107 protein-coding genes and 2 tRNA genes (2 of these 109 cut by a window edge) are annotated in these 113,622 nt (G+C 62.5%); 47 read left to right on the forward strand and 62 right to left on the reverse strand.

Annotation, left to right across the window (positions count from 1 at the left end):
* From DXH78_RS00540 to DXH78_RS00565, 6 genes are all read left to right on the forward strand, one after another.
* Positions 1–78 carry the end of a FadR/GntR family transcriptional regulator gene (locus DXH78_RS00540; RefSeq protein ID WP_245416687.1) on the forward strand. 660 nt of this gene lie to the left of the window's left edge, so 78 of the gene's 738 nt are visible here — the last part of the coding sequence; its start codon lies off the left edge, out of view; its stop codon occupies positions 76–78.
* Between the two features lie 2 nt (positions 79–80).
* Positions 81–884, forward strand: coding sequence for an NAD-dependent epimerase/dehydratase family protein (locus DXH78_RS00545; RefSeq protein ID WP_115515238.1), 804 nt, complete (start codon positions 81–83; stop codon positions 882–884).
* A 140-nt stretch (positions 885–1,024) separates the two neighbouring features.
* Positions 1,025–2,719: an NAD-dependent malic enzyme gene (locus DXH78_RS00550; protein ID WP_245416688.1), complete on the forward strand. Its 1,695-nt coding sequence runs from the start codon at positions 1,025–1,027 to the stop codon at positions 2,717–2,719.
* Positions 2,720–2,733: 14 nt separating this feature from the next.
* Entirely contained in the window at positions 2,734–3,366 is a 633-nt protein-coding gene (locus DXH78_RS00555) for a LysE family transporter (protein ID WP_115515240.1), read from the forward strand.
* Between the two features lie 8 nt (positions 3,367–3,374).
* Complete coding sequence (locus tag DXH78_RS00560) at positions 3,375–3,788, forward strand: acyl-CoA thioesterase (RefSeq protein WP_115515241.1); 414 nt, start codon at positions 3,375–3,377, stop codon at positions 3,786–3,788.
* A gap of 105 nt (positions 3,789–3,893) precedes the next feature.
* Positions 3,894–4,193, forward strand: coding sequence for a hypothetical protein (locus tag DXH78_RS00565; protein WP_115515242.1), 300 nt, complete (start codon positions 3,894–3,896; stop codon positions 4,191–4,193).
* Positions 4,194–4,199: 6 nt separating this feature from the next.
* Here the strand turns inward: DXH78_RS00565 and DXH78_RS00570 are convergent, their stop codons facing one another.
* Positions 4,200–6,146 (reverse strand): ABC transporter ATP-binding protein/permease, encoded by a 1,947-nt coding sequence (locus DXH78_RS00570; RefSeq protein ID WP_115515243.1) that lies wholly within the window; start codon positions 6,144–6,146, stop codon positions 4,200–4,202.
* A gap of 123 nt (positions 6,147–6,269) precedes the next feature.
* Here DXH78_RS00570 and DXH78_RS00575 point away from each other — a divergent pair, with 123 nt between their 5' ends.
* Positions 6,270–8,039 (forward strand): glucan ABC transporter ATP-binding protein/ permease, encoded by a 1,770-nt coding sequence (locus DXH78_RS00575; RefSeq protein WP_115515244.1) that lies wholly within the window; start codon positions 6,270–6,272, stop codon positions 8,037–8,039.
* Between the two features lie 47 nt (positions 8,040–8,086).
* Here the strand turns inward: DXH78_RS00575 and DXH78_RS00580 are convergent, their stop codons facing one another.
* Positions 8,087–8,791, reverse strand: a complete 705-nt coding sequence (locus tag DXH78_RS00580) for an outer membrane protein (protein WP_115515245.1) — start codon at positions 8,789–8,791, stop codon at positions 8,087–8,089.
* A 345-nt stretch (positions 8,792–9,136) separates the two neighbouring features.
* On the opposite strand from DXH78_RS00580, the gene DXH78_RS19995 reads away from it, so the two are divergent.
* Together DXH78_RS19995 and DXH78_RS00590 are read left to right on the forward strand one after the other, a co-directional pair.
* Complete coding sequence (locus tag DXH78_RS19995) at positions 9,137–11,236, forward strand: hypothetical protein (RefSeq protein WP_210209483.1); 2,100 nt, start codon at positions 9,137–9,139, stop codon at positions 11,234–11,236.
* Positions 11,237–11,279: 43 nt separating this feature from the next.
* Positions 11,280–11,789 carry a hypothetical protein gene (locus DXH78_RS00590; protein ID WP_115515246.1) on the forward strand — a complete coding sequence of 170 codons (510 nt, stop codon included), beginning with the start codon at positions 11,280–11,282 and terminating at the stop codon, positions 11,787–11,789.
* Positions 11,790–11,817: 28 nt separating this feature from the next.
* Here DXH78_RS00590 and fliJ read toward each other — a convergent pair whose 3' ends face one another.
* Both fliJ and fliI read right to left on the reverse strand, forming a co-directional pair.
* Complete coding sequence (gene fliJ / locus DXH78_RS00595; RefSeq protein WP_115515247.1) at positions 11,818–12,240, reverse strand: flagellar export protein FliJ; 423 nt, start codon at positions 12,238–12,240, stop codon at positions 11,818–11,820.
* 182 nt (positions 12,241–12,422) lie between these two features.
* Positions 12,423–13,736, reverse strand: a complete 1,314-nt coding sequence (gene fliI, locus DXH78_RS00600; protein ID WP_115515248.1) for a flagellar protein export ATPase FliI — start codon at positions 13,734–13,736, stop codon at positions 12,423–12,425.
* Positions 13,737–14,235: 499 nt separating this feature from the next.
* Between fliI and ctrA the strand changes: the two genes are divergently transcribed.
* Positions 14,236–14,937: a response regulator transcription factor CtrA gene (gene ctrA, locus DXH78_RS00605; RefSeq protein WP_056912162.1), complete on the forward strand. Its 702-nt coding sequence runs from the start codon at positions 14,236–14,238 to the stop codon at positions 14,935–14,937.
* Positions 14,938–15,181: 244 nt separating this feature from the next.
* Here ctrA and DXH78_RS00610 read toward each other — a convergent pair whose 3' ends face one another.
* The 3 genes from DXH78_RS00610 to DXH78_RS00620 all read right to left on the reverse strand — a co-directional run bounded on the left by DXH78_RS00610 (position 15,182) and on the right by DXH78_RS00620 (position 16,627).
* Positions 15,182–15,619 (reverse strand): YqaA family protein, encoded by a 438-nt coding sequence (locus DXH78_RS00610; protein WP_115515249.1) that lies wholly within the window; start codon positions 15,617–15,619, stop codon positions 15,182–15,184.
* 160 nt (positions 15,620–15,779) lie between these two features.
* On the reverse strand, positions 15,780–16,343 hold the full coding sequence (locus DXH78_RS00615; RefSeq protein ID WP_115515250.1) for a cytochrome b/b6 domain-containing protein: 564 nt from the start codon (positions 16,341–16,343) through the stop codon (positions 15,780–15,782).
* A gap of 11 nt (positions 16,344–16,354) precedes the next feature.
* The gene (locus tag DXH78_RS00620; RefSeq protein ID WP_115515251.1) at positions 16,355–16,627 is read right to left on the reverse strand and encodes a PepSY domain-containing protein; all 273 of its coding nucleotides are present in this window, start codon (positions 16,625–16,627) and stop codon (positions 16,355–16,357) included.
* Between the two features lie 151 nt (positions 16,628–16,778).
* Between DXH78_RS00620 and DXH78_RS00625 the strand changes: the two genes are divergently transcribed.
* From DXH78_RS00625 to DXH78_RS00635, 3 genes are read left to right on the forward strand one after another with little or no spacing between them, the layout of a single operon-like run.
* On the forward strand, positions 16,779–17,108 hold the full coding sequence (locus tag DXH78_RS00625; protein ID WP_115517646.1) for a PepSY domain-containing protein: 330 nt from the start codon (positions 16,779–16,781) through the stop codon (positions 17,106–17,108).
* On the forward strand, positions 17,108–17,773 hold the full coding sequence (locus DXH78_RS00630; protein WP_115515252.1) for a response regulator transcription factor: 666 nt from the start codon (positions 17,108–17,110) through the stop codon (positions 17,771–17,773). The genes DXH78_RS00625 and DXH78_RS00630 overlap by 1 nt, the downstream gene beginning before the upstream one ends.
* Positions 17,770–19,122 (forward strand): sensor histidine kinase, encoded by a 1,353-nt coding sequence (locus DXH78_RS00635; protein ID WP_115515253.1) that lies wholly within the window; start codon positions 17,770–17,772, stop codon positions 19,120–19,122. The genes DXH78_RS00630 and DXH78_RS00635 overlap by 4 nt, the downstream gene beginning before the upstream one ends.
* 198 nt (positions 19,123–19,320) lie before the next feature.
* On the opposite strand, the gene DXH78_RS00645 is transcribed toward DXH78_RS00635, so the two are convergent.
* From DXH78_RS00645 to chpT, 8 genes are all read right to left on the reverse strand, one after another.
* Entirely contained in the window at positions 19,321–20,289 is a 969-nt protein-coding gene (locus DXH78_RS00645) for a retron St85 family RNA-directed DNA polymerase (RefSeq protein ID WP_115515254.1), read from the reverse strand.
* Positions 20,286–21,230 carry a retron St85 family effector protein gene (locus DXH78_RS00650; RefSeq protein WP_147292549.1) on the reverse strand — a complete coding sequence of 315 codons (945 nt, stop codon included), beginning with the start codon at positions 21,228–21,230 and terminating at the stop codon, positions 20,286–20,288. Before DXH78_RS00650 ends, DXH78_RS00645 begins: the two co-directional genes overlap by 4 nt.
* 794 nt (positions 21,231–22,024) lie before the next feature.
* The gene (locus tag DXH78_RS00655; RefSeq protein ID WP_115515256.1) at positions 22,025–22,906 is read right to left on the reverse strand and encodes a CheR family methyltransferase; all 882 of its coding nucleotides are present in this window, start codon (positions 22,904–22,906) and stop codon (positions 22,025–22,027) included.
* Positions 22,903–24,000, reverse strand: coding sequence for a protein-glutamate methylesterase/protein-glutamine glutaminase (locus DXH78_RS00660; RefSeq protein WP_115515257.1), 1,098 nt, complete (start codon positions 23,998–24,000; stop codon positions 22,903–22,905). Before DXH78_RS00660 ends, DXH78_RS00655 begins: the two co-directional genes overlap by 4 nt.
* 95 nt (positions 24,001–24,095) lie before the next feature.
* On the reverse strand, positions 24,096–24,461 hold the full coding sequence (locus DXH78_RS00665; RefSeq protein WP_115515258.1) for a response regulator: 366 nt from the start codon (positions 24,459–24,461) through the stop codon (positions 24,096–24,098).
* A 54-nt stretch (positions 24,462–24,515) separates the two neighbouring features.
* Positions 24,516–24,974, reverse strand: coding sequence for a chemotaxis protein CheW (locus DXH78_RS00670; RefSeq protein WP_115515259.1), 459 nt, complete (start codon positions 24,972–24,974; stop codon positions 24,516–24,518).
* A gap of 9 nt (positions 24,975–24,983) precedes the next feature.
* Positions 24,984–27,581 (reverse strand): hybrid sensor histidine kinase/response regulator, encoded by a 2,598-nt coding sequence (locus tag DXH78_RS00675; RefSeq protein ID WP_115515260.1) that lies wholly within the window; start codon positions 27,579–27,581, stop codon positions 24,984–24,986.
* Between the two features lie 147 nt (positions 27,582–27,728).
* A complete protein-coding gene (gene chpT / locus DXH78_RS00680; RefSeq protein WP_115515261.1) occupies positions 27,729–28,364 on the reverse strand; it encodes a histidine phosphotransferase ChpT in 636 nt (211 codons plus the stop codon).
* A 143-nt stretch (positions 28,365–28,507) separates the two neighbouring features.
* On the opposite strand from chpT, the gene DXH78_RS00685 reads away from it, so the two are divergent.
* A complete protein-coding gene (locus DXH78_RS00685; protein ID WP_115515262.1) occupies positions 28,508–29,344 on the forward strand; it encodes a 3'(2'),5'-bisphosphate nucleotidase CysQ family protein in 837 nt (278 codons plus the stop codon).
* Positions 29,345–29,348: 4 nt separating this feature from the next.
* Here DXH78_RS00685 and DXH78_RS00690 read toward each other — a convergent pair whose 3' ends face one another.
* Positions 29,349–29,879, reverse strand: coding sequence for a YHS domain-containing (seleno)protein (locus DXH78_RS00690; protein WP_245416689.1), 531 nt, complete (start codon positions 29,877–29,879; stop codon positions 29,349–29,351).
* A gap of 101 nt (positions 29,880–29,980) precedes the next feature.
* Here DXH78_RS00690 and DXH78_RS00695 point away from each other — a divergent pair, with 101 nt between their 5' ends.
* The 5 genes from DXH78_RS00695 (at position 29,981) to DXH78_RS00715 (ending at position 36,031) form a co-directional block, all read left to right on the forward strand.
* Positions 29,981–30,586 carry a DUF1134 domain-containing protein gene (locus DXH78_RS00695; protein ID WP_115517648.1) on the forward strand — a complete coding sequence of 202 codons (606 nt, stop codon included), beginning with the start codon at positions 29,981–29,983 and terminating at the stop codon, positions 30,584–30,586.
* Between the two features lie 171 nt (positions 30,587–30,757).
* Positions 30,758–32,062, forward strand: coding sequence for a coiled-coil domain-containing protein (locus DXH78_RS00700; protein ID WP_115515263.1), 1,305 nt, complete (start codon positions 30,758–30,760; stop codon positions 32,060–32,062).
* A gap of 109 nt (positions 32,063–32,171) precedes the next feature.
* A tRNA-Val gene (locus tag DXH78_RS00705) sits at positions 32,172–32,246 on the forward strand.
* Between the two features lie 570 nt (positions 32,247–32,816).
* On the forward strand, positions 32,817–34,196 hold the full coding sequence (locus tag DXH78_RS00710; RefSeq protein WP_115517649.1) for an aminotransferase: 1,380 nt from the start codon (positions 32,817–32,819) through the stop codon (positions 34,194–34,196).
* Between the two features lie 44 nt (positions 34,197–34,240).
* Positions 34,241–36,031 carry a thiamine pyrophosphate-binding protein gene (locus tag DXH78_RS00715; protein WP_115515264.1) on the forward strand — a complete coding sequence of 597 codons (1,791 nt, stop codon included), beginning with the start codon at positions 34,241–34,243 and terminating at the stop codon, positions 36,029–36,031.
* 19 nt (positions 36,032–36,050) lie between these two features.
* Here the strand turns inward: DXH78_RS00715 and DXH78_RS00720 are convergent, their stop codons facing one another.
* The 4 genes from DXH78_RS00720 to DXH78_RS00735 all read right to left on the reverse strand — a co-directional run bounded on the left by DXH78_RS00720 (position 36,051) and on the right by DXH78_RS00735 (position 40,384).
* The gene (locus DXH78_RS00720) at positions 36,051–36,887 is read right to left on the reverse strand and encodes an ABC transporter permease (protein ID WP_115515265.1); all 837 of its coding nucleotides are present in this window, start codon (positions 36,885–36,887) and stop codon (positions 36,051–36,053) included.
* Complete coding sequence (locus tag DXH78_RS00725; protein ID WP_115515266.1) at positions 36,884–38,104, reverse strand: ABC transporter permease; 1,221 nt, start codon at positions 38,102–38,104, stop codon at positions 36,884–36,886. Before DXH78_RS00725 ends, DXH78_RS00720 begins: the two co-directional genes overlap by 4 nt.
* Positions 38,105–38,191: 87 nt before the next feature.
* Positions 38,192–39,193 carry an ABC transporter substrate-binding protein gene (locus DXH78_RS00730; protein WP_430727463.1) on the reverse strand — a complete coding sequence of 334 codons (1,002 nt, stop codon included), beginning with the start codon at positions 39,191–39,193 and terminating at the stop codon, positions 38,192–38,194.
* A 108-nt stretch (positions 39,194–39,301) separates the two neighbouring features.
* Positions 39,302–40,384: an ABC transporter ATP-binding protein gene (locus DXH78_RS00735; protein ID WP_115515268.1), complete on the reverse strand. Its 1,083-nt coding sequence runs from the start codon at positions 40,382–40,384 to the stop codon at positions 39,302–39,304.
* Positions 40,385–40,673: 289 nt separating this feature from the next.
* Here DXH78_RS00735 and DXH78_RS00740 point away from each other — a divergent pair, with 289 nt between their 5' ends.
* The 4 genes from DXH78_RS00740 to DXH78_RS00755 all read left to right on the forward strand — a co-directional run bounded on the left by DXH78_RS00740 (position 40,674) and on the right by DXH78_RS00755 (position 45,019).
* Positions 40,674–43,007 (forward strand): Tex family protein, encoded by a 2,334-nt coding sequence (locus tag DXH78_RS00740; protein ID WP_115515269.1) that lies wholly within the window; start codon positions 40,674–40,676, stop codon positions 43,005–43,007.
* 106 nt (positions 43,008–43,113) lie between these two features.
* Entirely contained in the window at positions 43,114–44,211 is a 1,098-nt protein-coding gene (locus tag DXH78_RS00745; protein WP_168192663.1) for an AI-2E family transporter, read from the forward strand.
* 72 nt (positions 44,212–44,283) lie between these two features.
* Positions 44,284–44,628: a hypothetical protein gene (locus DXH78_RS00750; protein ID WP_115515271.1), complete on the forward strand. Its 345-nt coding sequence runs from the start codon at positions 44,284–44,286 to the stop codon at positions 44,626–44,628.
* Positions 44,629–44,638: 10 nt separating this feature from the next.
* Complete coding sequence (locus tag DXH78_RS00755; protein ID WP_115515272.1) at positions 44,639–45,019, forward strand: hypothetical protein; 381 nt, start codon at positions 44,639–44,641, stop codon at positions 45,017–45,019.
* Positions 45,020–45,036: 17 nt separating this feature from the next.
* On the opposite strand, the gene DXH78_RS00760 is transcribed toward DXH78_RS00755, so the two are convergent.
* Complete coding sequence (locus tag DXH78_RS00760; RefSeq protein ID WP_115515273.1) at positions 45,037–45,420, reverse strand: gamma-butyrobetaine hydroxylase family protein; 384 nt, start codon at positions 45,418–45,420, stop codon at positions 45,037–45,039.
* 107 nt (positions 45,421–45,527) lie between these two features.
* Here DXH78_RS00760 and DXH78_RS00765 point away from each other — a divergent pair, with 107 nt between their 5' ends.
* Genes DXH78_RS00765 through eda form a run of 3 tightly spaced genes read left to right on the forward strand, consistent with a single transcriptional unit; the run spans position 45,528 to position 47,480 of the window.
* Positions 45,528–46,445 (forward strand): sugar kinase, encoded by a 918-nt coding sequence (locus tag DXH78_RS00765; protein ID WP_283805602.1) that lies wholly within the window; start codon positions 45,528–45,530, stop codon positions 46,443–46,445.
* On the forward strand, positions 46,438–46,830 hold the full coding sequence (locus DXH78_RS00770) for a methylglyoxal synthase (protein WP_115515275.1): 393 nt from the start codon (positions 46,438–46,440) through the stop codon (positions 46,828–46,830). Before DXH78_RS00765 ends, DXH78_RS00770 begins: the two co-directional genes overlap by 8 nt.
* A complete protein-coding gene (gene eda / locus DXH78_RS00775) occupies positions 46,827–47,480 on the forward strand; it encodes a bifunctional 4-hydroxy-2-oxoglutarate aldolase/2-dehydro-3-deoxy-phosphogluconate aldolase (protein WP_115515276.1) in 654 nt (217 codons plus the stop codon). The genes DXH78_RS00770 and eda overlap by 4 nt, the downstream gene beginning before the upstream one ends.
* 100 nt (positions 47,481–47,580) lie before the next feature.
* Here eda and DXH78_RS00780 read toward each other — a convergent pair whose 3' ends face one another.
* From DXH78_RS00780 to DXH78_RS00795, 4 genes are read right to left on the reverse strand one after another with little or no spacing between them, the layout of a single operon-like run.
* Positions 47,581–48,291, reverse strand: coding sequence for an ABC transporter ATP-binding protein (locus DXH78_RS00780; protein WP_115515277.1), 711 nt, complete (start codon positions 48,289–48,291; stop codon positions 47,581–47,583).
* On the reverse strand, positions 48,291–50,060 hold the full coding sequence (locus DXH78_RS00785; RefSeq protein ID WP_115515278.1) for a branched-chain amino acid ABC transporter ATP-binding protein/permease: 1,770 nt from the start codon (positions 50,058–50,060) through the stop codon (positions 48,291–48,293). The genes DXH78_RS00780 and DXH78_RS00785 overlap by 1 nt, the downstream gene beginning before the upstream one ends.
* Complete coding sequence (locus DXH78_RS00790) at positions 50,057–51,100, reverse strand: branched-chain amino acid ABC transporter permease (RefSeq protein ID WP_115515279.1); 1,044 nt, start codon at positions 51,098–51,100, stop codon at positions 50,057–50,059. Before DXH78_RS00790 ends, DXH78_RS00785 begins: the two co-directional genes overlap by 4 nt.
* Positions 51,101–51,142: 42 nt before the next feature.
* Entirely contained in the window at positions 51,143–52,303 is a 1,161-nt protein-coding gene (locus tag DXH78_RS00795; protein ID WP_115515280.1) for an ABC transporter substrate-binding protein, read from the reverse strand.
* 191 nt (positions 52,304–52,494) lie between these two features.
* On the opposite strand from DXH78_RS00795, the gene DXH78_RS00800 reads away from it, so the two are divergent.
* The 6 genes from DXH78_RS00800 (at position 52,495) to DXH78_RS00825 (ending at position 58,212) form a co-directional block, all read left to right on the forward strand.
* Positions 52,495–53,322: an alpha/beta fold hydrolase gene (locus tag DXH78_RS00800; protein ID WP_115515281.1), complete on the forward strand. Its 828-nt coding sequence runs from the start codon at positions 52,495–52,497 to the stop codon at positions 53,320–53,322.
* A gap of 382 nt (positions 53,323–53,704) precedes the next feature.
* Positions 53,705–54,508, forward strand: coding sequence for an aspartate/glutamate racemase family protein (locus tag DXH78_RS00805; protein WP_115515282.1), 804 nt, complete (start codon positions 53,705–53,707; stop codon positions 54,506–54,508).
* A 13-nt stretch (positions 54,509–54,521) separates the two neighbouring features.
* Entirely contained in the window at positions 54,522–54,947 is a 426-nt protein-coding gene (locus tag DXH78_RS00810) for an organic hydroperoxide resistance protein (RefSeq protein ID WP_115515283.1), read from the forward strand.
* 33 nt (positions 54,948–54,980) lie between these two features.
* Complete coding sequence (locus DXH78_RS00815; protein WP_115515284.1) at positions 54,981–56,159, forward strand: thiolase family protein; 1,179 nt, start codon at positions 54,981–54,983, stop codon at positions 56,157–56,159.
* Entirely contained in the window at positions 56,156–57,397 is a 1,242-nt protein-coding gene (locus tag DXH78_RS00820; protein WP_115515285.1) for an SDR family NAD(P)-dependent oxidoreductase, read from the forward strand. The genes DXH78_RS00815 and DXH78_RS00820 overlap by 4 nt, the downstream gene beginning before the upstream one ends.
* A 29-nt stretch (positions 57,398–57,426) precedes the next feature.
* Positions 57,427–58,212, forward strand: a complete 786-nt coding sequence (locus tag DXH78_RS00825; RefSeq protein WP_115515286.1) for a cyclase family protein — start codon at positions 57,427–57,429, stop codon at positions 58,210–58,212.
* A 14-nt stretch (positions 58,213–58,226) separates the two neighbouring features.
* Here the strand turns inward: DXH78_RS00825 and DXH78_RS00830 are convergent, their stop codons facing one another.
* Complete coding sequence (locus tag DXH78_RS00830; protein ID WP_168192664.1) at positions 58,227–59,882, reverse strand: AMP-binding protein; 1,656 nt, start codon at positions 59,880–59,882, stop codon at positions 58,227–58,229.
* Between the two features lie 94 nt (positions 59,883–59,976).
* On the opposite strand from DXH78_RS00830, the gene DXH78_RS00835 reads away from it, so the two are divergent.
* Positions 59,977–61,638, forward strand: a complete 1,662-nt coding sequence (locus DXH78_RS00835) for an ATP-dependent acyl-CoA ligase (protein ID WP_245416691.1) — start codon at positions 59,977–59,979, stop codon at positions 61,636–61,638.
* A 27-nt stretch (positions 61,639–61,665) separates the two neighbouring features.
* On the opposite strand, the gene DXH78_RS00840 is transcribed toward DXH78_RS00835, so the two are convergent.
* Positions 61,666–62,121 carry an acyl-CoA thioesterase gene (locus DXH78_RS00840; RefSeq protein ID WP_115515289.1) on the reverse strand — a complete coding sequence of 152 codons (456 nt, stop codon included), beginning with the start codon at positions 62,119–62,121 and terminating at the stop codon, positions 61,666–61,668.
* Between the two features lie 140 nt (positions 62,122–62,261).
* Here DXH78_RS00840 and DXH78_RS00845 point away from each other — a divergent pair, with 140 nt between their 5' ends.
* Both DXH78_RS00845 and DXH78_RS00850 read left to right on the forward strand, forming a co-directional pair.
* Positions 62,262–63,353 (forward strand): NAD/NADP-dependent octopine/nopaline dehydrogenase family protein, encoded by a 1,092-nt coding sequence (locus DXH78_RS00845; protein WP_115515290.1) that lies wholly within the window; start codon positions 62,262–62,264, stop codon positions 63,351–63,353.
* Between the two features lie 16 nt (positions 63,354–63,369).
* Entirely contained in the window at positions 63,370–64,365 is a 996-nt protein-coding gene (locus DXH78_RS00850; RefSeq protein ID WP_115515291.1) for a 3-hydroxybutyryl-CoA dehydrogenase, read from the forward strand.
* A 3-nt stretch (positions 64,366–64,368) separates the two neighbouring features.
* Here DXH78_RS00850 and DXH78_RS00855 read toward each other — a convergent pair whose 3' ends face one another.
* The 5 genes from DXH78_RS00855 to DXH78_RS00875 all read right to left on the reverse strand — a co-directional run bounded on the left by DXH78_RS00855 (position 64,369) and on the right by DXH78_RS00875 (position 68,931).
* Entirely contained in the window at positions 64,369–64,875 is a 507-nt protein-coding gene (locus DXH78_RS00855; protein WP_115515292.1) for a MarR family winged helix-turn-helix transcriptional regulator, read from the reverse strand.
* 136 nt (positions 64,876–65,011) lie between these two features.
* Positions 65,012–65,761 carry a maleate cis-trans isomerase family protein gene (locus tag DXH78_RS00860; RefSeq protein WP_115517650.1) on the reverse strand — a complete coding sequence of 250 codons (750 nt, stop codon included), beginning with the start codon at positions 65,759–65,761 and terminating at the stop codon, positions 65,012–65,014.
* A gap of 10 nt (positions 65,762–65,771) precedes the next feature.
* Complete coding sequence (locus tag DXH78_RS00865; RefSeq protein ID WP_115515293.1) at positions 65,772–66,677, reverse strand: fumarylacetoacetate hydrolase family protein; 906 nt, start codon at positions 66,675–66,677, stop codon at positions 65,772–65,774.
* A 77-nt stretch (positions 66,678–66,754) separates the two neighbouring features.
* Positions 66,755–67,861 (reverse strand): cupin domain-containing protein, encoded by a 1,107-nt coding sequence (locus tag DXH78_RS00870; protein WP_115515294.1) that lies wholly within the window; start codon positions 67,859–67,861, stop codon positions 66,755–66,757.
* A gap of 32 nt (positions 67,862–67,893) precedes the next feature.
* On the reverse strand, positions 67,894–68,931 hold the full coding sequence (locus DXH78_RS00875; RefSeq protein WP_115515295.1) for a carbon-nitrogen hydrolase family protein: 1,038 nt from the start codon (positions 68,929–68,931) through the stop codon (positions 67,894–67,896).
* A gap of 169 nt (positions 68,932–69,100) precedes the next feature.
* Here DXH78_RS00875 and DXH78_RS00880 point away from each other — a divergent pair, with 169 nt between their 5' ends.
* From DXH78_RS00880 to DXH78_RS00895, 4 genes are all read left to right on the forward strand, one after another.
* Complete coding sequence (locus DXH78_RS00880) at positions 69,101–71,260, forward strand: thiamine pyrophosphate-dependent enzyme (protein ID WP_115515296.1); 2,160 nt, start codon at positions 69,101–69,103, stop codon at positions 71,258–71,260.
* Positions 71,257–72,837 (forward strand): indolepyruvate oxidoreductase subunit beta family protein, encoded by a 1,581-nt coding sequence (locus tag DXH78_RS00885; protein ID WP_115515297.1) that lies wholly within the window; start codon positions 71,257–71,259, stop codon positions 72,835–72,837. The genes DXH78_RS00880 and DXH78_RS00885 overlap by 4 nt, the downstream gene beginning before the upstream one ends.
* A gap of 209 nt (positions 72,838–73,046) precedes the next feature.
* A complete protein-coding gene (locus tag DXH78_RS00890; protein WP_115515298.1) occupies positions 73,047–73,541 on the forward strand; it encodes a MarR family winged helix-turn-helix transcriptional regulator in 495 nt (164 codons plus the stop codon).
* Positions 73,541–74,026 carry a MarR family winged helix-turn-helix transcriptional regulator gene (locus DXH78_RS00895; RefSeq protein ID WP_115515299.1) on the forward strand — a complete coding sequence of 162 codons (486 nt, stop codon included), beginning with the start codon at positions 73,541–73,543 and terminating at the stop codon, positions 74,024–74,026. The genes DXH78_RS00890 and DXH78_RS00895 overlap by 1 nt, the downstream gene beginning before the upstream one ends.
* Positions 74,027–74,047: 21 nt before the next feature.
* Here the strand turns inward: DXH78_RS00895 and DXH78_RS00900 are convergent, their stop codons facing one another.
* From DXH78_RS00900 to DXH78_RS00970, 15 genes are all read right to left on the reverse strand, one after another.
* Positions 74,048–74,788, reverse strand: coding sequence for an SDR family NAD(P)-dependent oxidoreductase (locus DXH78_RS00900; RefSeq protein ID WP_115517651.1), 741 nt, complete (start codon positions 74,786–74,788; stop codon positions 74,048–74,050).
* Between the two features lie 6 nt (positions 74,789–74,794).
* The gene (locus DXH78_RS00905) at positions 74,795–75,268 is read right to left on the reverse strand and encodes an aromatic-ring-hydroxylating dioxygenase subunit beta (protein WP_115515300.1); all 474 of its coding nucleotides are present in this window, start codon (positions 75,266–75,268) and stop codon (positions 74,795–74,797) included.
* Positions 75,265–76,605: an aromatic ring-hydroxylating dioxygenase subunit alpha gene (locus tag DXH78_RS00910; RefSeq protein WP_115517652.1), complete on the reverse strand. Its 1,341-nt coding sequence runs from the start codon at positions 76,603–76,605 to the stop codon at positions 75,265–75,267. Before DXH78_RS00910 ends, DXH78_RS00905 begins: the two co-directional genes overlap by 4 nt.
* Positions 76,606–76,616: 11 nt before the next feature.
* The gene (locus tag DXH78_RS00915; protein ID WP_115515301.1) at positions 76,617–77,567 is read right to left on the reverse strand and encodes a PDR/VanB family oxidoreductase; all 951 of its coding nucleotides are present in this window, start codon (positions 77,565–77,567) and stop codon (positions 76,617–76,619) included.
* 125 nt (positions 77,568–77,692) lie between these two features.
* A complete protein-coding gene (locus DXH78_RS00920; protein WP_245416692.1) occupies positions 77,693–79,012 on the reverse strand; it encodes a TRAP transporter large permease in 1,320 nt (439 codons plus the stop codon).
* A gap of 12 nt (positions 79,013–79,024) precedes the next feature.
* A complete protein-coding gene (locus tag DXH78_RS00925; protein WP_210209484.1) occupies positions 79,025–79,561 on the reverse strand; it encodes a TRAP transporter small permease in 537 nt (178 codons plus the stop codon).
* A gap of 150 nt (positions 79,562–79,711) precedes the next feature.
* On the reverse strand, positions 79,712–80,680 hold the full coding sequence (dctP, locus tag DXH78_RS00930) for a TRAP transporter substrate-binding protein DctP (RefSeq protein ID WP_115517655.1): 969 nt from the start codon (positions 80,678–80,680) through the stop codon (positions 79,712–79,714).
* 452 nt (positions 80,681–81,132) lie between these two features.
* A complete protein-coding gene (locus tag DXH78_RS00935) occupies positions 81,133–82,101 on the reverse strand; it encodes a Bug family tripartite tricarboxylate transporter substrate binding protein (RefSeq protein ID WP_115515302.1) in 969 nt (322 codons plus the stop codon).
* A 464-nt stretch (positions 82,102–82,565) separates the two neighbouring features.
* Positions 82,566–84,155 (reverse strand): gamma-glutamyltransferase family protein, encoded by a 1,590-nt coding sequence (locus DXH78_RS00940; protein WP_115515303.1) that lies wholly within the window; start codon positions 84,153–84,155, stop codon positions 82,566–82,568.
* A 120-nt stretch (positions 84,156–84,275) separates the two neighbouring features.
* The gene (locus DXH78_RS00945) at positions 84,276–85,316 is read right to left on the reverse strand and encodes an ABC transporter substrate-binding protein (protein WP_115515304.1); all 1,041 of its coding nucleotides are present in this window, start codon (positions 85,314–85,316) and stop codon (positions 84,276–84,278) included.
* A 54-nt stretch (positions 85,317–85,370) separates the two neighbouring features.
* Positions 85,371–86,111 (reverse strand): ABC transporter permease, encoded by a 741-nt coding sequence (locus DXH78_RS00950; RefSeq protein ID WP_245416693.1) that lies wholly within the window; start codon positions 86,109–86,111, stop codon positions 85,371–85,373.
* Positions 86,112–86,137: 26 nt separating this feature from the next.
* Entirely contained in the window at positions 86,138–86,956 is an 819-nt protein-coding gene (locus DXH78_RS00955) for an ABC transporter ATP-binding protein (RefSeq protein WP_115515306.1), read from the reverse strand.
* A gap of 25 nt (positions 86,957–86,981) precedes the next feature.
* Positions 86,982–87,677 (reverse strand): GntR family transcriptional regulator, encoded by a 696-nt coding sequence (locus DXH78_RS00960; RefSeq protein ID WP_210209485.1) that lies wholly within the window; start codon positions 87,675–87,677, stop codon positions 86,982–86,984.
* A 484-nt stretch (positions 87,678–88,161) separates the two neighbouring features.
* Positions 88,162–88,237, reverse strand: a tRNA-Glu gene (locus tag DXH78_RS00965).
* 67 nt (positions 88,238–88,304) lie between these two features.
* The gene (locus tag DXH78_RS00970; RefSeq protein ID WP_115517656.1) at positions 88,305–88,664 is read right to left on the reverse strand and encodes a hypothetical protein; all 360 of its coding nucleotides are present in this window, start codon (positions 88,662–88,664) and stop codon (positions 88,305–88,307) included.
* A gap of 48 nt (positions 88,665–88,712) precedes the next feature.
* Between DXH78_RS00970 and DXH78_RS00975 the strand changes: the two genes are divergently transcribed.
* The 3 genes from DXH78_RS00975 (at position 88,713) to DXH78_RS00985 (ending at position 91,486) form a co-directional block, all read left to right on the forward strand.
* On the forward strand, positions 88,713–89,711 hold the full coding sequence (locus DXH78_RS00975; RefSeq protein ID WP_115515308.1) for an RluA family pseudouridine synthase: 999 nt from the start codon (positions 88,713–88,715) through the stop codon (positions 89,709–89,711).
* A 406-nt stretch (positions 89,712–90,117) separates the two neighbouring features.
* Positions 90,118–91,041: an RNA polymerase sigma factor RpoH gene (gene rpoH / locus DXH78_RS00980; protein ID WP_115515309.1), complete on the forward strand. Its 924-nt coding sequence runs from the start codon at positions 90,118–90,120 to the stop codon at positions 91,039–91,041.
* A 118-nt stretch (positions 91,042–91,159) separates the two neighbouring features.
* Positions 91,160–91,486: a hypothetical protein gene (locus DXH78_RS00985; RefSeq protein WP_115515310.1), complete on the forward strand. Its 327-nt coding sequence runs from the start codon at positions 91,160–91,162 to the stop codon at positions 91,484–91,486.
* A 15-nt stretch (positions 91,487–91,501) separates the two neighbouring features.
* On the opposite strand, the gene DXH78_RS00990 is transcribed toward DXH78_RS00985, so the two are convergent.
* Positions 91,502–91,921: a hypothetical protein gene (locus DXH78_RS00990; RefSeq protein WP_115515311.1), complete on the reverse strand. Its 420-nt coding sequence runs from the start codon at positions 91,919–91,921 to the stop codon at positions 91,502–91,504.
* A 274-nt stretch (positions 91,922–92,195) separates the two neighbouring features.
* On the opposite strand from DXH78_RS00990, the gene DXH78_RS00995 reads away from it, so the two are divergent.
* Positions 92,196–93,080: a DUF2189 domain-containing protein gene (locus DXH78_RS00995; RefSeq protein ID WP_115515312.1), complete on the forward strand. Its 885-nt coding sequence runs from the start codon at positions 92,196–92,198 to the stop codon at positions 93,078–93,080.
* A gap of 133 nt (positions 93,081–93,213) precedes the next feature.
* On the opposite strand, the gene DXH78_RS01000 is transcribed toward DXH78_RS00995, so the two are convergent.
* The 9 genes from DXH78_RS01000 to DXH78_RS01040 all read right to left on the reverse strand — a co-directional run bounded on the left by DXH78_RS01000 (position 93,214) and on the right by DXH78_RS01040 (position 105,308).
* Positions 93,214–94,701, reverse strand: coding sequence for a hypothetical protein (locus DXH78_RS01000; RefSeq protein WP_115515313.1), 1,488 nt, complete (start codon positions 94,699–94,701; stop codon positions 93,214–93,216).
* Between the two features lie 63 nt (positions 94,702–94,764).
* Positions 94,765–96,054, reverse strand: a complete 1,290-nt coding sequence (locus tag DXH78_RS01005; RefSeq protein ID WP_115515314.1) for an adenylosuccinate synthase — start codon at positions 96,052–96,054, stop codon at positions 94,765–94,767.
* Positions 96,055–96,223: 169 nt separating this feature from the next.
* Positions 96,224–98,125, reverse strand: coding sequence for a PHA/PHB synthase family protein (locus DXH78_RS01010; RefSeq protein WP_245416694.1), 1,902 nt, complete (start codon positions 98,123–98,125; stop codon positions 96,224–96,226).
* A 163-nt stretch (positions 98,126–98,288) separates the two neighbouring features.
* Positions 98,289–99,935 carry a mucoidy inhibitor MuiA family protein gene (locus tag DXH78_RS01015; protein ID WP_115515315.1) on the reverse strand — a complete coding sequence of 549 codons (1,647 nt, stop codon included), beginning with the start codon at positions 99,933–99,935 and terminating at the stop codon, positions 98,289–98,291.
* 160 nt (positions 99,936–100,095) lie between these two features.
* Positions 100,096–101,679: a phosphoglycerate dehydrogenase gene (serA, locus tag DXH78_RS01020; RefSeq protein WP_115515316.1), complete on the reverse strand. Its 1,584-nt coding sequence runs from the start codon at positions 101,677–101,679 to the stop codon at positions 100,096–100,098.
* 171 nt (positions 101,680–101,850) lie between these two features.
* Positions 101,851–103,023: a phosphoserine transaminase gene (locus tag DXH78_RS01025; RefSeq protein WP_115515317.1), complete on the reverse strand. Its 1,173-nt coding sequence runs from the start codon at positions 103,021–103,023 to the stop codon at positions 101,851–101,853.
* A 153-nt stretch (positions 103,024–103,176) separates the two neighbouring features.
* A complete protein-coding gene (locus tag DXH78_RS01030) occupies positions 103,177–103,899 on the reverse strand; it encodes an outer membrane protein (RefSeq protein WP_115515318.1) in 723 nt (240 codons plus the stop codon).
* Positions 103,900–103,932: 33 nt separating this feature from the next.
* Positions 103,933–104,844 carry an outer membrane protein gene (locus DXH78_RS01035; protein ID WP_115517658.1) on the reverse strand — a complete coding sequence of 304 codons (912 nt, stop codon included), beginning with the start codon at positions 104,842–104,844 and terminating at the stop codon, positions 103,933–103,935.
* 212 nt (positions 104,845–105,056) lie between these two features.
* Positions 105,057–105,308, reverse strand: coding sequence for a hypothetical protein (locus DXH78_RS01040; RefSeq protein ID WP_115515319.1), 252 nt, complete (start codon positions 105,306–105,308; stop codon positions 105,057–105,059).
* Between the two features lie 225 nt (positions 105,309–105,533).
* Between DXH78_RS01040 and DXH78_RS01045 the strand changes: the two genes are divergently transcribed.
* Positions 105,534–106,436: a LysR substrate-binding domain-containing protein gene (locus DXH78_RS01045; RefSeq protein ID WP_115515320.1), complete on the forward strand. Its 903-nt coding sequence runs from the start codon at positions 105,534–105,536 to the stop codon at positions 106,434–106,436.
* Here the strand turns inward: DXH78_RS01045 and DXH78_RS01050 are convergent.
* The 5 genes from DXH78_RS01050 to glmM form a co-directional block, all read right to left on the reverse strand.
* Positions 106,423–107,190 (reverse strand): dienelactone hydrolase family protein, encoded by a 768-nt coding sequence (locus DXH78_RS01050; protein ID WP_115515321.1) that lies wholly within the window; start codon positions 107,188–107,190, stop codon positions 106,423–106,425. The genes DXH78_RS01045 and DXH78_RS01050 overlap by 14 nt on opposite strands.
* A gap of 13 nt (positions 107,191–107,203) precedes the next feature.
* A complete protein-coding gene (locus DXH78_RS01055; protein ID WP_115515322.1) occupies positions 107,204–108,232 on the reverse strand; it encodes a Bug family tripartite tricarboxylate transporter substrate binding protein in 1,029 nt (342 codons plus the stop codon).
* A gap of 165 nt (positions 108,233–108,397) precedes the next feature.
* Positions 108,398–108,883: a bacterioferritin gene (gene bfr / locus DXH78_RS01060; protein ID WP_115515323.1), complete on the reverse strand. Its 486-nt coding sequence runs from the start codon at positions 108,881–108,883 to the stop codon at positions 108,398–108,400.
* A 154-nt stretch (positions 108,884–109,037) separates the two neighbouring features.
* Positions 109,038–109,262 carry a (2Fe-2S)-binding protein gene (locus DXH78_RS01065; protein ID WP_115515324.1) on the reverse strand — a complete coding sequence of 75 codons (225 nt, stop codon included), beginning with the start codon at positions 109,260–109,262 and terminating at the stop codon, positions 109,038–109,040.
* 314 nt (positions 109,263–109,576) lie between these two features.
* The gene (gene glmM, locus DXH78_RS01070) at positions 109,577–110,920 is read right to left on the reverse strand and encodes a phosphoglucosamine mutase (protein ID WP_115515325.1); all 1,344 of its coding nucleotides are present in this window, start codon (positions 110,918–110,920) and stop codon (positions 109,577–109,579) included.
* A 302-nt stretch (positions 110,921–111,222) separates the two neighbouring features.
* Between glmM and DXH78_RS01075 the strand changes: the two genes are divergently transcribed.
* The 3 genes in view from DXH78_RS01075 to DXH78_RS01085 are tightly spaced (at most 12 nt apart) and all read left to right on the forward strand, a layout consistent with a single transcriptional unit that may run on beyond the window.
* A complete protein-coding gene (locus DXH78_RS01075; RefSeq protein WP_115515326.1) occupies positions 111,223–112,428 on the forward strand; it encodes an alpha-hydroxy acid oxidase in 1,206 nt (401 codons plus the stop codon).
* A gap of 2 nt (positions 112,429–112,430) precedes the next feature.
* Positions 112,431–112,862 (forward strand): acyl-CoA thioesterase, encoded by a 432-nt coding sequence (locus DXH78_RS01080; protein WP_115515327.1) that lies wholly within the window; start codon positions 112,431–112,433, stop codon positions 112,860–112,862.
* Between the two features lie 12 nt (positions 112,863–112,874).
* Positions 112,875–113,622, forward strand: partial view of a DUF3422 family protein gene (locus DXH78_RS01085; RefSeq protein WP_115515328.1) — the 5' portion only. It continues 563 nt past the right edge of the window; the window shows 748 of its 1,311 coding nt (coding positions 1–748); the start codon lies at positions 112,875–112,877; the stop codon falls past the right edge of the window.

The following is a 113,622-nucleotide window of genomic DNA, read 5'->3' on the forward strand; positions in this document are numbered from 1 at the left end:
CGCGCCGCCATGCATGCGCATCTCGGCAACAGCCGCGACCGGCACCAGAAGCTGGCGACGGAACTGGGGATCAAGTAGCCATGAAACTCCTCGTCACCGGCGCTGCCGGCGGTATCGGCACGCGGCTGCGCCAAATGCTGCCGTCGATCTACAAGGACATTCGCTGGAGCGACATCAGGAAGCCCGATGACCTCGTCGCCGGCGCCGAGTTCGTCGCCGCCGATCTCGCCGACATGGCGCAGGTCGAAAAGATGGTCGCCGGCATCGACGGCATCGTCCATCTCGGCGGCTTCTCGATCGAAGGCCCGTGGGAGACGATCCTCCAGGCCAACATCATCGGCTGCTACAATCTGTTCGAAGCGGCCTATCGCGCGAACGTCAAGCGCGTGATCTTCGCCACTTCGAACCACGCCGTCGGCATGTATCCGCGCGACCAGAAAATCGGCGTCAATGTCACGGTGCGGCCGGACTCGCGCTACGGCATTTCCAAATGCTTCGGCGAGGCGGTCGGCGCCATGTATGCCGACAAGCATGGCCTGCGCGTCACCTGTCTGCGCATCGGCAACTTCGCCGACACGCCGATCGACCAGCGCCGGCTATCGATCTTCCTGCACCCGGAGGACCTGGTGCAGCTCATCCGCATCGGGCTGGAGCACCCGGAGATCAAATACGAGATCTTCTACGGCGCCTCCGACAACGCCGCCGCGTGGTGGGACAATTCCAATGCCCACAAATTCGGCTATCGTCCGAAGCACAAGGCCGAGAATTTCCGCGCCGAGGCCATGGCCGCGCAGGCCAAGCTGCCACCCGACCCCGTTGGCGATTATTTCCAGGGCGGCTCCTTCTCCAGCGCCGAATACGACGCCGACAAGCGGCGATCCTGAGCCATAACGCTGCGGTCTGGCGCATGGCCGCTGGTCAAATTCGGCGTACGGCGGCCGCGCCCGCTGTGCTAGGCTTCCCGGCAGTGGATCATATTGCCAGGACTGCCGTTTTGCCCGACCGCTCGCCAGAAAAACAGAGTTTGCTCGCCCTCCCCGCCGACATGTTCGGCTACCGCCTTTTGGCCGACCCGCGGCTCAACAAGGGCACCGCATTCACCGAGGATGAACGCTCCGCCTTCCGCCTCCACGGCTTGCTGCCGCCGACCGTGGTCAGCATCGACGAGCAGGTGACGCGCCGGCTGCAGGCCTTTCGGGAATTCCACACCGACCTCGAGCGCTACGCCTTCCTGCGCGACCTGCAGGACACCAACGAGACCCTGTATTACGCCCTGCTCGGCCGCCACGTCGAAGAGCTGCTGCCCATCGTCTATACGCCGACCGTCGGCGCCGGCTGCGCCTCGTTCAGCCGGCTGTTCCGCAAGCCGCGCGGCGTCTTCCTGTCGATCCCGCACCGCTCGCGTATCCGCGAGATCCTGGCCAACCCGCAATTCGACAAGACCGAGGTCATCGTCGTCACCGACGGCGAGCGCATTCTCGGCCTCGGTGACCAGGGCGCTGGCGGCATGGGCATCCCGATCGGCAAGCTGGCGCTTTACACCGCCTGCGGCGGCATCAGCCCGGCGACCGCGCTGCCGATCCTGCTCGATGTCGGCACCGACAATGAAGAGAACCTGAAAGACCCGCTCTATATCGGCTGGCGCCACAAGCGCGTGCGCGGCGAAGAATACGACACCTTCGTCGCCGAGTTCATCGCCGCGGTGAAGGAGCGCTGGCCGCACGTCCTCCTGCAGTGGGAAGATTTCGCCAAAGGCAACGCCACGCGCCTGCTCGACCAGTATCGCGACGCGCTGTGCAGCTTCAACGACGACATCCAGGGTACCGCCGCGGTCGCGACCGGCGCGCTTCTCGCCGCCATCAACGTCACCGGCGAGGCAATGCAGAACCAGCGCATCGCCGTGCTCGGCGCCGGCTCGGCCGGCTGCGGCATCGCCAAGCTGCTGATGGAAGCGATGATCGATGCCGGCCTGTCGCCGCAGGACGCCGCCAGCCGCTTCTACATGGTGGACAAGGACGGCCTCATCACCGACGGCACGAACGATCTTGCGTCGTTCCAGCGCCCCTTCGTGCAGAAACGCGAGGCGCTGACGCACTGGAATCTCGGCAATCCGAGCCGCATCTCCCTGCTCGATGTCATCTACAACGCCAAGCCGACGGCGCTGATCGGCGTCTCAGCGCAAGCCGGCGCCTTCACCGAAAGCGTGGTGCGCGGCATGGCGCGGCACAACAAGCGGCCGATCATCTTCCCGCTGTCGAACCCGGTGTCATGCGCCGAAGCCAATCCGGCCGACATCGAGATCTGGAGCGAAGGACGTGCTGTGATCGGCGCCGGCTCACCGTTCCCGCCGCTCAAGCGCAATGGCCACGTGTTTCCGGTCGACCAGACCAACAACTCCTACATCTTCCCGGGCGTCGGCCTCGGCGCGATCGCGACGCGCGCCAGCCGCATCACCGACACCATGTTCATGGCCGCCGCCAAGGCGCTGGCGGACATGTCGCCGGCACGCAGCGACCCCAACGCCAATCTGCTGCCGCGCGTCACCCAGTTGCGCGATGTCGCCATCGCCGTGGCGATCGCCGTCGGCAAGCAGGCCTGCGCCGAGGGCCTGACCGAAGGCGTCACGGTCGACACCGTCGAGGCTGCCGTCCGCGCCAGAATGTGGTGGCCGCGCTATCTGAGTTATGTGCCGGCCAATGCGGAACAGAGCGCGGCTTGAACCGCGATAACCGAATGTCCCTCACCGCCACCCTGCTCCAGCTCTCGCTGCTCCACATCCTGATGGCGATGATCCCCGGCCCCAACACCGTGGTGGTCAGCTACGTCTCGGCCCGGGTGTCGCGCCGCGCCGGCTTGCTGGCGGTCGCCGGTGTCGTGCTTGGCTCGGCTATCTGGGTGATCCTGTCGATGTTCGGCTTCGGCATCCTGCTGCTCGAGGCCGGCATCGTGTATCGCGCGTTGCGGTGGCTGGGCGCCGCCTACCTCATCTATGTCGGCGTGCGGCTGCTGATGGCCGGCCTGCGTCCCGCCGAACTGCAGCGCCCGCCGCAAGGCGCCCGCGCGCCGCTTCTCGCCGGGCTCCTCACCACCTTGTCCAACCCGAAATCCGCGGTGTTCTGGACCAGCGTCTTCGTCGTCGTGGTGCCGGCGCATGCGCCGGCCTGGTTCTATGCCGCGGTGGTGGCGCTGATCGTGGCGCAGTCCTTTGCCTGGTACGCCTTCGTTGCACTGGTGCTGTCCACCGACTTTGCGCGCCGCTATTACCATCGCTTCGCGCAGTGGCTTGACCGGCTCGCCGGTGTCATCATGATCGGGCTCGGCGCCAAGCTGGCCTATGAGCTGCGCAACGAATTAATCGGACGCTGATCGCCCGCATGAACAGAAGCGACTACGCCGACTGGACGATGGACACCATCCGTTTCGCCGACACCGACAAGCTCGGCCATGTCAACAACGCGGCGTTCTCGACCTTCCTCGAGACCGGCCGCACGCATTTCCTGCTCGATCCGGTAAAGCCCATGGGCCAGCCTGGTACGACCTTCGTCATTGCCAAGCTGATCCTCGACTTCAAGGCCGAGATGCACTGGCCGGGGCAGGCGCATATCGGCACGCGCTGCAAGAGCATCGGCCGCTCGTCCTTCGTGCTCGAACAGGTGATCCTGCAGGGCGATACTGTCGCCGCGCTGGCCGAGACGGTCATGGTGATGTTCGACGAGACAACGCGCAAATCGACGCCGCTGCTCGACATCACCATCGCGCGGTTGAAGCAGATGCAGGTGGCGCTCTAACCTGTCCACCGTTCGTTCCCGCCAAAGCGGGGATCCAGTTCTTTCTTTTGACGCCATGCTATACGGCTCTGGCCGCCGCTTTCGCGGGGCGAACGGAGTATCCGAATGCGGTTGGGACCAAAGCTGGCCTGCCTCGCGCTACTTTCGACCTCCCCAGCGTTTGCCCAGGACATTCGCGGGCTCGAGGTCTGCACTGCGGAAAAGCAGATGGACCGGCGTACGTCGTGCCTGCAATCCAATGTCGAGTTCCTGCAGCAGACGCTCGATCGTCAGCAACGCGACGCGCAGAAGAGGCTCGCGGCCGCGGAGGCCGAAATCAATCTGCTCAAGGCGAAGCTCACGACAATCGAAGCCGATCTCAAAGCCCTGAAGACCAAACCCGCGGAGCCGCCGAAGAAGCCGTAAGCCGCTTCAGGCCTGCCGCGGTTTCAGCCAGCGCCGCATCAGTTTCGGCTTGCGCGGTTTCAGGACGATGTCGCTGATCAGCTTGGCCCCGCCACGCCGCCGCTCCAGCACCAGCTTGCGGCTGTGGAACTGCTCCAGCTCCGGACGATGGCCAACGCTGATGATGGTGAGGCCTTTCATTTCCTCAGACAGGATTTCCATGAGCTGATCCTGGCTCTTCGGATCGAGCGCCGCGGTCGCCTCGTCGAGGACGATAATATCCGGCCGGTGCAGCAACACGCGCGCCACGGTGAGACGCTGCTTTTCGCCGCCCGAGAGGATCTGATCCCACGGCTGCTCTTCCTCGAGCTTGTCCTTGAGATGGCCGAGCCCAACCTTGTCCAGCTTCTCGCCAATCTCTTCGACCGACCAGTCTTCGGCCGCGCCGGGATAGGCGGCGGCGCGGCGCAACGTGCCGGTCGGCACATAAGGCCGCTGTGGCAGCAGGAACAGGCGCGCGCCCTTCTCGATCTCGATCGCGCCGCCGCCCCAAGGCCACAACCCGGCAATGGCGCGCACCAGCGTGCTCTTGCCGGTGCCGCTTTCGCCGGCGACCAGCACGCGCTCGCCCTTCTGGATCACGACCTCGGTGTCGTCCACCACCGCCGTTCCGTCGTCGAGCGATACCGAGAGGTCTTTGAGCCGCATCGCGGCGCCTGCCGTCTCGCCGCGCGTGATGCGGTTGAAGCCGTCGCCGGTCTCTGCCTTTTCCAGGCCGTCGAGCGACACCATCAGCGACGAAATGCGCCGCGCCGATGCATTCCAGTCGGCGAGCCGCGGATAGTTGTCGACCAGCCATGAGAACGCCGCCTGCACGATTGTGAAGGCGGACGCCGCCTGCATCACCTCGCCGAGCGTCATGCTGTTGTCGAGATATTTCGGAGCGCACAGTAGAATAGGCACCACCGGCGCGATCAGCGACGAACTTTGCGAAACGACCGTCGTCTTCATGTATTGCCGGCACAATTCGCGCCAGCGATGCAGTACGCCGCCGAGGGAACGGTCGATACCGGCGCGCTCTTCTTCCTCGCCGCCGAGCAGCGCGATGCTCTCGCCGTTCTCGCGAACGCGCGTGAGCTGGTAGCGATAATCGGCCTCGGCCTGGTTCTTGGCTTCCGACACGGACACAAAGCTGCGGCCGACCAGGGTCATGGCACCGCTCGCCAGCACGGCGTAGAGCACCGCTGCGACGACGAGAAAACCGGGAATGGTAATCGACGAACCGCCGAGCGGCACGGTGAGCGCGCCGCCGATGGTCCACAGCACGGTGATGAAGGTCACGGCCGACAGGCTCGCCTGCAAAACGCCGACAGCGAAATCGACCGGCGCATCGGTCGAGACACGCAAATCTTCGGTCAGGCGGCCTTCGGGATTCTGGTGATCACCGCTGACAAGGTTGAGCTGATAATAACGACCGTTCTTCAGCCATCGGCCGAGCACATTGTCCGACACCCAGGCGCGCCAGCGGCGCTGCGTCGTCATGCGAGCCCAGACATTGAGGACACCGCATATTACGCTCGCCGCCGCCAGCGGGAAGAAGATCAGCGACAGGCTGAGTACATGCGCACTGTCGCGCTTTTCCAGCGCATCGAAGATACGCCTGTTCCAGACATTGATCCCGTAGAGGGCAACGAGGTTGCCGACGATCAGGACCACCAGCGAGATCGTCAGGAAGAGCGCCAGCCGATCGCCGCGCCGGCGGCTCCAGAAACCGCGCGCGGTATGCCAGAACCGTTGCAGCAGATATCTCTTCCGTAACTTCTCTTCCTCGCCCTTGCTATAGGCCTCGAGCGCCTCGGCCTCGCCGGGAAGGCGTTCTTCTTCGGGAAGGTCGTCGATCGACGGCTTGGGGGCATCGGTAGACTTGGCCTCGGCTTCAGAAGTCGCGGGGTCCAGCTTCGGCTCGATTGTCATGGGGATAATCTGGTCTCGGGAACCGACCTAACGTTCTGAGGTTTCCGGGGTTCCATAAACGGCCTTGGCTCCGCCCAAGGCCGTGGTATCAGAACGCGAAGGAAGCAGGCGGGGCCCACAAGCATGACTCTGATGACGGTTTACCGTCGCGTTTTGGCGCTACTGGCGCCGGAAGCAGCGCTGGCCTGGGCATTGGCTTTGGGCAATCTGGCGCTCGTCGGTGCGCAGTTCGCTGAGCCGGTCCTGCTCGGCCGCATCATCGACGCGCTCACCAAAGGCCAGGCCAGCGGCACCGCGCCGTCATGGTCCGACCTGTCGGTTCTGCTTGGCGCCTGGACCGGCTTCGGCATCTTCACCATCATCGCCGGCACGCTGATCGCGCTGCATTCCGACCGCCTCGCCCATCGCCGCCGCCAGGTGGTGCTGACGCGCTATTTCGAGCACGTCCTGCAGCTGCCGCAATCCTATCACGGCAACACCCATTCGGGCCGCCTGATGAAGGTGATGCTGGAAGGCACCGACGACCTCTGGGGCCTGTGGCTCGGCTTTTTCCGCGAACACTTCGCCTCGGTGGTCGGCCTCATCGTGCTGTTGCCGCTGTCGCTCTATATCAACTGGCAGCTGGCCAGCGTACTCATTGCGCTATGCGTCGTCTTCGCCCTGCTGACCTCGATCATCGTGCGCAAGACCGGCTCCATGCAGGAAGAGGTCGAGGAGCATTACTCGGCGCTGGCCGAGCGCGCCTCTGACACGCTTGGCAATATCGCCCTGGTGCAGAGCTTCTCGCGGCTCGAGCAGGAAGTCGCGGAGTTGCGCAGCATCGTCGATCGCCTGCTCGCGGCGCAACTGCCGGTGTTGTCCTGGTGGGCGCTGGCCAATGTGCTGACGCGCACCGCGACTACGCTCGCCGTGCTCGCGATCATCGTCATCGGCACCTGGCTCAACATCAACGGCCGGGCGTCGATCGGCGAGATGGTCACCTTCATGAGCTTCGCCGGGCTGATCATCGCGCGCATGGAGCACACCGTCTCCTTCATCGATGATCTGGTCGGCCATGTGCCCCAGTTGCGGGAGTTCTTTCAGGTCTGGGACACCATCCCCGATATCCGCGACAAACCGGACTCCATCGATCCCGGCCGCCTCACCGGCAACATCGCCTTCAAGGATGTCACCTTCTCGTATGATGGCACCCGCCTCGCCGCCGACCATCTCAACTTCACGGTCCGGCCGGGTGAGACCATCGCTCTGGTCGGCGCTACCGGCGCGGGGAAATCGACCGCCATCGCGCTGTTGCACCGCGCCTTCGATCCGCAGTCGGGCGTCATCGAAGCCGACGGTCACGACATCCGCGACATCAAGCTCGCCGCGCTTCGCCGCAACATCGGCGTGGTGTTTCAGGAATCGCTGCTGTTCAACCGCTCCATCGGCGAGAACCTGCGCGTCGGCAAGCCGGATGCCACCGAGGAAGAGCTGCGCGAGGCCGCGCGGCGCGCCCAGGCGCTCGACTTCATCGATCGCAAGTTCAAAGGCTTCAATGAACGAGCCGGTGAGCGTGGTCGCTCGCTGTCCGGCGGCGAGCGTCAGCGTCTGTCGATCGCCCGCGCACTGTTGAAGAATCCTCCGATCCTCATTCTCGACGAGGCGACCAGTGCGCTCGATGCCGATACCGAGACCAAGGTGATGGCCGCGCTCGACGAAGTGATGAAGGGCCGCACCACCTTCGTCATCGCGCACCGGTTATCGACCGTGCGCAATGCCGATCGCATTCTGGTGTTCGATTCCGGCAAGATCGTCGAAAGCGGCACATTCGATGAACTGGTCGCGCAAGGCGGCCGCTTCGCCGGCCTGGCCAAGGCGCAGTTCATGGTCGCGGCGACGGCGAAGCCGGAGTAATCCGTCGTTCCGGAGTGCGGCCGCTAGGCCGCGAGCCCGGAGTGACGTCACCACCTGTAATTCAAACCGGCGCGCAGGATGTTGTCGGTGATCGGCACGTTGAGCGTGTTGGTGCCGGACGCCGCGCCCATGAAGGTGGCGGTGCCGAGATCGAGATGCAGATACTCGGCCTTGGCCGTCCAGCTCTTGGTCAGACCGACTTCGAGGCCGCCGCCCGCGGTCCAGCCCGCACGGGTGTCGCGCTGCGAACCGTTCGCCTGCACCGCCTTGACGTCGCCATAAGCGAGACCGCCGGTGACGTAGGGCAGGAAATTGCCGAAGGCGTAACCGATGCGCGCGCGTGTCGTACCAAACCAGCTCTGCTCGGTGCGGCACTCACCACCGCCATTGGTGGCGCAGACGCCGCCATTGGCGGCGCTGCCGGACAGCTTGGCCCAGTTGATATCACTCTCCAGGCCGATCACGGTGCGACCGGTCTGCCAATTGTAGCCGATCTGGCCGCCGATCAATCCGCCATCGGTATTGAAACGGCCGGAGCCGCCGCCGGCAAACGGATCGCTCCAGCTCGAACGTCCGAAGCCGTAGCCGCCATTGAGGCCGAGATAGAAACCGTTCCAGTCATACATCGGCGATGGCGCCTGATAGACCGGCGTGCCCTGCGGACGGGCCGGCGCGACATCGGCCGCGAAGGCGGACGCGCTCATCGCCATCGCCGCGGCAATACCTGCAAGCACAAGAACCGAACGCTTCATCGTCAACTCAACTCCCGTTTCAGCGCGAACTGACATGCCAGCAACGCGCCGCCTTACGTAGTTAAAGTATGGACAGGTAAAAGAGGCCCGTGCGTGGCCCGGTCATGACGCAACGCGGGCATTCGTTGCCGCGTTCCCGCCCGGGAGTCGCCGCAATTGAGGGGCGCAAACCAAAACCGCGCCGTCCGGTCTGTTTCACGGCCCGCCAATCTTCCAGTAAGAATTAAATCCTCTCGTCACAACCATCGGATGTGTTAGAATGATGGGCCTGTACGCACCTGATCGGGGGATTTGGGGGACATGTGCGCGATTACGGCAAGCCTTAGCAGAAGCGTCTGGTCAAGATTGGCCGTCGTTCTCATTGGCAGCATTGCCTTCTTCACCGTGGCGACACGCGACGTCGCGGCTCAGGAAAGCTGTTCGAATTTGCAATACCAATTGAGCGTGCTGCGTTCGTCCGGCGGCGCCGGATCTGAATGGGATTTTTTCATTCAGCGCCGCATGCAGGAGCTTGGCTGCTTTGGAGGTCAGGGCCAGACAACTTCAAGATGCCCGGCGGGCACAGAATATTGTCCGCGATTCAATTTGTGTTGCGGCAGCGGCAATTACTGCTCCGTCTACGGCTGTATTCAACGAGGCTCGATCGAGTGTGGCGGATACTCCTGTAGCCCGGGCAATCAATGCTCCCGTGGCGGAGGATGCATTCCGGAAGGCGCCGTCGACTGTGGTAGCGGCTCCTATTGCCAGGAAGGCTCCGTTTGCTGGACTGCAAATGGCGACATTCCCGGCGTCGTCAAACGGGGCGAAAAGAAATGCACAACCGCTGAGAACGCTCGCCTCCTCGACGAAAGGATAGCGGAGATTGATCAGCAGAAGAGACGAGAACGAGAAGCAGCCGAAACGCGCGTGCGTTGGCAAAAGCTGGCCGAGAAACAACAAAGGGAAGCCGCGCTGAAGCTGAAGCAAGAGGAGAAACGCAGGGCGGAAGAGGAAAAGCGGGACGCAATTCGGCGCAAGGAGGAAGCGCGCAAGGCCGAAATCGAACGCAAGAAGGCCGAAGCGATCGAGGCGCAGCAAAGGGCCGAGCGGGCGCGCGTCGAGGCGCTGGAAGCAAAGCGCAAGGCCGAGGCCGAGGCTAGAGCGTCGGTGGCGAAAGTTGCGGCTGAAAAGGCCGCCGCCGCGAAGCTGACTGCGGAACGGGCGGCCGCGGAGAAAGCCGCCGCGCTGAAGGCTGCGGCGGACAAGGCAGCGGCCGACAGGCTGGCCGCGCAGGCCGCCGCCGACAAAGCGGCAGCCGAGAAGCTCGCGGCAAAAGCGGCTGCCGACAGGGCGGCGGCCGAGAAGATTGCTGCGGCAAGATCCGCCGCGGAAAAGGCTGCGGCTGATAAAGCCGCTGTCGACAAGGCTGCCGCCGACAGGATCGCTGCAGCGAAAGCTGCGGCTGAAAAAGCAGCGGCCGACAAAGCCGCTGCCGCGAAGGCCGTGGCCGACAAGGCCGCGGCGGACAGGATCGCCGCAGCCCGAGCCGCCGCCGAGAAGGCTGCCGCTGAAAAGATCGCCCAAAAGCCGATCACGGTAATCGCACCGGGGACTTCGACGACGCTCACCAGCCAGGCGTCGGCACGACAGCAACTTTGGCCGCGAATGGGCGTGCCATCCATGACGAGCCCCCTACCCGTCAACAAGGAGAAGCTGAAATACGACTGGGTGTCGCTGCAACTGGCAAATGCCGCCTACAGCGATAAACTGACATTGGGATCCACCGTTTTCAAAAACAATCCGGACTGGAAGGTTCTGGATCGGCGCGACGACAAGGCCACCGGTTTCACGGCTTTCACGTTCGTCAACATCAAGGAGCACCGCATGGTTGTCGCCGTGCGCGGCTCGGCGAGCCCGACATGTCTGGTGCTAGCGACGGTCTGTCCCGCCGACAAGGTGCGCGATGCCGCCGCCGACTGGATCGGCAACGCCGATGCCATGGTCCGTGGCAACATATCTCCGCAATTCCGCAACGCCGAGCAATATGTCGGCGACATCAAAAGGAGGTTTGGGGACCGCTTCGCTATCGACTGCAGTGGCCACAGCCAGGGCGGCGGCGCGTGTGCCTATGCCGCATCTCAAACCACAGGTGTTCATGCCGTCACGATCAATCCAACTTCGGCAAACAGTCTCTCGACGGACAATGCCTATATGATCGACAATTATGTAGTCGGCGGCGAAGTCGCGCTCGGCGGCCGACAGTTCATGGACAAGGGGCTGACGGGCTGGGCCTACAATGTCGAGACGCCGCCACAGCAGGGATCCCTGATAACGTCGAACGCCAACTCCACCGTTCAGACTGCCGATCCGCTGGGTGGCAATCCGATCGCTCGACACTCGGCAGGCGGCGTCATTGACGTGCTTGGCAAGGAAATCGGACTTAGCCCGCTCGAACTCGCACAATAGCGTCTGTGCAGACCCGAAGCCTCCGCGCATCTAAGGGATCGTCATGAACCGGCTGGTGGCAATCGGAGTCGTTAGTGCCGGCCTGCTGATGACGCCGGTCGCCGGGTTTTTCCAGCTCGCGACGGCGCAAGAGGACAAGCGCTACCTCAATGAAATGGAATCTCGCCTGCGGTCGTTTGAATCCGCCACGCCGCCGGCAGTGCAGGCCCCTTCTCGCTGGAACACGAACGGCTCGATCGTCCAACTCGTGGCCGAGAGAGCGAATCGTCGTTTGATTTACGAGATTCCGCGCGCGGATCTGCTGGCGGCCGGCGTCGGAAAAGGAACGCTGCTGTTCAAGGGCAAGAAAGAAGCCGCGCGCTATTCCGGAACCGCCTATGCATTCGCGGCCAAATGCGCGACGCGGCCCTACGCCGTGACTGGCGATATATCCGCCGACGAAAAGCAAGTTACGTTACGCGGCAGGCAACCCAGGCTCGGCGCCACATGCAAAGTGACCGGTTATAGCGACGAAGAGATCGTGCTGACCTTCATCCCGCCCGGGCCGAACTGACGTCGGCGTGCCGATGCTGTGCGCGGCCTTAAGCGTGCGCGCCGCCGGCGGTGAAGCGCATGGACGCGATGCGGTCGAGCTCCTGCTGCTCGCGGATGTTCTGCTCGGCGCGGTCGCGTTCCTTGTCGCGCTCGTCCAGCATCTCGACCTTCTTGAGTTCCTCGAAGGCTTCGCCGAGCGCCGCCTTGGCGTCGTCGAGCTGGCCGCGCAGTTCGTCGGCCGAGCGCTTGAGGTTCTCGCGGCGGGTCATGGCCGCCTTGGCATAGGTCGGATAGGCGAAGTGACCGGGATCGTGGATGCCGGCGCGGTCCTGCTCGACCTTGATCTCGCGCTCAAGCTCGGCGGCGATGCGGTCGAACTCGGCCATCATCGCCTCGATCTGGGCGACCTTGCGCCGCTTCTCGTCGACCTGAAATTTCTTCAGGCGGATGAGGGTTTCACGTGACTTCATCGACTAAATACTCCCCCGAAGCCCCGAATAACGGGCCCGACGCGGCCAAACAGACCGCTGTCCAGGCACGCCCCGGACCGTTCAGCAGGACGACTGTGGGGCAATATCGTTAGTTTTCGGTTTCTATAATCGATCATGTACATCGATATTTCCGGCGCTAGGGCCGGGCAGGACCGCCCGCCCTAGCCGCGGCCGACCACCGCTTCCAGCATTTTGTAGCCTTCGGCCAGCGAGGTCGCCTCGTCCTTGCGCTGCGACAGGAAGGCCTCGAGCGGCTTGTTCAGGTTGATGGCCTCATCGACCTCCGCCGAAGTTCCCGGCCGGTAGGCGCCCAACCGGATCAGTTCCTCCATGTCGGCATAGGTCGCCATCACCTCGCGGGCGCGCTTGATGACGGCGAGATAGTTCGGATCGGCGGCGCGCGGCATGGTGCGCGACACCGAGCGGAGCACATTGACCGCCGGATAGCGGCCGCGTTCGGCGATCGAGCGCTGCATGACGATGTGGCCGTCGAGAATGCCGCGCACCGCGTCGGCCACCGGCTCGTTGTGGTCGTCGCCGTCCACAAGAACGGTGAAGATGCCCGAAATGGTGCCCTGCCCCTCGGCACCGGGGCCGGCGCGCTCCAGAAGGCGCGGCAGTTCGGTGAACACAGTCGGCGTATAGCCCTTGGCGGTCGGCGGCTCGCCGGCGGAGAGCCCGATCTCGCGCTGCGCCATGGCAAAGCGCGTGACGGAATCCATCATCGCCAGCACGTCCTTGCCCTCGTCGCGGAAATACTCGGCGATCGACATCGTGAGGTAGGCCGCCTGGCGGCGCATCAGGGCCGGCTCGTCGGAGGTCGACACCACCACCACCGAGCGGGCGAGGCCCTCCTCGCCCAGGTCGTCCTGGAGGAATTCCTGCACCTCGCGGCCGCGTTCGCCGATCAGGCCAATGACCGACACGTCGGCGGCGACGTTGCGCGCCAGCATCGACAGCAGCACCGATTTGCCGACGCCGGAGCCGGCGAAAATGCCCATGCGCTGGCCGCGGCAGACGGTGAGAAAGGTATTGAGCACCCGCACGCCGAGATCGAGCGGCGAGCCCACCCGCATCCGGGAATGCGCTGCCGGCGGTGCATTGCGGAACGGATAAGGCGACGGGCCGAACTTGAGCGGCCCCTTGCCGTCGATCGGCTCGCCCAAGGCATTGACCACCCGGCCGAGCCAGGCCTCCGACGGCCGCACGCTCATGGCGCCCTGCGACACCAGCGCCCGGCAGCCGCGGCGCACGCCTTCCAAGGGCGCGAACGGCATGGCCAGCGCCAGTTTGCCGGAGAACCCGACCACCTCGCACGGCACCGGGCCATTGCCCCCCTCGATGGTCAGCCGCGAGCCGACCGACATGGCGTAGAGCGGCCCGGCCACCTCGACCATCAAGCCGCGCACGCCGACCACCCGGCCGAAAATCTCGACGCCGTCGATGTCGCTGAGCTGTTCAGCCAGGGCTTTCATGGTGTGGCTTTCATCCGAGGCATTCCGGGACGCGCATTTTCACCTTTTAGGCGGCCGGAACCCGGCGCCCGGCCGGGGGAAAACTGCCGTAAACCCGCCCTTAGGCTTACCGCCCCACCCCCGTCATTAACGTCGTGTTTACCCGCGTCGTTAATCATTGGGTCATCGTTCGGAAGATGGAACCTGGGACTGATCGAGACGATTCGCCCGGCGACCACTTTCGCCAATCGATGGGCTGATCGTTTAAGCCGCCGGCAGAAAGCGAGACGGCGGCCAAACCGAAGCATGGAAGCGGGTCGTGGCTAAAAAACCACTCGGTGGCAACAGTTTAGGGCGATTCGGCGCTTTGGCGCCAGCAAACGCTTGCCGGCGAGAATCAGGTTTTGTTAACCATGTCCGCATAGTGTCGAATCGGTTTGTCCCACCGCGTTTTTTTCAAGAACTCGCCGCCCGTGCGGCGCTGACCCAGAGCCCGGAAGCGGCGAGATAGGGGACTTCAATGCGCGTTCTACTCATAGAAGATGACAGCGCGACCGCTCAATCCATTGAGCTGATGCTGAAATCCGAGAGCTTCAACGTCTACACCACCGACCTCGGCGAAGAGGGTGTCGACCTCGGCAAGCTCTACGATTACGACATTATCCTGCTAGACCTGAACCTCCCCGACATGTCGGGTTTCGAGGTGCTGCGCTCCCTGCGGGTCTCCAAGGTCAAGACGCCGATCCTGATCCTGTCCGGCCTCGCCGGCATCGAGGACAAGGTGAAGGGTCTCGGCTTCGGCGCCGACGACTACATGACCAAGCCGTTCCACAAGGACGAGCTGATCGCCCGCATCCACGCCATCGTGCGTCGGTCAAAGGGCCACGCCCAGTCGGTCATCAACACCGGCGACCTGGTGGTCAATCTCGACACCAAGACGGTGGAAGTCACCGGCCAGCGCGTGCATCTGACGGGCAAGGAATACCAGATGCTCGAGCTGCTCTCGCTGCGCAAGGGCACCACGCTGACCAAGGAGATGTTCCTCAACCATCTCTACGGCGGCATGGACGAGCCGGAACTCAAGATCATCGACGTCTTCATCTGCAAGCTGCGCAAGAAGCTGGCGAACGCGTCGGACGGCAAGAACTACATCGAGACCGTCTGGGGCCGCGGCTATGTGCTGCGCGAGCCGACGGAAGCCGACGAGCGGATCCCCGCTTAAGCCTTTCCCTCTCGAGGGCGACATAAAAAACCCCGCCAGCGATGGCGGGGTTTTTGTTTGTTCGTCCGTCATGCCGGATTAGGACCGGCCTCATGGTGAAGAGCCTCGCGAAGCGAGGCGTCTCGAACCATGGGCCGCCCCGCCCCATCCTTCGAGACGCGCACCTGCGGTGCGCTCCTCAGGATGAGGCGCAGCCCTGTAGCCCTCCCCGCATTCCGCTGACGGTCCATGCAGGCTACGAATCTCACACCAGGCTCAGCGTCGCCGCCGCCAGCACCAGATAGCGCCCGACCTTGGCGATCGTGACCAGCACGAGAAACACCGGGAACGGTTCGCGCAGCACGCCCGCCACCACAGTGAGCGGATCGCCGATGACGGGCGCCCAGCTCAAGAGCAGCGACCAGCGGCCATAACGGCGGTACCAGCCTTCGGCGCGCAGAAGCGCCTCACGCCTGACCGGAAACCAGCGGCGGTCGCGGAAGCGCTCGATGCCGCGGCCGAGCAGCCAGTTGATGACCGAGCCCAGTACATTGCCGGCGCTCGCCACCGCGATCAGCGCCCACACCGGATAAGAGCCGGTGAGCAGCAGCCCCGCCAGCACCGCCTCCGACTGCGCCGGCAGGATGGTCGCGGCGACGAGCGCGGTGAGGAAGAGGGAGGAATAGACGGCGAGTGAGGTCATGGGTGTCCGGAGGCGTAGCGCATCCTGACGCGACGCGCCTTGCATTGGTCGAGGTCTATCAGATCTCGCTTAAAACCCATTACTTCACGGAGCGACATAAAAACCCCGCCGGCAATGGCGGGGCTTATGCTCTGGATCGCAAAGGCCTCGCCTGCCGGCTTCAGCCTGCCCGCTTGCGGCCGGTGAACATCGCTTTGACGAGATTTTCGCGGTGCTCGAAGCTGGCCAGCAGCACACCGAGCACATGGAATACAACGAGGCCGAGCGTGAGATTTGCGAAGATCTCATGCACCTCCTCAAGGATTTTCGAACCCCAATAAGCGTCGGTCGTCATCATGACGCCGGTGATGCAGCTTCCGGTGATCAAGGTGAGCAGCGCGACGATCATCGCGCCGCCTGCCGGATTGTGGCCGATATAGCGCGGCGCCCTGAACAAGACGACGTCGCGCAAGTAAGCAAACGTCACCGCCGGCGAGCGCACGAAGTTTCGAAACCGGGCGTGCTGCGGGCCGATGACGCCCCAGATCACGCGCAAGGTCACCAGGGCGGCAATCGTATAGCCGGCCGCGATATGCACCGTTTCGATATCGTCGCCGGTGGCATAGGCCACCAGAAACAACGTCGCCAGCGACCAGTGCGCAATCCGCACCAACGGGTCCCAGACCTTCACCGTTGCCGGCGGCGTCACGCCGCCGGCTTCAACGATTTGATTGGCTTGGCTCATGGCGCGCGCCTTCAGTTCTGACCGACGATCTGGCCGTTGGTGGGATCGAGGAACAGCTCCACCTGGCTGCCGTTCTTGTCGATCGTGTAGAATTCGCCGCAAGCCTTCGCGAGCTTGGCCTTGCGCACTGTGTAGCCCTGCCCTTCCAGCTTCGACTGCAGCTGCTGCATGGACAGCCACTGGTTCTGCGGCGCGCTCGTGCAGGGCCGTCCCAGGCTGCCGGCATAGGCGGCGCCCGACGTGGCGAGAATGGCGGCGGCGGTAAGCAAAGCGATCTTGCGCATGAGGTTCTCCTGAGAGGCATCCCGCCACACCATGTGGCCGGCGATGACCGCACCTTGACCGACCGCCTCTGACGGCCGCCTGTTGATCCATGTCAGCCAATTGTCAGGTAGTCTGGCGCAGGGTGGCGCCATTCCAGACAGGTACCGGATGATGCGTTTGCGACACCATGCGACGGTCCTCACGACGGCGGTTATCGCCGCGGCTTTGCTTGTGGCCGCGCCGCCGGCCCAGGGCCGCGATCGCGACGACCGCCAGCGTGAAGACATACGCCGCGCCGTCGAGGCCGGCGAAATCCGTTCGCTCGCGGACATCATCGCCGGGGTGCGCAGCCAGTTACCGGGCGAGATCGCCGGCGTCGAAATCGAGCGCAAGCACGATCGCTGGCTCTACGAATTCCGCGTCATCGACGCGCGCGGCCGCCTGTTTGAAGTTTATATCGACGCCCGCAACGGCACGATCGAACGCGTCAAGGAGAAGTAATGCGCCTGCTTCTCGTCGAGGACGATCAGCGCATCGCCGCCGACATCGCGCGCGCCCTCGGCGCCGCCGGTTATGTCGTCGAAATTTCGCGTGACGGCGAGGACGCCTGGTTTCGCGGCGACACCGAGGATTATGGGGCGATCATCCTCGATCTCGGCCTGCCCGGCATGGATGGGCTTGCCGTGCTCAAGCGCTGGCGCGCGAACGGCCGGCATGTGCCGGTGCTGGTTCTCACCGCGCGCGGCAGCTGGGCCGAACGGGTCGATGGTATCGATGCCGGCGCCGACGACTACCTGCCGAAGCCATTCCGCATGGAGGAATTGCTGGCGCGGTTGCGTTCGATCGTGCGGCGGTCCGCCGGCCATGCCTCCTCGGTCCTCAGCCTCGGCGACATCACGCTGGACGAACGCCAGATGAAAGTCAGCCTGCGCGGCGCGCCCATTGCGCTGTCGCCGCTTGAATACCGCGTCGTCGCGTATCTGGTGCGGCACAAGGGGCGTGTCGTTTCGCAGCACGAACTGGATGAAAACGTATACGGGCCGAACGAGGATCACGATTCCAACGCACTGGAAGTGCTGATCGGCCGTGTCCGTAAGAAACTGGGGCCCGGCCTGATCGAGACGCGCCGTGGCTTCGGCTACCTTATCCCGGAGACGATACCGTGAAGCCGGGCTCGCTGCGGCTGCGGCTCATCGCCGGCGGCATCGTCGCCATCCTCATCGCCCTGAGCATCGCCGGCTTCGGTCTGACCGTGCTGTTCCAGCGCCATGTCACGCGCACGCTGACCGACGATCTCGACGTCCACCTCAAACAGTTGATCGCGGGCATCGATGTCGGTCCTCAAGGCGATCTGGTCGTGTCACGCCCACCGGCCGATCCGCGCTTTTCCGATCCCTTGTCGGGATTGTACTGGCAGGTGTCCGGCGCCAGCGGCCAGTTGCTGCGTTCGCGCTCGCTATGGGACATGACGCTGAAGCTGCCGGCCGACGCGCTGTCGCCCGGCGACACGCATTTCCACGAACTGTGGGGCCCCGCTCACACCCGGCTTCTGGTGGCCGAGCGGAGTATCGTGCTGTCCGGCGGCGGGCAGAACCCGTCGGCGCGCATCGCGGTCGCGGTCGATCTTGGCCGTATCGCCGCCGCCACCATCGCCTTCGGCAAGGACCTCGCGCTTGCGCTTGGTCTTCTCGGCCTGGTCCTGGCGATCGCCACCTCTATTCAGGTCGGCCTCGGCCTGCGGCCGCTGGACAGCTTGCGCCGTGGCATTGCCGAGATCAGGGCCGGGCGACGCAGCGATCTGCCCGCCTCCGTTCCGGCGGAGGTCCAGCCGCTGGTGGAGGAAGTCAACGCGCTGCTGAAAGCGCAGGCCGTTGAAATCGAGCGGTCGCGCGGCCGCGCGGCCGATCTGGCGCACGGGCTGAAGACGCCGCTGGCGGCGCTGGCATCGGACGTCGTGCGCCTTCGTGCGAGCGGACAGGATGCGGTGGCGAGCGATATCGAGGCCATCGGCGACGCCATGAGCCGCCATGTCGATCGCGAACTCGCGCGCGCGCGGATCCGTGGGCGCGTACGTTTGGGTGTGGAAGTGTCAACCGCGCTGGCGCCTCTGGTACGCTCGCTGGTGACGACGGTGGCGCGTACGCCGGCGGCCCAGCATGTCACGTTCGACATCGACATCGCCGACGGCTTTTCGGCCCCGTTCGACCGGACCGATCTGGCCGAAGTGCTCGGCAATCTGCTTGAGAATGCGGTTCGCCACGCCAAATCGCGGGTACGCATCGCCGCCGGCGCGGACGGCCGGGCCGCCATTCACATCGAAGACGATGGCCCCGGCATTGCGGACAGCGCGTTGCCGCGCGCGCTGGAACGCGGCGTCCGCCTCGACGAGCGCGGTGGCGCGGGTCTCGGATTGTCCATCGTCCAGGACGTGCTGGCTGCCTACAAGTGGCGGCTGGAGCTCGGCCACTCGAACCTCGGTGGCCTCAAGGCGACGATTGCGCCGGAGGGGGTGTAGGGGGCGCCTGCAGTCGATACATGGCTGGCGTCCGGCACCCCGATCAGCGTCCACGCCGGATAGGCCCCGGTGAGCAAGAGCCCCGCCAGCACCGCCTCCGACTGCACCGGCAGGATGGTCGCGGCGATCAGCGTGGTGAGGAAGAGGGAGGAGTAGGTGAAGAGGGAGGGCATAGTCGCTACGACTCCAAATACTTGGTCAGAATAACGCTTCTTGATCGATACGTTTCGGCACAAAGTATACGAGGGCCGCATTCACAGCCTCGTCGCCATACTTCCTACGTAAGCGCCCGAGAAATTCTGGCTCATTGGCGACTGAAAACCCCAATAAACCTTTCAGGTAGCCCCGACGTTTCGGATCTAATTGGCCGAGCGTGGATTTATGCAACAGTGACGAAATCGTCCGCTTTCGCTTTCTACCTAGAGAGACACGCTCAGTGGGCGTCAAAACCAATCCAGTAACAAGACGACGCTGCCCCCGAAAATATAGCCCCCTCTTCTCTTCATTAAACGTTAGCTTCGGGGACTTTGCAGACTTGACTTCTCGACGAGCGAGCCGCTCAAACTCCAACACTTCGTCAACACACTGCCCTGACACGGTAATATCGTCAGCGTAACGCGAATAGACAACGCCCAGAAGCTCAGCGAGAGCACTCATTTTCACATCCAGATCATAAAGTAAAATGTTAGATATTATCGGCGACGTAGGAGCACCGATTGATAGACACTTAGGCACATTCGATTTTCGATGCTGGCCCCAAAATAAAATTTTTGAGTAATATTTCAAATCAGACAGATCTATCGCGTCAACCGGATGAGATTTTACGAATCTCTCCCAGTCACGAACGCCAATCGATGGAAAGAACTCTTGAAAGTCGAGCTTGAGAATGGGTCCAGAGCTGGCATGACTAGCGGCATTCTGACGGATGTTCCGCCCCTTCACGTACGCCATTGCGCTAGGATGAACAGGAAAAACACCCAGCTTTTTCTCAAGAATGTAATACTGAATGGCCTTCACCTCACGAGAGGGCTGAGCAATCGTACGAAAGCCTCCATTTCTTTTCCTAATTGGATAGACACTGTATCGCGCCGGAGCAGTGTCAATAATACGCAACAGGTCAGATTGCCCAAGGCCGAACTCTTGAACCAATTCTGTCAGCAAGCTCACGAAGCGCCCCCGGTTCTGGCTTTAGTGGCCATCTCGAGCACATGCCGCGGCACCGACTCTAAGCTTCGTAGAGCCTTGGCCACAAAAAGCTTTCGTCTCACGCTGTCTTTGTCCGTGACATCAGACTTAAAGCTATAGTCAAACGGATCAACGTCATGAAGTGTATACAGGTAATCCTTGCCTGAATAAGCAACCTTACCTACCCAGCCCGCCAGCTTCATACAGTATAACTTATTGACGACATCCTCTTTCGTCACAGACGAATCGAGGGACTGCACATATTCAAAAATATTAGTCTGCTCAACGGCAAGACAAAGATGTATTATCCAATACAATAAATAAAAAAGAGCCGACTCTGATATTTGAGAGTAAGCTGCCGATAGAGGCGCAGCATCGGCATGCTCATTTATAAATTTCTTAATTTCCCTGAAATGGGGCTTAACAGTCGATACGATGAGTTGCCCACTCCGACGAACCTTCCACGGATACACGCCCAAATAGCTTCGCTTTGACTTTTTAACTCGCTCGATAGGACCAAATCGAACGAACGACTCTTCAGATTCATAGCGCTCTTGAATAACAACTCTCAAAACTTGTCGAATGGTTTCATTGGACGAAAACGAACCCAGTTCAGCCAAGGCGCCCGGACTCTCCGCAATGACAAGAACAATAGAAGCTATCCGCGCAATATCCTCTTCAAACGAAATTAGATCACCGTAAGCAGTATCACGGTAAAGCTGTACTGCTTTCTCGGCTAGCACAATCTCATGACGCAAACGTAACGGCCGAACTCGGCACAAATAATCACGAAGATTTTCCGCGCGAGAGCCGCCTTGTCTTATTACAACCCCACCGCACAAAAAAATGAACTTCGACGGCCGAGCTACGCGCAATTTGTCGAGGTTCAAATCTCGATAAAGTTTTTGCAGCTCGGCGACCACAAGCGCTCTTTACCGTTGAAGGGATGGTGAGGGTCGGAGAGCTTATCGGCCGCAGGCGAGGAGCGAGAGCGACGAGAGATAAGCTCTCCGACCCTCACCATCCCGATAAACCTCCACAATAACGTTATGTCTGGCTAAGCGCCCGACGAGAACCCGCTTGGTTACCCAAACAGATTCGAAACGCGTAAAGAGTTTCTTTTTTTAAATCCGCAACTTGTTTCGGTCAATCTGATAACAGGCGTGGCGAAGGCATCCCGGCAGAAGTCCACAAAAAACTGCGGCCCTGGCACCAACCAACAAACTTGGCGCAATTCCGCTTCGCAGGGGCAAAAGCCGTCCCGTTGCGCCTCGGAGTTATCGAAGGCGCTGAGACGAAAGGTCCGGGAATGCGCCCCGCCCGGCCGTTCAAACAATGCTGTTGATGAATCATCGTCCGACATTCTGGGCGCGGCCGTTAAGGCCGCGAGCCCAGAAGCCATATCCCCTGTGCTGCGGCGTTTGGATTCCCGGTTCGCGGCCCATAGCGCGTCGAAGACGCGCGTAAACGCGCTTTTGGGCCGCGCCCCGGAATGACGGGGCTAGACCCGCTTCATCCTGATGAGCGCCGCGAGCCGCGTCGAATGCGGGCGATGATGCCCGCCTGCGGTTTGAAAAGAAAATCCGAAGCGCCCAATCGGCCTCATCCTGAGGAGCCCGAGCAAAGCGAGGGCGTCTCGAAGGATGAGGCCGCCCCATGGTTCGAGACGCGGCCTGCGGCCGCTCCTCACCATGAGGCGGACAGATACCCGCGAAAACTACAGCGCCCGGCGCTGCACCACGCTGCGCACCGCGGGCGGGGTTTCCTTCGCCGCGAGGTTCGGCGCGTAGAGCCCGCGCTTGTCGGGCACCGGCTTGAAGACATCGGTGAGGCCGACCACGGTCTCGGCAGCGCCAAGAACCAGATAGCCGTCCTCGGCGATCTGCTTCACCAGGCGGTTGAGCACCTGGGTCTTGGTCGGCTGGTCGAAATAGATCAGCACGTTGCGGCAGAACACGATGTCGAATTTGCCGAGCGGCGTGAAGTCGTTGAGCAGGTTGAGCGTGCGGAACTGCACCATGGCGCGCAGCTCGGGCGAGACCTGCCAGACATCGCCGGTTTGCGTGAAATACTTCAGCAGCAGCGTGATCGGCAGGCCGCGCTGCACCTCGAACTGGCTGTAGGTGCCGGCGCGGGCACGCTCGAGCACATCGCCCGACAGATCGGTGGCGAGGATGTCGAAGCGGAAGCCGTTGAGCGCGGCGCCCTTGTCGCTCGCCGCCATTTCCCTGATCGCCATCGCCAGCGAATAAGGCTCCTGCCCGGTCGAGCCGGCGGCGCACCAGATGCGCAGGCGGCGGTCGCGGTCGCGCGCGGCCAGAAGGTTCGGCAGCATGGTGTCGCGGAAATGCTCGAACGGCACCTTGTCGCGGAAGAAGAACGTCTCGTTGGTCGTCATCGCCTCGACGGTTTCGATGGCAAGCGGCGAGGACGGCATCAGCCGGACGCGATTGACGAGTTCGCCGAGCGAGGCCAGCCCGTGCTTGCGCACCAGCGGCATCAGCCGGCTTTCGGCGAGGTATTGCTTCTCGGCATTGAGCACGAGGCCGGAGCGCTCGTGCAAATATCGCCGCAGGAAGTCGAAGTCGCCGGGGCTCATGCGGACTCCGCGGCGAAAAGGCGGTTGAGTTTGGCGGCGATGTCGTCGACCGGCAGCACGGCGGAGCACAGCCCGGCGAGCGCGACCTGGCCCGGCATGCCCCAGACCACGCTCGAGGCTTCGTCCTGCGCCAGCACATGGCCGCCGGCATGGACGATGTCGTGGGCGCCGGCGAGCCCGTCATGGCCCATGCCGGTGAGCACCACCGCGAGTGCGCGCGGGCCCCACACCATGGCGGCGCTGGAGAACAGCGGGTCGACTGCCGGCTTGCAGAAATTGATGGGCGCCGAGTTGACGATCTCGATGACCGGCGCGGCGCCGGGCTGGGCAACGCTCATGTGGCGGCCGCCGGGCGCCATGTAGATCGTGCCGGGCACGATCTCCTCGCCGTGGACCGCTTCGCGGGCGGGGTGTTTGCTGAGGCGGCCGAGATGCTCCGCCAGAATGGCGGTGAAGGTCGGCGGCATGTGCTGGGTGATCAGCACCGGCACGCGGTCGATGACGGGGCCGATGTCGGCCATCAGCTTGCCGAGCGCCTGCGGCCCGCCGGTCGACGCGCCGATCAGCAGCACGCGCGGCACGGCCGCCGGCATCGCCCGCAGCATGATCGGCGTGTGCGGCGCGAGGTAGTGATGCGGCGCTTTCGCCTGCGGCACGAGCGACGGCGCGTCGGTGACCGGGGCGAGTCCGGCCGCCCGCTGCTGGCCGCGCCGGCCGAGCTGGCGGATCTTCTCGATCAGGTCGCGGCGGAATTCCGGCGCGGCGCCGATATCGTTCTGGCTCGACGGCTTCGGGATGTAGTCGGTCGCGCCGAGCGCCAGCGCGCGCAGGCTGATCTCGGCATTCCGCCGCGTCAGCGTCGACGCCATGATGACGGTGACGCCGGGGCATTTGGCAAGAAGCTGCGGCAGCGCCGAGATGCCGTCGAGCTCGGGCATATCGACGTCGAGAATGACCACGTCCGGCTTGATGCGCTCGATCTCATCGACCGCCTCGCGGCCGTTGCGCAGCGACCCGACCAGCGTCATGTCGGGCTCGGCCTCGATCCAGCGCGCGAACAGGCCGCGCACCACGATCGCGTCGTCGGCGATCATGACGCGCAGGCACGGCGCAGGGCTCGCGGCCGTTGCCGCTTGAAGAGGCGCGATCGTCGTCGGGTCGGGCACGGTCGGACTGTTCCTTGCGACGCCTAGATCAGGCCGACTTCCTGGAACTTCGCCTCGACGATCTCCTTGTCGAACGGCTTCATGATGTACTCGTTGGCGCCGGCATGAAGCGCGCGGGCGATATGCGCGACGTCGTTCTCGGTGGTGCAGAACACCACCTTCGGCGCGTCGCCGCCCGGCATCCGGCGCAACATGCGCAGGAATTCGTAGCCGTCCATCTTCGGCATGTTCCAGTCGAGCAGGATCGCCTCGGGCAGCTTGCGCCGGCACACATCGAGCGCCTGCTCGCCGTCCTCGGCTTCCTCGATGGAGAATTCGAGGCCTTCCAGAATGCGGCGCGCCACCTTGCGGATGACGCTGGAGTCGTCGACGACCAGACAGGTTTTCATGATTGTTTCCTCGTCATCTTGGGTTGCGGCGGGCAAATCCTGCGTGTTTCTGTTTCAGGCGGCGGCAGCCCCGCGCCCGATATCGAGGACGCGATCGATATCGAGTACGAGCAGCAATTGGCTTTCCAGGCGATAGATGCCGGACGTCACGGCGGCGAGATTGCGATCGAGATTGACCGGATTGCGCTCGAAATCGGCGACGTCGAGGCTCATCACTTCGCCGACCTGGTCGATCATCAACCCGTAGGACTCGCCTTTGAGCTCGACGCCGATCGCCATCACCGACGGGTCACGATGCTCGAGCCCGAGCCGGTGGCACAGATCGACCAGCGTCACGATGCGGCCGCGCAGGTTGAGAATGCCGGCGATCTCCGGCGGCGCCAGCGGTACGCGCGTCACCCGGTCGGGGACAAACACATCCTGCACGCGGCCGATCGGCAAGCCGAACAGCTCGCCGCCCACCATGGCGGTGACATATTCGTTGACGGTGCGGTCTGTGGTTTCGTCGATCATGTCCCGCCTTTATGCCGCGTTGCCCATGCCGGTCTGCTCCATGAGCGACGCGATCAGGCCCTGGCGATCGAACTTGGCGACATAGTCATGAAGACCGGCGCGACGGCCGCGCTCGATCAGGTCGGTGGAGACCTGCGACGACAAGGCAATGACCGGCACCGTGGCGCTGCGCGGATCGGCGCGCAGCGCCTCGGCGAGTTCAAAGCCGTCCATCTCGGGCATCTCGATATCGGTGACGACGCTGTCGAACGTCTTGCCGGCCTCGATCAGGGCCAGTGCTTCCTTCGCCGAACCGGCGGCGGCAACGGCATAGCCCGCGGCCTGCAACACCGGCATCAGCATGTTGCGGAAGAACGGCGAGTCATCGACCAGCAGCACGGTGCGCTGGCGCTCGCGGCGCGTATCGTCCTTGCGGCGGAACCAGTCTTCGAAAGCGAGCGGCAGGAAATGCGCAACATCGACGATTTCCGTGGCATGGCCCTTGATGACGGCGGAGCCGAGCACACCGGGATTGCCGCTGCCGACCTGAATGTCGAGATGGTCCTCGACGATATCGACGATCTCGTCCACCACCAGCGCCATCGAACGCTGGCCATCGGAAAATACGAGCAGCGGTTGCGCACCTTCGCTGCGCACCGGCTTGTCGGTCATGCTGACCAGCGGCATCAACTGACCGCGGTATTGCACCATGTGGCGGCCGTTCGACAGCTCGATCTTGCGCGCGTCGATTTCCTCAAGCCGCGTGATCAGTGACAGCGGCACGGCCTTGGGCTGGCTTGAGCCGGCGCGGAACAGCAGCATCGACGTCATATCGGCGTCGGCCTTCTCTGGATCTTGCGCCTGGGCGCGTTCGGCCGCGGCCAGTTGTGTCGCCACGGCCGTACCGAGCGAGCGGGCCACGCCGTTCGGGTCGATGATCATGATCACCGCGCCGTCGCCGAGAATCGTATTGCCGGAGAACATCGGAATGTCGCGCAGCTTGCTCGACATCGGCTTGACCACGATTTCCTCGGTGTGGAACACGCCATCGACGACGATGCCGAAGGTCTGGTTGCCGACCTGGGTGACGACGATGTAGCCGCCTTCGAGGGCATCCTTGCCCTCGATGCCGAGCAGTTTCGACAGACGCGCCAGCGGCAACAGCTTGTCGCGCAGCCGTAATACCGCGGTGTCCTTGATGCGCTCAATGCGGTGATCGCCGCCCTTGCGCGCGCGCACCAGTTCGATCACCGACAATTGCGGAATGGCGAAGCGGCTGCCGCCGACCTCGACGATGAGTGCCGCGACGATGGCCAGCGTCAACGGGATCTTGATCGTGAAGCTGACGCCCTGCCCGGACACCGATTTCACATCGATGGTGCCGCCGATCTGGTCGATATTGTTGCGCACAACGTCCATGCCGACGCCGCGGCCGGACACGGCGGTGACAGCCTGCGCCGTGGAGAAGCCTGCGGCGAAAATGAACTTGTGAATCTGCGCGTCCGACAGCTTCTCGGCTTCGGCTTCCGAGATGAGGCCCTGCGCGAGAGCCTTGGCCTTGATGCGCGCGGTGTTCAGGCCGCGGCCGTCATCGGACAGCTGGATGATGATGTGGCCGCCTTCATGATAGGCCGACAGGCGGATATAGCCTTGATGCGGCTTGCCGGCGGCGCGGCGTTCGGCCGGCGTTTCGAGCCCGTGATCGGCCGAATTGCGCAGCATGTGCGTCAGCGGGTCCTTGATCAGGTCGAGCACCTGACGATCCAGTTCCGTTTCCGCGCCCTGCAGTTCGAGTTCGATTTCCTTGCCGAGGTCGTGCGCCAGATCGCGAATGATGCGCGGGAATTTCTGCCAGGCGCTGCCGATCGGCTGCATGCGCGTCTTCATGACGCCTTCCTGCAACTCGGCTGTGACATTCGACAGGCGCTGCAGCGGCGTCTTGAATTCGGAATCGTCGTGCCGGCGCACGATCTCAAGGAGCTGGTTGCGGGTCAGCACCAGCTCCGACACCATCGTCATCAGGTGCTCGATGGTATCGACGGTAACGCGGATCGATTGCGCGGATGCCCTGACGGCTTCCTCGTCCTTCGGGGGGTCCTCCGCCGCGGGTTTGGTCGTTTTCACCGCTCGCGGGTCAACCGGCGTTTCGCGGAAGGCGCGCTCGAGTTCATCGAGCGACACCTCTCCCGGACGCAAGGGCCGGCCAAGCGCCTGCTCGGTCGCCTCTTCCGCGGTGCGGGGCATCGGTTTTTTCGTACGCTCGGCGATGCTCTCAAGATCGGCAATGAGATCGCTGTCGGAGCCATCCGGCTCGCACTGGTCGCGCTCCAGCGCCGCCAGGATTTCCTTGATGCGGTCGATGGTGGCGAGGATCACCGAGACGGCTTCGTGCGTGGCCGGCAGGCCGTCGCGGAACTTGCCCATCACCGTTTCGGCAGCGTGCGCCAGCGCCTCCAGACGCGGCAAGCCGAGAAAACCGCAGGTCCCTTTAATCGTGTGAACGAGACGGAAGATATTGTCGAGAATCCGCGCATTATTCGGATCCTGCTCGAAACGCACGAGTTCGACGTCGACCACGTCGAGACTCTCATTGGTCTCGGTGACGAATTCCCGAAGCAGATCGTCCATGGACAAAGGCCTTCATCGACGGGCGCGAACCCGTGCGTCGCTCCCCGTCGGAAGCGCCGTCAGTTTGGGCGATGAAGGGTTTAATTTTGGTTTCAGAAATCTAAATGGCGCGGTCGTTCACGCTTTATTAACCGCGCCGAACGGCCATTAACCGGCGCTGACCACCACCGCATCGCCGTCCATCACGACCGACGCTTTCAGGCCGCAGGCCTGCGCCAGCAGGTTCGTATAAAACGGTTGGATTTTATGCGCGTCGACGCCCTCAGGCCCGACCTCGCCGGCCAGCAGCGGCGGCACGGTCGCCAGCACCTTGGCGTTGGTGCCGGTCGCCGTAATCTTGAAGCCGATCGCTTCGCCCTCGCCGACCGGATCGACCGTGATCTGGCCGCCGCGCGGGATCGCCTGGCTGGCGATCAGAACCATGTTGAGCAGCAGCTTGACCCGGTTCTTGCCCATCAGGACGCGCGGGATATTCCAGGCAATCTTGGTCTTGTCGTCTTCCAGAAAGCCGCGCGAAATTTTCTCGGCATCGCCGGTGTCGATTTGCGAGCCCGCCGAGCCGGCGGCGCCGAAAGCGATGCGGCAGAACTGCAGTTTGGCCGAAGCGGTATTGGCGCTTTTCTTGATCAATTCGAGCGCGAAGGCCCGCGTTTCCTCGTCCTTGTCCTCAGCCAGAACTTCGAGGCCATTGACGATGGCGCCGACCGGGCTGATCAGGTCGTGGCAGACCCGCGAACAGAGCAAGGCCGCAAGATCGAGCGCTTCGATTGATGAACCGGACATGGGACGGCCTCCGCGCGAGGGTTTCTATCGAGACGGGCGAATCGCTGTCGCATCGGCTCTGCCTGCGTGATACACCGCACATCCGCGACCGCCAAGGACGCAAAAGCCCTTCGAATTAGGTCCAAAAGACGCGATCACGCCCCGTGCAGGACATCTCGCCACAGCAAGCCGAACGGCTCATCGAGGAGATCACCGCCCTCGCCGCCCGCGCCAGCGCCGCGACGCTCGCCGTGCCTTTCTCCGCGGTCGAACAGCACACCAAGGGCGACCTGTCGCCGGTCACAGCCGCCGACGAAGCCGCCGAGGCCATCATCCTCGAAGGTCTTGAGCGGTTGTGTCCCGGCGTGCCGGTGGTCGCGGAAGAGAGCGTCGCCAAGGGCCGCATCCCGGCAGGACTGAACGGCAGCTTTTTCTGCGTCGACCCGCTCGACGGCACCAAGGAATTCCTGGCCGGCCGCGATGAGTTCACGGTCAACATCGCGCTGATCACGCAAGGCCAGCCGGTCGCCGGCGTCATCGCCGCGCCGGCTCAAGGACGGCTTTGGCGCGGCGTGGTCGGTTTCGGCGCGACACGGCTTCGACTGAAATTGTCGGGCGGCGTCGCCGAGGCCTATGGCCCCGAAGTCATCCACCCGCGGCCGGCGCCGGTACGAATTGCCGTCGCCACTTCGCGCACCCATCTCGACGACGTGACCGAGGCCTTCATCGCCCGGCTGCCGGTCGGCAAGCGTTACATGTGCGGCTCGTCGGTGAAATTCTGTCATCTGGCCGAAGGCGATGCCGACATCTACCCCCGCTTCTCGCCGACCTGCGAATGGGACATCGCGGCCGGCTGCGCCATCCTGTCCGCCGCAGGCGGCGCCGTGGTAACTCCGGCGGGAGATACGCTCCGCTTCGGCAACAGTGCCGGCAAATTCCGCATCCCGGGATTTATCGCGATCGGCGACCCGCGCGGGCTGCCGGCTCTGTGCGGCCGCTGAACCGTCAGCGCGGAATCATATAGGCGACCGACGGCCACTTCTGCCGGGCGCGCTCGATGATGCGTTCCGGATCGGCTAAAAACTCGGCGCGCGCGGCCTCGTCATAAAAGAGATAAAGACGCTCGCCTTTGATCGTCCAGATCTGAGGATGGCCGGCAACCGAGGTGTCGCGGCCGATCGCCACCGGATCGTAGCCGCCGAACTGCGGCCCGTAGATCTCGGGCTGTTCGGCAAAGACGGCGCGGTTGCCCTCGTTCTCGAAGCGCCAGATCACGCCGCCAACACGCCGTTCGAGTTCGGGCCGGCCCCGGACCGCCTGACCGCGCGAGAAATAGGCGACCGGATCGAAGCCGCTGATGGCAAGCCCGCTCGCCGGATCGACCACGACGCGCTCCAGCGTGTCGGCGGCCGTGGCGTCCCATGAAGGACCGGCAAAAACGAGAAAAGCGGCAAAAATGGCCTCGGCCACCGCCGTTGCGGCCGAAAGCCGCCACTTTTTTTGCTGCCGCGCTACCGTCATAGTTCCAAGGGACATAAGGCCGATTCGATGCGCTTTGCCGGCCAACATAGAGCCCCGGCGTGAGCGTGGCGTAAACGCAGTCAACCGGGCCAACTGCCCTTGCCATGGAGCCTTCGATGCGCGCCTCGTTGCGATTTGCAGCCCTGAGCTTCGGGATTTTCCTCGCGGGGGCAGCCCAGGCCCAAAATGCGCCGCCGCCGCAGCCGGTTCAGCCGGCGCCTCAGCAGCAGCGCAACAACAGCACCTTCACGGTGGACGAAATCGTCTCGACCGGACACCAGTTCTTCGGGACGGTATCGCGCGGGCTTGCCCAGGTCGTGGAAAAGGCGGTCGGCCGCTGGGGCCAGCCGAATGGCTACATTCTCGGTCAGGAAGGCTCCGGCGCTTTCATCGTCGGCCTGCGCTATGGCGACGGCACGCTCTACACCAAGAACGCCGGCGACCTGCGGGTGTTCTGGGAAGGCCCGTCGATCGGCTTCGACACCGGCGGCGAAGGCGCCCGAACCATGATGCTGGTCTATAACCTGCCCGCCACCGACGCGATCTATCAGCGTTTCGGCGGCGTCGACGGTTCGGCCTATTTCATCGGCGGCTTCGGCATGACGGCGCTGACGGCCAACAACATTGTTCTGGTGCCGATCCGGTCCGGCGTCGGCCTCCGGCTCGGCGCCAATATCGGCTACCTGAAGTTTACCCCGAAGGCGACCTGGAACCCCTTCTGACCCTTTCTTAACGCCCCCAATGCTAGGCCCCCTGCGTCGGCCGGCGCGGGCGTTAAGGACGAACGCGCGGGTTTAGGTTAATCTGTAGCATTGCTGGCATCCCCACCTGGCCGGTGTCATGGTCCGTTTGGGGATAGACGGGCGAGGCGTTGCGTTCGGAGGCGTCGTTCCATGATTGAACCGATCATGTATTTCGGGATCGGGTTTTTCGTCGCGGCCCTGGTCGGCCTCGTCGTCGTTCCGCTGGTGCATAACCGCGCCGTGCGGCTCACCATGCGCCGCTTGGAGGCGGCCACGCCTTTGTCGATGGCCGAAATCCAGGCCGACAAGGACCAGCTCCGCGCCGAATTCGCCATGTCGACCCGCCGCCTCGAAGTCGCGGTCGAAGGCCTGCGCACCAAGAGCACCAGCCAGCTTGCCGAACTCGGCAAGAAGGGCGACGCCATCAACCGCCTGAAGATCGAACTCGGCGAAAAGACCGCCACCATTTTCGCGCTCGAAGCGCGCGACAAGGCGCTGCGCGATCAGCTGCGCATCACCGAAGAGGAATTCGCGGTCAAGACCAGCGCCATGCTGGATGCCCAGCGCGCGCTCACCGAAAAGGAAACCGAGCTCGCGCGCATGACCACGGCGCTCGACGAACAATCCAGCCTCAACGAGGCGCAGAAGGTCGATCTGGTCGCGCTCAAGACCCAGGTCGATGCGCTCAAGAACCGGCTCGACAATGCCAGCAACGACCTGCGCATCGTCGAGGACCGCCGCGACGCCGAGCGCGTCGAGCTCAAGGCGGCGACGCAGGAACTGACCGAAGAGCGCGGCAAGGTCGAGAATCTCGGCCGCCGCGTCGGCGAGCTCGAACACGCCCTTGTCGCCCAGACCACCGAAGCCGAGATCCTCGGCCGCCGCGCCGCCGACATGGAAAACCGCCTCGGCGAACAGGTTCGCCTCCTCGCCGAGAGCAATGCCGCGCTCAAGCAGATGCGCGGCGAGATGGAAAACGCGCGCAAGATCGAAAGCGACCTGCGTGCCGCCGTTGCCGAACTCGACGCCCGCGCCAACGCGGCGACGCAGCAGCTGCGCACCGAGAACGCCCAGCTCCTCGCCGAAAACGAACGCACCAAGGACGAGCGCGACCGCGCGCTGCGCGAAATGAGCGCGCTCAAGCGCGAAACGGAAGAGAACTGGGCCGCCGAGCGCATCGAAAATTCGCTGATGCGCGAGCGCATCAACGACGTCGCCGCCGAGATCGCGCGGCTGGCCTCGGTGCTGGAAGGACCGAATTCGCCGATCGACGCCATTCTGGCGGCGGACGTGCCGCACGGCCTGTCGCCGCAACCGTCAGCCGCGGCGGGCGTCATGACCGCGGCGGGAGTCATGACCGAAGGTCAGGTGTCCGGCAATCTCGCCGACCGCATACGCGCCCTCCAAACCCAAGCGTCGCGACTGACGGCCGACGAGCAGAAGGTACCAAACTGAGGCTTTGTCGGCTGTCTTAAGTCGAGTATTGGCAAACGATTCCAAAGATTTGCGCCACTTCGCTTGACACCCCGGCGTGGGCTTCCTTATATCGCGCGGCTGAATGGCCGGGCGGTTAGCTCAGCGGGAGAGCACACCCTTCACACGGGTGGGGTCATAGGTTCAATCCCTATACCGCCCACCATTTGTTCGTCCTCTCAGATACTTGTGCCATCTCCGGTAGGGCGCGCCCTGGGAGTTGGCGGACGCGCGTCCAGGCTTGGTGCTATCGGAAAAGCTCACCTCGGCAGAAGCCCTTTCGCTAGCGCCTTGCAGTGGCGACCGCCTCGTCACGTGACCTTGTCCAGGCGCTGGGCATCCACCGGCAGCGGATGGGCCGTGATGATGTCGAGTTGCAGCACTGTAATCAAAGAGACCTCTGTTGGCGTCAAGATCGGGCGCCGACCGATCGAAGCTAGAGCGAGCTCTGCGCCGTCGGCTCGCGGACGAGCATCATAGAAGCAAGAGATTTGCCATTGAGCACTTAAACCGCATCGCCCCAAGCCACCGACAACACCGGCGGCTTTTGCGGCCCGTGCCAGCCGAAGAAGGCGCAGACCACCAAATCCGCCCTTCGGACCCTAGCAAAACCAGGCAGGGAGACGCCGAAGACGGGCATTTGGATTAGTTGATTCATTAACACAACTATATAATATCACACACCTATATAGCTCTGACCAAATTGGTCAGGCGTGAAAATGGGTGTGACATGGCAATAGCATGCAATATGGGCGCTCGGGATATCGAGACACTCGTCCACCCTTTCACGAATCTCAGCAAGCACCGACAGACCGGGCCGATGATCCTGGACCACGGCAAGGGCATCTATCTCTTTGACGACGCCGGCAAGAAGTATATCGACGGTCTCGCCGGTCTATGGTGCACGTCGCTCGGTTTCGGCAACGAGGAACTGATCGAAGCCTCGACCGCGCAAATGCGCAAGCTACCCTTCGCTTCGATGTTCACCGGAAAATCTCACGAACTCGCGATCGAACTCGCTGAGAAGCTAAAGGAGATCGCGCCCGGTCCGGCCTCCAAGGTTCTGTTCTCGTCGGGGGGCTCCGATGCCAATGACATGCAGGTCAAGCTGACCTGGTACTACAACAATGCCCGTGGCTTGCCGAAGAAGAAGAAAATCATCAGCCGCATGCGAGCCTATCACGGCATTACCGTGGCCTCTGGTTCACTGACCGGCCTGCCGCCGGTTCACGCGGATTTCGATCTTCCTATCGGCAATGTCGCCCACACCAGTTGCCCCGATTTCTATCGCGGCGCCGCGCCTGGCGAAACGGAAGAGGAGTTCAGCGCCCGCATGGCGCGCGAACTCGACGAACTCATCCAGCGCGAAGGACCGGACACGGTCGCCTGCTTCATCGCAGAACCTATTATGGGAGCCGGCGGTGTGGTCATTCCGCCGGCATCGTATTTCCCGAAGATTCACGACGTCCTCGCCGCCTACGACGTCCGCATCGTCTCGGATGAGGTCATTTGTGGATTCGGCCGCACCGGCAACTGGTTCGGTTCGCAGTCGCTCGGCATGAAACCCAGCTCGATTTCAGTCGCTAAGGCCATTACATCCGGCTACTTCCCGCTCGGCGCGATCACGATTGAAGAGCCGCTTTATCAGGCAATGATCAAGGAGAGCGAAAAGATCGGCGTTTTCGCCCATGGTTTTACCTATACGGGACACCCAGTCGGCTGCGCCATCGCTTTGAAGACAATCGAGATCTACCAGCGAGATCGCATCGTCGAACGAGTGAGAAAACTGGCGCCATTGTTTGCCGAACGGGTCAAGCGGCTCGGTGAGCACGAACTCGTCGGCAACACGCGTTCGCTCGGCCTGATCGGCGGCGTCGAATTGGTCGCGGACCGCAACGCCAAACGTCTATTCACGCCCAACAAGGGCGTTGGGATGTACTGCATCGGCGAATGCCAAAGACTCGGCCTTATTACCCGAGCCATCGGCGACACGATCGCCATCTGCCCGCCACTGATCATCAATGAAGCGGAAATCAACGAACTCTTCGATACCCTCGACGCGGCCATTCGCAGCACCGAAGACTGGGTCACCAAAAACAAGCATCGCGCCGCCTAGGCGCAAGCCCGAGACGCCCTCCGCCCGTACAAGGTTTGCGCATTATGGTCGAAATTCGTTCGGTCGAACTGCCTGAAAACGTCGGCACCAATCGCGAAATGATCTGGAACAGCGATCTTGCGGCCGAGATGCTGCGGATTCTCGACATCCCCTATATCGCGATCAATCCCGGCGCGAGCTATCGCGGTTTCGAGGACAGCCTGGTCAACTATCTCGGCAATCGCGGTCCGCAAATGCTGGTCTGCCTGCATGAGGATCACGTCGTTTCTATCGCGCATGGCTACGCCAAGGTTACCGGCAAGCCGATGGCCTGCGCGCTGCATAGCAATGTCGGCCTCATGCACGGCCTGATGGGCATCTTCAATGCCTGGTGCGACCGCGTGCCGATGCTGGTTATCGGAGCTACCGGCCCGGTCGAGGTCGAACGCCGGCGCCCGTGGATCGATTGGATCCATACCTTCAAGGACCAGGGAGCGATGCTCCGTCACTTTACGAAGTGGGACGACGAGCCGCGTTCACCGATGGGCATCGTGCAGGCGTTCCTGAAAGGCGCCCACATGACCCGGGACCTGCCGCAGGCCCCTGTCTACATCTGCCTCGACGCCGGCCTTCAGGAACAGGCCATCGGCCGCGACATCGCGTTGCCCGATCCGCGACGGTACGAACCTGCGAACCCACCGAGCGGATCACCGGAGGACATCGCTGACATCGCCCGCCGGATAGCAAAGGCGAAATGTCCGGTTTTCCTGTTCGGTCGTGGATCCCGTCTGCAAAGCGACTGGGATCGCCGCGTCGAATTGGCGGAGGCGTACAGCGCACTTGTTATAACCTCGCAACACGAGCGCGCGGTATTCCCGACGGCACATCCGCTCCACGTCGGCGCGCCGATCGATCCCATCTCGTCCGAGGCCAAGCAGGCTTTGGCCGCCGCGGATCTGGTCGTCAGTTTCGACTGGGTGGATTTGAGCGGCCTAATCCAGCACGTCGAAACGAGCGGCGGTGCGTTCACCGGATCGTTGGTTCACGTCTCGCTCGATCTGGCGCTCCACAATGGCGCCAGCATGGATTATTTCGGCATCCCGGCCGTTGATCGCACCATCAAAGCAGATCCGGATGCCTTCCTGACGCAGCTGCTGCCCGCCTTGCGCGGTCTTCCCTCTGCGGCGGTGCCACGTCAACAGTCAAATCCAACCGCGGGCGCCAGCACGACGATCTCGACCGGCGCCGAGCTAACCTCGGTCGATATCGAGAAAGCCCTGGCCGACGAACGCGGCCAGCAGAAATTCACCGTCGCGCACATCCCGCTGACCTGGGACGGCACCATTTATGACTATCGCGACCCGCTGGATTTCCTTGGCCACGATGGTGGCGCCGGACTCGCCGCTGGCCCCGGAATCACCATTGGGGCTGCACTGGCGCTGAAAGGCAGTGGCCGCCCGGTGATCTCGGTGATGGGAGACGGCGACTTTCTACAGGGCGCGACCGCTCTCTGGACCGCCGCACATTACGGTATCCCGGCCCTGTTCATCGTCGCCAACAACCAATCCAACTTCAACGACGAGATTCATCAGAACGTCATGGCGAGTTTCCGCGATCGTCCACTTGAGAATCGCTGGATTGGTCAACGGCTTTCCGACCCAGAAATAGACCTAGCGACCATTGCCAAGGGGCAGGGCGTTGATGGCGAAGGCCCGGTAAAGACCGCTGAGACACTCCACGCGGCAATCAAGCGAGGCCTCGCCGCAGTGCGCGAAGGCCGGCCTTATCTGATTGACGTGCATATCGCCCGGCCCAAGCTGGCGAAGGCCTCGCCCACCGGTCGCGTCGGTCGTTGATAGATGACGCTAGCGGTCGCTAGGCCGTCTCCTCGCGCACCTGCAGCCGCTTAACTCGCTGCCTGAGCCAGCCGACCAGCGCCAGGATCAGCACCGACACCAGGATCAAGACCGTGGCGGCCGCGGTAATGGTAGGACTCAGATAGTATTTGAGGCCGTTGAACATCTGCCGCGGCACAGTGTTCTGCTCTGGTCCGCCCAGAAATAAAATCATCACCACCTCGTCCAGTGACGTCGCGAAGGCAATGACCGCACCGGTCAGAACGCCGGGCCAGACAATCGGCAAAGTGATCTTGAAGAATACCCGGAGCGGATGGGCGCCCAAACTCGCGCCCGCGCGCACCAGATTTTCATCCAGGCCCGCAACTGTCGCACCAACCGTAATAACCACGAACGGCACCGCCATCGCAGTATGGGCAAGGATGATGCCGGTAAAAGTCCCGGTCAGCCGCAACGGCGCGAAGAAGAAGTACGTCCCGACGGCGACTACGATAATCGGCACGACTAGCGGGGCTATGAAGAATAGCGACATCAGCTTCTTGAACGGAAGATCGTTTCGATTGAGGCCGAGCGCCGCCATAGTCCCCAACGATGTCGCCAGGATCGCGGTGAGCGATCCAACAATCAGCGTATTCTTGACCGCACCAATCCATTCAGCGGACGTAAAAAACTCGTCGTACCAACGCAGCGAAAAGCTCGGAATGGGATAATTCAGGAAGGCGCTGGAGCTGAACGACAGCGGGATGATTACGATCAGCGGCACTATCAGGAACAACAACACGGCGACCGTGAGCATCCAAAGCGCCACCATGCCCACACGCTGTTGCCAACTGCGGTACCCGCCCAACGTGCTCATGGCAGCGGCCCCTTGCTGCCGCCGACTAGACGGCTGTAGACGGCGTAAAGCGCGAAGGTCGCGACGAGCAGCCAAACGCTGAGAGCGCAGGCCAGCCCCCAGTTTGCCGAGGTGTTGGTATAGAAGGCGATATAGTAACTCACCATCTGATCCGCAGCGCCGCCGACGAGCGCCGGCGTGATGTAAAAGCCCAACGCCACGGTGAATACCAGCAGGCACCCGGCCGTAATGCCGGCGGCACTCTGCGGCAAGTAAACCTTCACGAAAGACCGCAAAGGTGTGGCGCCGAGACTCGCCGCCGCCTTCATGTAATTCGGCGAAATGCCCTGCATGACGCTGTAAAGCGGCAGGATAAAGTATGGCAGCAGAATGTGCGTCATGGCGACGAACACCCCGAAACGATTGTAGATCAGCGGTACCGGCTCACTGACAATACCGAGATCGACCAGCACATGATTGACGATGCCGTTATTCTGGAGAAGAACCACCCAGGCTGCAGTGCGCACCAGAAGCGAGGTCCAGAAGGGCACGAGCACGAGAAGCAGTAAAGCCGAGGCTAGACGCTTCGGCAGACTCGCCAGCAGGTAGGCGACGGGAAAGCCGATCGCGACGCAAAGCAGCGTCACGATCAACGCCATGGCAAAAGTTCGTCCGAAAATTCCGATAAATATGGAAGCTTCCTCGGGCTTCGCAGAGATGGAACCGGTTGGCTCAATATGCATGTCAATCGCGGCAAGCATATAGAACATCGACACGGGACCCGCGGCGTTACGAATGGCGCCCCAGTAGGCAATCTCGCCCCAGGCAGGTTCCGCCTTCAGCAGCGCGTCCTTGACCGACGGCAAGTCCGCCGCCAGCGATCGCCGAGCCGTTCGGAACAGCAGCTCGCGAAGACCGCTCACATCGTAGTTCAGGCGGCGGGCGGCCGGCGCCAGCGTCTCATTGGCGCGCGCCTCCTTGAGCTCTCTGACAAAGGTTCGGAAGGTTGCCTCATCCGGCGCCTCGGTGCCGCGCCAACTCGCTAGCGCCACGACCGTCTGCGGAAATGCGCGACCTACCTCCTCATCGGCAACCGCCCGCCACAACATAGTGCCGATCGGAAAGCCGAAGGAGAACAACAGAAACAGAAACAGCGGCGCTACCAGGCCGAGCGAAACCAGGCGCCGCTTGCGATTTGAGGCCCGCAGCTGTCGAACGAGATCGGCGTTTTCAGCCATTCCGCCATTTCCGAGAGGCGACGAAAACCGCGCAAGGACGCTGGCAACCGCCAGCGTCCTTGTCGCTTTGGTGAAGGTGCAGGAACGTTACTGGGCGACCCATTTGGTGAAGCGGTCGCTCAGTTTGTCGAAGTTGTCGAGCCAGAACGTCGCGCTCACCTCGAATGCGTGAGCGGAATTGTCAGGCGCCGACGGGAGATCTGCCGCGATGTCCTTCGGGGTCATCGCGATGCTCTGTTTCGTGGACGTGCCATTGGCGAGCATGGTCATCTGATGAGCCTGCCGCGATGCGTCCGCCATAAAGGCGAGCAACTTGTAGGCGGCGTCTTTGTTCGGCGAACCCTTCAGGATCACCCAGCTGTCCCAGGTGAACATGCTCTGATTCCAGCTCATGGCGAATGCCTTACCGGCCTTCTTCGCTGCCGTAATGCGGCCGTTGAAGACGCCTGTCATCGCGACTTCTCCGGACGCCAGCAGCTCGACAGGCTTCTGCCCCGTCTGCCACCAGATGATGCTCGACTTGATCGTATCGAGTTTCTTGAAAGCGCGGTTAACGCCCTCCTCCGTGCCCAGCACCTTGTAGACATCCTTGGGGGCGACGCCGTCGGCCATCAACGCCGTTTCAAGCGTCAACTTGGGACCGGACCGCAACCCACGTTTGCCTGGATACTTCTGCAAGTCGTAGAAATCGGTCCAGCTCTTCGGAGGCGTAGACAGCTTCTGCGGGTCGTAAGCGAGGACGAAGCTGTACAGCAGAGCTCCCACGCCGCAATCGTGAACGGCCTCCGGAAAATAAATGTCCTTTCCGCCGATCTTGGACCAGTCCAGCTTTTCGTAGAGGTTCTCTTCGCAGCCAAGTGCAAGTTCGTCCGATTCGACTTCGACAACGTCCCAATCAGCGTTCCCGCCTTGAACCTTGGCGCGAATGATGCCGATGCCGCCCTCCCATGACGTCTCCTTGAGCGGCACTTTCGACGAAGCGGCGAACGGTTCGAAAGCCGCCACGCTTTGCGCCTTCTGCACCGCTCCACCCCAGGAAACGACTGTCAAATCCCTGGCGGACGCGCCAGACGCGACCGCTACGGTCATAGCGGCACCAAGCAATCCGTGCAGAAGTTGAACTTTCATGATTACCCTCCTGTTGCCCGACTTACGAGATTTCAAACCTGATCACCGGCGCGGCGAGCCACGACGGAATCAATGCAGTGCCTTGAACGCCCGACAATCTGCCGCGCGCCACCCGATCTTCAGTCGTTCATCAACAGCCAATTTGCGCATGTCGAAATTATTGGGGACTTTCGCGACCAGCGCGGCGTCGTTCGCGGCTCGCATATGAATCCGTGCTTGGTCCCCAAGATAGACGACGTCCTGGATCTGAACGTCGACGATATTCTCAACATCGGCAGAATTCGGCTCGATCAGAATGCGTTCAGGACGGACTGAACAAACCGCATCGCCGTCGCCGGCAACATCGACGCTCAATGCCCGCACTTCACCCCAGGCGGCACCAAGAACGCAGCCGCCATCTTGCGCCGAGATGACCCTGGCCTTGAACATGTTGTTCTCGCCGACAAAGCCGGCCACAAATGCGGTTGCCGGCTGCTCGTAGAGGTCCGACGGCGCTGCCACCTGCTCGACACGTCCCTTTTCCATCACGGCGATTCGATCGGACATTGTCAACGCCTCGCCCTGATCGTGGGTCACATAAATTACGCTGATGCCAAGCTCTTTGTGGATGCGCTTGATCTCGTACTGCAACGCCTCACGAAGCTGACGGTCGAGCGCCGCGAGAGGCTCATCCATGACGACGAGCGAGGGGTCAAAGATCAACGCCCGCGCCAGCGCAATGCGCTGTTGCTGGCCACCGGAAAGCTGCGTCACCTTGCGATCGGCGTAGCCCTTCAGCCGGACCACATCGAGCGTTCGCTCGATCTTTCTCGCGATGTCGGCTTTGGGAAGCTTGCGCGCTTCGAGCGGGAACGCGAGGTTCTGACCTACGGTCATGTGCGGGAACAAGGCGTAATTCTGGAAGACCACGCCGAGGTTGCGCTTGTACGGTGGCACACGGGTCACCGGCCGCCCGTCCAGAAGAATTTCTCCGGAGGTGGGGACTTCGAACCCTGCCACCATCATCAAGGACGTGGTTTTGCCGGACCCGGACGAGCCAAGCAGCGTCAGGAATTCACCGCGCGCGACCTGCAGATTGAGATCGTCCACGACCACAGTCTGGCCGTCGTAGGTTTTGGTTACGCCGACAAAGCTGACAATCGTGTCCTGCACACGCGACCTTTAAAAGTCCGCCCCACGGCCGGCTTATTCGCCAAGCATAGGTATTAAAAATAGCATAGTAAAGTATGTCAATCAACTTACGTTTTTTGCAACGGCATAGCAGACGGATCGAGACTTATGGCGGCAGCACTCGGCGCGGCCGGGACGGCAGCGGCAATGCACAAAATCGCGGCGGTGCAATGCGCGTCTGCACTCTCCACAGGCCCGCGCAACTTGGGTTGCCCAAGTTCGCGCCGGGGGCGATAAGCACCGCCCGCTGAATCGTCCTGCCGAGTCATCCATGTCCGAACAGATCTTCCGCCGCATCGCCACCGAACTCTCCGTCCGCGTCGAACAGGTTCAGGCGACGGTCGAACTGCTCGACGGCGGCGCTACGGTTCCGTTCGTGGCGCGCTACCGCAAGGAAGCGACCGGCGGGCTCGACGATGCGCAACTCCGCACACTCGATGAGCGCCTCAAATATCTGCGCGAACTCGACGAACGCCGCGAGGCCATCCTCAAATCGGTACGCGAGCAGGGCAAGCTCGATGCCACGCTCGAAGCCCAGATCCTCGCGGCCGACAACAAGGGCCGACTCGAGGACATCTATCTCCCCTACAAGCCCAAGCGGCGCACCAAGGCCGAAATCGCCAAGGAGGCCGGGCTCGAACCGCTGGCCGACCTGCTGCTGGCGGAGCCGCAGACCGATCCGCAGGCGGCCGCAGTGTCCTACGTCAATGCCGACAGGCAGGTCGCCGACGTCGCCGCAGCACTTGACGGCGCGCGCTCCATTCTGGTCGAGCGGTTTGGCGAGGACGCCGACCTCCTTGGCGCGCTCCGCGAGGCTTTGTGGACGCAAGGGCGCCTCGTGTCGAAGCTGCGCGACGGCAAGGCCGAAGCGGGCGCGAAATTCGCCGATTATTTCGACTACGCTGAGTCGTTCACCAAGCTTCCTTCGCACCGCATCCTGGCGCTGTTCCGCGGCGAGAAAGAGGATGTTCTGAGCCTGCAGTTTGAGGACGAACCCGTGCCGACAGCGGCCGGCGTGCCGAACGCCTATGAGCTCAAGATCATGCACCGCTTCAACGTCTCGGACCGTGGCCGGCCGGCGGATCGTTGGCTCCTTGAGACCGTCCGGTGGGCTTGGCGCACCAAAATCCGCGCCCACATGAACATAGATCTGCGCCTGCGGCTATGGAACGCCGCCGAGGAAGAAGCTGTGCGCGTCTTCGCCGCCAATTTGCGCGATCTGCTGCTGGCCGCGCCCGCCGGCCCGCGTGCCACGCTCGGCCTCGATCCAGGCTATCGCACCGGCGTCAAAGTCGCCGTGGTCGACGCCACCGGACAAGTCGTTGCGACCAGCGTCATCTACCCCCACGAACCGCAGCGGCAGTGGAACGAGGCTCTCGCCATCCTCGGCAAGCTCGCGGTCACGCACAACGTCGAACTGATCGCCATCGGCAATGGCACCGCCTCGCGCGAGACCGACAAACTGGCGAGTGAGCTCGTCAAATTGCTTGGACCGGAGCGTAAACTGTCCAAGATCGTGGTGTCGGAAGCCGGTGCCTCGGTCTATTCCGCCTCCGAATTCGCCTCGCAGGAATTGCCGAGCCTCGATGTGACCTTGCGCGGCGCTGTCTCGATCGCACGCCGGCTGCAGGACCCGCTCGCCGAACTGGTCAAGATCGATCCAAAGTCGATCGGTGTCGGCCAGTATCAGCACGATCTTAGCCAACACAAACTGGCGCGCGCGCTCGATGCCGTGGTCGAGGACTGCGTGAACGCCGTCGGTGTCGATCTCAACACCGCGTCAGGCCCCCTACTCGCCCGCGTCGCCGGCATCGGCGCGACGCTCGCCGACAACATCGTTACCCACCGCAACAGCAACGGACCGTTCCGCTCGCGCAAGGGGCTGCTCGATGTGCCGCGGCTGGGCGCCAAGGCCTTCGAGCAGTGCGCCGGCTTCCTGCGCATTCGCAATGGCGACGATCCGATTGACGCATCCGGCGTGCATCCGGAATCTTATCCCGTTGTGCGCCGCATACTCGCCGCCACCAAGAGCAACATCCAAGTGCTAATTGGCAACACCGCCGAACTACGCAAGCTTGCGCCCAAGGACTACACCGACGACACCTTCGGTCTGCCGACCGTGACCGACATTCTGCGCGAACTGGAAAAGCCCGGTCGCGACCCGCGCCCCGCTTTCAAGGCGGCGGAGTTCAAGGAAGGGGTCGAGACGCTCAAAGACCTCAAGCCCGGCATGATCCTCGAAGGCGCTGTGACCAACGTTGCTGCCTTCGGCGCCTTCGTCGATATCGGCGTCCATCAGGACGGGCTGGTCCACATCTCGGCGATGTCGAAGACCTTCATCAAGGACCCGCGGGAGGTGGTGAAGCCCGGCGACATCGTGCGCGTAAAGGTGCTGGAGGTTGATGTTGGCCGCAAGCGCATCGCGCTCAGCCTCCGGTTGGATGACGAAGCCGGCGCGGCGCGATCACAAGGGACCAAGCCCTCCGAACGCAGCGACAAGGCAATGCGGACCTTCAACGCCCGCAAGCCTCCGGAGCCCTCCGGCGGCGGCGCCCTGGCCGAAGCAATGCGCCGCGCCGCGGAGAAGAATACGCCGCGCCGCTAGCTCACCATCGTGCAACCAAAAGCACCGGTCGCACGTTGTTCCGCTCGGAATACCGGTCCCTGAAGGACCGGTACGTGCAGATTTCTGCCAATCCCGGGGGCCCTTCTTGGACATTAAAACAACCGATCGGGAGACGGCTCAGCGGGGCGTCTTGGCGGCACCGGTAGAAGCTGGCGATCCCGGCCGATGGGCCTTACCTTCGCAAGTTGCGATCTGTGGTATCTTTGTCATCGTCTTTATCGCCGCGCTCGATCTGGCGCGACCCGTATTGCTACCCGCGACCTTTGCCATTGTGATCGGCATGATGCTTGGACCATTGGCCACGCGCGCCGACCGCGCCGGCATCCCGTCCGTGTTGAGCGCCGTGGTGTTGTGGGCGCTTGTCGTCCTCACCTGCTACGGCGTGATCGTGCTGCTGTCGACGCCTGTAATCGACTGGCTCGGCCAGGCGCCGGAAATCGGCCGTGTCATTAGGGAGCGCCTCCACTTCCTTGATCGCCCTTGGTCTGCACTGCAGGACTTGCGTAACGTCATCTCGCCGGGAGAACGCGACAAAGGTCTCGGCATCGACCTGATGAATTTCGTGCAGCCTATTTTTTCATTCGCCACCCCGGCCTTTGGGCAGACCATCATCTTCTTTGGTACGTTGTTTTTCGTGCTGCTCGGCCGTTTGCGGCTCCGTCGGGCGCTGGTGGTTGGGTTTAAGGGTCACGAATCTCGCCTGCGCACGCTCAGGATCTGGAATGATATCGAGCATCAACTAACCAGCTACCTGAGCGTCGTTGCCATAATCAATTTTGCCGTCGGCGTCGCGGCGGCGACAATCGCGTTTGCCGTGGGTCTGCCGAACGCGCTGGCCTGGGGCGTTCTGGCAATGATTCTGAATTTCATTCCGTATCTCGGCGCCTTGATTATGGAATTGATACTGTTCGCTGTCGGTCTCGTCACCTTTCCGACCCTGACCCATGCCCTGGTCGCGCCGGCGCTTTACCTCGCGTTCACCACGCTCGAAGGCCACTTCATCACGCCGAGCATCATGGGCCGGCGGCTGACGCTGTCGCCGCTGATCGTATTTCTGGCGCTGGTGTTTTGGACCTGGTTGTGGGGTCCCGCCGGCGCCTTTCTCGCCGTGCCGCTGCTCATTGTGGGGCTCTCCGCAATCAGCCATCTTTTCCCCAAACATGCCCCCGCACTACCGGGATAGGTGGGCCGATGGAACCAGCGCGCGCGGCGCGCGTTAGGCCAGCAGTCCATGTATTCAGTCCCGAGGGAAATCATGTCCACGCGCAGTAAAACTGCCTCGACCGCCGACGAGATCGAAGCCATCAAGGATTTGATGTCAGATCTTGAGAAGCGTCTGCAACGCCTTGGCGGCACGGCCAAGAGCGAGGTCGCTGGCGGTGCCGGCGAGATTTCCGATTTCGTGAACGACGCGCTGGCTGGCATCATGGGCCGCGTGCGTGATAATGCCCAGTCCGTCTCGGACAACGTTGTCGACAAAGCAACCGAGCTCGGCGGCGACGCCGTCAAGAAGATTGTCAGCGAAGTCGAGACCCGTCCATTCACCATGTTGGCGATCGCGGCTGGTATCGGCTTTCTGTTCGGCGTGGCGCGGCGCTAGCGAGCCGGCCATGCGCCTTACCGACATCGCTGAAGGCGCCGTCAGTGGGTTAGTCGCGCGCTATGTGCGGCGCGCGATCTTGCTCGCACTGATCGGCGCCTGCGTACTCGTCGCGCTTTATTATGTGAACTCTGCGGCGTCGCTGGCACTTGCCGCCCAGTACGGACCGCTCTACGCCCGACTCATCATGGCAGGTATCTACGCCGTCGCCGGCCTGATCGCTTTCACCGTGTTCTACACGACGCGCAATCGCGCGCTGACACAGCAAGGCGCATCGAGCGGCGCCACCGGTCTATTGTCATCGCCCCGCAACATGCAGATCGCCATGCTGGTCGAGGCAGTAATGCTCGGCTACACGCTGGCGCGCAAGTCCGGCAAGGGCATCCTTTAAGGTCGACCCTGTAACGCCTAAGCCCGCCGCGAGGGCGGGTCGCGTGACATGTTCTGAGAGGCCAGCTCGTCGAGATATGCCTGCCAGTTGGCGGTATGATCGCTGCCGAGGCCATAGAGATATGTCCAGCCGAAGATACCGGTCGAGTGCATGTCGTCGAACACCAGCCGCACTGCATAATTTCCGACCTGCAGGACCTCGATGATCTCGACGTTGCGCTTGCCAGGCACCGTCTTGCGTTCATCCGGAGAGTGGCCCTGCACCTCCGCACTCGGGCTGCTGACGCGCAGATATTCGGCTGGCAGGTCGAAGCGCGCGCCGTCCTCGAAAGTGACGGACAGCGTCCTGCGGTCCTTGTGCAGCCGGAGCTCGGTCGGCCAGATGTCGGTCGATGCGTTCATGGATGTTCTTCTAATGGGCCGCGTGCCAATGCACAATTGCTGTTGTATAAGCGACGGGCGCAGCCGGAGCCGGACGGGGCATGGGGGAACGGATCGATATCTTGTCCATGGGTGAGCCCATGGTTGAATTCAATCAGACCCGCGAGGGCGGCGGCGACGTCTTTTTGCGGGGCTGTGGCGGCGACTCGTCCAACTTCGCCGTTGCGGCAGCACGCCAGGGCGGTCGCGTCGGCTACATCTCGGCGATCGGCGCTGACACCAATGCAACGCTGCTGCGCCAGCTCTGGACCAGCGAAGGCGTCGACGACAGCCACGTCCGCACCGATCCGGATGCCCCCACAGGCGTTTATTTTGTCAGCCATGGTGCGAACGGCCATCAGTTCGATTTCTGTCGCAGCGGCTCGGCGGCGAGCCGGTATCGCGCAGCCGACCTGCCGCTCGACGCCATCGCTCAGGCCAAGGTGCTGCACTTGTCCGGCATTTCGCTCGGCATCTCCACCTCTGCCTGCGATGCCTGCTACCGCGCAATCGAGCACGCACGTGCCTCCGGCGTCACGGTGTCGTTCGATACCAATCTGCGACGCAAGCTGTGGCCACTAGGCCGCGCCCGGGCGACGATCTGGGATGTGCTGTCGCTCGCCGATATCTGCCTGCCGAGCTACGACGACATCATTCAATTGTCGGACCTCAAGGATCCCGACCGCATCGTTGATCGCTGCCTCAATACCGGCGCCAGAATTGTGGCGCTCAAACTCGGCGCCGACGGCACACTCATCGCGGACCACCATCGGCACGTCCGCATCGCGCCTTACCCGTGCCGTGTCGTGGACGCGACTGGCGCCGGCGATACTTTTGGCGGCGCCTTTGTTGCTCGCCTCGTCGCCGGCGATGACATCGAACAAGCTGGCCATTACGCCGCCGCGGCCGCCGCGCTCTCCACCGAAGGCTATGGCGCCGTAACGCCAATTCCGACCGCGGAGAAGGTCCGTGCCCTGCTGAAAAAAAGCGGACGCCCCAATGGCTGACAAGCTCAGGATCGCCCTGATCGCACATGATGCCAGAAAGCGCGATATGGCCGATTGGGCGCACGCGCATGAAGCGAGGCTTGCGCGCTGCGAGCTTGTCGCGACCGGCAATACAGGCCTACAATTGATGACGCGCTGCCCTTCGCTCAAGGTCGAGCGGCTGCTCAGCGGCCCGTTGGGTGGCGACCAGCAGATTGGTGCGCGCATCGTTGAAGGCAAAGTCGATGCACTTGTCTTCTTTATCGATCCCCTGTCGGCACACCCGCACGACGTCGACGTCAAGGCGCTGGTCCGTGTTGCTGTACTTAGCAACATTCTCTTTGCCTTGAACCGAACGACTGCTGATACTGTCCTATTGAGCCTGATACCGGAGGCCGAACGATGAGCGTCAACACGTCATCGAAGGATGCCAGGGCGTTGCTGGCGCTGGCGCCGGTCATCCCGGTCATTACCATCGACAGGGCGTCGGACGCCGTTCCTCTGGCGCGCGCACTGGTGCGCGGCGGCCTGCGCGCCATTGAAATCACGTTACGCACCGATGCCGCGATGGATGCGGCCAAGACAATCATCGCCGAAGTGCCTGACGCCATCGTCGGCCTCGGCACTGTTCTGACACCGGCCGATCTCGACCGCGCCAAACAGATCGGCGCAGCCTTCGCCGTCAGCCCGGGCTGCTCGCCCGATCTGCTGCGGGCCGCTGCGGCTGGTGATCTTCCCTACGTACCCGGCATCCAGACCGCGTCCGAACTGATGGCCTGCGTCAATGCTGGTTTCGATGTGGTGAAGTTCTTTCCCGCGGTGCCCGCCGGCGGCATTGCAGCGCTGAGCTCATTGGCCGGCCCCTTTCCCTCGGTCACCTACTGCCCGACCGGCGGCATTGGAGAAACCAACGCGGCCGAATGGCTGGCCCATCCGAAAGTGATTGCGGTCGGCGGCTCCTGGATCGCACCGCCGTCGGCGGTCAATGATGGCGCCTGGGACGCCATCGAAAGCTGCGCCAACACGGCGAGCCGGTTGCGCTCCGCTCGTCCGTAACGCCTGGGCCCCTCGCCGTCGAGATCAATCGACTGTTGCTCTACAGTCGTGGCGTGCAGACACGCGAATAGCCTCGAGCCGCGCACGCAGTGAAGCAAACTCAGCGGCCGCCGAGATAGGTCTCGATCAACTTGTCGTCGCGAATGAGATCGGCCGCAGGCCCCGACTGAACGATTTCGCCCGTCTCAAGCACGTAACCGTAGTCCGCCGTTTCAAGTGCCGCGCGCGCGTTCTGTTCAACAAGCAAGATGGAAACGCCCGCCTCGCGCAACGAGCCAATCACCTTAAAGATCTCCCGCACGATCAAGGGCGCTAGGCCAAGACTCGGCTCGTCCAGTAGCAACAGTTTGGGGTCGCTCATCAGCGCGCGGCCCAGCGCCAGCATCTGGCGCTCGCCGCCGGACAAAGTACCGGCGAGTTGTTTGCGGCGCTCTCGCAGGCGCGGAAAGCGGTCGAACACTTTCTCCATGTTCGATTTCAGCCGCGAACGATCGCGCAGGCCGTAGCCACCCAAAAGCAGATTGTCGAAAACCGACATGTCGTGAAACAGCTCGCGACGTTCCGGCACCAGACACAGGCCGCGCCCTACGCGATCCTCGACATCGAAACGGCTGAGCGACTCGCCGCGGTAGTAGATAGTGCCCTTCGAGCGCAGCAGTCCAATGATGGCCAGCATCAGCGTGGTCTTACCGGCCCCGTTCGGGCCAATGACGGTTACGATGCGCCCCTCTTCGATGGACAGCGAAACATCGCGGACCGCCTCGACCTTATCGTATGAGACGCTGACGCCCTGAACCGACAGTATCGACATTAGGCCACCGCCCCGAGATAGGCTTCCTGAACCCGCGCATCATTGCGAACGTCCTTCGGCACGCCTTCGCAAATCTTCGAACCAAAATCCATGACGACGATGCGATCGACCAACCCCATGACGAACTCCATGTCATGTTCGACGAGCAGAATGGTCAGATTTTCGGACCGCAGGGAGCGCAGCAATTCGGCAAGTTGCTGCTTCTCCTGGCGGCGCAAACCGGCCGCGGGTTCGTCAAGGACGAGAAGAATGGGATCGGCGGCAAGCGCCCGGGCAATCTCGAGCACTCGCTGGCTGCCCAGCGAAAGGTTCCCGGCGAGTTCATAGGGCTTGTCGCCGAGGCCAACTCGCCGAAGCTGAAACAGCGCCTCATGATACGCGCTGGACTCCTCGGCGGAATTAAGCTTGAACGCGCCGCGGAAAAAACCGGTTTTTGTGCGCGGATAAGTGCCGAGCATGACATTCTCGATCAGCGTCATTTGCGGCCGCAGCTTCACGTGCTGGAACGTCCGGGCAACGCCTGACTGCGCAATCTGGTACTGACGACGTCCGTTAACGGACTTCCCGGCAAACGAGATCTCGCCGGCGCTCAGCTTCAAGGCACCCGTCAACAGGTTGAACATGGTGGTCTTGCCGGCCCCATTCGGCCCGATCAGGCCCAGAATCTCGCCCGCCCGCACATCGAAGCTCACCTGATTGACGGCAACGAGACCGCCGAACCGGCGCTCGACCTGAGACGCGTCTAGCAGCACCGTACCCGGAGCGGGTTGGATACGCCGTGGCAATTCTGCCGCCTTCGGTGGCGTCACCGGTATGGGCCTCGGCAGGTACCGGCGCACATAAGGCACGACGCCCTGACGCGCGCGCTGCAGGAACAAGATGAACAAAGCGGCAAATGCCACGATTTCAAGCTGACCGGAGGCGCCTTTTACCAGCAAGGGCAGATAATCTTGAATCGAGTTTTTCAACAGGGTTACAAAAGATGCGCCCACAATCGCGCCGATGATGCTGCCGTGACCGCCGATCATGGCCATCATCAGATACTCGATGCTCATACCCGCCTCGAACGGTACGGGGCTCACGAAACGGCTTAAGTGAGCATAGAGCCAGCCGGAGACGGCGGCAGGAAGCGCCGCCACGATGAAACTGATGAGCTTGATACGGAACGCATTGACACCGAGGCTTTCAACCAGTGTGTCGCCGCCGCGCAAGGTACGCATGGCCCGACCGACGCGCGAATTGAGAAGATTGTAAGCCAGAACAACCGCAGCCACGACGAACGCCCAGATTAAATAGTAGATCTGCCAGCTTTCCATCAGTTTGACAGAGCCGATCGAAATCGGCGGCACCGACGAAATGCCGTTGTGCTGTCCGAGCCAGGGAACGTTGCCGAACAGATAGGCAATCGCAAGGCCCCAGGCGATCGTGCTCAGCGACAGGAAATGCCCCTTCAGTCGCAACGTGGCAAGGCCGAGCAGCCCGGCGACGGAACAGGTCAGGATCACGCCGAGAATCAAGCCAAGCCAGGGCGAGTAGCCGTTCAAGGCCGTCGTCCACGCCGTCGCGTAGGCTGCTATGCCGACAAATGCCGCCTGCCCGAACGAAACGATTCCGGTCACGCCGGTGACCAGCACCAGACCGATCGCGACGAGCGAATAGATGCCGATAAAATTCAATAGCGTCAGGCTGAATGCGCTCAGCACGAAAGGAGCTGCAGCAACGCAAAGCACCGCGGCTAACGCAATGAGGTAAATCTGAGATTTCTTCATTCTTCAGACTCTTCCTCGGAGTGGATCACGGTAAATGATCGCCACAGAAGGATCGGGATGAGAAGCGAGAAGACGATGACGTCCTTGTACGCGCTGTCGTAGAAGGACGCGAAACTTTCCAGAACGCCGACAAACAAGGCGCCGATCGCCGTGCCTGGATAACTGGCAAGGCCGCCGATAATCGCACCGACGAACGCCTTGAGGCCCAGCAGAAAGCCTGAATCGTAGAAGATGGTATTGACCGGCGCGATCAGGATTCCGGAAACGCCGGCCATCAGCGAACCCAACAGATAAGCCACGGTGCCGGCGCGGGTCGGTCGAATGCCCATCAGTCGTGCGCCGGTTCGATTGATCGCCGTGGCGCGCAGCGCCTTGCCGATCAAGGTGAAGTCGAAGAATAGCAGCAACGCACCGCTGAAGATGATCGCAGCGGCCAGAATCAGAATGTTCTGGCCCGAAATCATGAGATCCCCGATGTGAACGCTCATGGACGTGAGCGGTTCGGTGCGCACGCCTTCCGGGCCGAAGAACAGAAGCCCCAACCCGACCAGCGCGAAATGCAGGGCGACCGAGATAATGAGCAGAAGAAGCACAGTGCCGTCAGCAACCGGCCGAAAGACGATGCGATCGAGCAGCGGCGAAATCGGCATAATGAGCAGAAGCGCCATCGCTATGCGCACGGGCAGCGGGGGCGCGAGCGGAACCAGCACCCAAACCGCCAGCACGATGACGAGCGGCAACGCCAGATAATACACGAGCGCCACTGGAATCTGTCGCAGTTCCTGTTTCCTGACGAGGCTGAACACCTCCATCGCCGCGGCAATACACGCCAACACGACAACGAGCCCCACTGTGCCGGGTACTTGACCGGCATCGAGGGCCGCCAGCGTCAGCGCCGTGAAGGCGGCGATGTCGCCGAACGGAATGAAGATGACCCGCGTGACCGTAAAGATCAGAACGGTGCCGATTGCGACCAGAATATAGATGGCACCGGTTGCGATGCCATCTATCCCCAGTATCGCCGCGATTTCCGACGTCATGTTATAGCGCTTCCTTTGCGCGGCGGTACACAGATCCCCGGATCAGGGCGCGTACGTCCACTTGCCATTGACCAGCTTGACGATGACAAGCGAGCGATTGTCGACGCCATACACGGCACCGGGCTTGAAGTTGTAGACCGCGTGAGTGCCCGCCAATTCCTTGGTGTTCATCAGCGCGTCCATCAACGCCTTGCGAAACTCAGGCGTACCCGGCTTGGTGGTCTTCAGCACCTGCTCGGCCGCGTTCGCGGTCAGCAGCCAGCCGTCGAACGAGTAGGCAGAGAACACGTCGGTTGTCGTCGCGCCGTTGGCCTTCTCGTAGGCCGCACGGAATGCCAGACCGATCTTCTTGGCAAAGTGACCGTCAGGCAGCTGTTCGGCAACCACGATCGGGCCAGCCGAAACTTCGATTCCTTCCACTGCCTTGCCACCGACGCGCACGAAGTCCGGGTTCACCAGCGGCACGGTGCCGTAGATCTTGCCTTTGTAACCGCGCTCACCGAGCGTCAGCGGCGGCAGAGCACCCTGCGTACCCGAGGCACCGATGAGCACGCCATCCGGCTTGCTGGACATGACCTTGAGAATTTGGCCGGTCACCGACGTGTCGGTACGCGCAAAGCGCTCGTTACTGGTGACTTTGAACTTTCCGTTCGCTTCCGCGGCGGTCGCCCCGCCGTAGACGAGGTCGCCCCAGGCGTCGGAATAACCGATATAGCCGAGGTTCTTCACGCCATCGCGCGCGATGCGGTCGGCGACGACGCTGACCAGAAGGGTCGGCGGCTGCGGAACAGTGATGATCCACTGCTCGGAGCCAGCCGGAAGCACCGCGTTCGGCTGCACAGGCGAAAGCGCGACGAATGGAACCTTCAACTCCTTGGCAACGGCGGCCATCGCCATTGTCGAGGGAACGGTGGCCGTGCCGATGAGCACGTCGACTTTATCTTCCTCGATCAACTTGCGCGCATTGCGGGTCGCAGCCGACGGATCGGAGCCGTCGTCGAGCTGGATCAGCTTGATCTTTTCGCCGCTGATTTCGCTGCGATACTCGTACGCAGCGTTGATGCCCTTGCCATACGGAATACCGATGGACGACGCCACGCCGCTCAGCGACGTCACGAAGCCAATCCGGATTTCCGCCTGCGCGGAGGTTGCCAAGGCCAGCACGGCGGCCGACGCGGTCAGTAGCTGCTTGAAAGATCGCATTTGTTACTGCTCCCCTGATAATGCGGGCCATGGCGGCCCGCGTCGAATTCACGTTCGCGATTTCTTATCCTGTACTTTTCGCCGGCTCGTCATATTCTCGTATCCGACTTCATCGTCCTCTTCGTCATCAAGCACATCGCATTTCGTCAAATATGTCCGCGACAGTCGCGCGCGCTTCCAAGGAAAGACTAATGCAGCCCCCGCAAGTCACGTCGCAAACTCAAGTCACCTATGTCGACACGGACTTCGCGCGCATTCATCTCGCCTGCGCCGGTAACGGCGCTCCCGTACTGCTGCTGCATCAAACGCCCCGATCCTGGGACGAGTATCGCGATGTGCTGCCGCTGCTCGGCCGGTCCCATCGCGCAATCGCGATGGATACGCCCGGTTTCGGCGACTCCGGAAATCTGCACACGCATCAACCGTCCATCGAAATCTGGGCAAGAACGGCTCTCGCCGTTCTCGATGCCCTTAATATCGGCACTGCAGCCATCATCGGTCATCATACCGGAGCAGCCATCGCCCTGGAAATTGCCGCACACAGCCCCGAGCGCGTCAACGCCCTCGTCCTGTCCGCGTGTCCCTTCGTCGATCTGGCTAGAAGGCAAAATGCGGGCCACAAGAAGACTGTGGACGACGTCGACGTTCAGGTCGACGGCTCGCATGTGTATGAGTTCTGGAAGCGGCGACAGCCGCTCTATCCCGAAGGCGATACCGATCTGCTCACACGTTACGTTCGTGATGCCTTGCGCGCCGGTCCGATGGCCGCCGAAGGCCACCGAGTCGTCAATCGCTATGTCATGGAAGAGCGTATCGGCCTCGTACGATGCCCGACGCTCGTCATCGCGCCTTGCCGCGATCCGCATGCCTATCCTGCGGCCGGCCGGGTCGCGGCGGCAATTGCCGGCAGCGTACTGCGTGAAGTGTCCGAGGCGATGGTGCCGTTTCCCGACCAGATGCCCGAGACGTTCGCGCAAATCGTCGGCGATTTTATCGGCCTGCAGAACAAGCCGAAATGAACTCGGGCGATACCGGCCAAATGCGGCAACGTCGCCACAGTGGGAGTCGATAACGAGACCGCTCGCAGCGGCCCACCGTGCGGCGCGACCTCTTTCCGGGACTTTGTTATTTCCCACCCGATACGGCATCGCTTTTACGTCTACCGATTTCGCCCGTTGCCACATACTCGAAATTCCTTTATATCTAAAATAATTTTTGGACGACGTCAACGCGCTTACAGAAGCCTACCGTCTTGAGCATAATTCATCCCCTGCGCATCAAACGGCAGCCGGCGTGTGCGGGCAGCTTGGGCGGGCACCGGCCGTTATCGCAGCGGGCCCGGATTCTCGGCACACATCTGTACGCCGCAATGAAACCGCGCGGGGTTGAGAGGCAGCAGCTATGAAAATCTTCTGGCAGAGTTTCGTCGACGCCTCGATTAACGCACCATACCTGCGAAAGTTAGCTGCTTATCTCAACGGGATTGCCGCGCCAGGAACGAGCGTTCATGTCGAAGGTCTGTCGCCTCCGGACCGCGATTTCGGCCGCCTAGCGGAGTTTCGATGCTCCATTGTCGCCATCGATAACGGCCTTGCCGCCGAAGACGAAGGCTTCGATGCATATGTGATGGGGCACTTCCAAGACCCAGGGTTGTACGAGCTGCGCTCGGCGCTTCGGATTCCGGTGGTCGGTACCGGCGAAGCGACCTTGCTCGCGGCTTCGCAACTTGGACGCCGCCTCGGCCTGGTGACGCTCGATCCCGCCTTCGAAGTCTGGCATCTCGAACAGGCCGAGCGCTACGGATTGGGCGCGCGCGTGGTCAAGGTTGCCGGACTTGGCTGCCTGCCATCGGACTTCGCTGCCGCATTCGATGGCGATCCGGCCGCGAAGACACGCATGCTGAACGACTTTACCGCCTGCGCCCAACCGCTGGTCGCGGCAGGTGCCGACGTGATCATACCGGCCGGCGTTCTTCCGGGCTTGCTGATCTGCGAGGAGCACGGCTTTAAGGTCGGTCATGCCCCGATCGTCAATTGCGCCGCCGTGGCGCTGAAGTCCGCAGAGATGTGGGTTCAGCTTCACAAACTCAACGGCGTCGAGCCAAGTCGAGGCCCGAGTTTCGCGCTGGCCAATGACAGGGCGCGGCAGGATTTCAGGTCCCTTGTCGCCAAGGGATCGCAGTCGCTCTACAAATCCAAAGCTTAAGCAAGGACCGGACATGACACCCGACACGATCCTGTACGAGACCGAGGTCACGGCCACCGGTGGCCGCAACGGCAAAGCTGCCAGCAATGATGGCTTGCTTGCCGTGTCATTATCTCCTCCGAAAGCCCTTGGCGGTCCCGGCGGCGACGGCACCAATCCCGAGCAGCTTTTTGCTGCCGGCTACGCCGCTTGTTTCTTGGGCGCCGTCAAACTCGTTGCCCGCCAGAAGAAGGTCCCCTTGTCCGACGATGCGGCTATCACCGCAAAGGTGGGAATGGGGCCCGTCGCGGTCGGCTATGCCTTGACGGTCGAACTTAAGGCGTCCCTGCCCGGTATCGACAAGGCGCTGGCCGAGGAGATCGTCCACGGCGCGCACGAGCGCTGCCCCTACTCCAATGCGACGCGCGGCAATGTGCCGGTCGTCCTGACCGTCGTTTAAGGCAAAGCCGCAAGACTTAAGGTAGCTGCCCTCATGCAAGCATCCAAACGGCGGCCCTATGATAAGGTCGTCCTGACGGCTCCGGTCACCATTCCCTATACGCGCTATTCGGTCGAAAGCGCGCAGTGGTGGGTCGGCCGTGCTCTCAAAGGCCTGGTCGACGCGGCCGGTATCAAAGTCAGCGATATCGACGGCTTGTGCGTTTCCAGCTTCACGCTGGGCACCGATACGGCGATCGCCATGACCCAGCATTTCGGACTATGCGTGCGCTGGCTCGAGCATATCCCGCTCGGCGGCGCGAGTGCCGTCGCCGCTTTGCGCCATGCGGCGCGGGCGGTGGAGGCAGGGGATGCCGATGTTGTTGCCTGTGTTGCCGGCGACACCAATCACGTCGACTCGTTCCGGCGGACGCTGGAGCACTTTTCGCGGTTTTCGCAGGACGCCGCCTATCCTTATGGCGCGGGCGGCGCCAATGCGAGCTTCGCCCTGATCGCCCAGAATTATATGCGTACATACGGCGTGACCCGCGAGGATCTCGGCAAGATCGCAGTTTCCCAGCGCGCCAACGCGTTGCGCAATCCGCACGCCCTGATGAAAGCGCCGCTAACGCTCGAACAATACCTCGGAGCACGGCCGATCTCAGACCCTATCCACCTGTTTGACTGTGTCATGCCCTGCGCCGGCGCCGAAGCTTTCCTTGTCATGCGCGAGGACACCGCCAAATCGCTCGGTCTCGCCAGTGCGCGCCTGCTTGGCACCATTGAACGGCACAACGCCTTCTCGAAAGATCCGGTTCAGGTCCGCGGCGGCTGGGCCATGGACATCGGCGACCTTTACGGGATGGCCGGCGTCAAGCCGGATGACATCGACGTTCTGGAAACCTATGACGACTATCCGTTCATCGTGATGATGCAGTTTGAAGACTTGGGCTTCTGCAAAAAAGGTGAAGGCGCCGAATTCGTGCGCAACCACGATCTCACCATCAATGGCGATTTTCCGCAAAATACTTCTGGCGGGCAGCTCTCCGTCGGCCAGGCCGGCGCTGGCGGTGCCTATCTCGGCATGGTCGAGGCGCTGCGCCAGGTCTTGGGCACCGCAGGTCCGACGCAGGTCAAGAATGCCCGCGTCGCGCTGGCTTCCGGCTTCGGCATGATCAATTATGATCGCGGGCTGTCGTCAGGTGCGGCCATCATCGCCGGGGCGTCGTCATGACCGAGCCGTTGATCCGACCCAAACGCAAAGATCCCCTCAAGCGCTCGCGGCAGCCGACGCTGCCGCCGGGCTGGCGCAGCCGCACCGCGCATGTACTGACGCGTGTCGCCGCCGAAGGACGTTTCGCGCTGCAATTCTGTCCCGCCTGCGACGAATATTGCTACCCCTCGCGCGAGGCCTGTCCGCATTGCCTCGGAACCGACCTCATCATGAAGGATGCCCCGCGCGACGGTGTCGTTCTGTCGGAGACGACGGTGCGGGTGCCGAGCGACGTTTATTTTCGCGAACGGGCACCCTGGCGCATCGGCCTTGTCGAGTTGTCCTGCGGACCCGTTCTGGTGTCCCACCTGCACGGCGACTGCAAGGCAGGCGATACCATCCGCATGAGTTTCCAAATCGACAAAGCCGGCCAGGCGGTTGCCTTCGCGCGGCCGAAAGCGGAGACACCGTTCATGAGCGACGACAAACAATGGCGCGAGATGACGGCCGATCCGAAATTCCGCCGTGTATTGATCACCAATGGCCGCACGCCGGTCGGACAGGAAATGGCCTTGGCCCTGAAGGCCGCCGGCGCCTCAATTCTTTTCGTCGGCATTGCCGAGCCCTGGAAGCCGTTTCCGGGCGAAGACACGCTGCGTGGCATTGAAGGCGTCGACATCGTGCCGCTTGACGTGTCGGACGAGAAATCGGTTTTCGATCTCGCCGCCGATATTGGCGGCAAAGTGGACATCCTCATCAACACCAATGAGCACATCCGTGCCGGCGGGCTGTTCGATCGCACGGGCACGACCACTTCGCATGTCGAAATTGGTCAGGTCTACATGGGCCTCGTCCATCTTGCGCAAGCCTTTGGGCCGGCCATGCGATCGCGCGGCGCCGACGGAACGAACAGCGCTGCGGCCTGGGTCAATATCCTGTCCGCCTACGCGCTGACGAACTGGCCGAAATTCGGCCAGTATTCGGCGGTGCAGGCAGCATGCCTGTCGCTGTCGCAGTGCCTGCGAGCGGAGCTGCGACCTGGCGGGGTGCGCGTGATGAATGCTTTCAGCGGGCCGCTCGACACTGAATGGTTTCAGACACTGCCGCCGCCGAAAGTCGCCCCGCGCGCTTTGGCGGCCGCTGTGGTGCGCGGACTGAAAGAAGGAATCGAAGACGTTTTCGTCGGCGAAGTCGCGGAAGATATCCGCAAGCGCTTCGCCGCCAATCCGAAGGCGCTTGAGCGCGAACTCGGCGAATAGCCGGCCCCTCATTATCCGGGACACGAAAAATGAAGAATGCCTCTCTTGCGGATTTCGCATCGGCGCTCGCCTCAGGCGCAGTGAAGATCGTCGATCTCACGTTTACGCTCAGCCCCGAATTCCCGATGATCGTGCTGCCGCCGGAATTCGGCCAGGCCATGCCGATGCGCATTCAGCAAATCTCGCGTTACAATGATGCCGGGCCGGGCTGGTACTGGAACAACATCACACTGTGCGAACATACCGGCACGCACTTCGATGCGCCGATCCACTGGTACACTGGCAAGGATTTGCCGAACAATGCGCTCGACGCGCTGCCGGCGGCGGACATGATTGCGCCGGTCTGCGTCATCGATTGTTCGGCGGAAGCCGCCGCGGACGACGACTTCCTTCTTACCGTTCCGGCGGTCGAAGCGTGGGAAGCCCGCCATGGCCGCATTCCCGAGCGCAACTGGGTCCTGCTGCGTACCGACTGGTCCAAGAAGGACATGCGCGCCTATGCGAACCTGAAGGACGATGGCGCCCACACGCCGGGACCGGATGCCGAGGTCATGCGCTGGCTCGTGCATGAACGCGGCATTATCGGTTTCGGTACCGAAACGATCGGCACCGACGCCGGCCAGGGCGTGCATCTCGACCCGCCAATGCCTGCGCACCATTTCCTGCACGGCGGCGGGCGTTACGGCCTGCAATGCCTGTGCAACCTCGATCAGCTTCCGCCAACCGGCGCAATGCTCGTCACCGCACCGCTCAAGATCGAAAACGGTTCAGGTAGCCCGCTCCGCGTCCTGGCTTTGGTCGCCAACGGCGCCTAGTCGCGTCGGAGTCGTCAGGCCGGGCCGGCCGCCTTCGGCTTCTTGCGCAATTGCGCCTTGAGGTCGCGAAAGTCGAACGCCGTATTGCCTTCCAGAGCATGGACGGCCTGCACCTTCACTTCGCCGCGCGCGATCTTCCGGGTCGGCGACAACGGCAGCGCATCGATGAAGGACACGTAGGCCGGCACTTTGTGATAGGCGAGTGTTTCGGCAGCGCCGCGCACGATCGCCTCCGCGAAAGTCCGGTCATCGGCTGCCGTGCCTGGCGACTTCACAACGAAGGCGAAAACCTCCTCGCCGCGCAGATCGTCCGGTACGGGCGTAACCGCGGTGGCCTCGACGCCATCCAGCTTCTGGAGCGTGGACTCGACCTCCAGCACGGCAATGTTTTCGCCGCTGCGCCGGACGATGCTCTTCTTGCGATCGAAGAAATACAGAAGTCCGTCGGGTCCGACATAGACGTAATCGCCGGTATGAAACCAGCCGTCTTTCCAGGCGTCCTCGGTATTCACCGGGTCGTCGAGATAACCGCTGAAAAAACCGAGGCGCGGATCGGGACCTTTCGATCGCACGAGAAGTTCGCCCGGCTGCCCGGCCGCCACATCGCGTCCTTCGTCATCGGCCAAACGGAATACCATATTATCCGCAGGACGGCCGATGCAGCGCGACGGAAAGCCGCGCGGCTCCTTCGCCGTCGTCGTGGCCGCGGCGCCACCGGTCTCCGTCATCGCCCAGGCGTCGACGATTGGAATGCCGTAGCGTTCTTCGAATATGGCGCGGTGACGCACATCCACTGCCGGCGCGAAAGCAAAGCGAGCGCTGTGCCGCCGCTCAGCTTCGCTGACCGGCAGTTGCAGCAGTATCGCCGGAATGACGCCCAGGCAGTGAACGATAGTCGCGCCGCTGTCGGCAACGCTTGCCCACCAGCGATTGGCACTAAAACGATCGAGCGGCACGACCGCGCCGCCGAGCGCCATCATGCCGACTACGCTGCATCCGAGCGCGTTCATGTGGAACATCGGCAATGGCGTCAGATTGATCTCGCCCTCCTCCCGCACCGCCGCCGCACCGCCCTGGTTGACGTACCAGTCGGCAATGCCGAGGAAATAGCGGTTCGACAGGATGCAAGCCTTCGGCTTGGCCGTGCTGCCGGACGTGAACAGGAGCGCGCATTCGTGATCGGCCGCCCCGGCCTGTGCGGTGACAGGGCTGGCGCAAGCCGGAATCGGCTCGCCGACCTCAATCAGCCGTGCCCGCCCGAGGTCAGCCCGCCGCGCCAGCGGCATCCGGTCCCTGGTCGCGACCAGCAGATCGGCCTTCGACTTTTCGAGCTGATAAGACAACTCGTCGGGCTGCAGATCCGGATTGATCGGCACGATCGAGACGCCGAGCGCGTTAAGCGAAAGCCAATGGAAGAAAAACTCCGGCCGATTGTCGAGCAGCAACGCGACACGCGCGCCGCGCCCATAGCCCGCCGCCGCGAAATCGGCTCTCAACGTTGATACCGCCCGCTCAGCCTCACCGTAGGCGAAGCGAAATCCATCGCGGGCGTAAGCCAGTTCCGCGCTCGACGGCGCCAGCAGAAATGGCGACGCCGAACGTCGCGCGACCGCCGCCGAGAACACGTCGAACGGCGACTGGTATCGCCCCAAGACTTCGATTCGCCCCATGCACCACCACCACATCAACGTCGGCGGCCCGCAGGCCGCATGGCTACCATGTTATTTCCTTTATACATAAAGTAATTTCACTTGCCACCCCCTCGTGCTAGTTTCCGGCTTCCTTCCTGCGAGGATCGCGCCGTTGACGACACAGCTACAGAAGCCGCCCGGTAAGAAGAACGACCGCTACAACGAGATCGTCGAGGCCTTCCCGCCCGCCGACCGCGTCTTCCCGACGATCCTCACGCGCCAGGCTGAACGCCACCGCGACCGGACGTTGGTGATCGCAGGCCAGACACGCTGGACCTATGCCGAGACGGCGGCGGTTGCTGCCGCGTCGGCACAGCATCTGGCCGAAGCCGGTATCGTCCCCGGCGACCGCATCGCGATCCTCGCGTCAAACCGCGCTGAATTTCTCGAGGTCTATCTCGGCTGCGCATGGCTCGGAGCGATTGCCGTGCCGATTAACCCCGCCTCGCGCGGCGTTCAGCTCGAGCATATTTTCCGTAACTCCTCACCCCGCCTTCTGGTCGTCGAGGACATCTTCCGCGGCAACCTCGATTCCATGCGTGACCAGAGTGTCCTGCCATCTGACTTCTGGACAATCGACCAGAATGGCATTTCGCGCGACGCGAGTTCGCGCGCACCCAGCACCGCCAAATCGGCGCCCGCGCCGAAGCCAGGCGACACGGTCGCCATCCTCTACACCTCAGGCACCACCGGGCCGTCCAAAGGCGTGTGCTGTCCGCAGGCGCAACTATTCTGGTGGGGAATCTATTCGGCGCGTCATCTTGGCATTCGCGAGGGCGACGTGCTGATGACCACACTGCCAATCTTTCACACCAACGCGCTCAATACGTTCTATCAGGCGCTCCTGAATGGCTGCACCTATGTCCTGGAGCCGAAGTTCTCAGCTTCGGGATACTGGAATACGGCCCGCCAACATCGTGCAACCGTCGGCTATCTCCTCGGCGCCATGGCGACCATACTGCTGGCCCAACCCGAAACGCAGGACGACACAAACCACGAGATGCGTGTCTCCCTGGGAGGCGGCGTTCCAGGTCATTTGCACGAGCAGTTCAGACGGCGCTTCAACGTACCGCTTCTCGACGGCTACGCATCGACCGAGACGAATTTCGTGATAGCGACGCCCGTTCCCGCCGATCATCCCGGCTCGATGGGATATCTGATCGACGGCGCCGAAGCGCAGATTGTCGATGGCAATGATACGCCGTTGGCCGACGGTGAAGCCGGGGAGCTGGTGCTGCGTCCACGCGAACCTTTCTCATTCGCGACCGGCTACTTCAACATGCCTGAAAAGACCGTCGAGGCGTGGCGCAATCTGTGGTTTCACTCCGGCGACAGAGTGGTTCGCGAAGCCAGCGGCCTGTACCGCTTCATAGACCGAATGAAGGACGCGATCAGACGCCGCGGCGAGAACGTGTCGTCATGGGAAGTGGAGACCGTGCTGCATGCGCACCCATTGATTGCGGCATGCGCCGTCTATCCTGTGCCGTCCGAACTGGGCGAGGACGAAGTCGCTGTCGCGGTTCAACTCAAGCCCGACGCGTCGCTCCAGGCACTCGACGTTGTGAAATACTGCGAAGGCAAGATGGCCTATTTCGCAGTGCCTCGCTATGTCCGCTTCATAAGCCAGATGCCACTGACCGAGAACGGCAAGATAAAAAAGGTGTCGCTGCGCGAGGCCGGCATTACGCCCGATATGTGGGATAGAGAAAAGTCGGGATACAAACTGCGGCGCTAAACTCTTCCGCAGAGGAGCCGTGGCGCGCTAGGCCCGCCCCGCCCGCACCATGGCTTCCTTTGGATCCAATTCAAACGGTTCGGCCGTCACACGACGTTCAAGCGCCAGACGAATATCGTCCGGCCATGCGACGGACTTATGATTCTCCGTCGACGTCGCCACGATCACCTGGGCCGCCTTCCATCTCAGCCCGTCGAGGCCGAAGACGCCATGTTCGAGATGCAGGGATTTGTTGCCGACCCGCCGAACGGCGATCTTGAAGGTCAAGGCCTCGCCAAAAAACGATGGCCGGGAAAAATCACAGCTAATATGTGCAGTCGGCGTTCCAATGCCCAGTTCGCCGATAAGCTTGGGCCACGCGAAGCCGATCTCGCGCCAGAAGTCCTCGACCACACCGTTCAGGATGTTGAGGTACGAAGGAAAATAAGCGATCCCTGACGGGTCGCAGTCGCCAAATCTCAATTCTCGAGGGAAAACAAGCATAGAAGTTGTCGCGCTGCCCGCAATACCATTGATCCGCCACTGCGAAACAACAGATACTTTATATATGAAGGTTTCGCGGATTGCAAATATCTTAGGCCTAAGATAATTATGTATCAAAGATCGACGTGTTGGAGGAAGATATGCGCATTGCCATTCTTGGTGGCGGCAACGGTTCGTTTGCTGCGGCCGGCGACTTTGCTCTGCGAGGCCACGAGGTCCGGTTGTGGCGGCGCGACAAGGCTGCTGTTGCCGATCATATCGCCAACGGCGGAACTATCATCGTCAAGGATATAACCGGGGCGCACAATGCGCGTCTGGCGCTCGTCACGGACGACATAGCCAAGGCCGTGGACGGAGCGGAGTTGATCTTCTGCCCTGCTCCAGCGACATCGCACGATGATATCGCCGCCGCTCTCGCGCCATGCCTCAAGGCCGATCAGGTCGTCTTCCTGGCGCCGGGCACGCTCGGCACGCTGATTTTCGCGCATGCCGCGAAGTCGAACAGCCAAGCAAAGAACGTTTGCTTCGCCGAAACCGGAACCCTGCCCTGGCTGGCGCGCAAGCATGGCCCCTATGAAGTGGCGATCACGACACGCGCCACCCGCCTCCCGGTCGGCGTGTTCCCGGCCAAAAGTGAAGATCATGCGCTCGCCGTCATCGGCCAGGCATTTCCCGGCGTTATCGAGGCGTGCGGCGATGCCCTGTCGGGCGCTTTGATGAACGCCGGCCCGATCATCCATCCACCGCTCATCCTCATGAATGCCGGCCCGCTCGAGCATTTCGATCGTTGGGACATCCACAATGAAGGCACCCAGCCTTCGATCCGTCATGTCACCGACCTGCTCGACCGCGAACGCATCGCGGTCCGCCAGGGCCTCGGCTACGGCGCGCCGCATTTCCCGCTCGCCGACCATTACAAAGAGGACGGCGACGAGTGGATGTACGGACGGCGTTCGCACAACCAGTTGACCAAGTCCGGCGACTGGCGTGAGCACATCGACCTCAAGACTCACCGCTACATGCGCGAGGATACGCTGCTTGGTTTGTCGCTTCTGGTGTCGGTCGCGCGGCTTGCCGGCGTCGATACCCCGCTGGCGCAGAGCTTCCTGACGCTGGGCTCGGCAATCTGCGATTTCAACGCCGCCAAGGAAGGCAGAACGCTCGCGCGCCTGGGTCTCGGCGCCTACGATCGGGCCGGCTTGCAGAACTACCTCAAGACCGGGGTCGCTTGATCGCGCCCCCTAACCTATGAGCGAAACGTTGCCAAATCTCGAGAAAATCGCCTGCCTCGGTGCCGGACGCATGGGCCGCGGCATCGCCGTCGTGTTCGCTTATGCCGGTCATGAAGTCGCCGTTTGCGATCTGAAAGCAAGACCGGAAGCGGACTTTCAGCGTCTCGCCGACGAGGTCCACGCCGAAATCAAGGATACGCTCCAGATCCTCGCCTCGCTGGGCCTGTTCGACGGTACGCATATCCCGGCGATCATCAAGCGGGTTCGTGTCGTTGCCGACGCGGACAAGGCCGCCGCGCTGGCGGATAGCGACGTCGTATTCGAGGGCATTCCCGAAGTCCTCGAGATGAAGCGCGAGCTCTTTGCCAAAGTGTCGCCACTTGTTCCACCGCAGACCATTATCGCGTCGACCACGTCGACCATTCTGGTCGATGATCTGTCAGGCTCGGTTGAGCATCCGGAGCGCTTCCTCAATGCGCATTGGCTCAACCCGGCGTTCCTGGTTCCGCTGGTCGAACTGTCGCCGGGAGCAAAGACGCTGCCGGCCATTACAAAAAAGCTGAGCGATCTTCTCGAGCGCATTGGCAAGGTTCCGGTGACTTGCGCCGCGCGCCCTGGTTATATCGTGCCGCGCATCCAGACGCTGGCGATGAACGAGGCCGCGCGCATGGTCGAAGAAGGCGTCGCCACCGCCGCCGACATCGACAAGGCGTTGAAATATGGCTTCGGCTTCCGGTTCTCGGTTCTGGGCGTTCTGGAGTTCATCGACTGGGGCGGTGGCGACATTCTCTATTATGCCAGCCGCTATCTGGTGAACGCGCTCGACAACGACCGCTATGCGGCCCCGCCGATCATCGAACAGAACATGAAAGACGGCCGAACCGGCCTTCGCGCCGCGCGTGGCTTTCTCGACTATGAGGGAATGGATATCGATGCCTACCGCAAGGAACGGCTCGGCGGCTTCGCGCAACGCTTGAAGGCACTGGGTCTGGCGCGCCCCCCGGCGCCGTAGCGCTCATTGCCACTTGTTGGCTGAAGCCTTGAATTTGCCAAGGAGCCTTTGAAGCTCCTTGATCTCCGCCGCAGTCATCTCCGACATCGCATCCTCAAACCACTTCGCGAGGGCCGGCGCAATGCGCGCGAACAATCGGCGGCCTGCCGGCGTGATCTCGATCAAATGACTCCGCCGGTCTACCGGATTTGGCGATTTGCTGACGAGGCCCTCGTCGATCAGCATATCGACAATGCCGGTCACGTTGCCCGTTGTGACCATCAGGCCGGACGACAGCTCACCCATGGTCATGGCGCCGCTGTGACCGTGCAAGATCGCCAGAACGTCAAAACGCGGCGTGGAGATATCGAAATTGGATCGCAAACGGGTTCGCAGCTTGCCTTCCACAATCTTGAAGACCGACAGAAAGCGGAGCCACACGCGTAATTCGAGCTTTTCATCCTGCGGCGAAGCGCTTTCGCGGTCGACGACTGATGCTCCGGCACGCGCCAACGGCCTGGATTCGCTCATTCGCTCAAATACCTAGGGTCCACGGCCTCGATGGCCGCAGATTACATTAGGTCCAATATTCTTACCGGTAAAGCATCGTCCCGCATAGCGCCCCCGGGAAGCCGGAGCGCTGTCCGTCCGCGATTGTGCCGCGCTGCTAGCCCGCCAGAAGCGCGCCGGCACCCGGAACGCGGGTTTCGAGACCAAGCTGCTTCAGCATTTGCTGCGTGGTGCAGACTGCCGCCGACACCGTCGGAATTCCCGTTTCGCGTTCTATCCGCTCGATCGACGGCAGCGACGGCATTTGCACGCAAGCCGAAGCGACGATCGCGTCGATGCCCTTAAGATCGAGCGTCCTGTAAATCTCAAGCAAGCGCTCCGGATTGTGCAGGCCGACCTCGAGGTTATCCGGAATTTCCAGCGCCGTGAAATCATGAACAGTGATGCCTTCGCTCTCGATATAGTCGACAACGAGCTGCGTCAGTGGCTTCATATAGGGGCAAATCAGCGCGATCTTCTTGGCACCGAGTGTCTTGAGGCCATCGATCAGCGCGCCGGCACTGGTCACAACCGGGGCCGGCGCCTGGTTCTCAACGGTCTTCTTGTGCAGGCGTTCTTCGGAAACCCGATGGTAGCCTTTGCCCATGCTCATGATCGCCACAAGACAGGCATAACCCAGCACGTCGACCCGCGCGTCGGAGAGCTCGATCGCGCAACGGTCGCTGTCGCGGTCCATCGCCTCGAGCTCTTCCTTGGTCACCTTCTTCATGCGCATGCGGCTGGAATGGAAGGTGAAGCGCTCCGGCAAGATGCCTTCACGAGCCCGGAACATGGCCGGAATCTCGGTCTCCATCGTCGTGTTGGACGATGGCACGATCTGACCGATGCGGTAATTGATCGTGGACATGACAACGGCCTCAGACGGCGACGACGGGATGGCGCAGGGTGCCGATACCATCGACGCCCGCCTCGATGACATCGCCCGGCCACATCCACTCCTGTGGATTCATGCCCGCGCCGACGCCGGACGGCGTGCCGGTCGCGATGATGTCGCCCGGCTCCAGTGTGATGCCGGTCGAAATGTCGGAGATCAGGAACGGGACGTTGAAGATCATGAATTTTGTGTTGGAGTCCTGCTTCATCTCGCCATTCTTCTTCAGCCAGAGGCGCAGGTCGTGCGGATTCGGAATTTCATCGGCCGTCACGATGCAGGGGCCGAACGGCGCGTAGGTGTCCATGCCCTTCGAGAAAATCCACTGCCCAGCGCGCCGGTTGTCGCGCGCGGACACGTCGATCATGACGGAGTAGCCGAATACGTGGCTCATCGCGCCCTCGACTGGAACGCGGGTCGCAGTCTTGCCAATAATGACGGCGAGCTCGACTTCCCAATCGAGTTGCTGCGTCATCTTCGCATTGTGGTGGATCGCACCGCCCGGCCCGATTACCGTTGTCGGTGGCTTCGAGAACAGAACCGGCTGCTTGGGCAGATTCTTGTCGGTATCGAGAGTCCGCGCGGATTCGGCGACATGTTCGCTGTAATTGAGACCGATGCCGAAGATGTTCTTGCGCGGCCGCGGAATGGGCGCGCACAGAGTGACATTTTCGATGGGCAGCGCCGAGCCGGGCGGCAACGCTTTTCCGCTACCAAGCAGCGCGTTGAGGGCCGGCAGCATGGTGGCGCCGTTATCTATGAAGGTCAGCATATCGGCCGGCAACGAAAGACCGTTCGCAGCGCCAAGACGCTCGACGTCGACGACAAGCCCGCTGGAGATTGCGCCGAGCCGCGGCGCGCTGAGATTGGCAATGTAAGTGACGAGACGCATAGATCGAAAATCCGGGGTGGGGTTATCAAAAAAGAACGGGCTCCGCACCGGAGTGCGGAGCCCAAGTTCGGCGGGAGTTACGCTGCAACGGCCTGATGCCCGGCGTTGTCGCCATAAGCTTCTTCACGGTAGAAGCCGAGACCTTCAATGACGGGCAGATCGTTGAATGTGAACAGGCAGGCATCTTCCGTATTCGAGTCGTTGCCATGTTCATGCCAGGCCCATGACGGCACACAGAAAATGTCGCGCTCCTGCCAGTTGAAGCGCTTGCCGTCGATGATGGAGTAGCCAGAGCCTTTCGCGACCTGGTAGATGAAGCTGCCGGTGTGGCGATGCGATTTTGTTTTCTCGCCCGGGCGCAGCATCTGCATGCTGGCGCCGATTGTCTGCATCACATGGCCGCCGGTAACGGGATTGACGTAGTTCATGAGAATGCCGTCAAAGGGCGAGCCATCGGTCGCCTTCGCGTACTTGTTCAGCGACTCGTAGGTCGGCTCCCACTCGTACTTGAACATCGGCGAATAGCCCTTGGACCACTTGCCGGTCGCCGGCCGCAGCCCCGGATTGCCCCAGGTCTTGGTCATGTCGTCGATCGGCAGACCCGAATCGTCCTGCTGAATCTTGGGATGAACGGCGTAGAAATTGGCCTCGATCGCGTTGACGAACGGGATATCCAGGCCGTCCTGCCAGATGCAGGGGCTGCCGCTCGCCTCAACACCGTGCTCGTGCCAGGTGCCGTTGGGCGTGAGCACAAAGTCGCGGGCGCCCAGCGTCATCTTGTGCCCGTCCACGATCGTATAGGCGCCCGACCCTTCCATGATGAAGCGAAGCGCCGACGCCGAATGCGCGTGCGCGGACGCCACTTCGCCGGGGTTCATCACCTGCAGGCCGGAGTACAGCCAGCCAACGGCGGCCGAGACATCACGACGACCGGGATTGTTCAGATAGATCACGCGGCGGCCGGCCTTTTCCGGCGTCACCAGATCGACCGAACGCAGGACATGCTCACGCAGGTCCTTGTAGCGCCACAACACCGGAACCGATTGCGACTTCGGCTGCCAGGGCTCGATCTTGTTGGCGACCGTCCACAAAGCGCCGGCTTCGAACTGTTCGAGCTCCTTGTAGTAGGCTTCGAGTTCGGGCGTATCTTCGACATTGGCTCGGCCGATGACGTCTTCGCGCATGTTAACCTCCAAGCGAGATTTCAAGTTACGATCTAGTTCTGGTTGGCCGCCTTGACCGACAACGAATGATCGGGCAATTCCAACGCCTCGGGTTCGTTCGTCGGCCGCTCACCCGCCCAGGTCATGGGCGCAAGCGGGCGCCCGTTGACGCTGAAATTGAAGACGTCGAACCGGTTATAATGACCGACGATGTCATGCATCTGCTTCGGCTGGATGCAGCGATTGAGATCGATATCGGCGTAGACAATGCCTTCATCGTCGATCAACGAATTGCCCACGACCCGGCCATCCGGGCCGATGATGCCGGAGAACGCGCTGGATTTGCGCTGCAACAGCTTACGCGCTTGCGGCGTTACGCTTTCCATCGCCGTGATGATTTCTTCAGACACCGTCGAGCACGACACGATGGTGAAGAGCTTGCCTTCGAATGAATGAGCGATGGCGCGCAGCTTGATAGCTTCGGCCATATCGTATTCCGGTGGCGCAACCGGCAAGGAAATGTAGCTCGCGACATGCACCAGCTCACCCTGCGCCAGCAGGCTGAAGCGGGCCAGCGTATTCGTGTTCTCTCCGCAGGCGAGAGCCCCGAGGGGGCCCACGGCCGTATCGTAGACCTTGAGGCTCGAACCGTCGCCGCCGGTCCAGGTGAGCTTTTCGGCCCAGGTCGGCACGAGCTTGCGGTGCTTGCCAAGCAGCTCACCATCCGGGCCGATGAACACCAATGTGTTGAAAATGGCGCCGAGCGAAACCGGACTGCGCTCATTGACGCCGATCACGACATAGGCGCCGGCATCCCGGGCCGCCTGCCGCACCACGTCGATTTCCGGACCCGGAACCAGAATTGAGGCCTTCGCGAGCTTTTCGAACCAGGCGCTCCCCGTCACCGGGTCGGTGATCCAGTTCCAGTAGGGATAGCCGGGAACAAAGACTTCCGGAAAGGCGACGATCTTGGCGCCGTTGGCGGCCGCTTCCTTGATCAGCGCCGCCGCTTTGGCGACGGTCGCATCAGGGTCGAGGAAAACTGGCGATGCCTGCACCGCGGCGGCCCTGAATTTCGGAAGATCGAGCATCGTTCGCTGCCTCCACGGAGCCCTGTGCGTGCGCATTGCCGATCAATGCTTTTCATACGAAGCTGGCCAAAATCGTGAATTTGCCAGACAAATCCGTACGATATACTGGGCTTTGGCTTGACTTAGTTTACATGTGAACTTATGCTAGAACATATTTATAGAGGTGGCAATGGCTGAGCGATCATTTGCGCGCGAGGTCCAGGATCTGCGTCTGGGCGACGGCGACACGTTTCGCGGCGAGGGCATCCTGGCCATCACCAAGGGATTGCTGCAGTCTGGTGTGTCCTATGTCGGCGGCTATCAAGGGTCGCCGATTTCGCACTTGATGGATGTGCTCGCCGACGCCCAGGACGTGCTCGACGAGCTCGGCGTCGTCTTCCAGAGCTCCGCCAACGAGGCGGCCGCGGCGGCAATGCTGTCGGCATCAGTCATGTATCCGCTGCGCGGCGCAGTGGCGTGGAAATCGACGGTTGGCACCAATGTCGCCTCCGATGCCCTCGCCAACCTGGCCTCCGGCGGCGTTACCGGCGGCACGATGATCATCATCGGCGAGGACTACGGCGAAGGCTCCTCGATCATGCAGGAGCGCACGCACGCCTTTGCGATGAAATCGCAGATGTGGCTGCTTGATCCGCGGCCCGACCATGAGTGCATCGTCAATATGATCGAAAAGGGGTTCGAGCTCTCGGAAGCATCGAACACTCCGGTCATGCTCGAAGTGCGCGTCCGCACCTGTCATATGCATGGCAGCTTCGCCACGAAGAACAACGTCAAGCCGGGCTTCACGATCAAGGACGCGCTGAACAACCCCCGGCGCGATCTTGGCCGCATCGTGCTGCCGCCAGCCGCTTACGAACACGAGCAAGAGAAGATCCACAAGCGTATGCCTGCGGCGATCGACTTCGTCCGCAATAATCGCCTGAACGAATTGAAGGGGCCCCGCGACGGCAAGGTCGGCATCATCCTGCAAGGCGGGATGTACAACAACGTCATCCGCGCGCTGCAGTATCTCGGTCTGTCCGATGCCTATGGCAACACGCAGGTTCCGCTCTACGTGATGAACGTGACCTATCCGGTCATCGACAGCGAAGTTGCCGACTTCTGCCGCGGCAAGGATGCCATCCTGATGGTGGAGGAAGGTCAGCCTGAGTATCTCGAACAGGCCGTCAATACCGCCCTCCGCCGCCGCGATATCAATACGCGGGTCCACGGCAAGGACATGTTGCCGATGGGCGGAGACTATACCGCACAGGTATTGCTGGAAGGCATTCGCACATTCGTCGACAAAGCCGATCCTCGTCTGCTCGGTAACCGGCCGCCGGCTCCCAATGCGAACGACGTGCTCGGCCATCCGATGGTGCAGAAGCTCAAGGGCGCGCTCCCGGCCAGACCCCCTGGCCTTTGCACCGGCTGCCCCGAGCGGCCGATCTTCGCCGCCATGAAAATGGTCGAGGAGGAGCTCGGAACGCATCACGTCGCGGCCGACATCGGCTGCCATCTGTTCTCGATTCTGCCGCCCTTCAATATCGGCGCCACCACCATGGGTTTCGGTCTTGGGCCTGCCTCCACCTCGGCCTTTAACGTCAAGGCCGACAAGCGATCCATCGCGGTGATGGGCGACGGCGGTTTCTGGCATAACGGCCTGACCAGCGGCATCGGCAATGCCGTCTTCAACAAGCACGACGGCGTCTTCCTGATCGTTGACAACTTCTACACCTCGGCGACTGGTGGCCAGGACATCCTGTCGTCGCGGGCGAGCAACGAAAACCGGCAGACCAACAACTCGATCGTGCAGGCGGTCAAAAGCATCGGCGCCCAATGGGTACGCGAGGTCGACCGGACTTACGACGTCGGCAAGATGCGAGCGACGTTGAAGGAAGCGCTGACGACCAAGGCCGAAGGGCCGAAGATCATCGTCGCTTCGTCGGAATGCATGCTGAACAAACAGCGCCGCGTGAAGCCGTTGATCGCCAAGGCAATCAAAGGCGGCGAGCGTGTCGTCAAGGAACGTTTCGGGGTCGATGAGGATGTCTGCACCGGCGACCACGCCTGCATACGTCTCTCCGGCTGTCCATCATTATCGGTGAAGCAGCTCGACGATCCCTTGCGCGACGATCCGGTCGCCGCGATTGACGATTCCTGCGTCGCCTGCGGCAATTGCGGCGAAGTCGCCGAGGCGGCCGTGCTCTGCCCCTCCTTTTATCGCGCTGACGTCGTTCACAACCCGACGCGCTGGGATCGCTTCAAGGCAAAGGTCACAATGGCGATCATCGGCTTTCTGCAGCAGCGCCGCGACCGGCGGCGGCCGGCTTTCGGGATCGCCGCATGAGGGACGAGACGGTCAAGCTCGCTCTTCCCGCTGCGGGTGCAGCGACGGAGCGGCCGATCTCCATCGCAATCGTCGCGATGGGCGGCCAGGGCGGCGGTGTGCTGACGGACTGGATCGTCGAGCTCGGCGAAAGCCAGGGCTGGGTGGCGCAATCGACCTCCGTTCCGGGCGTCGCGCAACGCACCGGCGCAACCATCTACTACATCGAGATGATGCCGCCGCTCGCGGGGCGAAGTCCGATCCTGTCGCTAATGCCGACACCCGGCGACGTTGACGTCGTTCTCGCGTCGGAATTCGTCGAAGCCGGCCGGGCGATCTTGCGCGGTATTGTGACGCCGGAGCGGACAACACTGATCGCCTCGAGCCATCGCTCCTTCGCGGTAACCGAGAAGATGACGCCGGGCAACGGCATTATGGACAAGGCTATCGTCGGGGAGGCCATCGGCGTTACTGCCAAGCATCAGTACATTTTCGACATGAATGCGCTCGCTTTGCGGCACGGCAGCGTGATATCGGCCGCCATGTTCGGCGCGCTGGCCGGTTCTGGCGTACTGCCCTTCCCGCGCGAGAGCTATATCGAGATCATTCGCGGCGGCGGCAAAGGCGTCGAAGCCAGCATTCGCACGTTTGAAGCAGCGTTCGAGGAAACGCAAAATCCGGCGACACCGGACAGCGACGTGGAGAAGCCTGCCATCATTCGTTTGCCGTCCGGCATCGGCAACCGGACTATCGAACCGCTGATCAATCGCCTGCGGAACGAGCTCCCGGCCGCGGCTCACGATATCGGTTATGCCGGACTGGCGAAGGTGGTGGACTTTCAAGACGTCGCCTATGGCGCCGAGTATCTCGACAATCTCATTCGTCTTTATGCCGAGGACCGCCGGGATGGCGGCGAGGCCAGAAATTTCCTCTTCACCGTAACTGCGGCAAAATACCTCGCCAATGCCATGGCCTATGACGACGTCATTCGCGTCGCTGACCTGAAAACGCGCTCGACCCGCCGCGCCCGTATCGAGAAGGAAATGGGCCTCGCGCAGGATCAGGTGCTGCAGACAACCGAATTCATGCATCCGCGCATGGACGAGGTAATGGGAGTGCTGCCCGCCGGCTTGGCCAGGTGGCTGGAGAAGCGTCCCGGTCTGGTGCGCTGGCTGGACGCCCGCGTCAACAAAGGACGCCGGCTACGCACATATTCCCTCCTGCCCTTCCTGATGCTTTACGCAGTCGGAGGCCTGCGGGGCCTCCGACGCCGCTCCTACCGTCACGCTGTCGAAGTTGAACACCGCGACCGCTGGCTTGCCGCCGCCACGGGCGCGCTCGCCAAGAACTACCAGCTTGGCGTTGAAATCCTGCAGTGCCGCCGGCTGGTCAAGGGCTATTCGGACACCCATTCGCGTGGATTGTCCAAGTTCGACAAGGTGATGGCCGCCATCGGCCTGGTCGAAGACCGTGACGATGCCGCCGATTGGGCCCGGCGCCTGCGCGAAGCCGCGATCAAGGATGCACCGGGAAAAGATTTGGAAGGGGCGATTGAGACAATCAAGTCATTCGCCTCGGAAGGTGCCTCGGTGCGCTAGCCACCGGGGACGCGCTGAGGATATCGAAATGCCGCGGACTTGTTCGTCGCCCCCCGTCCCTTTATCTGTTGCGCTAACCTTGGGGTGCGATTCGATGGTCTTGCCGCAACGCCGTTCGGGCTTTGGCAGGCGAGTTCCGGAACATTTCGATCCCGGCTCGTTGAAGGACGCCGGCGTCCTGACGACGCCATTCTTTGGTGGGGCCTGACATGGCGATATCGCCGGAAAAGAAGAACGTCGTCGACTTCGGCCAGCAGGAGACCCGCGTCTGGTTGCAGATATTGTCGCTGCACGGCGCCGTCTTCTCGTCGCTGAATGCGGTTCTCGGCTCCAAACTTGGACTTTCGGTTGCCAAGTTCGACGTCCTCGCTCAGCTCTATCGCTACCAGGAAGGCCTCGCGCTCGGGCAACTGTCGCGGAACCTCAAGGTATCCGGAGGCAACGTATCCGGTCTGGTGCAGCGGCTTTTGACCGACGCCCTTATTAACAAGTCGATCTCCAGCGAAGACCGGCGCTCGTTCATCGTCCGCCTGACGCCTAAGGGGAAAGCGCTGTTTCAAAAGGCGGCCGCTATACACCAGAAGCATCTGCGGGAATGCTTTGAAAACGTGAGTCCCGACGAGCTTGAACACGCATTGTCCATTTTGCGCTCGCTGTCGACCAAAGTTCGCGACAATGATCTGAAGCGAACCGGCAAGAAATAATGGGTCGTCGACCGAAAGCGTCGCGAGCGTCAGGTCCGCCAGATACGACGGAACGGCTGCAGCGCTACGTTCCGTATCTGGTCAACCAGCTGTCCAGCCTCTGGACAACTATGCAGAACGGCGAACTCGGCAAAGACGAGATCAACGCCGTGGCCCTGCGGACGCTCGCCGCGCTCTACATTCACCAGAGTCTGACGGTCAATGAGATCGCCGCTCTGGCCATGACCGAACAGTCAACCGCCAGCCGCACCATCGATACGATGGTCTCTGCCGGCTGGGTCGAGCGGACGATCGCCGAAAAGGATTTGCGCCGGCGGATGATCGCCCTCACTGCGGCAGGCGAAGCGCTCCTGCTCAAGGTTTGGCCAGCGATGGAAAAGAATTACACCACGCTCACCAAAGGCATCTCCGCCCGTGACATCGACGTCTGCGCCAAGGTTCTGGCCCAGATGATCGATAATATGTCCGGCATCCGCAACGATTGACGCACGCGGCACGGCCATCGGTCAGGGCGGAACGAGGCTGCTTCCCAGGCTCGTGCCGCCGCAAACGAACATCACCTGCCCTGTGACGAAGCTGGACGCCTCGCTCAAGAAGAACTCAACCGCGTTGGCAATATCGTCCGGCTGGCCGATGCGGCCGACAGGAACGGTTCGCGCGATATTGTCCTGAAGCTCAGATCCCTTCGGCACGATACCCCAGAAGTTATCCGTCAGCACGGGTCCTGGCGCCACGACGTTTACGGTGATGCCGTTCGGCGCGAGTTCGAGGGCCCAGGTGCGCGCCAGGCCATGTACGCCGGACTTGGTCGACGAATAGGCCGACCGTGACGGCATCCCCATCGCCGCCCGCGAACTGACGAAGACGACGCGGCCGAAAGCTCGTTCCTGCATGCCCTTGAGCGCCGCCTGGGTGAGGATCATCGGCGCGCCGAGGTGGAGTTGCGCCAGCGTCAGGATGTCCTCCGCCTTGGCTTGAGGCAGGCGGTTCGGGAGGATCATGCCCGCATTGTGCACGAGCCGATCAACCGGATGCCGCTCGCAGATCTCGGCGGCGCACGCCCGCGTTTCGTCGATTTTGGTCAGATCGACTTCATAGGCGCTGAGCAATTCATGCGTCCATCTGGGCTTGGCAAGGCCGACCGATACGACCGGCTCGCCCCTGGCGAGCAGACGTTTGGCCAAGGCTTCGCCGATACCAGAGTTTCCGCCGGTGATGAGGGTGACGTGTTTACCGTTCTGAGCCATGACCACTTACATAAACAACTGGATATTGCCGAACGGCGCGTCGAAGTTGATAAGGTCGATGCGCTTGAGCTTGATCTTGAAAGCTCCGTCAATCGCAATCAGCTCATGCGAGGCCCAGCCGGAATATCGCTCCAGCGTATCGCCGCGGGTCTCGGTGTAGAGAAACGACGTCCGGGCTTTGAAGACGCCGGTCTCGGCGTTGCATTCGACGATTTGCGGCGCCTGCAGCAGATGGTGGCAGCGGCTTTTCGGCTTCTGGCTGAAAGTCCGCTCGCCCGAGAGACGCTCGACGCGCACCTTCAGCAGCAGAACGTCCTCGTACATCAGCGAAGGCTGCAGAACGGGGTCCTGCTGCTGCCACTCCAGCGGCACCCAATAGCGCGCCTCGGCGTGGTACAGGCCGAGCCAGCCCTCCCATTGCATGGCGTCGAGCAGCCGGGCCTCTTCATAGACGAAGTCGGCGATCGCTTTCTCGTTCATTCTGCGGCCTCGGCGCGCTCGGTCATGTCCTGCGTCATGAACTTGACCCATGCATGAAACTGGTTTCGCATCTGGCGTTCGGACGTGCCGTTGATCACTTCGGTGACGTCCGACTTCTCGCCGTCTTCGTAGAGCCGCTGCAGATTGACCCATTGATTGCCGTTCGAGCGAAGCCCTTCCTGCGCACGCTCGTACATCTCCAGGTCATCATGGCCGACGATCGAGGTCGGCGCGTTGATGAAGCGATTGTACATCAAGGCGCGCTCATACAGCATGTCCGGCGCACCGACGAGGCGGAACACCCAGCTCTCGACCAGTGTCTTGTCGACGGCAATGGGAATGAAGTGCCGCAGGATCTGCACCGGTCCCTTGACCATGATGTTCGGGAAATAGATCGTGTTGTGCCGGGTTTCGCCCAGGATTTCCTTCGCCCGCGCCTCGCCATAAGTGGCGACCATCTTGTCGAAATATCCGGGTATCTGCGAATAGTCGGAGTGAATTGAGTTGGATACGCCGGTGTGGCCATGGCCGTTGGGCCAGATCCGAATGCCGGACTTTTCATAGAATTCGTACGGGCTCATGAACGGCGCGTAGAGCTGGACCGCCATCGGCGTGTCGGTCGAATCGCCCTTCTCGCGCGTCCACACTTTGACGGCGGTGCCGGCCGAACTTTCATGCGCGACCATCGGATGGCAGGTGTCGGTCTGGTTTTCGACCAGCATCTTCCAGTTGCACGTGTGCATATACCGGATCGGCGCCGCCTGAACGACCAGCTTACCTTCCGGCGAGCGATCGACCATGTTGTCGATCGTCGACAGGCTTTCGCCGAAATAATCCTCGAACGACAGGCCGCCATCGTTCAGCTTCGCGAATATGAAGTCACGGTAGATCTTGACGTGCTTGACCGGCGTCAGACCAATGCTCGCCGGACTTTCTTCGAAGCCGGTCGATTCATAGCCCTTCTTCAGCGGGATCGCGAGCAGCGAGCCGTCGGTCTTGAACGACCAGGCGTGATACGGACAGCGGAAAAACTTTCCGGTGTTGCCACAGGCCTCGGACGCGATCTTGACGCCCTTGTGCGGACAGCGATTGAACAACACATGGACGCTGCCGTCGCTGTGACGGGTTGCGAGGACCGGCTGCCGGCCGATGGTCGCGGTGATGAAGTCCCCGGGCTTGGCCAGCTGGCTGGCGTGGCCGATATAGACCCAGCTGTTGGGGAACAGATGCTCCATTTCAAGATCGAACACCTCGGCGTCGATATAGACATCGCGGTGGACTTCGGAGTCCCGCACCAGCGCGCGGACTGCATCGATGTTGTTTCGGTAGGCGCCCATCATGTACCTCCCTAGAGATCGAGCACGAGTCGCGCCGATTTGGCGCGGGAAACGCAGATCTGCATCACTTTATTCGATGCCTTCTCGTCGTCGCTGAGAATGACATCACGGTGGTCCGGTATGCCCTCGATGACGCCGCACTGACAAATGCCGCAGTCACCTCGCTGGCAATCATACAGCACGTCGATGCCGGCCTGCTCGAGCGCCTGAATGATGGTCTGGTCCGCAGCCACCTCGATCACCCGGCCGCTCGACCGCAGTTCGACCTCGAAGGAACGGTTCGCGTCGGCTGAAAGCTCCGCGGTGAACAATTCGTAATGGATTTGATCGGCGGCGAAACCACGGCGCGTTGCTTCGGCCTTGACGGCTTCGATCATGCCTTTCGGCCCGCAAACAAAGATGTGCGCATCGCGCGGCGCGGCCTCAAGGGCAACACCAATATCCAGGCGCGAGGCATCATTGTCGTAATGAAGCGACAGTCGCTCGGCACAGACCTGACGCATCGGCGCCACGAAGGCGACGCTGTCCGCGGTGCGGCCAGCATAATGGACACGATAAGGCGTACCCCGCCGCTCCAGCTCGACCGCCATCGAGAGGATCGGCGTGACGCCAATACCGCCGGCAAAAAGCACCGCCGGCCGCTCGTCGTCGTGCAGCTTAAAATTATTGGTGGGAGGTGCCAGTGCGACGACGTCGCCCGGTTTCAATGAGTGCATGAAGCGCGAACCGCCGGTGCTCGCCTCCTCGCGGAGGACCCCGAGGGCGTAATGCCCCTCGGGCAGCCCGGGCAGCGCCATGAGGGAGTAAGGCCGGGTGCCGCCACCCGGCAGCGCGACACGGACATGAGCCCCGGCGTCCCAGGCCGGCGCGGTACCGCCCTCAGGAGCGAGAACGATGCTGCGGACCGCATCCGTTTCCGCGGACGACGCCTGCACCTTGAACCGGAGATTGTCGGCAGCCATCCGCACAGGTTCCATTTATATGCTTATGCATAGATTTATCCATATAGCATTTTAAATGTCAAACGGCTTCGACACGGGGCCGGAATCGCCCCGATCGGGCCGGCGCGGCCCGGTTTGGTCCGTCTTTACCCGAGCAGCGCCGGCAGCCAGGTGGCCACTTCCGGTACCGTCAGAATAAGGCCGAGCAGCAGGAGGCTCATGATGATGTAGGGGACGACCGCCCGGAAGATGTGGGTCATGGTCACCTGCGGTGGCGCCACCCCACGCATGGTCATCAACAACATGCCATGCGGCGGCAGCAGCAGGCCGAGCTGCATGCAGATCAGATACAGCACGCCGAACCAGATCAGGTCGAGCTCGAGGCGCTGCACGATCGGCATGAACACGGGCAATGTGATCAGCATCATGCTGACCTGATCGACGAAGACCCCGAGGAAGATGAGCAGCAGCAGCATGCCGGCGAGGATCATGGCTGGCGAGAGCCCCTTCCCCATGATGCCGGCGACGATACCCTCCGTCGCGCCGGAGAAGCTCAATATCTGCGAGAAGGTCGTGGCGCCGAGGATGATGAAGAGGATCATCGCAGAAATGATCATGGTCCCCTTCAGAGCGGCCATCAGCGCCTTCCTTGTGAGCACGCCGTAGGCCGCCGCGAGCGCCATAGTGGCGATGGCACCCAGCGCGGCGGATTCGGTCGGCGTCGCCAGACCACCGGACATGGCACCGACTACAACCACAAAGATCGAAATCAGCGGGATCACATAGAGCACCAGGAGTTCGTATTTCGCCCAGCCATGCCGCTCCTCGACTGGCGCCGCCGGCGCAAGGCTCGGATTGAGCATGACGCGCACGACAATATAGGCGACGAAGGCCACGCTGAGGATAAGACCCGGCAGGACGCCGCCGATCAGGAGTTTCGAGATCGAAATGCCGGAGAGCGAGCCGAGCAACACCGTCAGAGCCGAGGGCGGGATCAGCATGTCCACGGCGCCGATCGCCATGATCGGGCCGGTGGCCATCACCGGATTATAGCCGCGCGACAGCATCACCGGCAACATCAGCGAACCGAGCATGGCCGTCGTGGCGATGGTCGAGCCCGAGATCGCGGAAAACACGGTGCCGGCAACAACGGCAACGACGGCGAGGCGGCCCGGCACCTGTTTAATCAGGCGCTCGATACCTTCGATCACCTTCAGCGCGAGGCCGGTGTGAAACAGGATTTCGCCCATCAGCACGAACAGCGGGATGGGCGTGAGCGAGAAATTCGATACCGCCAGCACGCTGTTGCGCACCAATTGCTCGATGCCGACCGCGCCACCGAGATACAGCGACGCACCGACGATGTTAACCGCCACAAAGGTGAAGGCGACCGGAATGCCCATGAACAGGAGCACGGTCGAACCGCCGAGTAGCAACAGCGCCGCAAACTGCCACGACATCATCATCTCGGGTTGTCCTCAGGAGGCCGATGTTGCGTCGGCGCGCGGCGCCTGTTCCGCCAGCGCGAGGAAGCGCATCCGGAAGATGAATTCGATCGCCAGCATGAGAAAGCACACCGGCATGGGCGCGAAGATCCACCACTCCGGCAGCACCAGCGTCTTGATCGACACCGAGCCGGCGGCATAACTCGCATAGGTCACGATAGCGCCGTACCAGACGAAGTAGATGCAGCAGACCATGCCGACAATGTCGCCGCCCCATTCGAAGAGCCAGGCCACGCGCGGCGGCAGTATATGCAGAATAATATCGACGCGGATGTGCTGGCCGCGTCGCAACAGGCCCGGCGCCGCCAGGATGGTGGTGAGGTAGAGGCCGTACTCGGACAACTCATTGCTCGGCGGGACGCCACCGAGCCCGAGATTGCGCAGCAGCACATCGGCCCCGGTCAGGAAGGTCATGCCCAGCAGCAGCAGGCAGGCAACGGTCAGCATGCCGTCGAGCAGGCCTCCGTACCAGGTCGAGAGCCGCTGCATCGTCGTCTCTTCCAAACTCACGCCGTTCTCCCGCCCGCCGGTTGATCCGCTCAATTGATCACGCACCGCTGCCATCGCTTGGTAAGGCGGGCGGTCCAGTTGCCACGACGTCCTTGCAGCACCCTCCGTCCCGCTCCGCTTGCGCGTAGCAGGACAGCGGAATTGCTGTTGCTATTTTGCCTTTGACAAGAAGTCGCGCAGCTTGGGACCGTGCTCCGGGCTCTGGCGGATGACGCCGGCCCATCCGGCTTCGTAGGCCTTGTCGACGAAGAGCTTGCTGGCCGCAGCGTCGAACGTGATGGTCTCGATCCCGACCTTCGCCTGGCGCGCAGTGTCCTCGGCATTGAGCTTGACGAAGTTGCCGATGCCTTCCTGCTCGCCCTGCTCGGCCGCCTTCTGCAGAATGCCCTTCTGCTGCGGAGTCAGCTTGTCCCAGGTGGTCTTGTTGACCAGGATCGACACTTCCACGGTGTAGAAACCGGGATCGACGCGATACTTGGTCTTTTCCTGCCAGCCGAGATCGAAGATGCCGGTGATCGGCCAACCGTAACCGTCGACCACGCCACGCTCGAGCGCGGTGTAGACCTCGCCCGGCGCCGTCTGCACCACGGTTGCGCCCTGCGCCTGGAAGAAGTCGCGATAGACCGGCGTGATGCGCAGCTTGAGGCCCGTCAGGTCCGGGCTGGAGATTTTCTTGTTCAGGTAAAGATGGAACGGCGTATCGCCGGTCAAGGTCGCGAGGAAGACGGCGTTCATTTTCTGCGCATAGAGCTTCGACATGTACTCGAAGCCGCCGTTCTTGCGCACCTCAGCCATCGGCACCTGCCGCAGCTTCCAGGCATCCGCTTCCGGCATCACATTGGTGTAGAACGCGCCGGTGACGTTGGCGATATCGACGACGCCGTTCTTGAGGGCGTTGCCGATTTCGAAGGGCGGCATCGCCTTGGGCCCACCGATATAGTTGATGTGGATGACGCCCTTGCCGGCCTCGTTCACGCGCTCAATAAAACGTTCAAAGCCGAGAGACATTGTCGTCTTCTCGGCAAACGACGTGACGGCGCGCAGTGTAATCTCTTGCGCCGTGGCGGCACTCGCGAAAGCCAATGACGTAAGCGCAGCCAGCGCGACAATCTTGCGCATAAAACCTCCCGGTTTGTTCATTTCACCAACGCACGAAATGCCACGCAACCCGCCCGAATGAGCAGGCGCTCTGGCGGAGACGATTGTTATTACTTTACATGTAAAGTAATTGCCCCGGTAACGTGAGTCAATGGAGATGTCGGTGCATCGGCCGCATGCCCTCGCCGATCGAGGAGGACAGTGCCGCCTCCGGCCATTCAACGACAAATCTCAGTGTGAAATGGCGGGCGCCCGTGCACAAGGCCTGGGACCTATAACGTCAACCGACTAAATAATTGATCTTATTAGGAATACTGCCGTGGCCCGAGACGGGTCCGGAGCCGTGGCGCATGATAGCGACGTCGTCAGCCGCCGCAGGGCACCAAGGCCGGTCGTCATTATCTTGTGCGCCCCGAACGGGCTCCGAACTGGCCGGATCGTCAATAACGATCCGGCACTGCGCGGCCATCCGCCTATTCGAGGACGATGTTCGCCGCCTTCGCGAGTTTGCTGACCTCGTCGATTTCGCGGGTCATTCGTTGGGTCAACTCAGCACCTACAGCATCGCCGGGATCGGTGCCGACAGCCGCAAGTTTCTCGAGGAAACCCGGGTCCTTGAGCGCTTCAGCCGTATCAACGCGGATCTTCGCGACAATATCGGCGGGCGTGCCTTTGGGAGCGAACAGCGCCGTCCAGATCGAGGCCTGAAAATCCTTCAAGACGCCGGTTTCAGCGACGGTCGGAGCATCGGGAAACATCTTGCTTCGGGTTTTGGATGTCACGGCAAGAATGCGGACATTACCCGAGTCGACGAGCGGCGACACAGCCGATAGCGCAACAAGGCCGACCTGCATTTCTCCGCTCGTCAACGCCGTTGCCGCTGGAGCGCCGCCCCGGTACGGAACGTGCTGCATTTTCACACCTGCCGACGCGGCAAACTGCTCGGTCGCAAGGTGCATCGTGCTCCCGGTGCCGGCCGATGGGAAAGAAAGATCGCCCGGCTTCGCTTTCGCCGCGCCCACAATGTCGGCAAGCGACTTGTAGCTCGAATTGACGTTGACAGCCCAGGCGTAAGGCGTGGTCGTCACCATCGCGATCGGGATGAGGTCGGTCAGCGGATTGAATTTCGGCTTGATGGATGCTGCCGGGTGAATGACGACCTCACCGTTTGTGCTCATCAGGATGGTGTAGCCGTCAGCCGGCGCACGAAGCGCCGCATCGACACCAATGAGACCGCCAGCGCCGGCGCGGTTTTCGATAACGACGGACTGGCCCCATTTGACCGTCAATCGTTGCGCCAGCAGGCGTGCGGCAAGATCCGTGACGCCACCGGGGGCGAAGGGCACAATGATTCTGACGGTCCGCTCGGGAAACGCCGCCGATGCCGCGGCACACGAAAACAAATGAGCCGCCAGTGCCGCCAACAACAAACGCTTGATCATGGGTTTCTCCAAATCGGTCTAATTAAACGTCCGGCAATTGCAGAAAGAATGTCACATAACTACGCTTGTTGTAAACGCTATTTGACTTGCATAATTGCTGAGCATTGTTCCGTCGCGCAGATGCTTTTTGTGCCCACTCAACGACGCACCGGTTCCGCCGCATGAGCATGGGCGCCATCAACGGCGGTGCGTTGCCGCGGGCCGATTTTCGATGCGATGTCTCGGTGAAGTGCCGCGTCCGGACAGGGTGAGCCGCGCCAAAATTTAAACGCGGCCGATCAAACCGATTGACGGGGCTTTGCCTGAAATTGTGCTGCCATCCGGGAGCGCGCGCTCGGAGTCGCCGCCGAGGATCCTCGGTCGGCAACTGGATTGCTCGCTTCAGAGATGAGGCCGGAAAGCAGCATGACGCAGCTCTAGGAGCCGCCGACGCCGGGGATGCCGACAACCTGACCGTCTACTCCTTACATCCCAAGCGCGCAGCCATCCTTCCGCTGATCCGAGGCACCGGTGAGGAGGCCGGTTTCCAGGTCGACGGAGATTGCCTGGGCACCCCCCAATCCGACAGCCGGTCTCACCACGTCATGCCCCATCTCGGCCAACCGCGCGGCGACGGCGTCGGCATAGCCGGTTTCCAGCACCAGTTTTCCGGTCCGCAGGTCGGCAAAGCCTCGCGGACTGTCGATCGCCTCCTGCAGGTCCATTCCGAAGTCCGCAATATTGCTGACGAAATGAGCGTGGCCCGTCGCCTGGAAAGGTCCGCCCATGACGCCGAAAGGCATGAGTGTCCCCTCTCCCTTTTTCAGAAAGCCAGGGATCAAGGTGTGAAGCGTCCGCTTTCCGCCTTGCAGCTCATTGACGTGTCCCTCTTCGAGACTGAAGCCCGCGCCCCTGTTCTGGAAGGCGATGCCGAACCGCGATGACGCCAGCCCGGAGCCGAAGGGGTGGAACAATGAGTAGATGAGCGACACGCAGAGGCGGTTCTGATCGACAACGCAGAGATAGACCGTGTCCCGATGAACCGCCTCCCGCGACGGCCGGGCCGCAGTCATCACGCGCTTCGGATCGACGGAGTCAGCCAGCCTGCGGACGTTCGCCTCGCTGAGCATCTCGGACAGACCCGCCGAACAAAAGCGTTCATCGCCCAGCAACCGGTTGCGCTCGGCGTATGCCAGTTTGGTCGCTTCGGCTTCCAGATGGGCCCTCTCGGCGCCCAACGGATCGAGAGAAGGGACATCGAATTGCTGCAACAGCTTCGTGATCAGAAGTGCCGTCGCCCCTTGGCCGTTGGGCGGAAGTTCAACCAGCTCGTAGCCACGATAGTCGGACGATATGGGGGTGACGTAGTCCGCCGAAACGCCCGCGAAGTCGTCAAGCCGGTGTCGCCCACCCGTATCGCGCAATGTCCGCACCATATCCTCGGCGATTTCGCCGCAATAAAAAGCATCCGGCCCATCACGGGCAATAAGCCGCAAGGCTTCCGCCTGCGGTGCCGACGTGAAAAGGTCGCCGGCCGCGTATGCCTCGCCATTGCGGAGATAATGCTGCTTCCCGCTTCCCCAAATGCGATTGCCAAACATCCGCCAATCCAGCGCGGACCGGTGACACACCGGAATGCCATTTTCAGCGTAGCGAATGGCGGGAGCGAGAACTTGCGCCAAGGCCAGGCTGCCGAAATCGGAAACGAGACGCGCGAACGCTTTCACAGCGCCGGGAACTGTGATCGAGTGAACCGACTCGAGCGGCACGGTCGTGAGCCCCTCTTTCCTCAGCACGTCCGCGCCGAGATCTTGCGGTGCCCTACCCGAGCCGTTGAGGCCGATGATGTCCGCCTCTCCGGGTAGCCGCATCATGGCGAACACGTCGCCCCCGAGGCCCGCCATCATCGGCTCGCACAATCCCAGAACGACCGCCCCGGCCACGGCAGCGTCGACCGCGTTGCCGCCCTGACCAAGAATGTCGAGGGCCGTTTTCGCGGCAAGCGGATGAGACGTGCAACACATTGCGTCGCGCGCATAGACGACCGACCGGCCAGGCTTCTGATAATCGTGCATTTCTGATTTTCGTCTTTTTGTGAATCGAGATGCGTGGGCCCGGGGGATCGACGTCGAGGACACGGCAGGAGCCGCTTCGCTCCCGCCGCCCCTGTTCAGCCTCGTGGGGCGGCGTCGCGATCAGCGCGCGTTGGTGACAGCCTTTGGATCGAAGCTATTGATTTTGTCGAGCAGCGAGTTGTTGATGATCTCCTGGCTCTGCACCTTGGCGATTGGTGTGCCGTGTTTCGCGAGCCAGTCGATATAATTCTGATACTTTTTCGGATCGCTATAGCCCCACTGCTTCTGACCGTCCGCCAGCGCACGGAGCCGCGACGCCGCTCGCATCGCCGGCAGGCTACGCGCCACGTTCTCGTCCAGCGACAGGCCCGGAGCGAGCTTGTCGGGATTGTGCTTGAAGAACAGCCGCGCAGCCTCCTCCGGGCGCTCCATCATATACAGGGTGCCCATGGCATAACCGCGCCCAATGGCCGCCAGCACGTCGCCATCCTTTTCGATGACTGAACTGATCGTCGCAAAGCCGTTCGACGGGAAATCGTCGATGCCCGGGTCCATCAGTTTGCGCATCGGAAGACCGATCGAGGTCAGAATCTCGTAGAACATGTCCCATTGGCTGAGAGCGTCGATCTGCCCGCTTTTCAAAAGCACATTCGACTGAACCGGCGGGCCCGACACCACGATCTTGGCGTCGGTGTCGGGATTGAGCCCGGTGGACTCCAGGGCGGCGCGTGCAATCACCACCCCCACGGAAGACATGGACACGACGCCAATTCGCTTGTCCTTCAGATCCGCGTAGCTCTTGATCGGGCTGTCCTTCGGCACGGCGATGCCGAACATGTTGCGGTTGAAAACCGTATAGAAGATCTGAATCTTCGTGCCTTTCGTCGCCATCAGAGCGACCGACTCAGGAGCAACGAGCGCGGCTTTGACCTTGTCGGTGGCGACGGCGAGGACACAATCCGTGGACCCCGCCAGCGGCAGGACCTTTACCGAGATGCCGCGCTCGGAGAACCATCCAAACTCCGTCGCCGCCGCGAAAGGCGCGCCGACCGATGCATCGATGACCGGCGTGCAGACGCCGATGCGAACCTCTTGCGCATTCGCCGAAACAGCGCCAACGAGGAGTACAGCGGCCGCCGCTGCTATTTTTGACAGTCTCATTTCTCGCCCCTTTCTTCGCTTACCTGATTTCCGTTCACAGACGTCACGGCTGCTCTACTTTTCCCAGTACAGCACCCATCGGCGAACCACATGGATCGCACCCGTCAAAGCCACTCCGATCAACGACAGCAAAACGAGCACCGAAAACGAACCCGAGACGTCCAGGGTGTAGTTCATGCTCTGCATCAGCATGCCGAGGCCCTTTTCGGCGCCCAGGAACTCGGCGACGATGGTGCCAATCAAGGCGAAGGTCACGGCGATCTCCAACCCGGCGAAGATGTATGGCGCAGCGGTTGGAAGACGCAGCGCGCGGAAGATCTGGGCGGGCGACGCGCCCATCGCCCGTAACAAGGAGACGCGATCGGGATCGGCCGCTCGCAGGCCCGTCACGGTGTTCACCATGACGGGGAAGAAGCAGATGACAGCAGCCGAGACGACTTTCGACGTGATGCCCAGCCCGAACCACAGGACGATCAGCGGAGCCAGTGCGACCTTCGGGATCGTCTGAAACACCAGGATGTAAGGTCGGAAGAAGAAGTCGATCGTAGCGCTGAGGGAGATCGCGACGCCGAGGCAAAACCCGAGTCCGGCTCCCAGCAGGAAGCCAAGGGCGATCTCCACGAGCGTAACCAGAAGGTGGTTGAGATAGATACCGGACGACAGACCGCGCGCCAGCGCGGCCACAACGGCGCTCGGCGGGGGCACGAGGTAGGAGGAGACTCCGAAAAACCTGATGACACCTTCCCACACGGCAAGGAGAAGGACGAATAGAGCGACCGAGAGCGCCAATCTCATGGCGTGATATGTTCGACTGCTCATCATCAGTCGAGCCCCCCCTGCGTGCCGAAATATGATCGGATGTGCCTGACATAGCGGCCGAACTCGGGGTCAGTCATCATATCGAGAGTGCGTGGACGCGGCAGATCGATCCGGCATATGTCCGCGATCTGTCCGGGGCGCGGCGTCATGACCATCACCCGGTCACCGAGAAACACCGCTTCGGTGATGGAATGCGTGATGAATAGAATCGTTTTCCGCGTTTCCATCCACAGCCGTTGCAGTTGCACATTCATGTGCTCCCGCGTCATGGCGTCAAGCGCGCCGAACGGCTCATCCATCAGGAGTATCGTGGGGTCGTTGACGAGCGCTCGAGCGATCCCAACCCGCTGCTGCATTCCACCCGAAAGGGCACGCGGATAAGCAGTGGCGAACTCGCTCAGGCCTACGAGCTCGAGGAGTTCTCGCGCCACGGGTTCAAATTTCTTGCGGCCGAGCTTCTGGATATCCACCGGCAGCAGCACGTTCTCTAGGGTCGTGCGCCAATCGAAAAGCAGTGGCGACTGAAAGACGATGCCGATGTCCTTGCGCGGCGCCTGCAGCAGTTCGCCGCCGACCATGCATGCCCCCGACGTCAGAGGAGACAGCCCCGCGATGACATTCAACAACGATGACTTGCCGCAACCCGATGGGCCGACGACCGCGACGAATTCCGATCGCGCCACGGAGACGCTGATATCTTGAAATGCCGTGATCGTACGGTCAGGTGTCAGGTAGCTCTTAGTGGCCTTGTCGAGGAGAAGAGCGGCTTGGGGCTGCACTGACGCCGCGTCCGAAGCGTCCGTGGCCTGGGCGGTTGGCATCACTATGTTTCCTCCCCCTTCGCGGTCACGGACGCACCATTCCGGCGGCATGCTTCAATCGGCCCTGGCGCGACGCCGTTTGCGACTTGCCAATGAGCTGCTGAATCGTCAGGAGAGTCGAACCGATGTGCTCGCCCATGAGGCGCTGCGCCTCGTCCGCGTCGTGGGCGAGGATCGCCCGGACAATCCCTTCGTGCTGGCGGTGGGGCACACTGGGATCCGACACGTGATTGGGCATCGTGTAGGGGGCCGAGCTGTAAACCGACGCCTGGCTCCGCATATCTCTCGCCACCTTTTGAAGGCTGCGATTATGCGAGCCTTGGTGGATGAGCCGGTGCAGCTCGGCGTCGTAACGGCGGATGGATGCGCTGTCCTTGTCCGGAAGCGCGTCCGCCGACTTTTCAAGAAGCGATTTGAGCAGCAGACGCTCGCCCTGCGTCATGCGTTCAGCGGCATAGCGCGCGCACAGTCCCTCGATCTCGCCAAGCGCTTCAAGCAGATCGGCAAGCTCTTCGGAGCTCAAACGGCGGACGATCGCTGGTCGACGCGGTCGCAGTTCGACCAGGCCCGAGCTTGCCAGCCGGCGAAGCGCCTCCCGAACCGGCGTGCGAGATACGCCGAATTTGTCGGCCAAAGCCTGCTCTTCGAGCGGCGCGCCGAGTTCAAGCGAGCCCGACAGAATAAGATCGGCAAGCTCTTCGCTGAGTTGACTGACTAACACCGGCACCTCGTCGCAAACCCACGCAACACTGTAGGCAGGACCGGTATCTGTATACAAGAGGGAATTTAGATATACGGATAGCTCTATAAAAGTGCATTAGCCAATACGGCTCACGGCCGGTGGTTCACCCCTAAGCCAGCCCACAACGGGCAGCTCCATGAACCGGAAAACCCGGCGTTCGGCACGCATGTCTGCGATGGCGCCCGAAGACATCTTCGGTCCCGCTCATCGCCGCTCTGTTTTGTAGACGGCTGGCCTAGCGCGTTCAGGCGGCACAGCGCTTGAACGCAAAATTGAAATAGGCAATGCACGCCGCCGCGAGGACTTGGCTTCGAAGACTTGGTAGGCAGTGCCGTTGCGCTCGCAAGAGCCGATAGCTTCCGTATCGAAGCGCGGCTTGAGCTGCTGGCGCGTATCCCCGACGACGCCGTACGGGGTACGGGCCAAGGCGACGCCCGAGGATGCCACTAAGTTTTTGAAATGCTGGCGCTCCCTAGGGGACTCGAACCCCTGTTTTCGCCGTGAGAGGGCGACGTCCTGGGCCGCTAGACGAAGGGAGCGTGAAGGCCAGGAAGAGCCCCCGAGATAGCCGCGATTGGCGGCCGGCGCAAGCGCCGCTGGGCCGCCTCAGGGGGCCGGCGCCAGCCGCAGCCGGCCGAGCGGCCGCAGCGTATCGGGATCGTAAGTGCGCAATTCGGTGGCGCCGCCGGCCTCGATCGTCACCACGATCTGCGCTTCGCCAATTGCGGTGCCGACCACCTTGCCGCCGGGCGGCAGCGGGTCGACGGCCTCGATCAGCGCGTGCGGCGCGCCTTTGTCCGCGGCCGGGCTGTCACCCGACGTGAAAACCTTGTAACCGATGACGCCAAACACCGCGGCGACGCCGATCACCAGCGTCGCCGACGAGATCAGCATCAGCCGGCGCACCTTGGCGACGGCCGCTTCCTGCTCGGGCGTCAAGGGTTCGGGTTCGGACTCGGCGGACATCGGCACCTTCATGTTCAGGATCGAACCGGCTCTCTGTATAAAGACACGATGGACAGCGCCACCGAAACCGTCAGCGTCGCCGCCGAGGACTCCGGCGCACGGCTCGATCGCCTGCTCGCCGCCCGCATTCCCGCGCTGTCGCGCTCGCGACTGAAAGCCCTCATCCTCGACGGTCAGGTCAGCATCGCCGGCGCGCAACCGGCGCGCACCATCCTTGATCCGTCGATACAGGTCAAATTCGGTGACGTCATCACGGTGACCCTGCCGCCGCCGCAGGATGCCAAACCGGCCGGCGAGGCCATCCCGCTCGACATCGTCTACGAGGACGACGACCTCATCGTCATCGACAAACCGGCAGGACTGGTGGTGCATCCGGCCGCGGGTCATGCCACCGGCACTTTGGTGAATGCGCTGATCGCTCATTGCGGCGACAGCCTGTCCGGAATTGGCGGTGTCAAACGCCCGGGCATCGTGCACCGGCTCGACAAGGACACCACCGGGCTGATGGTCGTCGCCAAGAACGACCGGGCCCATGGCGCACTGTCGAAGCAGTTTGCCGACAAGCTCGAAAGCGGCCTGGAGCGCGGCTATCTGGCGCTGGTCTGGGGGGCGCCCGATCGGACGCGCGGCACCATCGACGCGCCGCTCGACCGCCACCCGCACACGCGAGAGAAGCAGGCCGTTCGCAAAGGCGGACGCGAGGCGGTGACGCACTGGGAACTGCGCGAGACCTTTCCCGATGCCGACGGCAAACCGGTCGCCAGCCTGATCGAATGCCTGCTCGAGACCGGCCGGACCCATCAGATCCGTGTTCACCTCGCTCATATCGGCCATCCGATCCTGGGCGACGAGACTTACGGCACCGGCTTCAAGACCAAGGCCGCCCGGCTGACGCCGCCCGCCCGTGCGGCGCTCGACGCGCTCGGCCGGCAGGCCCTGCACGCCGCGATTCTCGGCTTTTCCCATCCGCGCAGCGGCGACCGGCTGCGCTTCGAGGCCCCGCTGCCGCCGGACATGGCGCGGCTGGCGGTCGCCCTGCGCGGCTAAGTCCCTCGCCAGCCCCATATTTTCGGACTGTCTCTTGAATTGCGGCGGCCGGCGCTTATGTCTTGTCGCGTGAGAACTCCCACGTCTCTGAATCCGATCAGAAACATCCGTTCCGCCCGGAACGGCGCGCCCAATTGCGGCGTTAGCGTGTTGACGAGGCCGCCAACAGGCGGTGCGTCCCCGGCGATGGACGAAAAATAGCTTGATAATTCAACGGCTTGCATCCGCGCCAAGGGGTCACGGGGTCGTGACGGCGCAATGCTTGGCGTGGTCGGCCTGAAACCGTTATGCTGCATCTGCGTCCGTTGGAGAGAGCGGGCGCGTCTTGGATGCGCACCGTCGGCTCGGGGAGCGACGGTGACAACCGCCTGCCGATCCGTCGGGGGCATTATAAAGGAGGGCGCTTATGGCCCGTTCTGCTTCAATCCCGGCACTCAATGCCGAATCCGGTCTTTCACGGTATCTCGAAGAAATCCGTCGGTTTCCCATGCTGGAGCCGCAGGAAGAGTACATGCTCGCCCGCAGCTGGCGCGAGCACGGCGACCGTGAAGCCGCTCACAGGCTCGTCACCAGCCATCTCCGTCTCGTCGCCAAGATCGCCATGGGCTATCGCGGCTACGGCCTGCCGATTTCGGAAGTCGTGTCCGAGGGCAATGTCGGCCTGATGCAGGCGGTGAAGCGCTTCGAGCCGGAAAAGGGCTTCCGCCTCGCCACCTATGCCATGTGGTGGATCAAGGCGGCGATCCAGGAATACATCCTGCGTTCGTGGTCGCTCGTGAAGATGGGCACCACCGCGAACCAGAAGAAGCTGTTCTTCAACCTGCGCAAGGCCAAGAGCAAGATCTCGGCGCTGGAAGAAGGCGATCTTCGCCCTGAGCACGTCAAGACGATCGCGACCCAGCTCGGCGTTACCGAGCAGGATGTGGTCGATATGAACCGCCGTCTCGGCGGCGATGCCTCGCTCAACGCCTCGATCCGCGATGACGGCGAATCCGGCGAATGGCAGGACTGGCTGGTCGATGACGCGCCGAGCCAGGAGCGCATCCTCGCCGACAGCGAGGAGAGCGATAACCGCCACAAGGCGCTGATCGGCGCGCTCGACGTGCTCAATGAGCGCGAGCGTCGCATCTTCGAGGCCCGCCGCCTCGCCGACGACCCGGTCACGCTCGAAGAGCTGGCCGCCGAGTTCGGCGTGTCGCGCGAGCGCGTGCGCCAGATCGAGGTGCGTGCCTTCGAGAAGGTGCAGAAGGCCGTGAAGAACTCGATCTCCGCGCTGGAGACGCCGTCAGTCGGCGCGCCGGCGCAGGTCACCTCGGCGGCGATGCACTAAACGAGCACCGCGCAAACAACAAAACAAAGGCCGGGCCGCAAGCCCGGCCTTTTTCGTTGGCCGCTTTCCGGAACTTTTGCGGCCCGCCACGATTGTTGGCGGAACCCGGAGGAACCGTATGAAAACCCCGAAAGTGCTGAGCGACGTCGAACACGAGGCGGCGCGGCAGCTCAACATGCTGATGCGCGCGGTGAAGAAACAATATCACCGCTTCGTTTCGAGCGGCCCGCGGCCGCAGACAGTCGAGCGGCGCTACATCCGCGCGGCTGAAGAAACCATCGCCAGCGCCGAGAAGATCATCCGCAAACTCAAACCGCGCATCGCAGCCGCCAAGCGGTCGCTCGGCGTCACCGGGCGCAAGGTCAAGCAAAAGACGGCCCGCGCCACAGCCAAGCGGGTGACGTTGAAAAAACGAGCAGCGGGATCGCGCAAGAAAAAACTTTAGAAAGAGTGCCTGCGCTCAGTCTTTCGACTTGCCCTGCTTCTCGGCCTCAAGCGCCTCGAAGGTCGGCATGTTCGGGCAATAGTCCTGCCAATGCGGATCATTCGGATCGGCCTTGAGTTCGTGCAGACATTGCTTCTTGTCGGCGCACAGCGAACACACGCGCTGCAGATCGTTGAGCACGCCCGGCTCGTCGCGCGCGATCCGCTCTTCATCCAGGCCGAGCGAAGCCAGGCGCCGGTACATCGGATAGGCGGCTGCGGCGCCCTTGTGGCGAACGGCTTCGAGTTCCGGAACGCTCACACCGATTTCAGACGCAATCTTGTTGGCTTCAACGCCGCCGACTTCGGACGCCAGCGGCATCGCGGCAAAGCCGCGCCACCACTGGACGAATCGCTTGAGCGGCGAACGGACTGTTTCAACCGGGGTTAATGACATCGCGGGCCTCGTCAAATCGCGTGCGCGAATTGCATCGTTATTTCTGGCACGCGGTGCTGAGCGCCGACATTGACGAAAATCAAAGGCCGCCCGGGGGTTATCGCGAGGAACGAGCCCGATTCCGGTATCGAATGCGCGAAAACGTGACATGGCCGGCTGCAGCCATGTGTTAGGGTGAGAGCAAGGCTCGTGGCATGACTGCGGCCATGACGAACAATTTGGCCAAGGTTGGAAACGTGCCACGGCAGCCTCAACCCAGAGACGGGAGGCGCCTATGGCTCATTCTCACCTCATCGCCGGCGTGGCCGGCAGTGCGGCCGCACCCACTATTCGGAAAATCGGACTGGCCGATCTGAAGGACGCGCTCTCGCGCGGCGCCGATGATTTTCTGGCCATGCCCACGCACGCGATCTTCCTGTGCGTGATCTATCCGCTGATCGGTCTCATCGCCGCGCGTCTCGCCTTCGGCTATTCCGTGCTGCCGTTGCTTTATCCGCTCGCCACCGGCTTCGCGCTGGTCGGGCCGCTGGCCGCCATCGGGCTCTACGAACTGAGCCGGCGGCGCGAACAGGGTCTCGACGTATCGGCCGGTCATGCTTTCGATGTGCTGCGTTCGTCGTCGATCGGCGCCATCGTCGCACTCGGCCTCCTTCTGGTGGTCATCTTCGCGGTGTGGATGGCCGTCGCCAACGCGATCTACATCGGCAATTTCGGCTACAAGCCGCCGGCATCGGCGGCCGCCTTCATTCACGACGTACTGACCACCGAAGCCGGCTGGACCCTGATTGTGGTCGGCAACGCGGCCGGCTTCGTGTTCGCGGCCGTCGCGCTGACGCTGAGCGCCGTCTCGTTTCCGATGCTGCTCGATCGCGACATCGGTGCTGCCGGCGCGCTGTTGACCTCGATCCGCGCGGTCGCCGCCAACCCGCTGATCATGGCGGTGTGGGGCCTGATCGTGGCGGCGCTGCTGTTGATCGGCTCGCTGCCGTTCTTCATAGGCTTGACGGTGGTGCTGCCGATCCTCGGCCACGCCACCTGGCATCTCTATCGCAAGCTCGTCGTTGCCGATGGCACGCCGGCGCCGACCTATCGCAGCGCGGAGCGCATCCGACGCCCCGCGGCTGACTTCCCGGCAGCGCTGTTTCCGTGGAGGAAGTGAGCGAATCCGGCTTGTAACGGACGCGGCGCAGCATGCACTGCTGCGTCGCGGCTCCGGGAGCGCGGAGGTTTTCGAGCTTGTGAAGGTCCCGTGTCAGCACAGCACGCACTGCGCCCGGGACAAATGAGCAAGCCTACTCGCCCCAGGCCTTGAACGACTCGTCGAAGGCCCGCGTGCCAGGCACGCCCTTCTCGATGGCGAGGATGGCGCGCTTGCCGCTGGTATAGACAATCGGAATGTCGAACCAGTCGCGCTCCTTGAGCAACTGAACGTTGCGCTCCTTGTCGACCTGGATGGATGACAGGCCGATCAGGAAATAATTATTGGTCACCTTCACCGACAGGCCGGCAAGCGGCACGCCGCGCGCCTGCTCATTCTGCTTCATCAGCAGGCCCGGCACGTTGCCGATGCCGCCCTCCGGGAAATCGGCCGGCAATGTGAACATGATCTCGATGGTGTGACTCGCCGGCAGCGCCTTGTCGGTGTTGCGGCGGAGCGACCATGTCATCCGCATGCGCCGTTCGGGAATTTCGACATCGGCGCGGATCGCCAGTTCGGGCGCGAGCCCGGAGCCGGGCGACACGGTTTCGGTGCGCCACACTGCCGAGCCGACATAACGCTTGCCCTGCGGGTCGGTTGAATCCTCATCGTATAGCACGACCTTCTGCGCCACCGCGGCGGCCGGCGCCGTCGCCGGCTGCGCCGAGGAGTCGTTGGTCGCGCCGATGCGATCGGAGATCTTCGGCCGGCCGGCCGGCGTTTCCGATGTCGCCGTCGAGGGCGCCGACGTCGGCGTCGTGGTCGAACTCGCCGTCATCTTTCGGTAAGCGCCGGTAATGGTGTCACGCTGCCAGTAGCCCAGCGCGCCGACCACGCCGATCAGAAGCACCGCCGCCGCAGCTTTGATCAGCCCGCCATAGGAACGTGCCGGCCGCCGATAGGCGATATCTTCGTCTGCCGGCTCCGGAGACAACGGCGCACTGCGGCGCGCACGCGGATAAGGCTGGGCCGGCGGCTCCGCGACCTCGGCCGGCGGTGTATAGGCTTCGGCCTGATGTGTATCGGGCTCCGGCGTTTCGGCCGGCTCCGGCTGTTCATCGGCTGGCGGCTCGAAATAATGCGGCGCTGTGTCGGCCGGCGGCTCATCCGGAATGTCCTGGACGTCGCGACGAAAATCCTCGTGCGCCTCGCGATCCGAGTCGTTCGGCTCCGCTGCGCCGAAATCGTCATGAGCCGGTTCGCCCACCGTCGTCCCGGAGGCAGGTTCGTCATAAGCATGGCGCGCGGCGCGGCTGGCCTCGGCGCTGGCGTCGCCCAATTCCTCGGCCTCGGTGACCGTCTTGTGGAAATCCTGCAGACCGTGCCGGGGCTGCGAGGCCTCCTCGGGCTCCGCCTCGTCCGCGCGCGGCCGCTTGGCCGCCTCGGCTTCCAGCCGCCGGATAGCCTCCTCCAGCGCCAGACGCTCGCGCGTGATATCCGCCTCGTCGAGCGCCGGTTCGACGCTGCGCAGCTGATTGACCAGCGCCGAGCGCGCGCGCTCGTACAACGCACGGCGGTTTTCACCCGTGTTGGTGTCGAGGCCAGCGACGGCGCGGGCAATCAGAGGGTAGTAATCGGCCATTGGCGCTTAAGGAAACCTGCTTTGCGAGTATTGTGAGGCACGAATTTCTCGTCCTTCGAGCGATCAGGTCTCGAACGGGTTTTTCATCAGAATCGTATCGTCACGCTCGGGGCTGGTCGACAGCAGCGTCACCGGGCAGCCGATCAGTTCCTCGATTCGCCGGACGTATTTTATCGCCTGGGCCGGCAATTGCGCCCAGGACCGGGCGCCGGCGGTCGGCTCTTTCCAGCCGTCGATGGTCTCGTAGATCGGCTCAACCGCCGCCTGGGCATGCTCGCCGGCGGGCAGATAGTCGATGGTCCGGCCGTCCAGCTTGTAGCCGACGCAGACCTTGATCTCATCGAAGCCGTCGAGGATGTCGAGCTTGGTGAGGGCGATGCCGTCGATGCCGCAGGTCGAGACGGTTTGCCGCACCAGCACCGCGTCGAACCAGCCGCAGCGCCGGGCCCGGCCGGTCACGGTGCCGAATTCGCGGCCGCGCTCGCCGAGGGCCTTGCCGATGTCGTTGTGCATCTGATCAGTGGGGAACGGCCCCTCGCCGACTCGGGTCGTGTAGGCCTTGGTGATGCCCAGCACATAGTCGATGGCGTTGGGTCCGAGACCCGAGCCGGTCGCGGCCTGCGCCGCCACGGTGTTCGACGACGTCACATAAGGATAGGTGCCGTGGTCGATGTCGAGCAGCGCGCCCTGCGCGCCCTCGAACAGAATACGCTTGCCCTCGCGGCGCTTGGCGTCGAGCAGGCGCCAGACCGAGTCCATGTAAGGCAGGACCTGCGGCGCAAGCGCGGCCAGATGATTGTACAGATCCTTGGCATCGACCTCGGCCAAGCCGTTGCCGCGGCGCAGCGCATTGTGATGCGCCAGCAGCCGTTCGATCTTGCCGCCCAGCGTCGGCAGATCGGCAAGATCCATGAAACGGATGGCGCGGCGTCCGACCTTGTCTTCGTAGGCCGGGCCGATGCCGCGCTTGGTGGTGCCAATGCGGGCGGAGGAGTTTTCGCGGATGGCCTCGAGCTCGCGGTACAGCGGCAGGATCAGAACGGCGTTCTCGGCGATGCGCAGATTGTCGGGCGTGACGTTGACGCCCTGGGCCGCGAGCTGGCCGATTTCCTTGAGCAGGGCTTCCGGGTCGATGACGACGCCGTTGCCGATGACCGAGAGCTTGGATTGACGCACCACACCGGACGGCAGCAGCGACAATTTGTAGGTGGCGTTGCCGATCACCAGGGTATGGCCGGCATTGTGCCCGCCCTGGAAGCGGACGACCACGTCGGCCTGCTGCGATAGCCAGTCGACGATCTTGCCCTTGCCCTCGTCGCCCCACTGCGACCCGACCACCACGACATTCGCCATGAAAACTTCATCTCCGCGTCAGCGCCTGGACACTGACGCCGGACGGTGCCGGTCAGGTCCACCCTCGGATAAAGGATGGAGGCCGCGGAGGCAAGGCAAACCGCCCTGCCCCGGCTGCGAGGGCGGGTTATTTCGCCTTAGTTTTCAACAGGCTACGCGCTCGTACCGGTCACGGCGCGAGCACATATCGGCCCGGCGCATCGGCGAAGGCGCCGTAGCCTCCGACCAGACCCGGCGGCGCGACCCAGCCGCCGGAACGGTTGGAGAGCCAGCCGCTCCATTCCGGCCACCACGAGCCTTCCTTATGAGACACCGTCGCCGCCCAGGTGTCCGCGTCAACGTGGAGGGCATCGCCGGCCGTGGTCGTGACCCGATAGCTGCGGCGGCGGTGATTGGGCTCCGACACGATGCCGGCGTTGTGGCCGCCGGTGGTCAGCAGATAGGTCACCTCGGTCTCGGTCAGTCGGTGAATCTTGAAGGTCGAGCGCCACGGCGCGACATGGTCACGCTCCGTACCCACGGCGAAGATCGGCACCCGGATATCGGTCAGCGCCACCGGTCTGTCGCCAACCATATAGCGGCCTTCGGCAAGTTCGTTGTTGAGGAACAGCTTGTGCAGATATTCGCTGTGCATGCGATAGGGCATGCGCGTCGCGTCGGCGTTCCACGCCATCAAGTCGTTCATCGGCTCGCGCTCGCCCATCAGATAATTGCGCGTCAGATACGACCAGACGAGATCGTTCGAGCGCAGCATCTGAAAGGCGCCCGCCATCTGCGTGGTATCGAGGAAGCCCTGCTCCCACATCATGTCGTCGAGGAAAGCGAGCTGGCTTTCGTTGATGAACAACATCATCTCGCCAGCTTCGGTAAAATCGGTTTGCGCCGCGAGCAGCGTCACCGTCTGCAGACGCTCGTCGTGATCGCGCGCCATCGCCGCCGCCGCAATCGACAGCAAGGTGCCGCCGAGGCAATAACCGACGGCATGCACCTTCCGCTCCGGCTCGATTTCGCCGATGCGGTCGAGCGCCGCCATAACGCCGAGCGTGCGATAATCCTCCATGCTGAGGTCGCGATCGTCGGCGTCCGGGTTCTTCCACGAGATCATGTAGACGGTGAAGCCCTGCGACGTGAGATACTTCACCATCGAATTGTGCGGCGACAGATCGAGAATGTAGTACTTCATGATCCATGCCGGCACGATGAGGATCGGCTCGGGCCGTACCTCAGCGGTTGCCGGCGCATACTGGATCAGTTCGATGAGCCGGTTGCGATAGACAACCTTGCCCGGCGTCACCGCGACATCGCGGCCGACGACGAAATTCTCGGTGCCGACCGGCTTCTTGCCGCTCTGCTTGCGCTCCCAGTCCTGCAGGAAGTTCTGAAAGCCAGCAGCGAGGTTCTGTCCGCCGGTCTCCAACGTCTTGCGCATGACCTCGGGATTGGTGAACGGAAAATTCGACGGCGCGAACATGTCGAGCACCTGGCGCGACGCGAACTCGACCATCTTCTCGTGCTGCTTGCTGACGCCGCGCAGGCCCGTGGTGGCATTGTGCCACCATTGCTGATTGAGCAGGAAAGCCTGCGACATCACATTGAACGGCCATTTCTGCCAGTCCGCGCCGTCGAAGCGATGATCCTGCGGCAACGGCTTGATGCAGGGGTCGCACGGCTCGCCCTTGAGCGCGCCACTGGTGGCGTATTGCGCGAGCCGCGTCGATTTGCGCATCGCCTTGTCGATCAATTGCAGGCGTTTGCCGGGCTGGCTAGCAAGATGAATGGCCCAGTCCATATAGGCCTGCATCAGCGCCGTCGGCGACAGGCCCATGGTGAGGCGCGCGACGGCGGCATGTTGGGCGCGGTCGATGACGTCGCCCAGGGCGGTGACAGCATAGGCGTCGCGGCGATCCGGCGCATCGGCCGGTTCGAAATCGGTTGGCAAGGGTCTGGCCGTCTGCGGCGCGGACGGCGGCTGCGCGACCGGCATAACCACCGGCACCGGATGCTGAAACGGCGCCGGCTGAACGGCAGCGGCATCCGCTTCCATGACCGTCGGGAATGTTTGTTCATCCATGGCGTCAATAACCTAATGCAAACCGGGGCGGATGTCCCATGACCTAGGTCAAAGCGGCTAATCAATTATGACAGGATCGGGTGGAGGATCTCGCGGGCGCATAGTCACCAGCTATTCCGGGCGCGCTCGCTGCCCCGAGCGCCCCCCGGAATAGCAAACGATCTTACGCCGGCGACAGCACCACCGCTTTGTCCTTCGGCCACTTCACGCGCCAGCCGAGCTTGATGTCGCGGGCTTCGCCGGGCGCCGCCTCGAATGCCCATTCGAGCACGCCGCGCCGGTCGCGCACATCGCGCGCGGTCGGCGGCGTCGTCGAGGACAGCATCTCGACGACGATGTCAGCCGCCTCGCTGACTGGGATCTGATCCTCGATGCTGACCTTGACCGGAAAACTGTGGCCGTTGCGTACCGTGATCTTGAACTCACGCTCGTCGGTCTTCGACGAGCCGATGATGCCGGCACTGCCTTCCAGCTTGCGTGCGACGGTGCGCGCGATCTTCACCTGATCGTCGGCGCCGAAGCCAAGCCGCACCTCCTCGTCCTTCGGCGTCAGCGCCACTGACGAGCGACCGACATAGAGACCGTCCCGGTAAAGCGCGACGCGGCCCGGCATCAGGGGCGTTTCTTCCGCGTTTCTGAAACCGGCTTCCAGAAACGCAGTGACATCAAGAGCAGGTACGGCGCGTACAATCAGCTCCGGCGCGATGGTCGTGGTGGCGAGACGAAAGCTTCGCGCGCCTTGCTGGGCCATCATGCTGACGCGGCCGGGCACGCGGAAGACCGCCTGAAAGCCGCCGGCTTCGAAAGCCGCTTCCTGCTCGCGTGCCGGCGCTGGCATCGCTTCGGGCCCCGCGCTGTCCGGCGCCCTGGCCGCCAGCATGTCGCGCTTTTCATAAGCGGCCGCGGCCGGCGGCGGTGGCGCGGGGAAGTGAGCCAGCAGCGGCCGCAGCTCCGGCGCATTACCGCCCTTGGCGATGCGCGCCGTCGAAACGGCAAGCGCGACATCGGTCCAGTCTTCGCCGGTCGATTGCACCACTTCGGCGCGCCGGATCAGTTCGAGTGACGGCTTGCCGCCCTTGCCATCGGTGTCGAGCCGCGCATCGTAGAGCGGCACCCACCGGGCATTGCGCACCGTGTAGGTGACTCGCAAGGTCGCGGGCGCGGCCTGACCAGCGACGACGCCAATGCGCAGGTCGATCTTGCGCGGCGGATTGGCGCGACGCTCGCTCTCCAGCCGCGCCAGTTCGCGATCAATGTCGCGCTGCTTGATCCTGGCGTCACGCACCGCGCCTTCAGCAGCGGCGACTTCCTCCGCCACCGCCGCGAAAGCCTCGCGCCATTCGGCAAGCGGGCGTGCGCGATCCTTCTCGCCAAGGGCGGCGGGCGAATTCTGCGCGAAATTCTGAGCGAACTGGCGGCGGGCCTGAGCTGCCGCGATGGAACCATCGAGCTCGGCGCGCCGGTCGCGCAGCTTCTCGATGCGCTGATCGATCTCGGGAAGATTGGCCGGCGGCGCAGCGCGCGGCACAGCGGCATCGATGGCACCGATGGTCAGGCGCGCACCTTCGCCTTCGACACGTAGCGACGACGGATCGAGCGACAGCGGAAAGTCGCGCGCCAGCACGGTGTGATCGCCGGCGGCAAGATCGATATTGATCAGGCGCGTGACCGTGGCACCATCGGGATAGACGGTCACGTTGTCGATGCGCGAGGACGTCTCAAGTTCGGCAGCCATGGCCGGAGCGGCGAAGCTGACGAGGATGGCGGCAGAGGTCAGGAAACGACGCGGCGACAAAAGCAGGCAATGCATGTGAGCCTCCCGAGGAAATCGATGCCGGAAGGATGATGGCGATTGGGGTTTCCCTGTGGCCGCATCTTTGCGGGATGAGGGCATGACGAACTTCCGCCCGTCCAAAAAACAACAGCCGCGGACGAGGTCCGCGGCCGCAGCAACATCATTAAGGCGCAGACTAGAAATGCAGCGTCCGGGCGCTTTGCACCTGCGGCAGTGCGCGGACCTTGGCCAGCACATCTTCCGGCAATTCGCCGTCGATCTCGATCAGCGCCACGGCATTGCCGCCGGCCGACTCGCGGCCGACATGGAAGGTCGCGATGTTGATGCCGGCCTCGCCGAGCGTACCCGAGAACTTGCCGATGAAGCCCGGCTTGTCGAGATTGGTGATGTAAACCATGGACGGCGCGAATTCCGCGTCCATGCGGATGCCCTTGATGTTGACGATACGCGGACGGCCGTCGGCGAACACGGTGCCGGAGACGTGGCGGGTCTGACGCTCGGTCACCAGCGTGACGGTGATGAGGCTGTCGTAGTCGCCAGCCACCTGGCGCGTCGTCTCTTCGATGACCATGCCGCGCTCCTTGGCAATGACCGGCGCCGAGACGACATTGACGTCGCCGAGCATCGGCCGCAGCAGGCCGGCGAGCGCCGCCGAGGTGAGCGCGCGCGTGTTCATCTGCGCCACCGCGCCCTCATAGGCGATCTGCACCTTGGTGATGCCGGTTTCGGTGAGCTGGCCGGCGAAGGAGCCGAGCTTTTCGGCGAGATCGACGAACGGCTTCAGCTTCGGCGCTTCTTCCGCCGTGATCGACGGGAAGTTGATGGCGTTCGAGATCGCGCCGGTCATGAGATAATCCGACATCTGCTCGGCAACCTGCAACGCGACGTTCTCCTGCGCTTCCGTGGTGGAGGCGCCCAGATGCGGCGTGCAGATGACGTTGGGATGGCCGAACAGCACGTTCTCATTGGCCGGCTCGGTGACGAAGACGTCGAAAGCGGCGCCGGCGACATGGCCGCTATCCAGCGCGGCGCGCAGAGCGTTTTCGTCGACCAGACCGCCGCGGGCGCAGTTGACGATGCGAACGCCCTTCTTGGTCTTGTTGAGCGCGGTGGCGTCGATAATGTTCTTGGTCTTGTCCGTCAGCGGCGTGTGCAGCGTGATGAAATCGGCGCGCTTGAGCAGATCGTCCAGTTCGACCTTCTCGACGCCGATATCGACGGCACGCTCGGGCGACAGGAACGGATCGAAGGCGATCACTTTCATCTTCAGGCCGAGGGCACGGTCGGCGACGATCGAACCGATATTGCCGCAGCCGATGATGCCAAGCGTCTTGCCGGTGATTTCGACGCCCATGAACTTGTTCTTTTCCCACTTGCCGGCCTGGGTGGAGCGGTCGGCTTCCGGGATCTGGCGGGCGAGCGCCAGCATCAGGGAGATGGCGTGTTCGGCGGTGGTGATCGAATTGCCGAAGGGCGTGTTCATCACGATGATGCCCTTGGCGGTCGAGGCCGGAATGTCGACATTGTCGACACCGATGCCGGCGCGGCCGATCACTTTCAGGTTCTTCGCGTTCTCGAGGATCTTCGGGGTCACCTTGGTGGCCGAACGAATGGCGAGGCCGTCATAGTTGCCGATGATCTCGGCGAGCTTGTCCTTGTCCTTGCCGAGGGCCGGCTGGAAATCGACCTCGACGCCGCGGTCCTTGAAGATCTGGATGGCGGCGGGAGAAAGAGCGTCGGAGATGAGAACTTTGGGCATGGTGTTCTTCCTTCACCCTCCCCTGGAGGGGGAGGGTCGGCGCATCGCGCCGGGGTGGGGTGAAACCTGAGAGAAAATGGAGCGCGGCGGTTGCGGTCGGTGACAGTGTCACCCCACCCCGCCATGCTTCGCATGGCGACCCTCCCCCTACAGGGGAGGGTAAAGAAGGCATCACGCCGCCTTGGGCAACGCGGCCTTGGCCTGTTCGAAGGCCCAGTCGAGCCACGGCGTCAGCGCTTCGACGTCCTTGGTCTCGATGGTGGCGCCGCACCAGATGCGCAGGCCCGGCGGCGCGTCGCGATAGAAAGCGATATCGTAGGCGACGCCTTCCTTCTCGAGGATCGACGTCAGGTTCTTGGCGAAGGCCGCCTGCTCGTCGAGCGTGAGCTTGGTCACGGCCGGATCGGCGACGACCAGACACACCGAGGTGTTCGAACGCGTCTCGGGCTTCTTGGCGAGGTGATCGATCCAAGCGGTCTTGGCGACCCAGTCGGAGAGCACCTTGGCGTTGGCATCCGAGCGCGCCTGCAGACCTTTCAGGCCGCCGACCGACTTCGCCCACAGCAACGCGTCGAGATAGTCCTCAACACACAGCATCGACGGCGTGTTGATGGTCTCGCCGACGAAGATGCCATCGATCAATTTGCCGCCCTTGGTCATGCGGAAGATCTTGGGCAGCGGCCAGGCCGGCTTGTAGGTCTCGAGGCGCTCGACGGCGCGCGGCGACAGGATGAGCATGCCATGCGCACCCTCGCCGCCCAGCACCTTCTGCCAGGAGAAGGTGACGACATCGAGCTTGGCGAAATCGAGGTTCTGCGCAAAGGCCGCCGAGGTGGCGTCGCAGATGGTGAGGCCTTCGCGGTTTGCCGGAATCCAGTCGCCATTCGGCACGCGCACGCCAGAGGTGGTGCCGTTCCAGGTGAAGACAACGTCGGATTTGAAGTCGATCTTCGACAGGTCCGGCAGTTCGCCGTACGCGGCTTTCAGTTCGGTGACGTCTTTCAGCTTGAGCTGCTTGACGACGTCGGTGACCCAGCCTTCACCGAAGGATTCCCAGGCCAGCATGGTGACGGGGCGCGCGCCCAATGTCGACCACAGCGCCATTTCGACGGCGCCGGTATCGGAGGCGGGCACGATGCCGATCTTGTAATCGGCCGGAACATTGAGGATCTCGCGCGTCAGATCGATGGCCTGCTTGAGCTTGGCCTTGCCGATCTTGGCGCGGTGGGAGCGGCCGAGGGCCGCATCTTTGAGGGCTTGGAGGGTCCAGCCGGGGCGCTTGGCGCAGGGGCCAGAGGAAAACTGCGGATTAACCGGTCGCAAGCCGGGCTTGGTCGTCGTCATGACCTATCCTTCCAGATAGAAGCCCCTCGTTGGGGAGGGGTGTCCCACTGGCGGAGATAGTCGATCGGCCCGCGCCGGTCAACTGCATTGCGTATCATCGTCAGGGTAAAGGCGGCGATCAGCCATGCACACGCAGCATTGCGCGCGGCGGGCTTACCTCAGATCGTCGAAATTCCAGCGCAGGCCCACGCGAACTTCGTGGTTGGCGATGTTCTTGAGCGTCAGCGCGCCGGACGTGCCGGTGCCGGTCGTCACATTGCCGAGGCTGAGATAGCGGTAGCCGACATCCACCTGCATGTTCGGCGCGATCTGATAGGCCAGACCGCCCATCGCCGCCCAGGCGACATTCCATTGGCTGCGCGAGGTGTCGCCGCCGAACGGCGGCGTGACCGTGCTCTGGTAGTCGGTGACCTGAACTCGCGCGCCGCCGAAGCCGGCGCCGACATAAGGCGTGATGCCGTACCATGTCGTAAGATCGAAGTAACCGTTGAACATCGCCGTTATGGCCGACACCTTTGCGGTGGTGTCGTTCGTCGTCACGGTGGTCGATTCGTATTTCATCTTCGACGCGCCATCGACCGTGATGTCGGTGCGCAGCCAGTCGGTCTTGACGCCAATGCCGAGACCGCCGCTATAGGCGGTGCCCAGCTTGCCATTGGCGGGCGCCGGAAAACCGGCTTGCGGATCGGCGCCGCGAAGCGTGCCCCAGCGATAGCCAAAATCGCCGCGCAGATACCAGCCGGACAGGCTGCTCGGCACGTTCGACCGGATAACGGACGGCAGCGGCAGGTTGCCGGGCATGTCGGCAGCATAGGCCGCCGTCACGGCAGCCGCGAGGCCCGCCCCCATCATCGCCGATTTGACCACCAGACCCATTACGTCACTCCGTTGAACATTCCGCCGCGCGGGTTAGCCCCTGCTCTGCAACGGCGGCTGCACATAGACCGGCGGTGGCGAGTAGACGGGCGCCGGCGCGTAATAAACAGGAGCCGGCCGCGAGAACATTTCGAAACCATCGAGATTGAAACGCAGACCGAGCATGATGTCGTGCGAGATCAGCTTGTCGAATTCGAACGGCCGGCCATTGGCGTTCGTGCCGTCAAATGAAACGCCGTTCCCGGTCACGGCCTTGCCGAGGTCGAGATAGCGATACGCGAGTTCGACGGTAAAGTTGGGCGTGACCTTGTAGGCGAAGCCAGCATGCAGCGCCCAGGCGAAGTTGAACTTGCTGCCGCTCTGGGCGGAATAGACGCCGCCGGTCGGCGTGTTGATATCGAGGAAGCTCGAGACGGTATTGTATGCTCCACCGACGCCGGCGCCGACGAAGGGTGTCAGCCTGTTCCAGGTGCCGAGATCAACATAAGCATTGAGCAGGCCTACCCACTCCTTTTTGCGGGCGCGATATTCGTCGCTGCCTCCGGGGTAGGTTCCATAGCCATGGTAGTTGGCGCTGCCACGATATTCACCGGTGACATCGAAGCGCAGCCATTCGTTGAAATAGTAACCGACACCAGCGCCGAAGAACGGCGCAGAATCAAAACCGTCGTCTTGATGCGTGTACGGTCGTTCATTGAATGAAGGATGAGACAGCTTGGCCTGCTGGTTGCTCATGCCGACATAGCCGCGCAGATACCAGCCGCCGAATTCCTCGACCACGGGCGGCGGCGGCGCGTAACAGGGAACGGCGCCCGGCGGCGCGCGACCCGCGGCAATTATCGCCGCGTCATAGCAGGGCGGCGGCGCATAGTCGGCCGCCTGCGCCGCGGTCGCAAACAGCGACGCGACCGTCACCGCTGCAAATAGATTCAGACGCGCAACCATGCCGTCATCCCTCAACTGATCCATCACGCATGACGTGACGAAAGACGAGGCGACGATGGCACCAAAACCTTAAGTGCCTCTTAACCCTGTTTTTTAACCACGATTTTTTACAAATAGCGCAAAGCCGGTTCCATCGGCGCGGCGCGCGCGTCCGTGGTCGGCGCTTTCAGGATTTGTTTACGTCTGTGGCGCGGCGCGAGCCGTGTTCCGTGTCAGCCCTGCGTGACGCGGCGCGCCCAATCGTGGCTGACGAGTTGCTGCGCGAGAACGAGCAGCGCGTTGCGGGCGGACGGATCCTCGATGGCGAGAAAGGCTTCCATCAACCGCATGGCTTCTTTCATGCGCGGATCGTCTTTGCTGCCCGCCTCGGCGACAGACTGACGGGCCGTGTCCCGGCCACCGTCCTTCAGCTTGCCGTCGATCGGAATGATGTTGCCTGGCAAGGAGTATTCAAATGTGTCCATGGGCGTCCCGCAGCGAGTGGTAGCGTAATATGGCGGTCTGTGGCCTCGACGCCCCGCCCGCTTCATCGCCGATTGGGGCGCTCTCGCATGCACCCGATCTCAACCGAGACGATCTACGAAGCCGTGGCTGACGGCCGCAACCTTTCATTGAGAATGCGAACAGATCGCCTGTTTGTCATTAATCGGGATATCGTCTTTTGTAAGATTTAGTCTCATAATCAGCTGATGGAACTGCGCCATCTTAAATATTTTACCGCCGTGGCCGAGGAACTTCACTTCGGCCGCGCTGCCGCGCGCCTCAACATTTCCGCGCCAACACTGAGCAATCAAATCCTCGCGCTCGAGAACATGCTCGGCGCCAAGCTGTTCTTGCGCCGTACAAAAAGCTCGGTGACGTTGACGCAGACGGGCAGCCGCTTCCTGATCGAGGCCTATGCGACGCTCAAGCAGGCGGCCAATGCCGAGATGGTCGGCCGCCGCGCGGCGCGCGGCGACATCGGTTCGATAGCCCTCGGCTATATTTTCTCCGCGGGGATGAGCGGCTTCGTGTCGCGGCAACTGGTCGACTTCCGCGAAAAGCATCCCGACGTGTCGTTGCAACTTCGCCGCGCAGTAACCTTCGAGCAGTTCCGCGCCCTCACCGACGATACGCTGGACGTCGGCCTGACGGCGGCGCCGCAAAGCTATCCGTCCGGCCTCACCGGGTTCATCGTCGATCGGCAGCCTTATTATGTGGCCATTCCCGAGGGCAACCCGATCGCCCAGCTCAAGCGGGTTACGCCGAACGATATCGCCGACGAACCCTTTATCGCCGTCTCGCTGGAAATGGAGGTCGGCTTTGGCGGTGGCAACATCGCAGCCATCACACCACCGGGCCGGTCGCTGCGTATTATCGAACGCGGCGCTGACATCTTCTCGGTGATCACGCTCTGCGCTAGCGGCCTCGGCCTGTCCGTCATGTCGGAGCCGATGTCGAATGTGAAAGTTCCTGGCCTGGTGTTCCGCAAGGTCGAAGGCACCTCGCGCACCTTCGATCTCGCGCTGGTTCATCGCCGCAATGAGAGCGCGCCGGCGGTCAAATCGTTCATCGACTTCATGCGCTCGCGGACGCGGGTCAAGTCTTCTTGAGCTGACGCGCGAACAGAGCAAAAGTTTCGCGCCAGTCCACCGCCGTCGCCGCGGCGTCGTGAACATCGCGATCCGGCATCGAATAGCCATGATGCGCGCCCGAATGCAGAACGCCGCGATAGACGACGTCGGCGCGGTCTCTGAATGACGCCTCGAGCGCGGCAACGATCTCTGGCGCGCTGGCGCGATCGAGCGCACCGTGACCGCAATAGACTTCGCCCTTCATGCGATCGGCAAAGCGGTGCGGCGAATCCGGCGAATCGGTGACCAGCAAGGTGCCGTGCAGGCTGCTCACCGCGCGGATCCGATCCGGAAACGACTGCGCGGCAAAGAAGGCGATGCGCCCACCAAGACAGAAGCCGACAGCTCCCGCGGGACCGTCGCTCACCGGCTTGTCGCGGACATGATCGAAGATGGCAGTGATATCGGTTTCGATCATCGGCCGGGTCAAACCGCGGGCCAGCCCCTGCATTTCCGTCTTGAGCGCTTCGGGCAGCGTGTCGAACGACACCATGCGGCCTTCGGCATTGCGCCGCTCATAAGTGATCTTGCCCTTGCGATAAAACAGATTGGGCAGCACACAGTAATAGCCGCGCTCGGCGACATTTCGCGCCAGGCCGAACAGCTCCTCACGCAGGCCCCAGATATCCATGAACATGATGACAAGCGGAAATGGGCCGCCCGTCGCCGGCCAAGCGGCATAGGTGTCCATGGCGCCGTCGGCCGTGGCGATGTCGAACGTGCCGGTGTTCATCGGGCTGCGCCGTTCATTTCGGATTGGCGGCCTCGAGGCGAATGACGATATCGCCCCAGGTCTTGCGGTCGTCGGCCATTTGCGCGGTGACGCGTTCCGGCGTGCCGCCCCACGGCGTCATGCCTATGTCGTTGAACGCCTTCTGCGTCTCCGGCTTCTGCAGATAGGCGTCGATCGCGGCGTTGAGCTTGACGACGATCGCCTTCGGCGTGCCGCGCGGCGCAAAGATAGCGTTCCAGGTGGCGCAGGTGATGTCGACGCCGGCTTCCTTCAGCGTCGGCACGGCGGGCACGGCGTCGAGACGCTTGTCGGCCGCGATGGCCAGCACCTTGGTGGACATCGCGCTGGGGCCAAAGGCTGGCGTGCCGAGTTCGATCTGGCCGCCCAGCAAATCCTGCACGATCGGCGTGCCACCGCGATAGTTGATGAAGTTGCCCTCGATGCCGAGCTTCTGCAGCAGCAGCACACCGCAATACTGGCCCATCGTGCCGATACCAGGCATGCCGATGTTGAGCTTGTTGCCATTGCGGGCCGCCCAGGTTTTGAGTTCGGCGATGGTCGAAACGCCCAGCTTCGGCGCGGCCAGAACGCCGTTCGGTGTCGCGCCGATCAGGATCACCGGTTCGAAATCCTTGTCCGGATCGAAGCCGATGGTCTTCTCGACGAGAGGGCGAAACACCATCGGGCCGATCGCGGTGACGACGAAGTGGTAACCGTCCGGCGGCGCCTTGGCCGTAGCAACCAGGCCGACGACACCGCCGCCGCCCTGCTTGGTCTCGACGACGAAGGTCTGGCCGAATGTCTCGGTCATTGCCTGGGCGATCGCACGGATGGCGAAGTCCATCATCCCGCCGCCGGCAAAGGTCTGCGTCAGCGTGACGGTGCGTGACGGCCACTCTTGCGCGACGCCGGGCTGCGGCAGCCAGACGATCGCGGCGGCGACTGCTGTCACCAGCCAGCGCAGAGCAGGTCCGACGCGCATGGGCTTGCTGGAGCTGGGCTTGCCGGACATCGGACTGCTGGAGATCAGGTTGCCGGACATCGATGTGTCTCCCCCACTTTGCGCCCCGTTGCGCAAAAAAAAACGACCGCGGCGCGCGAATACACGCCGCAGTGCATCTTCCCGCAGATCGCAACTAATAACAATCCGCCTTGCGCGGATTGCGGCGATGGCTGCGACGAGGACCGCTTTATCCGATCCCTCGCCTCAGTGGTCTTCGCCCATCTCGCCGATGTGGTGCTGCGAATAAAGCTGCACGCCGAGCTTGGCGACCAGATCGATCTGCGTTTCGAGGAAGTCGATGTGATGCTCCTCATCCGACATCAGCTTTTCGAACAGGTCGCGCGTCACGTAATCCTTCACGCCGTTGCAGTAATGCGCGGCCTCCTGATACAGCGCGCGCGCCGAAATTTCGGCGGCGAGATCGCAATCGAGGACCTCCTTGACGTCCTGGCCGATGTGCAGCGGGTCGAGCACCTGCATGTTGGGGAAGCCGTCGAAGAAGATAATGCGCTCGATCAGCTTGTCGGCGTGCTCCATCTCCTCGATGGATTCCTTGCGCCACTGCTTGGCGAGAACCTTGAGGCCCCAGTTGTCGAGCAGGCGATAGTGCAGCCAGTACTGATTGACCGCGGTCAGTTCGTGGCGCAGCGCCTTGTTGAGATACTCGATAACCTTGGGTTCGCCCTTCATGACGCCACGTCCTCTTTCGTTTTCCGCGCGCTCGCGCGGCCTTGCACTGTCGCCGGCGAGGCCGACGCTGCTTGGAATAGTTCTATGAAAGGCGAGGCAGGGTCAACAGCGGCATGGCCGCGCATCCCGGGTCGCAGCGATGGCGCGCGAAAAATCAGTCGCGCTGTGGCGCATGCGCCGCACAGGCGCAGCCCGAGGGGCAGGCGCCGGCGGCGTCGAGCGCCTCGTTCATAATCTTGCGGATGGTGCGGGCGCAACGGCCGCACTGCGCGCTGCAACCCAGACAACCATACACTTGTCCGGTCGTGCGCGCCGACCCCGTCGCGCAGGCGCTGCGCACGGCCTTGTCGCTCAACACGTTGCAGGAGCAGACGATCATCGGAAGTTCCGACAGGGACGTTGACGTTTTCTAATGCGCTGATTTGCTATCGGTGACTTTGCGGCAAGTCAAAGTAATTCGTAGTTTAAAAATGTTCTAGTGTATTGAAATATAAGGGGTTTCTGTCTTAGTACAGTTCAGAAGCGTTCTACAAAAGATAGGAAATCCAAGGCCTGCAAAGGATTTAGGGCGACCCTGACGAATTCGGTGATTTCGCACAGGCGATTGATTTCGCAGCGCAATAATCGACAAGCTATTGATCATCCCCGGGGCTTCGCTTCACCTAGCCACAAATTGCGACGTTCGCTTTATGCTTACGCCGCCGCCTTGGTGAGTGCGTCGATCACGTCGTCGACCGCGGCCTCGACAACCGCCTTGTCGTCGCCTTCGCCCATGACGCGGATCACCGGCTCAGTGCCAGACGGCCGCACGAGAAGACGGCCGCCGCGGCCGAGCTTTTGCTCGGCGCTGGCGATCGCTGCCGTCACCGAGGCGCTCTCCATCGGCTTGCCGGTCTTGTAGCGCACGTTCTTGAGGATCTGCGGCAGCGGCTCGAAGCGGTGGCAGACTTCCGATACCGGCTTGCCCGACCGCTTGACCACCGCGAGCGCCTGCAGCGCCGCGACGAAGCCGTCACCGGTGGTCGAATAGTCGGAGAGAATGATGTGGCCGGACTGCTCGCCGCCGACATTGTAACCCTCGGCGCGCATGCGCTCGAGCACGTAACGGTCGCCGACCGGCGTGCGCTTGAGTTCGAGGCCGATGCCGCCGAGATAACGCTCAAGGCCGAGATTGGACATCACGGTGGCGACGACGCCGTTCTTCGTCAGGCGGCCGTCTTCCTTCCAGCTCTCCGCGATCACCGCGAGCAGCTGGTCGCCATCGACGATGTGGCCGCGCTCGTCGACAAGCATGACGCGGTCGGCGTCGCCGTCGAGCGCGATGCCGATATCGGCGCGCATCTCGCGCACCTTGTGAACCAGCGTGTTGAGGCTGGTCGAGCCGCAATCTTTGTTGATGTTGAAGCCGTCCGGCTCGACGCCAATTTCGACGACGTCGGCGCCGAGTTCCCACAGCGCGCCGGGCGCGACCTTGTAGGCGGCGCCGTTGGCGCAGTCGATCACGACGCGCAGGCCGGAAAGGTCAATATCACGCGGCAGCGTGCGCTTGGCGAATTCGATGTAGCGGTCCTGCACGCCGTCGATACGCTTGGCGCGGCCGAGGTCGTCGCTTTTGGCAAGCTGGCTGGCAAGGTTGGAATCCAGCAGCTCCTCGATGCGGCGCTCGACCTCGTCGGACAGCTTGTAGCCGTCCGGCCCGAACAGCTTGATGCCGTTGTCGTCGTAAGGATTATGCGAGGCCGAGATCATGACGCCGAGATCGGCGCGCATCGAGCGCGTCAGCATGCCGACGCCCGGCGTTGGGATCGGACCGGTGAGCAGCACGTCCATACCAACCGAGGTAAAGCCGGCGACCAGGGCGGTCTCGATCATATAGCCGGACAGCCGCGTGTCCTTGCCGATGAGCACGCGGTGACGGTGCTCGCCATTGCGGAAGATCAGCCCGGCGGCCTGCCCGACCTTGAGCGCCAGCTCCGGCGTGATCACCTTGTTGGCCAGCCCACGAATACCGTCGGTGCCGAAATAGCGACGAACCATCAAACTCAACCCCAATTTAGCCCCGTAAGGCCCGGCCGTGTTATTGGCTAGGTGTGGGCAAGGGGTAAAGCGTTTTACGGTCCCCATGCCCGATCTTTTTATAGTACGCGCAATGGCCTGATATTACGTCAAAAATTGTGAGCAAACGTTACCGCGGGCGGTTAACGGCTGGCCAATACCGCCTCGGCGGGCCGGGCGCCGGGCCAAAAATCGGGGGCATTCCGAAGCCGGCCGCCCTATGCTACCCGACTATAAAAAAGCCCTTCGAAACGCCCGCGTCGAGACGACCCAAAGAGACAGCCATGAAAGTTGCCGCCTGCATCGACGATCTCCGCAGGATCGCCAAACGCCGCGTGCCGCGCGCCTTTTTCGACTACGCCGACTCCGGCTCCTATAGCGAGCAGACCTTGCGCGCGAACCGGGCCGACCTCGAGGCCATCATCCTCAAACAGCGCGTGCTGGTGGACGTCTCGGCGCGTGATCTCACCACCACTGTGCTCGGCAAGAAGCTCGCCGCGCCGATGATCCACGCGCCGATTGGCCTTCTGGGCATGCAGCATGGCGACGGCGAAATCCTCGCCGCGCGCGCCGCCAACGAAGCTGGCATTCCATTTACCCTGTCGACCATGTCGATCGGCTCGATCGAGCATGTCGCCGAAGGCACCGGCAAGCCGTTCTGGTTCCAGCTCTACGTCATCAAGGACCGTGGCTTCTCCAAGCAACTGATGGACCGCGCCATCGCCGCCAAGGTCGATACGCTGGTGCTGACCGTGGACCTGCAAGTGCTTGGCCAGCGTCACCGCGACGTTCACAACGGCCTCACGGTGCCGCCGCAGTTCAAGATCAAGAATGTCATCGACATCGCCACCAAGCCGGTCTGGGCCTGGAATGTGCTCAAGGGCAAGAGCAAGACCTTCGGCAACATCTCCGGTCATGTGCCAGGCATGGAGAGCGTCAATTCGTTGTCGGGCTGGACGCAGCAGCAGTTCGACCCGGCGCTGAACTGGAAGGATGTCGAGTGGATCAAGAAGTACTGGCCGGGCAAGCTGGTCATCAAGGGCATTCTCGATACCGATGATGCGAAAATGGCGGTCAAGCTGGGCGCCGACGCCATCGTTGTGTCGAACCACGGCGGCCGCCAGCTCGACGGTACCTCGTCGTCGATTGCGATGCTGCCGCGCGTCGTGGACGCGGTCGGCAACGACAGCGAGATCCTGTTCGACGGCGGCATCCGCACCGGCGCCGACATCATGCGCGCGCTGGCGCTCGGCGCGCGAGCCTGCATGGTCGGCCGCGCCTTCGTCTGGGGTCTCGGTGCCGGCGGCCAGGAAGGCGTCGCCAAGGCGATCGACATTCTCAAGAAGGAACTCAGCGTCACCATGGCGCTGACCGGCGTCGGCCGCATCTCGGAAATCGACGGTCGCGTCATCGAAGGCGGAGAGGCCAGGAAGAAGCCGTCCGCCGCGCGCAAGCCGAAAGCCAGGGCAGCGGCGAAGGCGGCAGAGTAAAGATGAGCCGCCCGCAACCGCTGCCGCTGTCCAACTTCCGCCACGTCACCGAGATCACCACGCGCTGGATGGACAACGACGTCTACGGCCACGTCAACAACGCGGTCTATTACTCGTTCTTCGACACCACGGTGAGCGGCTATCTCTTGAAGAGCGGCGCCGTCGATTTTGCCAGCAGCACCGTGATCGGCCTCGCCGTCGAGTCGAAATGCAGCTATTTCGCGCCGATTTCGTTTCCGGACCGCGTGCGCGGCGCACTCAAGATCGGTCATCTCGGCAATTCAAGCGTACGCTACGATGTCGGCATCTTCCGCAACGACGAACAAGCCGCCTCGGCGCAGGGCTATTTCATCCACGTCTATGTCGACCGCGCCACCAACAAGCCGGTGCCGCTGCCCGAAAAACTCAAGGCGGCACTGACGCCGCTGTTGTGATACGAAGACGCCATGAGCGCCGAAGTCAGCATCGGAAACGGCAGTGAAGCGCGGCTCCGTCCGCATCCCCTGCGCGCGGCTGTGCTCGGCGAACTGCATGCCCGGCCGTTCACGCCCTTGGAGACGCCGCGCCGCGTCCTGCATTTTGCCTTCGACACCTCCGGCGAGGCGGCGAGCGCTGACCGCGAAGCCCTGGCCGAATTCTGCGCCGGGCGTGGGCTCGAGCCGCTGCTGCCGGCCGCCAAGCATCATCGCGTCAGCCTCAGCGGCACCGCGCTGCGATGGGAGCAGCACACCGAATTCACCACTTATACTTGGGAGCTGCCGGCGGACGCCGGCCCGCCATTCCATCCCGCGGCCACCGGGCTCGCCGCGCCGATGGCGCAGGTGCCGCAGCCGGGGCCGTTGCTGGTCGCGCTCGACCTGCATCTGTTGCCGGACAACCGCGACAAGCCGGTCGCAGTCGACACGCTGTTCGATCATGCCAGTCTCGCGGTCGCCGAGAATGCCGACGGCACGGCGCTGTTCGCCACCGACTTTCAGGCCGATCCGTCGGGCTTCGTCCGCATCGTCGTGGTCGATCGCGGCCTCGAACCCGAACGCGCCGGCGCCATCGTGCAGCGGATTATCGAGACCGAAACCTATCGCACCCTGGCGCTGCTCGGCCTGCCAGAGGCGCACCGCATCCAGGCCTCGATCGGCCGCATCGAAACACGGCTTGCCGAGCTGACGCAGGAAATCTGCACCGCGCACCAGTTGC

The sequence above is a fragment of the Undibacter mobilis genome (assembly GCF_003367195.1).
Lineage (GTDB): Bacteria > Pseudomonadota > Alphaproteobacteria > Rhizobiales > Xanthobacteraceae > Pseudolabrys > Pseudolabrys mobilis.

Coding starts and splice junctions, on each gene's coding strand:
- DXH78_RS00545 (WP_115515238.1), top strand. CDS start 81: ATGAAACTCCTCGTCACCGGCGCTGCCGGCGGTATCGGCACGCGGCTG.
- DXH78_RS00555 (WP_115515240.1), top strand. CDS start 2,734: ATGTCCCTCACCGCCACCCTGCTCCAGCTCTCGCTGCTCCACATCCTG.
- DXH78_RS00560 (WP_115515241.1), top strand. CDS start 3,375: ATGAACAGAAGCGACTACGCCGACTGGACGATGGACACCATCCGTTTC.
- DXH78_RS00565 (WP_115515242.1), top strand. CDS start 3,894: ATGCGGTTGGGACCAAAGCTGGCCTGCCTCGCGCTACTTTCGACCTCC.
- DXH78_RS00570 (WP_115515243.1), bottom strand. CDS start 6,146: ATGACAATCGAGCCGAAGCTGGACCCCGCGACTTCTGAAGCCGAGGCC.
- DXH78_RS00575 (WP_115515244.1), top strand. CDS start 6,270: ATGACTCTGATGACGGTTTACCGTCGCGTTTTGGCGCTACTGGCGCCG.
- DXH78_RS00580 (WP_115515245.1), bottom strand. CDS start 8,791: ATGAAGCGTTCGGTTCTTGTGCTTGCAGGTATTGCCGCGGCGATGGCG.
- DXH78_RS00590 (WP_115515246.1), top strand. CDS start 11,280: ATGAACCGGCTGGTGGCAATCGGAGTCGTTAGTGCCGGCCTGCTGATG.
- fliJ (WP_115515247.1), bottom strand. CDS start 12,240: ATGAAGTCACGTGAAACCCTCATCCGCCTGAAGAAATTTCAGGTCGAC.
- fliI (WP_115515248.1), bottom strand. CDS start 13,736: ATGAAAGCCCTGGCTGAACAGCTCAGCGACATCGACGGCGTCGAGATT.
- ctrA (WP_056912162.1), top strand. CDS start 14,236: ATGCGCGTTCTACTCATAGAAGATGACAGCGCGACCGCTCAATCCATT.
- DXH78_RS00610 (WP_115515249.1), bottom strand. CDS start 15,619: ATGACCTCACTCGCCGTCTATTCCTCCCTCTTCCTCACCGCGCTCGTC.
- DXH78_RS00615 (WP_115515250.1), bottom strand. CDS start 16,343: ATGAGCCAAGCCAATCAAATCGTTGAAGCCGGCGGCGTGACGCCGCCG.
- DXH78_RS00620 (WP_115515251.1), bottom strand. CDS start 16,627: ATGCGCAAGATCGCTTTGCTTACCGCCGCCGCCATTCTCGCCACGTCG.
- DXH78_RS00625 (WP_115517646.1), top strand. CDS start 16,779: ATGCGTTTGCGACACCATGCGACGGTCCTCACGACGGCGGTTATCGCC.
- DXH78_RS00630 (WP_115515252.1), top strand. CDS start 17,108: ATGCGCCTGCTTCTCGTCGAGGACGATCAGCGCATCGCCGCCGACATC.
- DXH78_RS00655 (WP_115515256.1), bottom strand. CDS start 22,906: ATGAGCCCCGGCGACTTCGACTTCCTGCGGCGATATTTGCACGAGCGC.
- DXH78_RS00660 (WP_115515257.1), bottom strand. CDS start 24,000: ATGATCGCCGACGACGCGATCGTGGTGCGCGGCCTGTTCGCGCGCTGG.
- DXH78_RS00665 (WP_115515258.1), bottom strand. CDS start 24,461: ATGAAAACCTGTCTGGTCGTCGACGACTCCAGCGTCATCCGCAAGGTG.
- DXH78_RS00670 (WP_115515259.1), bottom strand. CDS start 24,974: ATGATCGACGAAACCACAGACCGCACCGTCAACGAATATGTCACCGCC.
- DXH78_RS00675 (WP_115515260.1), bottom strand. CDS start 27,581: ATGGACGATCTGCTTCGGGAATTCGTCACCGAGACCAATGAGAGTCTC.
- chpT (WP_115515261.1), bottom strand. CDS start 28,364: ATGTCCGGTTCATCAATCGAAGCGCTCGATCTTGCGGCCTTGCTCTGT.
- DXH78_RS00690 (WP_245416689.1), bottom strand. CDS start 29,879: ATGTCCCTTGGAACTATGACGGTAGCGCGGCAGCAAAAAAAGTGGCGG.
- DXH78_RS00695 (WP_115517648.1), top strand. CDS start 29,981: ATGCGCGCCTCGTTGCGATTTGCAGCCCTGAGCTTCGGGATTTTCCTC.
- DXH78_RS00700 (WP_115515263.1), top strand. CDS start 30,758: ATGATTGAACCGATCATGTATTTCGGGATCGGGTTTTTCGTCGCGGCC.
- DXH78_RS00715 (WP_115515264.1), top strand. CDS start 34,241: ATGGTCGAAATTCGTTCGGTCGAACTGCCTGAAAACGTCGGCACCAAT.
- DXH78_RS00720 (WP_115515265.1), bottom strand. CDS start 36,887: ATGAGCACGTTGGGCGGGTACCGCAGTTGGCAACAGCGTGTGGGCATG.
- DXH78_RS00725 (WP_115515266.1), bottom strand. CDS start 38,104: ATGGCTGAAAACGCCGATCTCGTTCGACAGCTGCGGGCCTCAAATCGC.
- DXH78_RS00730 (WP_430727463.1), bottom strand. CDS start 39,193: ATGACCGTAGCGGTCGCGTCTGGCGCGTCCGCCAGGGATTTGACAGTC.
- DXH78_RS00740 (WP_115515269.1), top strand. CDS start 40,674: ATGTCCGAACAGATCTTCCGCCGCATCGCCACCGAACTCTCCGTCCGC.
- DXH78_RS00750 (WP_115515271.1), top strand. CDS start 44,284: ATGTCCACGCGCAGTAAAACTGCCTCGACCGCCGACGAGATCGAAGCC.
- DXH78_RS00755 (WP_115515272.1), top strand. CDS start 44,639: ATGCGCCTTACCGACATCGCTGAAGGCGCCGTCAGTGGGTTAGTCGCG.
- DXH78_RS00760 (WP_115515273.1), bottom strand. CDS start 45,420: ATGAACGCATCGACCGACATCTGGCCGACCGAGCTCCGGCTGCACAAG.
- DXH78_RS00765 (WP_283805602.1), top strand. CDS start 45,528: ATGGGTGAGCCCATGGTTGAATTCAATCAGACCCGCGAGGGCGGCGGC.
- DXH78_RS00770 (WP_115515275.1), top strand. CDS start 46,438: ATGGCTGACAAGCTCAGGATCGCCCTGATCGCACATGATGCCAGAAAG.
- eda (WP_115515276.1), top strand. CDS start 46,827: ATGAGCGTCAACACGTCATCGAAGGATGCCAGGGCGTTGCTGGCGCTG.
- DXH78_RS00780 (WP_115515277.1), bottom strand. CDS start 48,291: ATGTCGATACTGTCGGTTCAGGGCGTCAGCGTCTCATACGATAAGGTC.
- DXH78_RS00785 (WP_115515278.1), bottom strand. CDS start 50,060: ATGAAGAAATCTCAGATTTACCTCATTGCGTTAGCCGCGGTGCTTTGC.
- DXH78_RS00790 (WP_115515279.1), bottom strand. CDS start 51,100: ATGACGTCGGAAATCGCGGCGATACTGGGGATAGATGGCATCGCAACC.
- DXH78_RS00795 (WP_115515280.1), bottom strand. CDS start 52,303: ATGCGATCTTTCAAGCAGCTACTGACCGCGTCGGCCGCCGTGCTGGCC.
- DXH78_RS00800 (WP_115515281.1), top strand. CDS start 52,495: ATGCAGCCCCCGCAAGTCACGTCGCAAACTCAAGTCACCTATGTCGAC.
- DXH78_RS00805 (WP_115515282.1), top strand. CDS start 53,705: ATGAAAATCTTCTGGCAGAGTTTCGTCGACGCCTCGATTAACGCACCA.
- DXH78_RS00810 (WP_115515283.1), top strand. CDS start 54,522: ATGACACCCGACACGATCCTGTACGAGACCGAGGTCACGGCCACCGGT.
- DXH78_RS00815 (WP_115515284.1), top strand. CDS start 54,981: ATGCAAGCATCCAAACGGCGGCCCTATGATAAGGTCGTCCTGACGGCT.
- DXH78_RS00820 (WP_115515285.1), top strand. CDS start 56,156: ATGACCGAGCCGTTGATCCGACCCAAACGCAAAGATCCCCTCAAGCGC.
- DXH78_RS00825 (WP_115515286.1), top strand. CDS start 57,427: ATGAAGAATGCCTCTCTTGCGGATTTCGCATCGGCGCTCGCCTCAGGC.
- DXH78_RS00830 (WP_168192664.1), bottom strand. CDS start 59,882: ATGGGGCGAATCGAAGTCTTGGGGCGATACCAGTCGCCGTTCGACGTG.
- DXH78_RS00840 (WP_115515289.1), bottom strand. CDS start 62,121: ATGCTTGTTTTCCCTCGAGAATTGAGATTTGGCGACTGCGACCCGTCA.
- DXH78_RS00845 (WP_115515290.1), top strand. CDS start 62,262: ATGCGCATTGCCATTCTTGGTGGCGGCAACGGTTCGTTTGCTGCGGCC.
- DXH78_RS00850 (WP_115515291.1), top strand. CDS start 63,370: ATGAGCGAAACGTTGCCAAATCTCGAGAAAATCGCCTGCCTCGGTGCC.
- DXH78_RS00855 (WP_115515292.1), bottom strand. CDS start 64,875: ATGAGCGAATCCAGGCCGTTGGCGCGTGCCGGAGCATCAGTCGTCGAC.
- DXH78_RS00860 (WP_115517650.1), bottom strand. CDS start 65,761: ATGTCCACGATCAATTACCGCATCGGTCAGATCGTGCCATCGTCCAAC.
- DXH78_RS00865 (WP_115515293.1), bottom strand. CDS start 66,677: ATGCGTCTCGTCACTTACATTGCCAATCTCAGCGCGCCGCGGCTCGGC.
- DXH78_RS00870 (WP_115515294.1), bottom strand. CDS start 67,861: ATGCGCGAAGACGTCATCGGCCGAGCCAATGTCGAAGATACGCCCGAA.
- DXH78_RS00875 (WP_115515295.1), bottom strand. CDS start 68,931: ATGCTCGATCTTCCGAAATTCAGGGCCGCCGCGGTGCAGGCATCGCCA.
- DXH78_RS00880 (WP_115515296.1), top strand. CDS start 69,101: ATGGCTGAGCGATCATTTGCGCGCGAGGTCCAGGATCTGCGTCTGGGC.
- DXH78_RS00885 (WP_115515297.1), top strand. CDS start 71,257: ATGAGGGACGAGACGGTCAAGCTCGCTCTTCCCGCTGCGGGTGCAGCG.
- DXH78_RS00890 (WP_115515298.1), top strand. CDS start 73,047: ATGGCGATATCGCCGGAAAAGAAGAACGTCGTCGACTTCGGCCAGCAG.
- DXH78_RS00895 (WP_115515299.1), top strand. CDS start 73,541: ATGGGTCGTCGACCGAAAGCGTCGCGAGCGTCAGGTCCGCCAGATACG.
- DXH78_RS00900 (WP_115517651.1), bottom strand. CDS start 74,788: ATGGCTCAGAACGGTAAACACGTCACCCTCATCACCGGCGGAAACTCT.
- DXH78_RS00905 (WP_115515300.1), bottom strand. CDS start 75,268: ATGAACGAGAAAGCGATCGCCGACTTCGTCTATGAAGAGGCCCGGCTG.
- DXH78_RS00910 (WP_115517652.1), bottom strand. CDS start 76,605: ATGGGCGCCTACCGAAACAACATCGATGCAGTCCGCGCGCTGGTGCGG.
- DXH78_RS00915 (WP_115515301.1), bottom strand. CDS start 77,567: ATGGCTGCCGACAATCTCCGGTTCAAGGTGCAGGCGTCGTCCGCGGAA.
- DXH78_RS00920 (WP_245416692.1), bottom strand. CDS start 79,012: ATGATGATGTCGTGGCAGTTTGCGGCGCTGTTGCTACTCGGCGGTTCG.
- dctP (WP_115517655.1), bottom strand. CDS start 80,680: ATGCGCAAGATTGTCGCGCTGGCTGCGCTTACGTCATTGGCTTTCGCG.
- DXH78_RS00935 (WP_115515302.1), bottom strand. CDS start 82,101: ATGATCAAGCGTTTGTTGTTGGCGGCACTGGCGGCTCATTTGTTTTCG.
- DXH78_RS00940 (WP_115515303.1), bottom strand. CDS start 84,155: ATGCACGATTATCAGAAGCCTGGCCGGTCGGTCGTCTATGCGCGCGAC.
- DXH78_RS00945 (WP_115515304.1), bottom strand. CDS start 85,316: ATGAGACTGTCAAAAATAGCAGCGGCGGCCGCTGTACTCCTCGTTGGC.
- DXH78_RS00950 (WP_245416693.1), bottom strand. CDS start 86,111: ATGAGATTGGCGCTCTCGGTCGCTCTATTCGTCCTTCTCCTTGCCGTG.
- DXH78_RS00955 (WP_115515306.1), bottom strand. CDS start 86,956: ATGCCAACCGCCCAGGCCACGGACGCTTCGGACGCGGCGTCAGTGCAG.
- DXH78_RS00970 (WP_115517656.1), bottom strand. CDS start 88,664: ATGTCCGCCGAGTCCGAACCCGAACCCTTGACGCCCGAGCAGGAAGCG.
- DXH78_RS00975 (WP_115515308.1), top strand. CDS start 88,713: ATGGACAGCGCCACCGAAACCGTCAGCGTCGCCGCCGAGGACTCCGGC.
- rpoH (WP_115515309.1), top strand. CDS start 90,118: ATGGCCCGTTCTGCTTCAATCCCGGCACTCAATGCCGAATCCGGTCTT.
- DXH78_RS00985 (WP_115515310.1), top strand. CDS start 91,160: ATGAAAACCCCGAAAGTGCTGAGCGACGTCGAACACGAGGCGGCGCGG.
- DXH78_RS00990 (WP_115515311.1), bottom strand. CDS start 91,921: ATGTCATTAACCCCGGTTGAAACAGTCCGTTCGCCGCTCAAGCGATTC.
- DXH78_RS00995 (WP_115515312.1), top strand. CDS start 92,196: ATGGCTCATTCTCACCTCATCGCCGGCGTGGCCGGCAGTGCGGCCGCA.
- DXH78_RS01000 (WP_115515313.1), bottom strand. CDS start 94,701: ATGGCCGATTACTACCCTCTGATTGCCCGCGCCGTCGCTGGCCTCGAC.
- DXH78_RS01005 (WP_115515314.1), bottom strand. CDS start 96,054: ATGGCGAATGTCGTGGTGGTCGGGTCGCAGTGGGGCGACGAGGGCAAG.
- DXH78_RS01010 (WP_245416694.1), bottom strand. CDS start 98,125: ATGGATGAACAAACATTCCCGACGGTCATGGAAGCGGATGCCGCTGCC.
- DXH78_RS01015 (WP_115515315.1), bottom strand. CDS start 99,935: ATGCATTGCCTGCTTTTGTCGCCGCGTCGTTTCCTGACCTCTGCCGCC.
- serA (WP_115515316.1), bottom strand. CDS start 101,679: ATGCCCAAAGTTCTCATCTCCGACGCTCTTTCTCCCGCCGCCATCCAG.
- DXH78_RS01025 (WP_115515317.1), bottom strand. CDS start 103,023: ATGACGACGACCAAGCCCGGCTTGCGACCGGTTAATCCGCAGTTTTCC.
- DXH78_RS01030 (WP_115515318.1), bottom strand. CDS start 103,899: ATGGGTCTGGTGGTCAAATCGGCGATGATGGGGGCGGGCCTCGCGGCT.
- DXH78_RS01035 (WP_115517658.1), bottom strand. CDS start 104,844: ATGGTTGCGCGTCTGAATCTATTTGCAGCGGTGACGGTCGCGTCGCTG.
- DXH78_RS01040 (WP_115515319.1), bottom strand. CDS start 105,308: ATGGACACATTTGAATACTCCTTGCCAGGCAACATCATTCCGATCGAC.
- DXH78_RS01045 (WP_115515320.1), top strand. CDS start 105,534: ATGGAACTGCGCCATCTTAAATATTTTACCGCCGTGGCCGAGGAACTT.
- DXH78_RS01050 (WP_115515321.1), bottom strand. CDS start 107,190: ATGAACACCGGCACGTTCGACATCGCCACGGCCGACGGCGCCATGGAC.
- DXH78_RS01055 (WP_115515322.1), bottom strand. CDS start 108,232: ATGTCCGGCAACCTGATCTCCAGCAGTCCGATGTCCGGCAAGCCCAGC.
- bfr (WP_115515323.1), bottom strand. CDS start 108,883: ATGAAGGGCGAACCCAAGGTTATCGAGTATCTCAACAAGGCGCTGCGC.
- DXH78_RS01065 (WP_115515324.1), bottom strand. CDS start 109,262: ATGATCGTCTGCTCCTGCAACGTGTTGAGCGACAAGGCCGTGCGCAGC.
- glmM (WP_115515325.1), bottom strand. CDS start 110,920: ATGGTTCGTCGCTATTTCGGCACCGACGGTATTCGTGGGCTGGCCAAC.
- DXH78_RS01075 (WP_115515326.1), top strand. CDS start 111,223: ATGAAAGTTGCCGCCTGCATCGACGATCTCCGCAGGATCGCCAAACGC.
- DXH78_RS01080 (WP_115515327.1), top strand. CDS start 112,431: ATGAGCCGCCCGCAACCGCTGCCGCTGTCCAACTTCCGCCACGTCACC.